The 94,847-nt window shown below is 72.9% G+C and carries 78 protein-coding genes; 48 read left to right on the forward strand and 30 right to left on the reverse strand.

Annotated elements, in window-relative coordinates:
* Positions 1-145: 145 nt before the first annotated feature.
* The 4 genes from rlmN to ACQKM2_RS25325 all read left to right on the forward strand — a co-directional run bounded on the left by rlmN (position 146) and on the right by ACQKM2_RS25325 (position 5,307).
* Complete coding sequence (gene rlmN, locus ACQKM2_RS25310) at positions 146-1,261, forward strand: 23S rRNA (adenine(2503)-C(2))-methyltransferase RlmN (protein WP_405978380.1); 1,116 nt, start codon at positions 146-148, stop codon at positions 1,259-1,261.
* Between the two features lie 253 nt (positions 1,262-1,514).
* Complete coding sequence (locus ACQKM2_RS25315; protein WP_427713561.1) at positions 1,515-2,615, forward strand: thiamine ABC transporter substrate-binding protein; 1,101 nt, start codon at positions 1,515-1,517, stop codon at positions 2,613-2,615.
* A 50-nt stretch (positions 2,616-2,665) separates the two neighbouring features.
* Positions 2,666-4,282, forward strand: a complete 1,617-nt coding sequence (locus ACQKM2_RS25320; RefSeq protein WP_427713564.1) for an ABC transporter permease — start codon at positions 2,666-2,668, stop codon at positions 4,280-4,282.
* On the forward strand, positions 4,282-5,307 hold the full coding sequence (locus ACQKM2_RS25325; protein WP_427713566.1) for an ABC transporter ATP-binding protein: 1,026 nt from the start codon (positions 4,282-4,284) through the stop codon (positions 5,305-5,307). Before ACQKM2_RS25320 ends, ACQKM2_RS25325 begins: the two co-directional genes overlap by 1 nt.
* Positions 5,308-5,317: 10 nt before the next feature.
* Here the strand turns inward: ACQKM2_RS25325 and ACQKM2_RS25330 are convergent, their stop codons facing one another.
* The 10 genes from ACQKM2_RS25330 to ACQKM2_RS25375 form a co-directional block, all read right to left on the reverse strand.
* Entirely contained in the window at positions 5,318-6,565 is a 1,248-nt protein-coding gene (locus ACQKM2_RS25330; protein WP_427713568.1) for a cytochrome P450, read from the reverse strand.
* Between the two features lie 15 nt (positions 6,566-6,580).
* The gene (locus tag ACQKM2_RS25335) at positions 6,581-7,975 is read right to left on the reverse strand and encodes an NAD(P)/FAD-dependent oxidoreductase (RefSeq protein ID WP_427713570.1); all 1,395 of its coding nucleotides are present in this window, start codon (positions 7,973-7,975) and stop codon (positions 6,581-6,583) included.
* Positions 7,965-8,195, reverse strand: a complete 231-nt coding sequence (locus ACQKM2_RS25340; RefSeq protein ID WP_042801903.1) for a ferredoxin — start codon at positions 8,193-8,195, stop codon at positions 7,965-7,967. The genes ACQKM2_RS25335 and ACQKM2_RS25340 overlap by 11 nt, the downstream gene beginning before the upstream one ends.
* A 116-nt stretch (positions 8,196-8,311) precedes the next feature.
* Positions 8,312-8,929: a hypothetical protein gene (locus tag ACQKM2_RS25345; RefSeq protein ID WP_427713573.1), complete on the reverse strand. Its 618-nt coding sequence runs from the start codon at positions 8,927-8,929 to the stop codon at positions 8,312-8,314.
* A 93-nt stretch (positions 8,930-9,022) separates the two neighbouring features.
* A complete protein-coding gene (locus ACQKM2_RS25350; RefSeq protein WP_427713575.1) occupies positions 9,023-9,928 on the reverse strand; it encodes a hypothetical protein in 906 nt (301 codons plus the stop codon).
* Positions 9,929-10,042: 114 nt separating this feature from the next.
* A complete protein-coding gene (locus ACQKM2_RS25355; protein ID WP_427713578.1) occupies positions 10,043-11,134 on the reverse strand; it encodes an LOG family protein in 1,092 nt (363 codons plus the stop codon).
* Between the two features lie 26 nt (positions 11,135-11,160).
* Positions 11,161-12,243 carry a hypothetical protein gene (locus tag ACQKM2_RS25360; RefSeq protein ID WP_427713579.1) on the reverse strand — a complete coding sequence of 361 codons (1,083 nt, stop codon included), beginning with the start codon at positions 12,241-12,243 and terminating at the stop codon, positions 11,161-11,163.
* Complete coding sequence (locus ACQKM2_RS25365) at positions 12,225-12,992, reverse strand: ABC transporter ATP-binding protein (RefSeq protein ID WP_427713581.1); 768 nt, start codon at positions 12,990-12,992, stop codon at positions 12,225-12,227. Before ACQKM2_RS25365 ends, ACQKM2_RS25360 begins: the two co-directional genes overlap by 19 nt.
* Before the next feature lie 181 nt (positions 12,993-13,173).
* On the reverse strand, positions 13,174-14,535 hold the full coding sequence (locus tag ACQKM2_RS25370; RefSeq protein WP_007266858.1) for an aspartate aminotransferase family protein: 1,362 nt from the start codon (positions 14,533-14,535) through the stop codon (positions 13,174-13,176).
* A gap of 3 nt (positions 14,536-14,538) precedes the next feature.
* On the reverse strand, positions 14,539-15,042 hold the full coding sequence (locus ACQKM2_RS25375) for an Lrp/AsnC family transcriptional regulator (RefSeq protein ID WP_037686641.1): 504 nt from the start codon (positions 15,040-15,042) through the stop codon (positions 14,539-14,541).
* A gap of 170 nt (positions 15,043-15,212) precedes the next feature.
* Here ACQKM2_RS25375 and ACQKM2_RS25380 point away from each other — a divergent pair, with 170 nt between their 5' ends.
* From ACQKM2_RS25380 to ACQKM2_RS25390, 3 genes are all read left to right on the forward strand, one after another.
* A complete protein-coding gene (locus ACQKM2_RS25380; RefSeq protein WP_385762598.1) occupies positions 15,213-16,652 on the forward strand; it encodes a gamma-aminobutyraldehyde dehydrogenase in 1,440 nt (479 codons plus the stop codon).
* A gap of 112 nt (positions 16,653-16,764) precedes the next feature.
* Positions 16,765-17,940, forward strand: coding sequence for an ABC transporter substrate-binding protein (locus ACQKM2_RS25385; RefSeq protein ID WP_427713583.1), 1,176 nt, complete (start codon positions 16,765-16,767; stop codon positions 17,938-17,940).
* A gap of 78 nt (positions 17,941-18,018) precedes the next feature.
* A complete protein-coding gene (locus tag ACQKM2_RS25390) occupies positions 18,019-18,528 on the forward strand; it encodes a hypothetical protein (protein ID WP_427713586.1) in 510 nt (169 codons plus the stop codon).
* On the opposite strand, the gene ACQKM2_RS25395 is transcribed toward ACQKM2_RS25390, so the two are convergent.
* The 5 genes from ACQKM2_RS25395 to ACQKM2_RS25415 form a co-directional block, all read right to left on the reverse strand.
* On the reverse strand, positions 18,495-19,694 hold the full coding sequence (locus ACQKM2_RS25395; RefSeq protein ID WP_427713588.1) for a serine hydrolase domain-containing protein: 1,200 nt from the start codon (positions 19,692-19,694) through the stop codon (positions 18,495-18,497). The two genes, ACQKM2_RS25390 and ACQKM2_RS25395, sit on opposite strands and share 34 nt — an antisense overlap.
* Positions 19,695-19,842: 148 nt before the next feature.
* The gene (locus ACQKM2_RS25400; protein ID WP_427713590.1) at positions 19,843-20,589 is read right to left on the reverse strand and encodes a response regulator; all 747 of its coding nucleotides are present in this window, start codon (positions 20,587-20,589) and stop codon (positions 19,843-19,845) included.
* Positions 20,586-21,770 (reverse strand): sensor histidine kinase, encoded by a 1,185-nt coding sequence (locus ACQKM2_RS25405; protein WP_427713591.1) that lies wholly within the window; start codon positions 21,768-21,770, stop codon positions 20,586-20,588. Before ACQKM2_RS25405 ends, ACQKM2_RS25400 begins: the two co-directional genes overlap by 4 nt.
* Positions 21,767-22,465 (reverse strand): glycerophosphodiester phosphodiesterase, encoded by a 699-nt coding sequence (locus ACQKM2_RS25410; protein WP_427713593.1) that lies wholly within the window; start codon positions 22,463-22,465, stop codon positions 21,767-21,769. The genes ACQKM2_RS25405 and ACQKM2_RS25410 overlap by 4 nt, the downstream gene beginning before the upstream one ends.
* Positions 22,466-22,493: 28 nt before the next feature.
* Entirely contained in the window at positions 22,494-23,519 is a 1,026-nt protein-coding gene (locus ACQKM2_RS25415) for an adenosine deaminase (RefSeq protein WP_427713594.1), read from the reverse strand.
* A 110-nt stretch (positions 23,520-23,629) separates the two neighbouring features.
* Here ACQKM2_RS25415 and ACQKM2_RS25420 point away from each other — a divergent pair, with 110 nt between their 5' ends.
* Positions 23,630-24,370 (forward strand): DUF4190 domain-containing protein, encoded by a 741-nt coding sequence (locus ACQKM2_RS25420; protein ID WP_427713596.1) that lies wholly within the window; start codon positions 23,630-23,632, stop codon positions 24,368-24,370.
* A 67-nt stretch (positions 24,371-24,437) separates the two neighbouring features.
* Here ACQKM2_RS25420 and ACQKM2_RS25425 read toward each other — a convergent pair whose 3' ends face one another.
* Complete coding sequence (locus ACQKM2_RS25425; protein ID WP_385762581.1) at positions 24,438-24,851, reverse strand: NUDIX domain-containing protein; 414 nt, start codon at positions 24,849-24,851, stop codon at positions 24,438-24,440.
* Positions 24,848-25,402 (reverse strand): NADAR family protein, encoded by a 555-nt coding sequence (locus ACQKM2_RS25430; protein WP_427713599.1) that lies wholly within the window; start codon positions 25,400-25,402, stop codon positions 24,848-24,850. Before ACQKM2_RS25430 ends, ACQKM2_RS25425 begins: the two co-directional genes overlap by 4 nt.
* A gap of 180 nt (positions 25,403-25,582) precedes the next feature.
* Here ACQKM2_RS25430 and ACQKM2_RS25435 point away from each other — a divergent pair, with 180 nt between their 5' ends.
* The 8 genes from ACQKM2_RS25435 (at position 25,583) to ACQKM2_RS25470 (ending at position 35,316) form a co-directional block, all read left to right on the forward strand.
* Entirely contained in the window at positions 25,583-27,112 is a 1,530-nt protein-coding gene (locus tag ACQKM2_RS25435; protein WP_427713601.1) for a gamma-aminobutyraldehyde dehydrogenase, read from the forward strand.
* A gap of 48 nt (positions 27,113-27,160) precedes the next feature.
* The gene (locus tag ACQKM2_RS25440) at positions 27,161-28,408 is read left to right on the forward strand and encodes a polyamine ABC transporter substrate-binding protein (protein ID WP_427713602.1); all 1,248 of its coding nucleotides are present in this window, start codon (positions 27,161-27,163) and stop codon (positions 28,406-28,408) included.
* 71 nt (positions 28,409-28,479) lie between these two features.
* Positions 28,480-29,628 carry an ABC transporter ATP-binding protein gene (locus ACQKM2_RS25445; RefSeq protein WP_427713604.1) on the forward strand — a complete coding sequence of 383 codons (1,149 nt, stop codon included), beginning with the start codon at positions 28,480-28,482 and terminating at the stop codon, positions 29,626-29,628.
* Positions 29,625-30,554 carry an ABC transporter permease gene (locus ACQKM2_RS25450; protein ID WP_362457740.1) on the forward strand — a complete coding sequence of 310 codons (930 nt, stop codon included), beginning with the start codon at positions 29,625-29,627 and terminating at the stop codon, positions 30,552-30,554. The genes ACQKM2_RS25445 and ACQKM2_RS25450 overlap by 4 nt, the downstream gene beginning before the upstream one ends.
* Positions 30,554-31,348 carry an ABC transporter permease gene (locus tag ACQKM2_RS25455; RefSeq protein ID WP_405978354.1) on the forward strand — a complete coding sequence of 265 codons (795 nt, stop codon included), beginning with the start codon at positions 30,554-30,556 and terminating at the stop codon, positions 31,346-31,348. Before ACQKM2_RS25450 ends, ACQKM2_RS25455 begins: the two co-directional genes overlap by 1 nt.
* Before the next feature lie 22 nt (positions 31,349-31,370).
* Positions 31,371-32,789 carry an NAD(P)/FAD-dependent oxidoreductase gene (locus ACQKM2_RS25460; protein ID WP_427713607.1) on the forward strand — a complete coding sequence of 473 codons (1,419 nt, stop codon included), beginning with the start codon at positions 31,371-31,373 and terminating at the stop codon, positions 32,787-32,789.
* A gap of 175 nt (positions 32,790-32,964) precedes the next feature.
* Positions 32,965-33,441 carry a hypothetical protein gene (locus ACQKM2_RS25465; protein ID WP_427713608.1) on the forward strand — a complete coding sequence of 159 codons (477 nt, stop codon included), beginning with the start codon at positions 32,965-32,967 and terminating at the stop codon, positions 33,439-33,441.
* Positions 33,442-33,528: 87 nt separating this feature from the next.
* Entirely contained in the window at positions 33,529-35,316 is a 1,788-nt protein-coding gene (locus ACQKM2_RS25470; RefSeq protein WP_427713700.1) for a chitinase, read from the forward strand.
* On the opposite strand, the gene ACQKM2_RS25475 is transcribed toward ACQKM2_RS25470, so the two are convergent.
* Both ACQKM2_RS25475 and gabT read right to left on the reverse strand, forming a co-directional pair.
* Positions 35,304-35,816 (reverse strand): phosphatase PAP2 family protein, encoded by a 513-nt coding sequence (locus ACQKM2_RS25475; protein ID WP_427713611.1) that lies wholly within the window; start codon positions 35,814-35,816, stop codon positions 35,304-35,306. The genes ACQKM2_RS25470 and ACQKM2_RS25475 overlap by 13 nt on opposite strands.
* A gap of 410 nt (positions 35,817-36,226) precedes the next feature.
* Positions 36,227-37,561 (reverse strand): 4-aminobutyrate--2-oxoglutarate transaminase, encoded by a 1,335-nt coding sequence (gene gabT, locus ACQKM2_RS25480; protein WP_427713613.1) that lies wholly within the window; start codon positions 37,559-37,561, stop codon positions 36,227-36,229.
* 217 nt (positions 37,562-37,778) lie between these two features.
* Here gabT and ACQKM2_RS25485 point away from each other — a divergent pair, with 217 nt between their 5' ends.
* The 11 genes from ACQKM2_RS25485 to ACQKM2_RS25535 all read left to right on the forward strand — a co-directional run bounded on the left by ACQKM2_RS25485 (position 37,779) and on the right by ACQKM2_RS25535 (position 54,493).
* On the forward strand, positions 37,779-40,157 hold the full coding sequence (locus ACQKM2_RS25485) for an ATP/GTP-binding protein (RefSeq protein ID WP_427713614.1): 2,379 nt from the start codon (positions 37,779-37,781) through the stop codon (positions 40,155-40,157).
* A gap of 145 nt (positions 40,158-40,302) precedes the next feature.
* Positions 40,303-41,883 (forward strand): PucR family transcriptional regulator, encoded by a 1,581-nt coding sequence (locus ACQKM2_RS25490; protein ID WP_427713617.1) that lies wholly within the window; start codon positions 40,303-40,305, stop codon positions 41,881-41,883.
* A gap of 267 nt (positions 41,884-42,150) precedes the next feature.
* Positions 42,151-43,596, forward strand: a complete 1,446-nt coding sequence (locus tag ACQKM2_RS25495) for an aldehyde dehydrogenase family protein (RefSeq protein ID WP_427713619.1) — start codon at positions 42,151-42,153, stop codon at positions 43,594-43,596.
* A gap of 191 nt (positions 43,597-43,787) precedes the next feature.
* Entirely contained in the window at positions 43,788-45,737 is a 1,950-nt protein-coding gene (locus ACQKM2_RS25500; protein ID WP_427713621.1) for an acyl-CoA dehydrogenase family protein, read from the forward strand.
* Positions 45,738-45,835: 98 nt separating this feature from the next.
* On the forward strand, positions 45,836-47,155 hold the full coding sequence (locus ACQKM2_RS25505; protein ID WP_427713624.1) for a hypothetical protein: 1,320 nt from the start codon (positions 45,836-45,838) through the stop codon (positions 47,153-47,155).
* Positions 47,156-47,167: 12 nt separating this feature from the next.
* Positions 47,168-48,430: a 1-deoxy-D-xylulose-5-phosphate reductoisomerase gene (gene dxr, locus ACQKM2_RS25510; RefSeq protein WP_427713626.1), complete on the forward strand. Its 1,263-nt coding sequence runs from the start codon at positions 47,168-47,170 to the stop codon at positions 48,428-48,430.
* Positions 48,427-49,728, forward strand: a complete 1,302-nt coding sequence (locus ACQKM2_RS25515) for a M50 family metallopeptidase (RefSeq protein WP_427713629.1) — start codon at positions 48,427-48,429, stop codon at positions 49,726-49,728. The genes dxr and ACQKM2_RS25515 overlap by 4 nt, the downstream gene beginning before the upstream one ends.
* A gap of 176 nt (positions 49,729-49,904) precedes the next feature.
* Positions 49,905-51,062: a flavodoxin-dependent (E)-4-hydroxy-3-methylbut-2-enyl-diphosphate synthase gene (gene ispG / locus ACQKM2_RS25520; RefSeq protein ID WP_362470209.1), complete on the forward strand. Its 1,158-nt coding sequence runs from the start codon at positions 49,905-49,907 to the stop codon at positions 51,060-51,062.
* A 174-nt stretch (positions 51,063-51,236) separates the two neighbouring features.
* Positions 51,237-52,082 (forward strand): GNAT family N-acetyltransferase, encoded by an 846-nt coding sequence (locus ACQKM2_RS25525; RefSeq protein WP_427713632.1) that lies wholly within the window; start codon positions 51,237-51,239, stop codon positions 52,080-52,082.
* 74 nt (positions 52,083-52,156) lie between these two features.
* A complete protein-coding gene (locus ACQKM2_RS25530) occupies positions 52,157-52,741 on the forward strand; it encodes a GNAT family N-acetyltransferase (RefSeq protein WP_427713635.1) in 585 nt (194 codons plus the stop codon).
* A 42-nt stretch (positions 52,742-52,783) separates the two neighbouring features.
* Complete coding sequence (locus ACQKM2_RS25535) at positions 52,784-54,493, forward strand: proline--tRNA ligase (RefSeq protein ID WP_427713637.1); 1,710 nt, start codon at positions 52,784-52,786, stop codon at positions 54,491-54,493.
* A gap of 14 nt (positions 54,494-54,507) precedes the next feature.
* Here ACQKM2_RS25535 and ACQKM2_RS25540 read toward each other — a convergent pair whose 3' ends face one another.
* From ACQKM2_RS25540 to ACQKM2_RS25555, 4 genes are read right to left on the reverse strand one after another with little or no spacing between them, the layout of a single operon-like run.
* Entirely contained in the window at positions 54,508-55,302 is a 795-nt protein-coding gene (locus tag ACQKM2_RS25540) for a slipin family protein (protein ID WP_427713640.1), read from the reverse strand.
* Between the two features lie 43 nt (positions 55,303-55,345).
* Complete coding sequence (locus tag ACQKM2_RS25545; protein WP_427713642.1) at positions 55,346-56,248, reverse strand: aminoglycoside phosphotransferase family protein; 903 nt, start codon at positions 56,246-56,248, stop codon at positions 55,346-55,348.
* Between the two features lie 16 nt (positions 56,249-56,264).
* Positions 56,265-56,723 carry a ferritin-like domain-containing protein gene (locus ACQKM2_RS25550; protein ID WP_427713644.1) on the reverse strand — a complete coding sequence of 153 codons (459 nt, stop codon included), beginning with the start codon at positions 56,721-56,723 and terminating at the stop codon, positions 56,265-56,267.
* The gene (locus tag ACQKM2_RS25555; protein WP_427713647.1) at positions 56,720-57,298 is read right to left on the reverse strand and encodes a hypothetical protein; all 579 of its coding nucleotides are present in this window, start codon (positions 57,296-57,298) and stop codon (positions 56,720-56,722) included. Before ACQKM2_RS25555 ends, ACQKM2_RS25550 begins: the two co-directional genes overlap by 4 nt.
* Before the next feature lie 156 nt (positions 57,299-57,454).
* Here ACQKM2_RS25555 and rimP point away from each other — a divergent pair, with 156 nt between their 5' ends.
* The 9 genes from rimP to ACQKM2_RS25600 all read left to right on the forward strand — a co-directional run bounded on the left by rimP (position 57,455) and on the right by ACQKM2_RS25600 (position 69,449).
* A complete protein-coding gene (gene rimP / locus ACQKM2_RS25560) occupies positions 57,455-57,967 on the forward strand; it encodes a ribosome maturation factor RimP (RefSeq protein WP_427713649.1) in 513 nt (170 codons plus the stop codon).
* Between the two features lie 2 nt (positions 57,968-57,969).
* Positions 57,970-58,971 carry a transcription termination factor NusA gene (gene nusA, locus ACQKM2_RS25565; RefSeq protein ID WP_007266897.1) on the forward strand — a complete coding sequence of 334 codons (1,002 nt, stop codon included), beginning with the start codon at positions 57,970-57,972 and terminating at the stop codon, positions 58,969-58,971.
* A gap of 144 nt (positions 58,972-59,115) precedes the next feature.
* Complete coding sequence (locus ACQKM2_RS25570) at positions 59,116-59,403, forward strand: YlxR family protein (RefSeq protein ID WP_427713652.1); 288 nt, start codon at positions 59,116-59,118, stop codon at positions 59,401-59,403.
* 148 nt (positions 59,404-59,551) lie between these two features.
* Positions 59,552-62,632: a translation initiation factor IF-2 gene (gene infB / locus ACQKM2_RS25575; RefSeq protein WP_427713654.1), complete on the forward strand. Its 3,081-nt coding sequence runs from the start codon at positions 59,552-59,554 to the stop codon at positions 62,630-62,632.
* 153 nt (positions 62,633-62,785) lie between these two features.
* Positions 62,786-63,079, forward strand: a complete 294-nt coding sequence (locus tag ACQKM2_RS25580) for a DUF503 domain-containing protein (RefSeq protein WP_007266901.1) — start codon at positions 62,786-62,788, stop codon at positions 63,077-63,079.
* Between the two features lie 33 nt (positions 63,080-63,112).
* Positions 63,113-63,565, forward strand: a complete 453-nt coding sequence (gene rbfA / locus ACQKM2_RS25585; RefSeq protein WP_362468381.1) for a 30S ribosome-binding factor RbfA — start codon at positions 63,113-63,115, stop codon at positions 63,563-63,565.
* A complete protein-coding gene (gene truB, locus ACQKM2_RS25590; RefSeq protein WP_427713658.1) occupies positions 63,562-64,470 on the forward strand; it encodes a tRNA pseudouridine(55) synthase TruB in 909 nt (302 codons plus the stop codon). Before rbfA ends, truB begins: the two co-directional genes overlap by 4 nt.
* A 278-nt stretch (positions 64,471-64,748) precedes the next feature.
* Complete coding sequence (locus ACQKM2_RS25595) at positions 64,749-68,369, forward strand: serine protease (RefSeq protein WP_427713660.1); 3,621 nt, start codon at positions 64,749-64,751, stop codon at positions 68,367-68,369.
* A gap of 120 nt (positions 68,370-68,489) precedes the next feature.
* Positions 68,490-69,449, forward strand: a complete 960-nt coding sequence (locus ACQKM2_RS25600) for a bifunctional riboflavin kinase/FAD synthetase (RefSeq protein WP_427713663.1) — start codon at positions 68,490-68,492, stop codon at positions 69,447-69,449.
* Positions 69,450-69,544: 95 nt separating this feature from the next.
* Here ACQKM2_RS25600 and ACQKM2_RS25605 read toward each other — a convergent pair whose 3' ends face one another.
* The 3 genes from ACQKM2_RS25605 to eccE all read right to left on the reverse strand — a co-directional run bounded on the left by ACQKM2_RS25605 (position 69,545) and on the right by eccE (position 74,717).
* On the reverse strand, positions 69,545-72,397 hold the full coding sequence (locus tag ACQKM2_RS25605; protein ID WP_427713665.1) for an SCO5717 family growth-regulating ATPase: 2,853 nt from the start codon (positions 72,395-72,397) through the stop codon (positions 69,545-69,547).
* A gap of 332 nt (positions 72,398-72,729) precedes the next feature.
* Positions 72,730-73,446 carry a hypothetical protein gene (locus ACQKM2_RS25610; protein WP_427713668.1) on the reverse strand — a complete coding sequence of 239 codons (717 nt, stop codon included), beginning with the start codon at positions 73,444-73,446 and terminating at the stop codon, positions 72,730-72,732.
* The gene (eccE, locus tag ACQKM2_RS25615) at positions 73,443-74,717 is read right to left on the reverse strand and encodes a type VII secretion protein EccE (RefSeq protein WP_427713671.1); all 1,275 of its coding nucleotides are present in this window, start codon (positions 74,715-74,717) and stop codon (positions 73,443-73,445) included. Before eccE ends, ACQKM2_RS25610 begins: the two co-directional genes overlap by 4 nt.
* Before the next feature lie 262 nt (positions 74,718-74,979).
* Here eccE and eccB point away from each other — a divergent pair, with 262 nt between their 5' ends.
* From eccB to ACQKM2_RS25635, 4 genes are all read left to right on the forward strand, one after another.
* The gene (gene eccB, locus ACQKM2_RS25620) at positions 74,980-76,557 is read left to right on the forward strand and encodes a type VII secretion protein EccB (protein WP_427713673.1); all 1,578 of its coding nucleotides are present in this window, start codon (positions 74,980-74,982) and stop codon (positions 76,555-76,557) included.
* A gap of 11 nt (positions 76,558-76,568) precedes the next feature.
* Complete coding sequence (mycP, locus tag ACQKM2_RS25625) at positions 76,569-77,786, forward strand: type VII secretion-associated serine protease mycosin (protein ID WP_427713674.1); 1,218 nt, start codon at positions 76,569-76,571, stop codon at positions 77,784-77,786.
* Between the two features lie 213 nt (positions 77,787-77,999).
* A complete protein-coding gene (locus tag ACQKM2_RS25630; RefSeq protein ID WP_427713677.1) occupies positions 78,000-78,353 on the forward strand; it encodes a WXG100 family type VII secretion target in 354 nt (117 codons plus the stop codon).
* A gap of 44 nt (positions 78,354-78,397) precedes the next feature.
* A complete protein-coding gene (locus tag ACQKM2_RS25635; RefSeq protein ID WP_427713680.1) occupies positions 78,398-78,709 on the forward strand; it encodes a WXG100 family type VII secretion target in 312 nt (103 codons plus the stop codon).
* 72 nt (positions 78,710-78,781) lie between these two features.
* Here the strand turns inward: ACQKM2_RS25635 and ACQKM2_RS25640 are convergent, their stop codons facing one another.
* Entirely contained in the window at positions 78,782-79,015 is a 234-nt protein-coding gene (locus tag ACQKM2_RS25640) for a DUF397 domain-containing protein (protein WP_007266914.1), read from the reverse strand.
* 120 nt (positions 79,016-79,135) lie between these two features.
* A complete protein-coding gene (gene eccCa, locus ACQKM2_RS25645) occupies positions 79,136-83,089 on the reverse strand; it encodes a type VII secretion protein EccCa (protein WP_427713683.1) in 3,954 nt (1,317 codons plus the stop codon).
* A gap of 215 nt (positions 83,090-83,304) precedes the next feature.
* Between eccCa and eccD the strand changes: the two genes are divergently transcribed.
* From eccD to ACQKM2_RS25675, 6 genes are all read left to right on the forward strand, one after another.
* Positions 83,305-84,768, forward strand: coding sequence for a type VII secretion integral membrane protein EccD (gene eccD, locus ACQKM2_RS25650; RefSeq protein WP_427713684.1), 1,464 nt, complete (start codon positions 83,305-83,307; stop codon positions 84,766-84,768).
* Positions 84,769-84,938: 170 nt separating this feature from the next.
* On the forward strand, positions 84,939-85,226 hold the full coding sequence (gene rpsO, locus ACQKM2_RS25655; protein ID WP_007266917.1) for a 30S ribosomal protein S15: 288 nt from the start codon (positions 84,939-84,941) through the stop codon (positions 85,224-85,226).
* 287 nt (positions 85,227-85,513) lie between these two features.
* Positions 85,514-87,733, forward strand: coding sequence for a polyribonucleotide nucleotidyltransferase (locus tag ACQKM2_RS25660; protein ID WP_427713702.1), 2,220 nt, complete (start codon positions 85,514-85,516; stop codon positions 87,731-87,733).
* Complete coding sequence (locus ACQKM2_RS25665; RefSeq protein ID WP_427713686.1) at positions 87,730-89,109, forward strand: M16 family metallopeptidase; 1,380 nt, start codon at positions 87,730-87,732, stop codon at positions 89,107-89,109. Before ACQKM2_RS25660 ends, ACQKM2_RS25665 begins: the two co-directional genes overlap by 4 nt.
* 32 nt (positions 89,110-89,141) lie before the next feature.
* On the forward strand, positions 89,142-89,894 hold the full coding sequence (gene dapB, locus ACQKM2_RS25670; protein ID WP_427713689.1) for a 4-hydroxy-tetrahydrodipicolinate reductase: 753 nt from the start codon (positions 89,142-89,144) through the stop codon (positions 89,892-89,894).
* Positions 89,895-89,910: 16 nt separating this feature from the next.
* Entirely contained in the window at positions 89,911-90,354 is a 444-nt protein-coding gene (locus ACQKM2_RS25675) for a hypothetical protein (protein ID WP_427713691.1), read from the forward strand.
* Between the two features lie 73 nt (positions 90,355-90,427).
* Here the strand turns inward: ACQKM2_RS25675 and ACQKM2_RS25680 are convergent, their stop codons facing one another.
* On the reverse strand, positions 90,428-90,979 hold the full coding sequence (locus ACQKM2_RS25680; protein ID WP_427713692.1) for a PH domain-containing protein: 552 nt from the start codon (positions 90,977-90,979) through the stop codon (positions 90,428-90,430).
* A 48-nt stretch (positions 90,980-91,027) separates the two neighbouring features.
* Positions 91,028-91,279, reverse strand: a complete 252-nt coding sequence (locus tag ACQKM2_RS25685) for a hypothetical protein (protein WP_427713694.1) — start codon at positions 91,277-91,279, stop codon at positions 91,028-91,030.
* A gap of 471 nt (positions 91,280-91,750) precedes the next feature.
* Between ACQKM2_RS25685 and dapA the strand changes: the two genes are divergently transcribed.
* Together dapA and ACQKM2_RS25695 are read left to right on the forward strand one after the other, a co-directional pair.
* On the forward strand, positions 91,751-92,650 hold the full coding sequence (gene dapA, locus ACQKM2_RS25690; protein ID WP_007266924.1) for a 4-hydroxy-tetrahydrodipicolinate synthase: 900 nt from the start codon (positions 91,751-91,753) through the stop codon (positions 92,648-92,650).
* 113 nt (positions 92,651-92,763) lie between these two features.
* Positions 92,764-94,449, forward strand: a complete 1,686-nt coding sequence (locus ACQKM2_RS25695) for a ribonuclease J (RefSeq protein ID WP_427713696.1) — start codon at positions 92,764-92,766, stop codon at positions 94,447-94,449.
* The last annotated feature ends 398 nt before the right edge of the window (positions 94,450-94,847 follow it).

A 94,847-nucleotide genomic window follows, 5' to 3' on the forward strand; every position in this document is an offset into this window, starting at 1 on the left:
CGGGGCCGCCCGGGGGGGGGGCGTTTCCCGCGGGCCGGCCCCCCCCCCCCCGCGCCCCCCCCTTTTCCGTCCGGCGGCCGAGTCGCCGCGGACCGGCCCTGCACGCGCGGGGTGACCCCCACCCCGTCGTACCGAGGAGTACAGCATGGCCCCCCGTCCCGTTCCGGGCGAGCTCACCTTCGTCGCGCCCCGCGGAGCGAAGAAGCCCCCGCGGCACCTCGCCGACCTCACGCCGGCCGAGCGCCGCGAGGCGGTGGCCGCGATCGGCGAGAAGCCCTTCCGGGCCAAGCAGCTCTCCCAGCACTACTTCGCCCGCTACGCGCACGACCCGGCCGAGTGGACGGACATCCCCGCGGCCTCGCGCGAGAAGCTCCAGCAGGAGCTGCTGCCGGAGCTCATGAACGTCGTGCGGCACATCAGCTGCGACGACGACACCACCCGCAAGACCCTGTGGAAGCTGCACGACGGCACGCTCGTCGAGTCCGTGCTGATGCGCTACCCCGACCGGGTCACGATGTGCATCTCCTCGCAGGCCGGCTGCGGCATGAACTGCCCGTTCTGCGCCACCGGCCAGGCGGGCCTGGACCGCAACCTCTCCACCGCCGAGATCGTGCACCAGATCGTCGACGGCATGCGCGCCCTGCGCGACGGCGAGGTCCCCGGGGGCCCGGCCCGGCTCTCCAACATCGTCTTCATGGGCATGGGCGAGCCGCTCGCCAACTACAAGCGCGTCGTGGGCGCCATCCGCCGCCTCACCGACCCGGAGCCCGACGGCCTGGGCCTGTCGCAGCGCGGCATCACCGTCTCCACCGTGGGCCTGGTCCCGGCGATGCTGAGGTTCGCCGACGAGGGCTTCAAGTGCCGCCTCGCGGTCTCCCTGCACGCCCCGGACGACGAGCTGCGCGACACCCTCGTCCCGGTGAACACCCGCTGGAAGGTGCGCGAGGTCCTCGACGCCGCCTGGGAGTACGCGGAGAAGTCCGGCCGCCGGATCTCCATCGAGTACGCCCTGATCCGTGACATCAACGACCAGGCCTGGCGCGGCGACCTGCTCGGCCGCCTGCTCAAGGGCAAGCGCGTGCACGTCAACCTGATCCCGCTGAACCCGACGCCGGGCTCGAAGTGGACCGCCTCGCGCCCCGAGGACGAGAAGGCCTTCGTCGAGGCGATCGCCCGCCACGGGGTGCCCGTGACCGTCCGCGACACCCGCGGTCAGGAGATCGACGGCGCGTGCGGCCAGCTCGCCGCCTCGGAACGCTAGATTCCGGTCACCGGCCTGCGGGAATCGGCCACGGGGTACCCTGTGGCCGAACCAATTGCATATTCCGACAGGGGAGCGCCACAGCGCTGAGAGTGCGGTATCCGTCATCCGCAGACCCTCTGAACCTCGCCCCGGTCATTCGGGGTAGGAAGTTCGGTCACCACTCAAGCTGTTGCGCCCTGCCCGGCGTCCGCTCCCACAGAGCGCCGGGCAGGGCCGCGTCTTCTCCTGGTCATCCCAGGAGGAATCACCAGTGAGCACCACCAAGAAGATCGCGGGCGCCGCGCTCGCGGCCGCGCTCGGCGTCACCACGCTCAGCGCCTGTGGCGGCGGCGACGCCAAGGACAAGTCCGCGGGCGCGACCGACGCCCCGAAGTCCAAGACGGTCACCCTCGTCTCCCACGACTCCTTCAACGTGACCGACACGGTCCTCAAGGAGTTCGAGCAGCAGAGCGGCTACACCGTCAAGGTGCTGAAGTCCGGCGACGCCGGCGCCGCCCTCAACCAGGAGATCCTCACCAAGGGCTCCCCGCGCGGCGACGTCTTCTTCGGCGTCGACAACACCCTGCTCTCGCGCGCCCTCGACAACGGTGTGTTCACCCCCTACCAGGCCAAGGGCCTGGACACGGTGAAGCCCGAGTTCGTGCTCGACAAGCAGCACCGCGTCACCCCGGTCGACTCCGGCGACATCTGCGTCAACTACGACAAGGCGTACTTCGCCGAGAAGAAGATCGCCCCGCCGCAGACGCTGGACGACCTGGTCAAGCCGGAGTACAAGAACCTGCTGGTCACCGAGAACGCCGCGACCTCCTCGCCCGGTCTCGGCTTCCTCCTCGCCTCCGTCGGCAAGTACGGCGAGGAGGGCTGGAAGGACTACTGGAGCAAGCTCAAGGCCAACGGCGTCGAGGTCGTCGACGGCTGGGAGCAGGCCTACAACGAGCGCTTCTCCGGCTCCGCCGGCGGCAAGAAGGCCAAGGGCGACCGCCCGCTGGTCGTCTCCTACGCCTCCAGCCCGCCGGTCGAGGTCCTCTACGGCGAGCCGCAGCCGGCCGAGGCGCCCACGGGCGTGGCCACCGGCACCTGCTTCCGCCAGGTCGAGTTCGCGGGCCTGCTCAAGGGCGCGAAGAACGAGGAGGGCGGCAAGGCCCTCATCGACTTCCTGGTCTCCAAGAAGTTCCAGGAGGACATGCCGCTCCAGATGTTCGTCAACCCGGTCGTCAAGGACGCGAAGCTGCCGGAGCTGTTCACGAAGCACGGCGTCGTGGTCGACAAGCCGGAGAACGTCGCTCCGGAGGCCATCGCCAAGAACCGTGAGCAGTGGGTCAAGACGTGGTCCTCGCTCGTCGTGAAGTAGAGCGCCTTCCCGCGGAGGGCGGGCGCGCCACGGCCGTCAGACTCGCTCTGATGGCCGTGCCGCTCGCCTTCTTCGGACTGTTCTTCGCCTACCCCGTCGCCGCGATCGTCGGCCGCGGGCTCAAGACGGACGAGGGCTGGCAGTTCGGCCGGATCGGCGAGGTCCTCGCCCGGCCCGACATCGGCGGCGTGCTGTGGTTCACCACCTGGCAGGCGCTCGCCTCGACCGCCCTCACCCTGCTCCTCGCGCTGCCCGGCGCCTATGTCTTCGCGCGCCTGGAGTTCCCCGGCAAGCAGCTGCTGCGCGCGCTGGTCACCGTGCCCTTCGTACTGCCGACCGTGGTCGTCGGCAGTGCCTTCCTGGCGCTGGTCGGGCGGGGCGGGCTGCTCGACGAGCTGTGGGGCGTCCGGCTGGACACCACCGTGTGGGCGATCCTGCTCGCCCACGTCTTCTTCAACTACGCCGTCGTGGTGCGGACCGTCGGCGGCCTCTGGGCGCAGCTGGACCCGCGCCAGGAGGAGGCCGCCCGGGTGCTGGGCGCCGGGCGGTTCGCGGCGTGGCGGCGGGTGGTGCTGCCCGCCCTCGGTCCGGCGGTGGCCGCGGCCTCCCTGATGGTGTTCCTGTTCACCTTCAGCTCCTTCGGCGTCGTGCAGATCCTGGGCGGGCCCGCGTACGCCACCCTGGAGGTGGAGGTCTACCGGCAGACGGCGCAGCTGCTGGACCTGCCGACCGCCGCCGTGCTGACGATGGTGCAGTTCGCGGCCATCGCCGGCGTGCTCGCCGTGCACGCGTGGACCGTGCGCCGGCGGGAGACCGCGCTGCGGCTCGTCGACCCCGCGCGCACCGCGCGTCCGCCGCGCGGCTGGGCGCAGCGGGGGCTGCTGGGCGGGGTGCTGCTCTCGGTGGCGCTGCTGGTGGTGGCGCCGCTGGCGGTGCTGGTGGAGCGGTCCTTCGACGCCCCGGGCGGGTACGGACTCGGCTTCTACCGGGCGCTGCAGGACGCGGGCTCGGGAGGCGGAACGTTTCTGGTGCCGCCGCTGGAGGCGATCTGGAACTCCCTCCAGTACGCGCTGGCCGCCACCGCCATCGCCTTGGCCGTCGGGGGGCTCGCCGCGGCGGCACTGACCCGGCGCGGCGGCCGCTTCGTCCGCGGTTTCGACGCGCTGCTGATGCTTCCGCTCGGGGTGTCCGCCGTGACGGTGGGCTTCGGGTTCCTGATCACCCTGGACGAGCCGCCGCTGGACCTGCGGACCTCGTGGATCCTGGTGCCGCTGGCGCAGGCGCTGGTCGGGGTGCCGTTCGTCGTACGGACCATGCTGCCGGTGCTGCGGGCCGTCGACGGCCGGCTGCGGGAGGCCGCCGCCGTGCTCGGCGCCTCGCCGCTGCGGGCCTGGCGGGAGGTGGACCTGCCGCTGGTGCGGCGGGCGCTGCTGATCGCGGCCGGCTTCGCCTTCGCGGTCTCGCTGGGCGAGTTCGGCGCGACCGTCTTCATCGCCCGGCCCGACCACCCGACGCTGCCGGTGGCCGTGGCGCGGCTGCTGGGGCGGGCCGGGGAGATGAACTACGGGCAGGCCATGGCCCTGAGCACGATTCTGATGCTGGTGTGCGCGGTGTCCCTGCTGGTGCTGGAGCGGCTGCGACCCGACAAGACCTCGGGAGAGTTCTGATGACCCTGCTCCGGCTCGAAGGGGTGACGGTCCGCTTCGGCGACCGGGCGGTCGTGGACGCGGTCGACCTGGAGGTCGCCGAGCACGAGACCGTGTGCGTGCTGGGCCCCAGCGGCAGCGGCAAGTCCACCCTGCTGCGGGTGGTGGCCGGCCTCCAGCAGGTGTCCGCGGGGCGGGTGCTGCTCGGCGGGGCCGACCAGGCCGGCGTGCCGGTGCACCGGCGCGGGGTGGGCCTGATGTTCCAGGACCACCAGCTGTTCCCGCACCGGGACGTCGGCGGGAACGTCTCCTTCGGCCTGCGCGCGCAGGGCACCCCGAAGGGCTCGTACGGGGCCCGGGTCGCGGAGCTGCTGGAGCTGGTCGGGCTCCCGGGGGCCCAGGGCCGGGCCGTCGCCTCGCTGTCCGGCGGGGAGCAGCAGCGGGTGGCGCTCGCCCGGGCACTGGCCCCCTCGCCCCGGCTGCTGATGCTGGACGAGCCGCTCGGCCAGCTGGACCGGGGGCTGCGCGAGCGTCTGGTGGTCGAGCTCCAGGGGCTGTTCTCCCGGCTGGGCACCACCGTCCTGGCCGTCACCCACGACCAGGGCGAGGCCTTCGCGCTGGCCGACCGGGTGGTGGTGATGCGGGACGGGCGGATCGCGCAGGCCGGGACCCCGCTGGAGGTGTGGCAGCGGCCCGCGTCGGAGTTCGTGGCCCGCTTCCTCGGCTTCGAGAACGTGGTCCCGGGCACGGTGGCCGGTGCCGCCGCCGCGACCGCCTGGGGCAGGGTGCCGGTCCCGGCCGGCACGCCCGAGGGCGAGCGGCGGCTGCTGGTCCGGCCCGCCGGGGTGGTGCTGTGCGAGGCCGGGCTGGGCTGCGTGGTGGAGTCCCGCACCTTCCGCGGCACGCACGTGGCCCTGCGGCTGAAGCCCGCGTCGGGGCCCGTGCTGGAGGCCGAGTGCGAGCTGGCCACCGCGCCGGCCGTGGGGGACCGGGTCGCGGTGGCGTTCAGCCCGTCGGAGGTCGTCGTCCTCCCGGAAGCCTCCTGACCCCGGCCCCTCAGTCCCGGATGCCGTCGACGGCGATCGGCAGGTGGCGGGGGCCGCGCAGGACCGCGTTCTGCCGGTAGGGCGGCGGGTCCTCCAGCAGCCGGGGGTTCTCCAGCCTGCGCGCCAGCTCGCTCAGGGCCAGCGCCCCTTCCAGCCGGGCCAGCGGCGCCCCGAAACAGCTGTGGATGCCGCTGCCGAGGCCCAGGTGCTGGACGTCCGCACGGTCGGGGTCGAAGCGGTCGGGGTCCTCGAACCGCTTCGGGTCGCGGTTCCCGGAGGCCAGGATCAGCCAGAGCGAGGAGCCCTTGGGGATGGTCACCCCCGCCACCTCGATGTCGGACAGGGTACTGCGCTGCGGCAGCAGCTGCACGGGCGGCTCGTAGCGCAGCAGCTCCTCCACGATCGGCACGCCCAGGTTCGGCTCGGCCCGCAGCCGGGCCAGGTGCTCCGGGTACCGCAGCAGGGTGAGCATGCCGTTCGTGATCAGGTTGACGGTGGTCTCGTGCCCCGCGATCAGCAGCAGGGCGGCCGTGCTGAGCACCTCCATGGTGGTCATGGCGCCGTCCGGCCCCTGCGCGGTCGCCAGCTCGGAGAGCATGTCCCCGGTGGGGTTCTTGCGCCGCTCCTCGATCAGCCCGGCCAGGTACATGCCGAGCTCCATCCGGGCGCCCTTGGTCTTCTCCGCGCGTACGGCCGGATCGGCGCCCGGATCGGGGTCCAGGCTCGCGGCGAGGGTGTCGGCCCACACGTGGAAGCGCGCCTCGTCCTCGGGCGGGACGCCCAGCAGCCGGCAGATCACCGTCACGGGGAACGGGTACGAGAACTCCTCGACCAGGTCGATCCGCGCGGGGTCGCCCTCCTTGGCGATCGCGTCGACCAGCCCCTTGACGATGCCGCCCAGCTCACCGCGCATCTGCTCGACGCGGCGCGGGGAGTGCGGAGGCCCGAACGGGCGGTTCGTCATCCGGCGCAGCCGGTCGTGGTCGGGCGGGTCCAGCTTCAGGAACGAGGGCGGCAGGACGCCCTCGCCCTCGTCCTCGGCCTCGCTCAGCGGGTCCCCGGCCACCGCCGTCAGGTTGCGGGAGTCGGAGCTGATCCGCGGATCGTGCAGCAGGCCCTTGATCTCGTGGTACGTGCTGAGGACGTACGGGCCGTCCCCGTCGTGGAACACCGGGGTCTTGCGGAGCTCCTCGTACAGGGGGTACGGATTGGCCCGGCTGGAGTAGTCGAGGATCTGCCGCAGGATGCCTTCAGTCATGAGAGGTCCTCGTGCTCAGTTGTGCGCCGGCGTGAACGTCATCCGCCGGTCGGCCGGTGAGTAGCCGCTCAGGGTGATCGTCGGGCCGTGCGTGGGCACCGACGGGTCGGGGAAGTCCGCGTCCAGCGGCCGGTTCCCCTCGGGCCTGCGGTCCACCGTGGAGTACGGCGGCGGGAACGGTGCGGTCTGCTCGATCTGCTGCTCGTAGAAGTCCAGCCAGCGGCACTGGTCGAAGGTGACGGCACCGATGACGCGGCCCTGGTAGCCGTAGACGCCGACGAAGCGGCGCTCGGCGCGCGAGCCCTGCGTGATGACGATCTCGGTCCCCATGGAGGGGACGCCGACCGACTTGATGTTCACGCCGAACTGGGACGACCAGAAGGCCGGGACCCAGACGTGCGGGCGGCGCTCCGCGCTCTCGCTGAGCATGTTGTGCGCGGCGGTCTCGGCCTGGGCGACGGCGTTGCCCCAGTGTTCCAGGGACAGGAACTGGTAGCCGAAGAGGGCGTGCGGGGAGCGGGCCACGTCGCCGGCCACGTAGATGTCGTCGGTGACGATGCCCCAGATGTCGAAGGCCCGGCAGCCCGCGTCGCAGGCGATGCCGCGCGGACCGGCGCCGAGTCCGGACCCGGCCAGCCATTCGGTGTTGCGCTGGGCGCCGAGCGAGACGACCACCACCTCCGCCTCCAGCGTGGTGCCGTCGGAGAGGAGCGCGGAGCGGACCCTGCCGGAGGAGTCGCCCTCCAGGGCCGTCACCATGATCCCGGTGCGCAGGTCCACGCCGTTCTCGCGGTGCATCTCGGCCGCGACCGCGCCCACCACCCCGCCGAGGGCCCCGACGAGGGGCGCGTCGCCGCGTTCCGCCACGGTGACGGCCAGCCCGCGTTCCCGGCAGGCGGAGGCGATCTCGGAGCCGGTGAAGCCGGCGCCGATGACGAGGACCCGGCCGGGTCCGGCCGCCAGCGCGCGTTCCAGGGCCGCGCCGTCGTCCCGGGTGCGCAGGACGAAGACCCCGTCGAGGGCGCCCTCCTCGGGCTTGGGCCACGGCCGGGCGCGGACGCCGGTGGCGATCAGCAGCCGGTCGTACTCCACCTCGTCGCCGTCGGCGAGGCGGACCCGGCGGGCCTTCATGTCCAGGCCGGCGGCCGGTACGCCGAGCCGCCACTTGGCGTCGATGTCCCGGCGCCGGGGCAGGGCCGTGCGGTCCGCGGTCGCCTTGCCGAGCAGGACCTGCTTGGACAGCGGGGGCCGGTCGTACGGCTCGTGGGGTTCGTCGCCGATCATCGTCAGGGATCCGGCGAACCCCTTCTCGCGCAGGGTCTCGGCGGCCCGCAGGCCGGCCAGGGAGGCTCCCACGACGACGATGCGGCCTTCGCGCTTGAGCCGCTCCAGGGCTGCGTCACCGCTCACCACGCGCCTCCGCGGTCGACAGGGACCCGTTCACCGCATCCAGCAGGATGGCCCGGACGGGGCAGGCGTGGACGGCGCGGACGACGTTCTCGCGGTGCTCCTCGTCGGGCTGCGGGTCGTAGAGCAGGGACTCGTCGCCGTGCATGGCGAAGACGTCCGGTGCGAGGAACGCGCACTGCGCGTACCCCTGGCACCGGTTGAGGTCCACGACAAGCCTCATGGGGCATCAGCCTTTCCGTGACCTGTTGACCCCCACGGACCCCCGAGCCCTCCCGGTCTCCAGCATGCGCGCGAGACCCGCGCGCCGCCTGCCGGGAGGAGGCGCGGGGCCGGTGCTCAGGCCTCTTGCCGCAGGTTGGTGCGCAGGACGTGCAGGCTGATGACGAGGACCCAGAACGGGAAGACCATCTCGGACCAGGGCACCCCGGAGCCGAGGAGGAGCAGCACCAGCCCGGTGGCGAAGCCCAGCAGGACCAGCGGGCGCGGGAAGAAGCCCAGGCGGCGCCCGATGGTGGAGGTCACGAAGACGAAGACGGCGGCCATGCGCATCGCGTACGTGGTGAGGACGGTGTACGCGAAGGGGCGGCCGAATCCGGACGGCGGCACGGTCTCCTGGAGCACGGTGCCGGCCGCGGCGGCGGCGACGAACAGGGTTCCGACGAAGATGTAGCCGCTGCCGAGGAACACCGCGGCGATGAACCGGTCCTCGCCGCCGCCGGAGTGCGCGCGCAGTGCTCCCATGAACCAGAGGAAGAAGATCCCGGCGAAGGGGACGATCTCCAGGGCCAGCCGGACGGCCCAGCGGTCGGCGTCGGCGACGGGGGCGTCGGAGGGGCTCCCGGAGGGGATGGCGAGCCTCATCAGCACGATCGCCACCGCGAGCAGCACGGCGAAGACGAGCCCGGCCGTCCCGGCGGCCCGTGGCGTGCGCATCCGCGTGGTGGTGGACTCCATGCCTTCAGCAGGCGGCAGCCGCGGGGCCCGCGCCACCGGAGGGGCCCCACGGGAGTGAATCCCGGCCCGGCCGCCGCGGCCGGGCCGGGAGGGTCAGGCCACCGGTGCCGGAACCGGCTCCTCGGCGGACTCCTCGGCCCCGTCGTGGTTGCCGTACCAGGCCACCGCGACGGCGCCGGCGACGGCCAGCACGAAGCCGGTCACCGCGAGCCAGGCCAGACCGGGACGGGAGGCGTCGCCGAGCCACAGGACGCCGATGGCGCCCGGGAGCACCGTCTCGCCGACGACGAGGGCGGCGGTGGCGCCGTTGACCGAGCCGATCTGGAGGGCCACCGTGTGCAGGTACATGCCGCCGAAGCCGGCGATGAGGATGGCGTAGAGCGCCGGGTCGGTGGCGAGGGTGACCGGGTCGAAGGGGTCCACGCCGTCGAGGATGCGCACGCCGACGCCCAGCGCGCCGAACGCCAGACCGGACAGCAGACCCGCCAGGATCGCGGCCCGGGCGCCGAGGAGCCGCACGGCCACCGTGCCGCCGATGATGATCACGAGGGTCACGGCCAGCAGCCACCAGTGCGTGGACATCGGGGCGTGGTGGTCGCCCTCGTGGCCGGCGGCGGTCGCCAGCAGCACCAGCGCCGCGCAGACGACGCCGATCGAGGTCCATTCCTTGCGGGTCAGCCGGATGCCCAGCATCTTCACGCTGAGGATGGCGGTGATCACCAGGTTGGCGCTGATGACGGTCTGGGAGAGGAACAGGGGCAGCATGCGGGCCGCCAGCGCGCCCAGTCCGAAGCCCACGAAGTCCAGGATGGTGCCGACGATGAACTCCCAGGTCATCGCGGCCTTGGCGGTGGAGGTCAGGTTCGGTCCGCCGTGGGCGGTCACACCGGCGGCGGCCGGTGACATCCGGGCGGCGCGGCGCGAGCCCACGGCTTGCAGGACAGAGCCCGTCCCGTAGCAGATGGACGCCGCGACAGCGGTCAGCAGGCCTATGAGCACAGAGGGCTCCGTTCAACGTCTGGCAGGTAAGGCGGTACCTCTGCCAGACGTCATAACGGGCCGGGAAGTTGCCTCCGCAAGGGAGTTCGTTGACCGGTTCTTTGCCCTCGGGGGTCAGGCCATGGCCGCGAGCGCGTCCGGGACCTCGTCCACCGAGTCCACCAGCGCGATCCGCGACTCCATCGCCCGGCCCGACGCCAGCGCCCGCAGCAGCGGCCACACCGGCAGCCGCTCCGTCCAGTGGGCGCGGCCGACCAGGACCATCGGGGTCGGCGCGGACCGCGACTCGTAGTAGTTCGGCGTGGCGTTGTCGAAGACCTCCTGCACGGTGCCCGCGGCGCCCGGCAGGAACACCACGCCCGCGTTGGACCGGGCGAGCAGCCCGTCCTCGCGGGTGGCGTTCGCGAAGTACTTGGCGATCTGCCCCGCGAAGGCGTTCGGCGGCTCGTGGCCGTAGAACCAGGTGGGGATCCCGACCGAGTCCCCGCCCCGGGGCCAGCGCTCCCGGACGGCGAAGGCGGCGCGCGCCCAGTCGGAGACGGAGGGGCTGAAGGAGGGCACCTTCGCCAGCAGCTCCAGCGCCTCGGGCAGGGCCTCGTCCGGCGCGGGGGCCAGGTAGGCGCCCAGGTTGGCGGCCTCCATCGCGCCGGGGCCGCCGCCGGTGGCGACCGTCAGCCCGGACCGGGCCAGCGTCCGGCCCAGTTCCGCCGCACCGCGGTAGTCGACGCCGCCGCGGGCCATGGCGTGGCCGCCCATCACGCCGATGACGCGGGCGCCCGCGAGGTCCTCGTCGAGGGCGTCGGAGATCGCGTCGTCGTGGATGGAGCGGAGCATCGAGGAGAAGACGTCGCCGTCGGACTTGGTCTCCTGGAACCAGGCGTACGCCTGGGCGTCCGGGGTGGCCTCGTAGCCTTCGGCCAGACCCGTGAACAGCTCCTCGGCCGTGTACAGCAGACCCCGGTACGGGTCGAACGGCAGGTCCGGTATCGGCGGGAAGACCAGCGCGCCGTCCGCGCGGACCTTCACCGAGGCGTCGGGTTCCATGGCGCAGCCCAGGAACACGGCCGCGGAGGTGTCGGCGGACAGCAGGGCGAAGGTCCGCTCCAGGAGGTTGACCGACTGGATCCGGTAGCCGCTCAGGGACCCCCGGGCGACGACCCGGTCGAACTCGGCGAGCGTCTCGATCTCGATGTCTGCGTTGACCATTCGGCCCACCCTAAGGGCTGGCCGGCTCAGCGGGTCAGAGCCAGCGACGTCAGCTGCGCCACACCCCAGCCGAGCCCCGCGGCGGCGGTGAGCAGCGCTGCGGCCCGCAGCACCACGGCCGTACGCAGCACCGTGCCCGGGGTGCCGAGTCCGGCCAGCGCCTCCCGGGAGGCGGAGCGGGCCTGCCGGGACTCGACGGCCGAGGTGAGCAGGGTCCCGGCCGCGCACAGGGCCACCAGGGCGGCGGCCGGGCCGGTCAGCGGCCCGAGCGGGGTGAGGGGGCCGCCCGGGGCGTGCGGGGAGAGGGCGGTGAGGGCGGCGGCGCCGACGGCGGTGAGCACCCCGAGGGGCCGTCCCAGCCGGGGCGCCTCCTCCTGGAGGCCGCGCCCGGCCAGCAGCCGCAGCAGCCCCGGCCGGACGGCCTGGACCAGGGTCCCGCAGGCGTAGGCCAGTCCCGGACCGGCGAGGGCCAGCCCGACCGCGATCAGCGCGGAGCCGGCCGGTACGCCGGCTCCGCCGGGCCGCGCGTACGCCAGCGCGGCGAGCCCGCAGGCGGCCAGCGCCACCCCCCAGGGCACTCCGGTCTGCGGGGCCATCGCGGCGTGCGGCGGGCGGGGGCGCAGGGCGAGGGCGGTGGCCGCGGCGGCGGTCAGCGGGACCAGGGCCAGCAGGGTGAGGGCGGCGGCCACCGGCAGGGGCCGGTCGGCGTGCAGCAGGCGGGCGCCGGCTCCGTCGAAGGGCAGTCCCGCGAGGTCGCCCCGCAGGTGGAGGAAGGCGGCCAGGGCGAGGGCGCTGCCGAGGGCGCACGCGACGGCCGTGGAGACGGCCGCGACCAGGGTGAGCCGTACGGGGCCCAGCCCGGCGGCGTCGAGCCCGTCGCGGGGGCGGGTCGCGGGGTCGGTGCGGGCGACGGCCACCGCGAACTGGGCGGTGGCGGCGAGCGGGACCAGCGCCCACAGCAGGCGAGGGAACGATCCGGCGGGCCGGGCGGTCGCGTCGGCGAGGACGTACAGCAGGAGGAAGGCGCTGCCGGCGGAGGCGGCCGCGACCAGCAGCCGGCGCAGCTGGACCAGGGGGCGGGAGCCGCGGACTAGGCGGAGAGCGAGCACGCGGCCTGGTCCTCCGTGGTGAGGGCGGAGGCGGCGGCCGCGGCGCCGGCCGGGCGGCCGTCGAGCAGGGCCAGCGCGCGGTCGGCGCCGGCCGCGGCCTCCTCGTCGTGGGTGGCCAGCAGGACCGTGATGCCGTGGGAGCGGGCGGCCGTGGTCAGGGTGCGCAGCAGCAGTGCGCGTTCGGCGCGGTGCAGCGGGGCGGTCGGCTCGTCGGCGAAGAGCACCGCGGGCTCCGCGACCAGCGCGCGGGCCAGGGCGACCCGCTGGGCCTCGGCGCGGTTGAGGGCGCTGGGGCGCTTGCCGGCGAAGCGGTCGAGGTCGAGGCGCTCCAGCCATTCGAGGGCGGCCCGGCGGGCGGCGCGGTGCGGGGCGCCGCCGATCAGCAGGGGCAGGGCGGCGTTCTCCCAGACCTTGAGCTCGGGCAGCAGCTGCGGTTCGGGTCCGATCCAGGCGAACCGGTCGCGGCGCAGGCGTTCGCGGGCCGCGGCGCCCAGGGTGTGGACGGGGACGCTGTTGAACCAGACCTCGCCCTGTTCGGGCAGCAGCTGCCCGGCCAGACAGCGCAGCAGGGTGCTCTTCCCGCAGCCGCGCGGGCCGGTCACGGCGAGGATCTCACCCTGGCGGACTCCGGCGGAGACCCCGATCAGGCCGGGGCTGCCGCTGTGGGAGTAGTGCAGGGACCGGGCCCAGAGCAGGTCTTCCTGCGGCGGGGCCTGGTCGGGCCGGGCCTTGTCCGGGGGAGCCACCATGGCGTACACCTCCGTCCGGGGGAACGAAGCGGAGCCCTTTCGGTCACTGGCACCGCAAGGAGATGTAAAGAGATGAACGTCGTGAAAGCTGACAGCACACGGCCCGGACCCCCGCGTTCTACTCGAACGGAGGATCCGGGCCGTGTGGTCGTGCCGGTGGGCTACCGCGTCCCGGGACCGGTTACAGCTTGGTCCAGGCCTCGGTGAGCACCGAGCGCAGGATGCCTTCGATCTCGTCGAAGGTGCCCTGGTCGGCGATCAGCGGCGGGGCCAGCTGGATGACCGGGTCCCCACGGTCGTCGGCGCGGCAGTACAGGCCGTTGTCGAAGAGCGCCTTGGAGAGGAAGCCGTAGAGCACGCGCTCGGTCTCCTCGTCCGTGAAGGACTCCTTGGTGACCTTGTCCTTGACGAGCTCGATGCCGTAGAAGAAGCCGTTGCCGCGGACGTCGCCGACGATCGGGAGGTCGTGCAGCTTCTTCAGGGTGTTGAAGAAGTTGCCCTCCTGGTCCAGCACGTGCTGGTTCAGGCCTTCCTTGTCGAAGATGTCGAGGTTGGCGATGGCCACCGCGGAGGACACCGGGTGTCCGCCGAAGGTGTAGCCGTGCAGGAAGGTGTTGTCGCCCTTGTAGAAGGGCTCCGCGATGCGGTCCGAGACGATGCAGGCACCGATCGGGGAGTAGCCCGAGGTCATGCCCTTGGCGCAGGTGATCATGTCCGGCACGTAGCCGAACTTGTCACAGGCGAACATCGTGCCGAGGCGGCCGAACGCGCAGATGGTCTCGTCGGAGACGAGCAGCACGTCGTACGTGTCGCAGATCTCGCGGACGCGCTGGAAGTACCCGGGCGGCGGCGGGAAGCAGCCGCCGGCGTTCTGCACGGGCTCCAGGAAGACGGCCGCGACGGTGTCGGGGCCCTCGAAGAGGATCTGCTGCTCGATCTGGTCGGCGGCCCAGCGGCCGAAGGCCTCGGGGTCGTCGCCGTGGATCGGGGCGCGGTAGATGTTGGTGTTGGGCACCTTGTGCGCGCCGGGTACCAGCGGCTCGAAGGGGGCCTTCAGGGCCGGCAGGCCGGTGATGGACAGGGCGCCCTGCGGGGTGCCGTGGTAGGCCACCGCACGCGAGATGACCTTGTACTTGGTGTGCTTGCCCTGCAGCTTGAAGTACTGCTTGGCGAGCTTCCAGGCGGTCTCGACGGCCTCGCCGCCACCGGTGGTGAAGAAGACCTTGTTCAGGTCGCCCGGGGCGTAGTCGGCGAGGCGCTCGGCGAGCTCGACGGCCTTGGGGTGCGCGTACGACCACACGGGGAAGAACGCGAGCTCCTGGGCCTGCTTGTACGCGACCTCGGCCAGTTCCTTGCGGCCGTGACCGGCGTTGACCACGAACAGTCCGGCGAGACCGTCCAGGTAGCGCTTGCCCTTGTCGTCGAAGATGTAGGTGCCCTCACCCCGCACGATGGTGGGGACGGGCGCGTTCTCGTACGACGACATGCGGGTGAAGTGCATCCACAGGTGGTCGTACGCGGTTTTGGAGAGGTCCTGGCTCACGGGCTATCGAGTTCCCCACATGTAGGTCTGCTTCTTCAGCTTCAGATAAACGAAGCTTTCGGTTGATCGCACGCCGGGGAGCGTGCGGATCTTCTTGTTGATCGTTTCGAGCAGGTGGTCGTCGTCCTCGCAGACGATCTCCACCATCAGGTCGAACGACCCCGCGGTCATCACGACGTATTCGCACTCGGCCATGGCGGTCAGTGCGTCGGCCACCGGGTCGAGGTCTCCCTCGACGTTGATGCCGACCATCGCCTGGCGCCGCAGGCCCACGGTGAGCGGGTCGGTGACGGCCACGATCTGCATGACGCCCTGGTCGAGCAGCTTCTGTACGCGCTGGCGCACCGCCGCTTCGGACAGGCCCACGGCCTTGCCGATCGATGCATACGGACGGCGACCGTCCTCTTGCAGTTGCTCGATGATCGCCAGGGACACAGCATCGACCGAAGGGGACGGTTGTCTGTTCCTGGAATCTGCGCTTCGACTGACCACGACCTCACTCTGCACGAGGAGTCGTCTGTTCCGCAACCCGTAATCGATGAAATCCGTTGCCGTGGGTCTCTGATTACACGGATTTCGTAGTTGGCCGGGTCTGGCTCTGTCGAAAGCGTCGGCGGAGGGGCTAGGCTTGTTACGTCGTCTCAATCATTGGACATGTGATCAGGAGAGTGGCTGTAGTGACCACCGAACTGCGTCGTCTGCGCAACTACATCGGCGGGGAGTTCAAGGACGCCGCCGACGGGCGGACCACCGACGTGGTCAACCCCGCGACCGGCGAGGTGTACGCCACCGCCCCGCTCTCGGGCCAGGCCGACGTCGACGCCGCCATGGCCGCCGCCGCGGCGGCCTTCCCGGGCTGGCGTGACACCACGCCCTCGGAGCGCCAGAAGGCCCTGCTGAAGATCGCGGACGCCTTCGAGGCGCGCGCCGACGAGCTCGTCGCCGCCGAGTCGGAGAACACCGGCAAGCCGCTGGGCCTCACGGCCAGCGAGGAGCTCCCGCCGATGGTGGACCAGATCCGCTTCTTCGCGGGCGCCGCGCGCCTGCTGGAGGGCCGCTCGGCCGGCGAGTACATGGACGGGATGACCTCGATCATCCGCCGTGAGCCGGTCGGCGTCTGCGCCCAGGTGGCGCCGTGGAACTACCCGATGATGATGGCCGTGTGGAAGTTCGCCCCGGCGATCGCCGCGGGCAACACCGTCGTCCTCAAGCCCTCGGACACCACCCCGGCCTCGACCGTCCTGATGGCCGAGATCATCGACTCGGTCCTGCCCAAGGGCGTCTTCAACGTCGTCTGCGGCGACCGCGAGACCGGCAAGGCCATGGTCGAGCACTCCACCCCGGCGATGGCCTCCATCACCGGCTCGGTGCGCGCCGGCATGCAGGTCGCCGAGAGCGCCTCCAAGGACGTCAAGCGCGTTCACCTGGAGCTCGGCGGCAAGGCCCCCGTCGTGGTCTTCGAGGACGCCGACCTGGCCAAGGCCGTCGAGGACATCGCGGTCGCCGGCTACTTCAACGCCGGCCAGGACTGTACGGCCGCCACCCGCGTGCTCGTGCACGAGTCGATCCACGACGAGTTCGTGGCCGCGCTGGCCAAGGCCGCCGCGGAGACCAAGACCGGCCAGCCGGACGACGAGGACGTGCTCTACGGCCCGCTGAACAACCCGAACCAGCTGGCGCAGGTCGCGGGCTTCGTCGACCGCCTCCCCGCCCACGCCAAGGTCGAGGCCGGTGGCCACCGGGTCGGCGAGAAGGGCTACTTCTACGCCCCGACCGTCGTCTCCGGCCTGAAGCAGGACGACGAGATCATCCAGAACGAGGTCTTCGGGCCCGTCATCACCGTCCAGTCCTTCACCGACGAGGCCCAGGCCCTGGAGTTCGCGAACGGCGTCGAGTTCGCCCTCGCGTCCTCCGTGTGGACCAAGGACCACGCCCGCGCGATGCGCATGTCCAAGAACCTCGACTTCGGCTGCGTGTGGATCAACACCCACATCCCGCTCGTCGCCGAGATGCCGCACGGCGGCTTCAAGAAGTCCGGCTACGGCAAGGACCTCTCCGCCTACGGCTTCGAGGACTACACCCGCATCAAGCACGTGATGACCTCGCTCGACGCCTGATCCGCGGCCGCCGCCCGGCCGGCGGCGCACTGATCACCCAAGGGCCCTGAAGGGGCGGGCAGTAGACATCTTGTCTATTGCCCGCCCCTTTGCGTTGCCCGAGGCTTTGGCCATGCCTGAACTCGTCTCCCGGCGCGCGGCGCTGCGCGGCCTCGGTGCCGCGGGCCTGCTCACCGCCCTCGCCGGCTGCGGCGTGCCCGCCGCGTACGTCCCGGAGGACCGGCGGCAGGCCCCGGACCTCTCGGACCGCGACCGCGCCCTCGCCTTCTCCAACTGGCCGCTCTACATCGACACCGACGACGAGGACGAGGAGAGCCGCCCGACCCTGGAGGCCTTCACCCGCAAGACCGGCGTCCAGGTCCGCTACACCGAGGAGATCAACGACAACGACGAGTTCTTCGGCAAGGTCAGCCCGGCCCTGATGAGCCACCAGGAGACCGGCCACGACCTGGTCGTGGTCAGCGACTGGATGGCCGCCCGCTTCGTCCACCTGGGCTGGGCCCAGAAGATGGACCGCTCGGCGCAGTCCAACGTCGCCGAGTACCTCGACCCGCAGCTGCGCTCGCCCGCCTTCGACGAGGGACGGCTGTACACCGTCCCCTGGCAGTCGGGGATTACCGGCATCGCCTACAACCGCAGGGCCCTGGGCCGGGAGATCAAGTCCGTCAAGGACCTCTGGCACCCGGACCTGGCGGGCAAGGTGACCCTCTTCTCGGGCCTGGACGAGTCCTTCGCCCTGCTGATGCAGGGCAACGGAACCGACGTCACCCGCTGGACCGAATCCGACTTCCACCGGATGTGCGACCAGGTCGAGAACATGGTCCGCAAGAAGCACATCCGCCGCTTCACCGGCAACGACTACACCTCCGACCTCGGCAAGGGCGACGTCCTCGCCTGCCAGGCCTACTCGGGCGACGCCATCCAGCTCCGGGCGGACAACCCCGACATCGAGTTCGTGGTTCCCGAGGAGGGCGGCGAGCTGTGGGCCGAGAGCCTGCTCGTCCCCAACCTCGCGCGGCACAAGGCCAATGCGGAGGCCCTCGTCGACCACTACTACGACCCGGCGGTGGCCGCGGAGCTCGCTGCCGCGGTCAACTACGTCTGCCCGGTGCCCGCCGCCCGCGAAGTGCTGGCCGCCTCGCCGGACAAGGAGACCGCCGGGCTGGCGGAGAACCCGCTGATCTTCCCCGACGACGCGATGCGCCGCCGCCTCGCGGTCGCCCGGGACATCTCCTCCGCCGAACGCCCCGCCCTCGCCAAGCGCTGGAACGCCATCGTCGGACTGTGATCACGATCTCCTCCACGGGACTGAACATGTTCAGGAAATCGACTGAACGTGTTCAGTTCTGTGTGTAGGCTCCCTTCCATGAGCGAGAGAAGCGCCCTCCAGCGGCGGATCCGTGCCTGGCTTGTGCTGTTCCTGGTCTGCCTCGTCCTCAGCGGGCTCACCGCCTTCCCCCTGGTCACCGAACTCCGCTGGGTCAACGGCCTGGTCTCCGACGACTGGCTGCGCCGGGTGGGCGACGGACTGGAACGGGCCGACTCCGAATACCCCTTCCTCCTCTACGGCACCGACTGGCTCGCCTTCGCCCACCTGGTGATCGCGGTCTTCTTCTACGGGGTCCACCGCGACCCGGTCCGCAACGTCTGGATCGTCGAGGCCGGCATGGTCGCCTGCGCCGGCGTCGTCCCCCTCGCCCTGTTCAGCGCGCCGGTCCGGGGCATCCCCGGCTGGTGGTCGGTCATCGACATGTCCTTCGGGGTGTTCGGCATCCTCCCCCTGATCGCGCTGCGCCGCCTGATCAAACGGCTGGAGGCGCTGGAAGGCGCGGAGCGCGCCGGCTACTTGGCGAAAGCCGCCCCGATGATGCCGTAGGCCACCGGGTTCATGTCCCGCCCCTTGGCGTCGGTGGAGTTCACCGAATAGACCAGGGTGCGGGACAGGTCGCGGGTACCGCCGATGACCGTGCTGTAGCCGTGCCGCGAGCCCGTCTTGCCGTACAGCTTCGTACCGTCCGGCAGCACGAACTCCTTCAGGCCGGCCGTCTGCACCGCATGCGCGCCGGTCTCGCTCGCGGCGTCCCGGACGTCGGGCACCGTGAACATCTCCTCCAGCTGCGCCCTCGGGACGACCTTGCCGGAGAACAGCGCCACCGTGAAGCGCTCCAGGTCCGCCGTGGTCGACATCAGGTCCCCCGCGGCCCAGTTGGACGAGGAGTTCCACTCCGACACGTCCACCAGCGAGCGGCTCCCGTCGGCCCCCGCCACCGCCTGGTAGCCGTGGTTGTACGGGCCCGGTATGCGGTTCTGGGTACGCGACGGGAACGAGGTGTGACGCAGGCCCAGCGGCCTGATGACCCGGTCGCCGACGGCCTTCTCGTACGACGTCCCCGTCACCTTCTCGATCAGCACGCCCAGCACGGTGTAGTGGATGTTGCTGTACCGCTGCTTCTCGCCCGGCCTGAACTCCGGCCCCTTCGCGACCGCGTTCGCGATCAGCGCGTGCGGATCGACCACGTCGAAGCGGTGGGCGTACTCGTCCGCGAACGTGTCCCCGGGGCCGTCGGCGGACTGCAGGCCGCTCGTGTAGTTCAGCAGCTGCCGCACCTTCACCGGCTCGAAGCCGGGCAGCAGCCCCGGCAGGTAGTCCTGCACCGGCCGGTCCAGGTCCACCTTCCCCTCCGCCGCCAGCTGGAGCACCACCGCCGCCGTGAAGGCCTTCGTCACCGAACCGGCCCGGAAGCGGGCCTCCTCCACCGCCGCACGCCCGCTGCGGACGTCCGCGACACCCGCGCTGCCGCGCCAGGCGCCGCTCGTACCGCCCACCCGGACCAGCGCGGCGGTCGCGTCCTTGTTCCCCGCGCCGACGCCCGCGATCGCCTTCGCCAGCGCCGCCGCGTTCGGCGGCGTGGTGAAGACGGGTGCGGGGACCGCCGCCGAGACGGGCGCCGGCGCCGGAGCGGCCTGGGCCGCCGCCACCGGACCGGCGGCCACCCCCAGGACCAGAGCGGCGGCGATGAGCGTGCGCGTACGTGCCTTCATGACGGTTCCCCCGTGTCCCACCCGGAGGGCCCGCTGCCCCCCGATGACCTCAATGCTCCAGGTCACAGGGGTGGTTGCGGATCACCAACAAGAGGGGTCTTCAGCGGTACGACAACTCACCGGCGCGGGGGAGGCGACACGCCGCCCCTCACCCTCCAGAGGGAGAAACCCCAGAGGGAGGAAACCCAGAGGGAGAGACCCCGGACGGACCCGCCGGGCCGACACCCGCCGACCCCGCCGCGATCAGGCCCGTCTCGTACGCGCAGATCACCGCCTGGATCCGGTCCCGCAGCCCCAGCTTCGACAGCACGTTCCCCACGTGCGACTTCACCGTGTGCTCGCTCACCACCAGCGCCGCCGCGATCTCCGCGTTCGACAGCCCCCGCCCCAGGTGCAGCAGCGTCTCCCGCTCCCGGGCCGTCAGCACCCCCAGCCGCTCCGAAGCCAGGGGATCCGGCGCGGAGGGCCGGGCCGTCGCCGCCGTGTACTCCTCGATCAGCCGCCGCGCCACCGAAGGCGCCAGCAGCGACTCGCCCGCCGCCACCACCCGCACCGCGTGCACCAGGTCGTCCCGCCGCACGTCCTTCAGCAGGAACCCGCTCGCCCCCGCGTGCAGCGCCTCGTAGACGTACTCGTCCGAGTCGAAGGTCGTCAGCATCACCGTCCGGCACGCGCTCCGCGCCGAGATCGCCCGGCACGCCTCGATCCCGTCCAGCACCGGCATCCGGATGTCCAGCAGCGCCACGTCCGGGGACAGCCGATCCACCGCCGACACGGCCGCCGCCCCGTCCCCGACCTCCGCCACGACCTCGATGTCCTCCTGCACGTCCAGGATCATCGCGAAGCCGCTGCGCACCAGCTCCTGGTCGTCGGCCACCACCACACGGATCGTCACTTCCCCACCTCCAGCGGCGAGGTTACAAGCACCGTGAACCCGCGCCCGTCCGCACCCGGCCCGGTCCACGCCGTCCCGCCGTGCGCCGCCGCCCGCTCCCGGATGCCGATCAGCCCGTGCCCGCCCGGAGCGCCGCCGGCCGGCCCCCGGCCGGGTCCGCGCCCGTCGTCCGTGACCCGCACCGCGAGCTCCCGGGGCCCGTACTCCAGGCGCACGTCCACCGCCGAGGCCCCCGCGTGCTTCACCACGTTGGTCAGCGCCTCCTGCACCACCCGGTGCACCGTCGCCTCCAGCGCCGCCGGCAGCTCGCGCACCTCGCCCGTCCGCTCGTACGACACCGCGAGCCCGCTCGCCCGCACCCGGTCCACCAGCGCCGGCAGCGCCCCGATCCCCGGCTGCGGGGCACGCGGCGCCGCCTCCTCCGCCCGCAGCACCCCCAGCATCGTCCGCAGCTGCGCCATCGCGTCCCGGCCCGTCTCGGCGATCGCCTCGAAGGCCGCCTCCGCACGTTCCGGCGCCCGGCGCACCGCCACCGGACCGGCCTCCGCCTGCACGATCATGATGCTGACGGCGTGCGAGAGGATGTCGTGCATCTCCCGCGCGATGCGCGCCCGTTCGCGCGCCGCCGCCTGCTCCGCCTCGATCCGGTTCGCCCGCTCCAGCTGCGCCGCCCGGTCCTCCACCGCCGCCGTGTACGCCTGTCGCGTGGCCTGCAGCCGGCCGAGGGCGAACGCCGCCCCGAAGACGAACAGCGCGAACAACAGCTCCCTGGCCGTACCGCTGTTGAGCAGCACGGACACGGGGATCACCGCGGCCAGGGCCGCCCCGACGGCCAGCCGCACCCGCGGCGCCCCCAGGAGCGCGATCGAGTAGACGCAGATCAGCGCGGCGTACGGCAGCGGCTGCCCGGGGCCGTCCAGGGCCAGCTGGTAGGCCGAACCGGCCGCGACCACTCCGGCAAGCGCCATCGCCGGCGCCCGGCGCCGCCACACCAGCGGTGCGTTGCCCAGGCTCGTCACCAGGTACGCCGTCCAGGTGGCCGGCGGGTACGCCGGGTCGCGGGGCACCACGAACGGGATGGTCGTCGCCACCTGCACCAGCAGCGTCAGCCCCACGTCCCGCCAGTGCGGGTCGGCCCGCAGGACCAGCGCGCGCAGGCGTTCGGCCGGTCCTCGCGTCACCGCCCCAGCCCGGCCCGCACGGCGGCCAGCGCGTCCAGCCTGTTGGTGGTGACGGAGTCCACCCCGGCCCGGACGACGGCGCGCATCGACCGCCTGGTGTCCGGCGTCCAGGCCGACACCAGCAGCCCGTCCCGGTGCAGGGCGTCCGTCAGCTCCCGGCTGACCAGTCCGAAGCGGTAGTTGAGCCAGCGGGGCTTCACCGCGTCGATCAGCACCCGGCGCGGCGGCGAGAGGGTGGTCCAGGTCAGCGCGATCTCCGCGCCCGGATCGGCGGCGCGGACCGCGAGCATGGTGTTCGGCCCGGCGCAGTAGTACGCGCGGTCGCGCGCGCCGCACTCGCGCACCAGGTCGACGACGGTCTTCACGGCCTCGTGGGAGGCGCCCGGCAGGTCGATCATCAGCCGGCCCGCCCCGGCCTCCATCAGCGCCTCGCGCAGGCTCGGGACCCGGCCCTCCGTCAGTTCCTTCAACTGCGGGGCCGTGACGGCGTCGAGCCGCACGTCGTGACCCCACAGCCGCTCCAGCGTCTCGTCGTGGAGCAGGACCGGCACCCCGTCCCGGGTCAGCCGTACGTCGATCTCCACCGCGTCCGCTCCGCGCGCGAAGGCGGAGCGGACGGAGGCGAGGGTGTTCTCACGGAAACGGTAGGGATCGCCGCGGTGGCCGACGGCAGTCAGATCGCTCATGCACCCCATTCTCGGGGGCGCCGGCGATCAAGGGGAGTCAGCGGGCGAGCCATTCGGCGGTGTACGCGTCGATCTCCGCCACGATCTCGGCCTTGCCGGCCTCGTCCAGGAAGGAGGCCTCGACGGCGTTCTTGGCGAGCTGCGCGAGGCCCCGCTCGTCGAGGTCGAGGAGCCGGGCGGCGACCGCGTACTCGTTGTTGAGGTCGGTGCCGAACATCGGCGGGTCGTCGCTGTTGATGGTGACGAGCACGCCCGCCGCCACCATCTCCTTTACGGGGTGCCGGTCCAGGTCGGTCACCACGCGGGTGGCGATGTTGGAGGTCGGGCAGACCTCCAGCGCGATCCGGTGCTCCGCGAGGTACTTCAGCAGCTCCGGGTCCTGGGTGGAGCTGGTGCCGTGGCCGATGCGCTCGGCGCCCAGCTCGCGGATGGCGTCCCAGATCGTCTCCGGGCCGGTGCTCTCGCCGGCGTGCGGGACGCTGTGCAGGCCGGCGGCGCGGGCCCGGTCGAAGTACTCCTTGAACTGCGGGCGCGGCACGCCGATCTCGGGGCCGCCCAGGCCGAAGGAGACCAGGCCCTCGGGGTGCAGGTCGACGGCGAGGCGGGCGGTCTCGGCGGCGGCTTCGGGGCCGGCCTCGCCGGGGATGTCGAAGCACCAGCGCAGGATGACGCCGAGCTCGGTCTCGGCGTCCTTGCGGGCGTCCTCGATGGCCTCCATGAAGGCGTTCTCGTCGATGCCGCGACGGGTGGAGGAGTAGGGGGTGATGGTCAGTTCGGCGTAGCGGATGTTCTGCCGGGCCATGTCGCGGGCGACTTCGAAGGTGAGGGTGCGGACGTCGTCCGGGGTGCGGACCAGGTCGACGACCGACAGGTAGACCTCGATGAAGTGGGCGAAGTCGGTGAAGGTGAAGTAGTCGGCCAGCGCGTCGGGGTCGGTGGGGACCTTCGAGTCGGGGTGGCGGGAGGCCAGTTCGGCCACGATGCGGGGGGACGCCGAGCCGACGTGGTGGACGTGCAGTTCGGCCTTGGGCAGCCCCGCGATGAAGGGGTGCAGGTCGGACATGGGGGCCTCCGGGAGGACACGGGTGCGGGCGGGTCGGCCTCATCGTAGGCAGGCCCCGGCCGTGTCGGTGGCAGCGCTTAGCATGGCCGTACGAGAGAGGGGGGCGCCGCATGACCGACCACAGCCCTGAACCGAGGGACCCGTGGGCGCCGCCCGAGCGGCCGGAGCCCGACCGGGCGAAGCCGCAGGGCGCGCAGCCGGGCCCGCCGGTTCCGCCGGTGCACGAGCAGCCGACGATGGCGGGCATGCCCGGCGTGCCCCCCGCGCCCGCGCAGCCCGGGTACCCGCCGCCGCAGCCGGTCCCGCCTACCGCCGCGCCGTACCCGCAGCCCCCGGCCCCCGGGTCCGCGTACGGGTACCCGGCGCAGCCGGCTCCCGGCGGGTACGCCTACCCCGGCCCGCCGGTGGCCCCGGGGCAGCCCGGGTATCCCGGCCAGGCCGGCTACCCCGGATACCCGGGCCAGCCCGGCTACCCGGGCTACCCCGGGTACCCCGGCCAGCCGGGGTACCCGTACCCGTACGCGACGCCGCCCGCGAGCAACGGCTTCGGGATCACCGCCCTCGTGCTCGGCCTCCTGTCGGTGTTCGCCTGCGCCACCCTGTTCGGGGCCATCGCCCTCGGCATCGCCGCGGTCGTCTTCGGGGTGCTGGGCAGGGGCAAGGCGGCCCGGGGCGAGGCCACCAACGGCGGTGTGGCCCTGTCCGGCATCATCCTCGGCGCGGTCGGCCTGGTGCTGGGCATAGGCATGACCCTGCTCATCTTCTTCGGCCCCGACTTCGACGACCCGGACGGCGGCTCGGACTTCCCGTCCTCCGTGTCCCAGGTGGACGGCCCGCGCGAACGGGCCTGAGCGACCGGCCGGCCCCCGCCCTCCCGGCCCCCGCCCTCCCCGCCCCCGCCCTCCCGGCCCTCCGGGCTCAGAGCGGGGCGGCCGACAGGAGGGTGGGGACCATCCAGGGCCCGTCCGGGTCGGCGCGGGGGACCGGGACCCAGGTCAGCCCCACCATCCGGGGGCACGCGCAGTCCAGGTCCCCGTCCACCCCCAGCACCGGCTCGCCGGGCGCGACCTCGACCCGGAAGCAGGTCGTCCACCCGGAGGGGTACGGCGCCTCGTAGGCGTACCGCACCTCCAGGGGGCGCAGCCCCGTCTCCTCGGCCACCTCCCGCCGGACCGCCGCCTCCAGGTCCTCCCCGGGCTCCACGCCGCCGCCCGGCAGCGTCCAGTACTCGGCCCCGTCGTGGCGCCCCGACGGCCCCCGGTGCCGCTCGCGCACCATCAGGACGCTGCCGTCGCGCACGATGACCGCAGCCACCCGGCGCCGCTCCGTCACCCGGCCTCCCCGCGCAGCCGCTCCCGGGCCTCCATCAGGGCGAAGCCCAGCAGGTTCAGGCCGCGCCACTGGTCCGGCCGCAGCGCCCGCTCGTCGTCGGCGGCCAGCCCGATGCCCCAGATCCGGTCCAGGGGGCTCGCCTCGACCAGCACCCGCGACCCCGTGTCCAGCAGGTAGGAGCGCAGCGCCGGGTCGGAGCCGAACTTGTGCACGCTGCCCTCGACGACCAGCGCGAACCGCTCCCGCCGCCAGACCTCCTCGTCGAACCGGCGCACCAGCCGGCCGGCCTTCTTGGCGGCCGCCGGACTCCCGGCGTCCAGGGCGGCGCGCTCGGCCTCGGCGTCCCCGAACAGGCGTGCCTTCCCGGCCATCATCCAGTGCTCGGCGGTGGCGTACCGGACGTCACCCACAGTGAAGGGGGAGGGCCACCACTGGCTGAGGCAGCTCGGTCCGAGCCTTCCGTCGGGCAGCGGCCGGTGTCCCCAGAAGGGCAGGTACTTCACCCGCTCACCACGGCTGACCTGCTCGATCAACTTGTCGATCATCTCCATGCACGCGAGTCTTGCAGTCACCACTGACACTTCGTACGGGATTTCGGGGATGCCTCGACATATGGTCGACCGATTCCGTCGCGTAATCAAAAGGCAACAACGGAATCCCTTGGCGGGGGAGAACGCCTCTGCCAGGATCGGCACTCAATTCGAGCTGTAGCTACGGAGAGCGTGAGAGCGATGGGTAACCGCTTCCAGGTCAAGGACCGCTTCGCAGACGGCGCGCAGTACATCGACGGCCGGCTCCGGTCCGGCACCTCGGGGCGTTCGCACACCGTCGTCGACCCCGCCACCGGTGAGGAGGTCCTCACCTACGAGCTGGCCGGGACGGCGGACGTGGACGAGGCCGTGGCCGCCGCCAAGCGGGCCTTCCCCGCGTGGTCGGCCGCCACCCCGGGCGAGCGCTCGGACGCCCTGCACCGGCTGGCCGCCGTACTGGCCGAGCAGGCCGCGGACTTCGCGTTCGCCGAGTCCCTCCAGTGCGGCAAGCCGCTCAAGCTGTCGACCGAGTTCGACGTCCCGGGGACCATCGACAACACGGCGTTCTTCGCCGGCGCGGCCCGCCACCTCCAGGGCCAGGCGGCCGGCGAGTACTCGGGGGACCACACCTCCTACGTACGCCGCGAGGCGATCGGCGTCGTCGGCTCCATCGCGCCCTGGAACTACCCCCTCCAGATGGCCGCCTGGAAGATCCTCCCGGCCATCGCCGCGGGCAACACGATCGTCCTCAAGCCCGCCGAGCTGACCCCGCTGACCTCCCTGATGTTCGCCCAGGCGGCCAAGGAGGCGGGCATCCCCGACGGCGTGGTCAACATCGTCACGGGCGCCGGGCGGGACGCCGGCGAGCACCTGGTCGGCCACCCCGACGTGGTCATGACCTCCTTCACCGGCTCCACCGCCGTCGGCAAGCGGGTCGCCGAGATCGCGACCGCCACCGTCAAGCGGCTCCACCTGGAACTCGGCGGCAAGGCGCCCTTCGTCGTCTTCGACGACGCCGACGTCGAGGCCGCCGCCCACGGCGCGGTCGCCGCCTCGCTCATCAACACCGGCCAGGACTGCACCGCCGCCACCCGCGCCTACGTGCAGCGCCCGCTGCACGACGCGTTCACCGCCCGGGTCGCGGAGCTGATGGAGACCGTCCGCCTGGGGGACCCCTTCGCGCCCACCACCGACCTCGGCCCGCTCGTCTCGCACGCCCAGCGCGACCGGGTCGCCGCGTTCGTCGAGCGCGCCCGCTCGTACGCCACCGTCGTCACCGGCGGCGAGATCCCCGGAGCCAGGGAGGAAGAACGCAGTCTCGCCGAGGGCGCCTACTACCGGCCCACCCTGATCTCCGGCGCCGCGCAGGACAGCGAGGTCGTCCAGTCCGAGATCTTCGGCCCGGTCCTGGTCGTGCTGCCCTTCGACACCGACGACGAGGGCCTGGCCCTGGCCAACGACACCCCGTACGGGCTCGCGGCCTCCGCCTGGACCCGCGACCTCTACCGGGCGAACCGCGCCACCCGCGAGCTCAAGGCGGGCTGCGTCTGGGTCAACGACCACATCCCGATCATCAGCGAGATGCCGCACGGCGGATACAAGGCGAGCGGCTTCGGGAAGGACATGAGCGCCTACTCGTTCGAGGAGTACACGCAGGTCAAGCATGTGATGTTCGACAATACTGCGGTGGCCGCGAAGGACTGGCACCGCACGATCTTCGGGGACCGATAAGAAGTGGGCCGCCTGACCAGCGGCCATCCTCCCGAAAGGGCAACGCGCATGGAGCAGTTCGAGCCCGACCGCCTCTCGGCGGCGCAGACCGCAGCGATGCGGCGCAGCCTCACCAGCGGGCGCGGCGCCCTCACCCGCCGTTCGCTGCTGCGCGCCTCCGGAGTCGGGGCGCTCACCCTGGGCGGCCTCTCCGCCCTCACGGCCTGCGGCATCCCGCCCGCCAAGCGTGATGCCGGGGCCGTGGCCTCGGACGACCACTCGGACCAGGAGAAGGAGATCAACTTCTCCAACTGGACCGAGTACATGGACACCAGCGACGACGAGAAGACCCGTCCCACGCTGGAGGAGTTCACCAAGCGGACCGGGATCCGGGTCAAGTACACCGAGGACATCAACGACAACGTCGAGTTCTTCGGCAAGATCCGCCCGCAGCTCGCCGCCGGCCAGGACACCGGCCGCGACCTGATCGTCGTCACCGACTGGCTCGCCGCCCGCATCATCCGCCTCGGGTGGGCGCAGAAGCTCGACCCCTCCCACCTCCCGCACGCCTACGCCAACCTGATCCCGCAGTTCCGCAATCCCGACTGGGACCCGGGCCGCGCCCACAGCTACCCGTGGACCGGCATCGACACCGTCATCGCCTACAACTCCAAGGCCACCGGCGGCAAGAAGGTCGACTCCGTCACGCAGCTCCTCGACGACCCCTCCCTCAAGGGCCGCGTCGGCTTCCTCACCGAGATGCGCGACAGCGTCGGCATGACCCTCCTCGACCAGGGCAAGAACCCGGCGAACTTCACCACCGCGGACTACGACGCGGCGATCGGCCGGCTCCAGAAGGGCGTGGACACCAAGCAGATCCGCCGCTTCACCGGCAACGACTACACCGCCGACCTCGACAAGGGCGACCTGGCGGCCTGTCTCGCCTGGGCGGGCGACGTCATCCAGCTCCAGGCCGGCAACCCGGACATCAAGTACGCGATCCCGGCCGCCGGATACATCACCTCCAGCGACAACCTGCTCGTCCCGGTCAAGGCCCGGCACAAGGCCAACGCCGAGAAGCTCATCGACTACTACTACGAGCCCGAGGTGGCGGCCCAGCTGGCCGCGTTCATCAGCTACGTCTGCCCCGTGGAAGGCGTCAAGGAAGAGCTCGCCAAGATCGACCCGGCCCTCGCGGACAACCCGCTGATCGTCCCGGACAAGGAGATGGCCGCCAAGGCCCACGCCTTCCGCTCCCTCACCAGCGAGGAAGAGACGGCGTACGAGGAGAAGTTCGCCAAGCTCATCGGCGCCTGACCGGACCCACGCACCGGCACCCCACCCGCGCCCCGTCCCCTTCCACGACACACCACCGAAGGCCCAGGCCCATGACCGACAAGACCGCGAGCGGCGACGTCCGCCTCGCCGGGATCAGCAAGCACTACGGCTCCTTCACCGCGGTGCACCCGCTGGACCTCACCATCCCCCAGGGCTCCTTCTTCGCCCTGCTCGGCGCCTCGGGCTGCGGGAAGACCACCACCCTGCGCATGATCGCCGGCCTGGAGGAGCCCTCCACCGGCACGGTCAGCCTCGGCGACCGCGAGGTCACCCACCTCCCGCCGTACAAGCGCCCGGTGAACACCGTCTTCCAGAGCTACGCGCTGTTCCCGCACATGGACATCTTCGAGAACATCGCCTTCGGCCTGCGCCGCCGCGGCATCAAGTCCGTCAAGAAGCAGGTCGACGAGATGATCGACCTGGTCCAGCTCGGCGAGCACGCCCGCAAGAAGCCCCACCAGCTCTCCGGCGGCCAGCAGCAGCGCGTGGCCGTCGCCCGCGCCCTCATCAACCACCCCCAGGTACTGCTGCTCGACGAGCCGCTCGGCGCCCTCGACCTCAAGCTGCGCCGCCAGATGCAGCTGGAGCTCAAGCGGATCCAGACCGAGGTCGGCATCACCTTCGTGCACGTCACCCACGACCAGGAGGAGGCCATGACCATGGCCGACACGGTCGCGGTGATGAACGGCGGCCGCGTCGAGCAGCTGGGCGCCCCCGCCGAGCTGTACGAGAACCCGAGCACCACCTTCGTCGCCAACTTCCTCGGCACCTCGAACCTCATCGAGGCCTCCGTCGAGTCCACCGGCTCCGACGTGATCGTCTCGGCCTCCGGCACCACCCTGCGGCTGCCCGCCGCACGATGTTCGACCACGCCCCGCGCGGGCGGAAAGCTCCTCGTCGGCGTGCGCCCGGAGAAGATCTCCCTGGTCCCGGCGGCCGACGAGGACACCATCGCGGCCGGCCGGAACAAGGTCGCGGGCAAGATCGCCGACTCCTCCTTCATCGGCGTCTCCACGCAGTTCGTCATCGACAGCCGGGTCTGCCCCGAGCTGGAGGTGTACGTCCAGAACATCGAGCGGGACGCCCGCCTCGTCCCCGGCGCCGACGTGGTCCTGCACTGGAACCCGGAGCACACCTTCGGCCTCGACGCCGACCAGGACATCGAGGCCGGCATCGAGACGGTCGAGGAGAGCGCGTGACCGCCACCGCCGCGCCTCCCGAGGCCCCCGCCCCCGCCGAGCCCCCGGTGCACAAGGCTTCCCTGAAGAAGCGCCTGGTCCCGTACTGGCTGCTGCTCCCCGGCATCGTCTGGCTGCTCGTCTTCTTCGTGCTGCCGATGATCTACCAGGCCTCCACCTCGGTGCAGACCGGATCGCTCGAAGAGGGCTTCGAGGTCACCTGGCACTTCCAGACCTACTGGGACGCCCTGACCGAGTACTTCCCGCAGTTCCTGCGCTCCCTGCTGTACGCGGGCACCGCGACCGCGCTGTGCCTGCTGCTCGGCTACCCGCTGGCCTACCTGATCGCCTTCAAGGCGGGACGCTGGCGCAACCTCCTGCTGGTCCTCGTCATCGCCCCCTTCTTCACCAGCTTCCTCATCCGCACGCTGGCCTGGAAGACGATCCTGGCCGACGGCGGCCCGGTGGTCGGCGCCCTCAACGCCGTCGGCTTCCTCGACGTCACCAGCTGGCTCGGCATGACCGAGGGGGACCGGGTCCTCGCCACACCGCTCGCGGTGGTCTGCGGCCTGACGTACAACTTCCTCCCCTTCATGATCCTGCCGCTCTACACCTCGCTGGAGCGCATCGACACCCGCCTCCACGAGGCCGCCGGCGACCTCTACGCCACCCCCGCCACCGTGTTCCGCAAGGTGACCTTCCCGCTCTCGATGCCGGGCGTGGTCTCCGGGACCCTGCTCACCTTCATCCCCGCGAGCGGCGACTACGTCAACGCCGAACTCCTCGGCTCCACGGACACCCGGATGATCGGCAACGTCATCCAGTCGCAGTACCTGCGGATCCTCGACTACCCGACGGCGGCCGCGCTGTCCTTCATCCTCATGGCCATCGTGCTGATCATGGTCACCATCTACATCCGCCGAGCGGGGACGGAGGACCTGGTCTGATGCGTTGGCTCCGCCGCAATCTCGTGGTCATCGCGGGCCTCGCCACGCTCGCGTACATGATCCTGCCGAACGTCGTCGTGACGGTGTTCTCCTTCAACAACCCCACCGGGCGGTTCAACTACGCCTGGCAGGAGTTCTCCCTCGACGCCTGGAAGGACCCCTGCGGGGTCGCCGACATGTGCGGCTCCCTCGCCCTGTCCCTCCAGATCGCCCTGTGGGCCACCATCGGCGCCACGGTCCTCGGCACCGCCATAGCCTTCGCGCTGGTCCGGTACCGGTTCCGGGCGCGCGGCGCGGTGAACTCGCTGATCTTCCTGCCGATGGCCATGCCCGAGATCGTGATGGCGGCCTCGCTGCTCGCCCTCTTCCTCAACATGGGCATCCAGCTGGGCTTCTGGACGATCCTCATCGCCCACGTGATGTTCTGCCTCAGCTTCGTCGTCGCCGCCGTCAAGGCGCGCGTCCTGTCCATGGACCCGCGCCTGGAGGAGGCCGCCCGCGACCTCTACGCCGGACCGGTGCAGACCTTCCTCAGGGTCACCCTGCCGATCGCGGCCCCCGGTATCGCGGCGGGCGCGCTGCTGTCCTTCGCGCTCTCCTTCGACGACTTCATCATCACCAACTTCAACTCGGGCAACACCGTCACCTTCCCCATGTTCGTGTGGGGATCGGCCCAGCGCGGTACGCCCGTCCAGATCAACGTCATCGGCACGGCGATGTTCGTCATCGCGGTGCTGGTGGTCCTCGCCGGCCAGTGGGCCGGCAACCGCCGCAAGAAGGCACAACCGAAGTAGACCCCGTAGGGAGTTGGAAGCCATGGCCCCAGTCGCCATGCGTAGTGTCGCGAAATCCCTTTCCGAGGCCAAGCCGGTCTCGTACTGGCTGGACGACCCCGGCCGCCCGGTGCCACAGCCGGCCCTCACCTCCGACGAGCGCTGCGACCTGCTCGTCGTCGGCGGCGGCTACAGCGGCCTGTGGACCGCGCTGATCGCCAAGGAGCGCGACCCCGGCCGGGACGTCGTACTGATCGAGAGCAAGGAGGCGGGCTGGGCCGCCTCCGGCCGCAACGGCGGATTCTGCGCCGCCTCCCTCACCCACGGCCTGGCCAACGGCATCGCCCGCTGGCCGGGCGAGCTGGCCAAGCTGGAGGAGCTGGGCGCCCGCAACCTCGACGCCATCGAGGAGGCCGTCGCCCGCTACGGCATCGACTGCGACTTCGAGCGCACCGGCGAGATCGACGTGGCCACCGAGCCGCACCAGGTCGAGGAGCTGCGCGAACTGCACGAGGAGGCCGTCAAGCTCGGCCTCGGCGACGGCTCCGAGTGGCTGGAGGGCGAGGCCCTGCGCGCGGAGGTCGACTCGCCGACCTTCCTCGCGGGCCTGTGGGACCGCGAAGGCGTCGCCATGCTCAACCCCGCCAAGCTGGCCTGGGGCCTCAAGCGGGCCTGCCTGGAGCAGGGCGTGCGGATCTACGAGAACACCCGCGGCCTGAAGATGGCCCAGGCCGGCGCCGGGATGACCGTGGAGACCCCCTACGGGACGATCCTCGCCCGCCGGGTCGCCCTGGGCACCAACATCTTCCCCTCGCTGGTCCGCCGGATCCGCCCCTTCACCGTCCCCGTCTACGACTACGCCCTGATGACGGAGCCGCTGGACGAGGAGCAGCTCGCCTCGATCGGCTGGAAGAACCGCCAGGGGCTCGGCGACAGCGCCAACCAGTTCCACTACTTCCGGATCACCAAGGACAACCGGATTCTGTGGGGCGGCTACGACGCGATCTACCCCTACCGGGGGAAGCTCGACTCGGAGTACGACCACCGCCCCGAGACCTACCTCAAGCTGGCCGAGCACTTCTTCACCGCCTTCCCGCAGCTGGAGGGGGTGCGCTTCAGCCACGCCTGGGGCGGCGCCATCGACACCTGCTCCCGCTTCTCCGCCTTCTTCGGCACCGCGCACCGGGGCCGGGTCGCCTACGCCTCCGGGTACACCGGGCTCGGCGTGGGCGCCACCCGCTTCGGCGCCGAGGTGATGCTGGACCTGCTCGACGGCCTGTCCACCGAGCGCACCCGGCTGGAGATGGTGAAGTCCAAGCCCATGCCGTTCCCGCCCGAGCCGTTCGCCTGGACCGGGATCGCCCTCACCAAGTGGTCCCTGGCCCGCGCCGACGCCCGCGGCGGCCACCGCAACCTGTGGCTCAAGACGCTGGACCGCCTCGGGCTCGGCTTCGACAGCTGACGCCCGCAGGCCCGTAGGCGGCCCGCAGGCCGGTGCGCCCCGGCGCACGCCCGCGGTTCGCCCCGCGAGCCGCTTCACCCCCATGGAGCAGCGCAACCCGCGTCATAGCCCCGCCCGGCCCCGCTCTCTCCCGGTGAGGAACCCTCACCGCGACGAGACGAACGGAGGCCGGGCGATGACGCTCCCGGGAGCGAGGACCGCAGTGGAATGGCTGGTCGCGGCGGCGCCGGATCCGGACGCCTGCCGGTGGGAGTGGGAGCGCAGCCCCCTCGGGGTCGCCCTGCTGCCCGCCGGCCGGCACTGGGACGTGCTCGTCGTGCCCGGGGAGCTGGGACGGGCCGCCCACGGCGTGCTGCGGCTGCTGCCCGCCCCGCCCGGTCCGGTGCTGGCGGACCCCGACGGTGCCCGGGTGGGGTTCTTCGTGCCCCCGGGCACGGCCTCCCGCTGGATCGGCACGGGCGTACGGGGAGCAGGGCGCGGGAGCTGGATCGCGGTCCCGTACCCCGGCCGGTCCGCGGCCGGCCCGCACTGGCTCGAACTCCCGGACGGCCGGGGCACCCTCACCGACCCGGCGCTGCTGGAGCTCGCGCTGCACGAGGCTGCGGCGAGGGCCCTGACGGGGGAGGGGCGGGGGGCCCGCGCGAAACCTTGACAAGGGGATTGGTCTGGACCATGTTGGTCGCCGTCGTGCCCGGATCCTCCATCCCCCCATGTTCCGGAGGCAGTCGTGCGCAGAGCCATGTCCCTCCTCGCGGCCGCCGCCCTCGCGGCGGCCGCCCTCCTCACCGCCGGCCCGCCCGCCACGGCCGCGGACGCCGACCTCGTCCGCAACGGCGGCTTCGAATCCGGCCTCGACGGCTGGAGCTGCACCGGCGGCAGCGGAACCACCGTCAGCACCCCCGTCCACAGCGGCACATCAGCCCTCAAGGCCGCCCCCGCCGGCCAGGACAACGCCCGCTGCTCCCAGACCGTCACCGTCAAGCCCGACTCGGCGTACACCCTCACCGCCTGGGTGCAGGGCGCGTACGTCTACCTCGGCGCGACCGGCACCGGCACCACCGACGTCTCCACCTGGACCCAGACCCCGGGCGCCTGGAAGCAGCTCACCACCGCCTTCCGCACCGGCCCCGCCACCACCACCGTCACCGTCTGGACCCACGGCTGGTACGGCCAGCCCGCCCACCTCACCGACGACCTCACCCTCGTCGGCCCCGACCCCGGCGGGCAGACCCGGCCGCCCGCCACCCCCACCGGCCTGAGTGCCGGCCAGGCCACCGCGAACAGCGTCACGCTCAACTGGACCGCCTCGGCCGGCGCCACCGGCTACCGCGTCCACCGCGAAGGCGCCCCCGCCCTCGCGGTCACCGGCACCTCGGCCACCGTGACCGGCCTCGCGCCCTCGACCGCGTACGCCTTCCAGGTGAGCGCCACCAACGCCGCGGGCGAGTCGGCCAAGAGCGCCGCCGTCACGGCCACCACCACCCCGGGCGGAGGGAACCCCGGCGGCGGGCTCCCCGCCCACGCCCTCGTCGGCTACCTCCACGCGAGCTTCGCCAACGGCTCCGGCCACCTCCGGATGGCCGACGTCCCCGCCTCCTGGGACGTCGTCAACCTCGCCTTCGGCGAACCGACCTCGGTGACCTCCGGCGACATCCGCTTCCGGCTCTGCCCGGCGAGCGAGTGCCCGGGCGCCGAGACCCCCGCCGAGTTCAAGGCCGCCATCAAGGCCCGGCAGGCGGCCGGCAAGAAGGTGCTGATCTCCATCGGCGGCCAGAACGGCCAGGTCCAGCTCGCCACCACCGCGGCCCGCGACGCCTTCGTCAGCTCCGTCGGAGGGATCATCGACGAGTACGGCCTCGACGGCCTCGACATCGACTTCGAGGGCCACTCCCTCTCCCTCGCCGCGGGCGACACCGACTTCCGCGCCCCCACCACACCCGTGATCACCAACCTGATCTCCGCGATCAGGACCCTCAAGGCCAGGTACGGCCCCCGATTCGTGCTGACCATGGCCCCCGAGACCTTCTTCGTCCAGCTCGGCCACCAGTTCTACGGACCGGGCCCCTGGGGCGGCCAGGACCCGCGCGCGGGCGCCTACCTCCCCGTCATCCACGCCCTGCGCGACGACCTGACCCTGCTCCACGTCCAGGACTACAACTCCGGACCCGTCATGGGACTCGACGGCCAGTACCACTCCATGGGCGGCGCCGACTTCCACATCGCCATGACCGACATGCTGCTCACCGGCTTCCCCGTCGCCGGCGACGCCACCCGCGTCTTCCCGGCGCTGCGCCCCGACCAGGTGGCCATCGGCCTGCCGGCCACCACCAACGCGGGCAACGGGCACACCCCGCCGGCCGAGGTGCACAAGGCCCTGGACTGCCTGACGAAGAAGCAGAACTGCGGCACCTACCAGACCCACGGCAGCTGGCCCGCGCTGCGCGGACTGATGACCTGGTCGGTGAACTGGGACCGCTTCGGAGGCTGGGAGTTCAGCCGGAACTTCGACTCCTACTACGGCCGCTGACGGCCGCCGGCCACCCGGCGCACCCCCAGCAGCAGGGGTACGCACAGCAGGACGCTGGCCAGCACGTCGAGCGGCCAGTGGAAGCCGCGCAGCACCAGGCCCGTGGCCGTCGCCGCCGACAGCACCAGGGCGGCGGCCATCGGCCAGCGGCGGCGGGTGTGCGGGCCGAGCAGCAGGGCCGCGCCCACGTACGCGGTCAGGGCCGTCGCCGTGTGGCCCGAGGGGAAGTAGCCCGCCGCCCAGGGCTCCAGCGGGCCGGGGCGGGCGGTCCACGCCTTGAGGGGCACGATCAGCGCCGGCACCAGGGCCATCGCCAGGCCGGCCGCGAGCGCCGCGAGGCGCCGCCCGCGCCAGGCGGCGTACGCCATGGCCAGCGCGAGGACGGGCACGGCGACCGGGACGTTGCCCAGGTCCGCGAGACGCTCGGTGACGGCGTCGGGCACGGAGCGCACCAGGGCGCGGCTGAGGGCGTGGTCCGGGACCAGGAGCGGCCCCGACACCAGGACCTGCCAGGTGACCAGGGCGAAGAGGACGAGGCACAGGGCCGTCGGGAGGAGGATGGCCGGCCGTCCCGGAACAGGGGGGGTGGTTCCGGGGCGGCCGCCCGGATCGGGTTGCCGTGCGCCCCGGGGGGTTTGGGGCGGACGGCCGTCCGATCTGAGAGGAGTGTGCGCGAACGCATGACCAGTACGGCGCTGGGGAAGCCCGGTACCGGTGTCGCCCCCGGTGGCCCGGGAACGGTCTGTCTCACTCATCTGCAGAAACCGTACGCCAGCGAAAGGGGGACCGACAGCGGGAACGCGCTCCCGCCATCGGCCCCCCACACCTTCTTCACAGCGCCCGACCGTTACCGGTGGTAGTGGGCGGGCGCTGCGTTCAAGCGTTCCAGTCCTTCGAACTGGACGTTCGGTCAGATGCCCGCGAACGCGGCCTCGATGACGTCCAGGCCCTCGTTCAGGAGGTCCTCGCCGATGACGATCGGCGGGAGGAAGCGGAGCACGTTGCCGTAGGTGCCGCAGGTGAGGACGATGACGCCCTCGGCGTGGCAGGCCTTGGCCAGGGCGCCGGCCGCCTCCGGGTTCGGGGTCTTGGACTCCGGGTCCTTGACCAGCTCGATGGCGATCATGGCGCCGCGGCCGCGGATGTCGCCGATGATCTCGTACTTCTCCTGCATCGCGGACAGGCGCGACTTCATGATGGACTCGATCTTCTTCGCCTTGGCGTTGAGGTCGAGCTCCTTCATCGTCTCGATGGAGCCCAGCGCACCGGCGCAGGCCACCGGGTTGCCGCCGTAGGTGCCGCCCAGGCCGCCCGCGTGCGGGGCGTCCATGATCTCGGCGCGGCCGGTCACCGCGGCCAGCGGCAGACCGCCGGCGATGCCCTTGGCGGTGGTGATCAGGTCCGGGACGATGCCCTCGTCCTCACACGCGAACCACTGGCCGGTGCGGCAGAAGCCGGACTGGATCTCGTCCGCGACGAAGACGATGCCGTTGTCGTTGGCGAACTTCACGATCGCCGGCAGGAAGCCCTTGGCCGGCTCGATGAAGCCGCCCTCGCCGAGGACCGGCTCGATGATGATCGCGGCGACGTTCTCGGCGCCGATCTGCTTGGTGATCTGGTCGATCGCCTGGGCGGCGGCCTCGGGGCCGCAGTTCTCGGCGCCCGTGGGCCAGCGGTAGCCGTAGGCGACCGGGACGCGGTAGACCTCGGGGGCGAACGGGCCGAAGCCCTGCTTGTACGGCATGTTCTTCGCCGTCAGCGCCATCGTGAGGTTGGTGCGGCCGTGGTAGCCGTGGTCGAAGACCACGACGGCCTGGCGCTTGGTGTACGCACGGGCGATCTTGACGGCGTTCTCGACGGCCTCGGCGCCCGAGTTGAACAGGGCCGACTTCTTGGCGTGGTCACCCGGGGTCAGCTCGGCCAGCGCCTCGCAGACCTCGACGTAGCCCTCGTACGGCGTGACCATGAAGCAGGTGTGGGTGAAGTCGGCGAGCTGCGCGGTGGCGCGGCGCACGACGGCCTCGGCGGAACCGCCGACCGAGGTCACGGCGATGCCGGAACCGAAGTCGATCATGCGGTTGCCGTCGACGTCCTCCAGGATGCCGCCGTCCAGGCGCTTCGTGAAGACGGGGAGCACCGAGCCCACGCCGCCGGCCACCGTGCCGAGACGGCGGGCCTGCAGCTCCTGCGACTTGGGGCCGGGGATCGCGGTGACGAGCTTGCGCTCCTGCGGGACAGCGGTCATGGAGGGCTCCTGGGGGGTGTTTTCGGACGCACTTGTGTCTTTGTCCGCAGGCTAGGCCCGGGGGAGGGGGTAAGGCATGCTCCGTTCGGGAGTGGTGCCCGCGTGTCCTTGTCCGTGACGGCCATAGGAAGGAACCGGCGCGTGTCCCGCGGATCGCCTGACCGGGCACTAGATTGAGCGCCGCGGCGCGTTGGAACGGGCAGGGGGCAGGGGTTTCATGAACACCGAGGGCACGCACGACGGACAGTCGACCCGCGAGGGCCACGTCCCCCGGCCGGCGGGCCCGCCGCCACCCCTCGGCACCCCGTCGAAGCCGCAGCACGCACCGGCGGTCGGCACACCCTTCACGGACTGGCTCCGCACCCCGCGGCCGCCGGCCGATCCGGGCACCTGGCGGTTCGGGCACGTGCCGCGCGCCGAGAAGGAGCCCGAGCAGGCATCCGACCGGTCCCTGCTCCGCGGCGCCGCCCTCTCGGCCTTCGCATGTGTGCTCATCTGGACGGTGATGCGCAACGGCTACCTCCCGTACTGGAGCGCGCCGCTGAAGCTCACCCCGCGCGATTGGTGGGACCCGTTCACCGGCGACCCCGTAAAGGGGACCGGCGGTGACGTGGCCCAGCCGCTCTACGAGCTCCTTTTCGACGCCGCCCTCCTCTACGGATTCGGGCGCCTGGGTGCCTGGAGGACGGCGTGGCGGCGTGTGGTCGTCGCGCGCGGCCGGATGGTCCAGGCAGGGGTGGCAGCCGCCGTCTGCCTGATCACGCTCTGGCTGGTGGCAGAGCTGTCAGTGCCGCTCAGACTTGTCGTGTACCCGTTCCTGCCCCTCGTCCCCGGCGACCAGAACGGCAACCAGCCCATCATGGCCCGGGCGGACACGGTCATCTCCATACTGATCGTGCTCGCCTTCCTGTGGCCCGCGCTGCACCGTCCCGCCGCCTCCGCCGCACCGGCGTCCCGGCGCTCCCGGTCCGCCGGACCGAGCCCGGTCGAGCCAGGCTCGTCCGCCGAACCCGCCGACTGGCCCGAGGTGCGCGCGGCGGGACTGGTCGGGGCGGCCGAGCGGCTCGGGGCCGAGGTCGGGGGCGGGCGGATGAATGATGTCGACTTCGCGCGGATCCGGCGGGCCTGGGAGTCCGTGCGGGCCGACCCGACCCGGCTGAGGGCCTTCGACGACGCCGTGAGGGACAAGGGCGCCGGCGCCTGCGTGCACCCCTCCGGCGACCGAGACCTGCCGGTCCGCGCCGCCCGGCACGACCTGCTCACCCGCCAGGTGCTCCTCGGCACCGTCGAGGACGGCGAGCGCAACCCCTACGCCCGCCGCGGCACCGGCCTCGCCCTCGACCCCGGCGTGCTCGGGACCTCCCTGCTGGCCGTCGGCCCCTCCGGCACCGGCAAGACCGCCCGCCTCGTGCGGCCCGTCGTCGAGTCGCTCGCCCTCCAGGCACTGGCCGGGCAGGCCGCCGTCGTCGCCGTCGGCGCGGCCGGCTCCCGGCTCGGCCCCGACGACGCCTACGACATCGTCGTCCGCGTCGGCGACCCCGCCTCCGTCCACGACCTCGACCTCTACGGCGGCACCGCCGACCCCGACGAGGCCGCCGGCCTCCTCGCCGAGGCCTTCGTCGGAGACGTCCCCGGCATCGACGTACGCCGGGCCGCGACCACCCTCGCCCAGCTGATCGGCCCCTTCCGCGAGGCCTACGGCCGCTTCCCCGCCGTACCCGAACTGCGCGAGCTCCTCGACGGCGTGCCCTCCGCCCTCACCTCGCTCCGCCAGGCCCTGGAGGGCACCGGCCGGCAGGCCATGCTCCGCGAGCTCGACGCGCGCCTGCGCCAGCAGGGGGCCCCCGGCGACCCCGGCCCGGCCCTCGCCGACCGCGCCGCCCTGCTCGACCGGCCGGCGTTCAGCGGCTTCTTCGACGTCGGGGCCGTCGTCGGCGGCTCCGAGCGGCGCGGGCGCCCCTTCTCGCTGCGCGCCCTCGAACACCCCGTCCGGGTCCGCGTCGACCTCCCCGAGCGCGCGCACGCCGACGCCTCCCGGATGCTGGCCCGGCTGCTCCTCGCCCAGTTCAACGCCGCCGCCGCGGCCCGCGCCGACCGCTCGCTGTTCGCCTTCCTCGCCCTCGACGACGCCTCGCACACCCTGACCCCGGAGACCGTCCGCGGCGTGCAGCGGCTGCGGTCGGCCAACGCCGGCGTCCTGCTGACCCTGCGCACCCTGGACGACGTACCGGAAGCCCTGCGCACGCCGCTGCTGGGCGCGGTCGGCTGCCGGATGGCCTTCTCCGGGGTCACCACCTGGGACGGGCAGCGCTTCGCCGAGGCCTGGGGCACCGAGTGGGTCGAGACCCGGGACGTCACCCACCGGACGGTCTTCGCCGACCAGCCGCTCACCCGGGCCATCCACGCCTTCCGCAAGCTGGTCACCGGCAAGGCCGTGACCACCGACGCCGTCACCGTGCGCCAGGTCGAGCGCGAGCGCTGGTCCGCCTCCGAGCTGGCCCACGCCGTTCCCCCCGGCTGCGCGGTGCTGTCGCTGACCTCCGTCCGGGGAGAACGGGCCGCTCCGCTGCTGCTGAGGCTGTCGGGAACCGGCTGAGGACCGGCCGCGGACCGTTCGCGAACCGTCCACGGACCGGCTGAGAGGACCCGTACGGGGTGGCAGAATCGAAAGGGGCCGTTCATACGGCATGGCGAAAACCCGTGCCGGTCCCCCCTCTCCCGCCCTCCCCGTCTGGAAACCGATGCCGCTCACCCTCGCCTCGCTCGTCCAGCACTCGGCGCTGAAGCTCACCGTCCGGGCCGGGGAGGACCGCCTCGACACCCCCGTGCGGTGGGCGCACGTCAGCGAGCTCGCCGACCCCGTCCCGTACATGGAGGGCGGCGAGCTGCTGCTCGTCACCGCGATGAAGCTGGACGCCGACGACCGCGAGGAGATGCGCCGCTACGTGCGCCGGCTGGCCGCCGCCGGGGTCGTCGGCATCGGCTTCGCCGTCGGGGTCAACTACGAGGCCATCCCCGAAGCGCTGCTCCAGGCCGCCCGCGAGGAGGACCTGCCGCTGCTGGAGGTGCCCCGGCGGACCCCGTTCCTCGCCATCAGCAAGGCCGTCTCCGCCGCCCTGGCCGCCGACCAGTACCGGGCCGTCACCGCCGGCTTCGAGGCGCAGCGGGAGCTGACCCGGGCCGCGCTCTCCGCCGACGGTCCCGCCGACCTGCTGGCGAAGCTGGCGGCCCACGTGCACGGCTGGGCCGCGCTGTACGACACCTCCGGCGCCGTGGTCGCCGCCGCCCCCGACTGGGCGGCGCGCCGGGCCGCCCGGCTCACCCCCGACGTGGAGCGGCTGCGGGAGCGGCCCGCGCCGGCCAGCGCGGTGGTGGGCGGCGCGGAGGACCGGGTCGAGCTCCAGTCCCTCGGCACCGGGCGGCGCGCCCGGGGCGCCCTCGCCGTGGGGACGGCGGCCCCGCTGGGCACCGCCGAGCGGTACGCGGTGCACTCCGCCGTCGCGCTGCTGACCCTGACCACCGAGCGCTCCCGGTCGCTGCACGACGCGGAGTCCCGGCTGGGCGCGGCCGTGCTGCGGATGCTGCTGGAGGGGGAGCCCGAGCACGCCCGGGCCGTGGCCGGGGACCTGTACGGGGCACTGCTGGAGTCGCCGTTCCGGATCGTCGTCGCCGAGCCGGCGCTGTCGGGGACGGCCCAGCCGGAGGGGCTGGCGCTGCTGGCCGACGCGGTCGAGTCGGCGGCGGCGCGGACCGGGGAGGCGCTGCTGGTGGTCCCCGAGCCGGGCCGGCTGGTGGTGCTGGCCGCCGACGGGGGCTCGGCGGTGCAGGCGTGCGCGGACCACGCGGAGGCCCTGGAGTCCCGGCGCGGCCGGGAGGCGGCCGGGCCGGAGCCCGACGAACTGGTGGTCGGCCTGTCGGCGGCGGCCGGCCCGACCGGGGTGGCGGCCGCCTTCAAGCAGGCCGACCAGGCCCTCGCCGTGGCCCGGCGGCGGGGGCGGGCGCTGGTCGAGCACGAGGACCTCGCGGCGGGGTCGGTCCTGCCGCTGCTCGCCGACGACGCGGTGCGCGCCTTCGCGGACGGCACCCTGCGGGCCCTGCGGGAGCACGACGCGACCGGCCGGGGCGACCTGGTGGCCTCCCTCCAGGCGTGGCTCTCCCGCCACGGGCAGTGGGACGCCGCCGCCGCCGACCTCGGCGTGCACCGGCACACCCTGCGCTACCGGATGAAGCGCGTCGAGGAGATCCTCGGCCGCTCCCTGGACGACCCGGACGTCCGCATGGAGCTGTGGCTCGCGCTGAAGGCCAGCCCGGCATCTTCTTGACGCACCCCTCGCACCCCTCGGTGCCGGGGCGCTTCCCGGGCTCAAGCGCCGGCCGAGGCCCGCTGCACGGCGCCACGAGGCCCGCACCCCAGAGTGCTGCACGGCCGGAAAACGTCGGGGGCGCACCTGCACGCGGCGGCCGCGACAGTGACAAAGCGGCGCAGGTCTGCGGGGAGGTTCTCCAACGCGGCTAAACACCGAAAGCTCGGCGGCGTCCTACCTTGGTGGAGACAAGACCACCGCACAAACCGAAGGGCCGGGATTCGCATGACTTCCACCCACGCCTTCTGGCTCGCCGGCCGCCAGGCCACCGGCGAGGACAGCTTCGACGTCCACAACCCGTGGGACGGCCGGCTGGTCGGCACTGTGAGCGTGCCCACCGACGCCCAGGTCGAAGAGGCCGTGGCCGCGGCGTACGCCGTGACGGCGGAGTTCTCCGCGACCCCCGCCCACGTACGTGCCGCTGCCCTGGACCACGTGTCCAAGCGGCTCGCCGAGCGCACCGAGGAGATCGCCCAGCTGATCTCCGCCGAGAACGGCAAGCCCGTCAAGTGGGCGCGCGGTGAGGTCGGCCGTGCGGTGTCCGTGTTCCGCTTCGCCGCCGAAGAGGCCCGCCGCTTCAACGGCGGAGAGGCCCAGCGCCTGGACACCGACGCCGGTGGCGTCGGCCGCCTGGCCCTGACCCGCCGCTTCGTCAAGGGCCCGGTCCTCGGCATCGCGCCGTTCAACTTCCCGCTGAACCTGTGCGCCCACAAGGTGGCCCCGGCCATCGCCGTCGGCGCGCCGATCATCCTGAAGCCGGCCCCGGCCACCCCGCTCTCCGGCCTGATCCTCGGCGAGCTGCTCGCCGAGACCGACCTGCCGGCCGGCTCCTGGTCCGTGCTGCCCGTCGCCAACGACAAGATGCCGGCCCTGGTCAAGGACGACCGCCTCCCGGTCATCTCCTTCACCGGCTCCGACACCGTCGGCTACGCCATCCAGCAGTCGGTGCCCCACAAGCACTGCACCCTGGAGCTCGGCGGCAACGCCGCGGCCGTGGTCCTCGCCGACTGGTCCTCCGAGGCCGACCTCGACTGGGCCGCGACCCGTATCGCGACCTTCTCGAACTACCAGGCCGGCCAGTCCTGCATCTCCGTGCAGCGCGTGATCGCCGACGCCTCCGTCTACGACCGCCTCGTCGAGAAGGTCGTCGCGAAGGTCCAGGCCCAGGTCACCGGCGACCCCGGCGACGACGCCACCGACGTCGGCCCGCTGGTCTCCGAGGACGCCGCCAAGCGCGTCGAGTCCTGGGTGGACGAGGCCGTCTCCGCCGGCGCCAAGCTGCTCACGGGCGGCAAGCGCGACGGCGCCACGGTCGAGCCGACCGTCCTCGCCGAGGTCCCGGCCGGCGTGAAGCTCGCCACCGAGGAGGTCTTCGGCCCGGTCCTGACGATCACCAAGGTCGAGAACACCGACGAGGCCTTCGCCGCCGTCAACGAGTCGAAGTTCGGCCTGCAGACCGGCGTCTTCACCCGCGACGTCCAGGTCGCCTTCCGCGCCCACCGCGAGCTCGAGGTCGGCGGTGTGATCATCGGCGACGCGCCGTCCTACCGCGCCGACCAGATGCCGTACGGCGGCGTCAAGCAGTCCGGCGTGGGCCGCGAGGGCGTCCGCTACGCGATGGACGACTACACGTACGAGCGCGTCCTGGTCCTCACGGGCCTCGACATCTGACCGACTCGTACGGTCACAGACCGACGGCCGGAGCCTACTGTGCGGGGGCTCCGGCCGTCCCCCTTTTCCGGACGCGTTCGCGGGCGTCCCCCTTTTGCAGGCGCCCGTATTTTCCCGGGCGCCCGCAGCGGGTACGACTGACAGGTAGCACCGATCGGTAGGTCCCCCGATGCGGCGAGGTGAGTACCCGGATGTCGGCAACACGGCCCGTACAGCCCAAGGTGACCGAGCGCGAGGCGCGGCAGGTCGCGGAAGCGGCCCGCGAGCAGGACTGGCGCAAACCCAGCTTCGCCAAGGAGCTCTTCCTCGGCCGCTTCAGGCTCGACCTGATCCACCCCCACCCGACCCCCGCCGACGAGGACGTCCGGCGCGGCGAGGCCTTCCTGGCCCGGCTGCGGGACTTCTGCGAGCGCGAGATCGACGGGCAGCGCATCGAGCGCGAGGCCCGGATCCCCGATGAGACCGTACGCGGGCTCAAGGAACTCGGCGCCCTCGGCATGAAGATCGGCACCGAGTACGGGGGCCTCGGCCTCACCCAGGTCTACTACAACAAGGCGCTCGCCCTCGTCGGCTCCGTCAGCCCCGCCATCGGCGCCCTGCTCTCCGCCCACCAGTCGATCGGCGTGCCGCAGCCGCTGAAGATGTTCGGCACCAAGGAGCAGAAGGACGCCTACCTGCCGCGCTGCGCCACCACCGCGATCAGCGCCTTCCTGCTCACCGAACCGGACGTGGGCTCCGACCCGGCGCGGCTGGCCACCACCGCCGTGCCCGACCCGGAGGACGACGGCACGTACGTCCTCGACGGGGTCAAGCTGTGGACCACCAACGGGGTGGTCGCCGACCTGCTCGTGGTCATGGCCCGGGTCCCGAAGTCCGAGGGGCACCGCGGCGGGATCACCGCCTTCGTCGTCGAGGCGGACTCGCCCGGCATCACCGTCGAGCACCGCAACGCCTTCATGGGCCTGCGCGGCCTGGAGAACGGCGTCACCCGCTTCCACCGGGTCCGGGTGCCCGCCGCCCAGCGCATCGGCGCGGAGGGAGCCGGGCTCAAGATCGCGCTGACCACCCTGAACACCGGCCGGCTGTCCCTGCCCGCCATGTGCGTCGGCGCCGGCAAGTGGTGCCTGAAGATCGCCCGCGAATGGTCCGGGGTACGTGAGCAGTGGGGCCGCCCCGTCGCCCGGCACGAGGCCGTCGGCGCCAAGATCTCCTTCATCGCCGCCACCACCTTCGCCCTGGAGGCCGTGGTCGACCTCGCCTCCCAGATGGCCGACGAGGACCGCAACGACATCCGCATCGAAGCCGCTCTCGCCAAGCTCTACGGCTCCGAGATGGCCTGCCTGATGGCCGACGAGCTGGTCCAGATCCGCGGCGGACGCGGCTTCGAGACCGCCGAATCGCTGGCCGCCCGCGGCGAGCGGGCCGTGCCCGCCGAGCAGCTCCTGCGCGACCTGCGCATCAACCGGATCTTCGAGGGCTCCACCGAGATCATGCACCTGCTGATCGCCCGCGAGGCCGTCGACGCCCACCTCTCCGTCGCCGGCGACCTCATCGACCCCGAGAAGGCCCTCGGCGACAAGGCGAAGGCCGGAGCCCGCGCGGCCGGCTTCTACGCCCGCTGGCTGCCCAGGCTCGCCACCGGCCCCGGCCAGGTCCCCGGCACCTACCGAGAGTTCCACCCGGCCGGCCACCCCGACCTCGCCACCCACCTGCGCTACGTCGAGCGGGGCGCCCGCAAACTCGCCCGCTCGACCTTCTACGCCATGTCCCGCTGGCAGGGCCGCATGGAGACCAAGCAGGGCTTCCTCGGCCGGATCGTCGACATCGGCGCCGAACTCTTCGCGATGAGCGCGGCCTGCGTGCGCGCCGAGCACCTGCGCGAGAGCGGCGACCACGGCCGTGAGGCCTACCAGCTCGCCGACGCCTTCTGCCGGCAGTCCCGGCTGCGCGTCGAGGAGCTCTTCGGCCGCCTCTGGGCCAACACCGACGACCTCGACCGCAAGGTCGTCCAGGGGGTCCTCGGCGGCACCTACACCTGGCTGGAGGAAGGCGTCATCGACCCCTCCGGGGACGGCCCCTGGATCGCGGACGCCGCCCCCGGCCCGTCCACCCGCAAAAACGTTCACCGTCCCCTGCGCTGACCTGCCATCATCGGCAGCAGATCGGACGGATGTACGAGTACGGGCGCACGGGCACCAGCACCGGCGGTTCCGGCACGAGCGCGAGGCGGGCGAGGACGATGGCGACGGCCGAGGAGGACCGGGCCTGCCGGCGGCTGGCCTGGTGCGTGGCGCACCTGCTGCGCCACGCACCGCACCACGTGGTGGCCGACCTGATCGACCGCCTCGACGGGCCCACCCGCAAGTACCTGTGCCGCGACCAGTGGCTGCCCGCCGCCGCCGTCACCCTCCTGCTGCGCCACGGCACCGACGCCGACCGGCACTACATCGCCCGCAACCCGCACGTCGTCGGCCGCCCGCTGCCCGGCCTGCCCGGCCCCGCGCGGTACGCCGCCCGGCCGGGGCCCTCGCCCGAACTGCTCGCCGAGACCGGCCCCGGCCCCCTCACCCCCGACGAGCTGATCCGCCTGCTGCGCCGGCACGGCCGCCGCCCCCGGATCCCGCTCACCCTGCTCCGCATGCCGCACCTCCTCGACCTCCACGACCCCGAACCGCTGCTGCGCGCCCACGCCCGCGCCCCGCTCCCGGCCGGCGCCGTCGAGGCGCTGCTGCTCGCGGGCGGACTGCCCCGGCAGGCGTGCCGCGCACTGCTCGACGCGCGCACGGGGGACACGTACGGCCGCCACTGGTACCGGCCCGCCGTCCGAGCCGTCCGGATGGGCCTGCTGACCTGCGACGAGCTCGTCGCGTACGCCGCCCCCGCGGCCCGCACCCTGCTCCTGGGCCACCTCCCCGCCACCCGCGGGCTGCGCTGGACCCTGCCCGAACAGGCCGAGATGCAGTCGGCCGTGCACCGCGCCCTGCGCCCCGCACTCGGTGACGACCCCCGGCTGTGGGCCGAACTGGGCCGCCGGGCCCCCGCCTTCCGCGGCACCCTGCCCGAACTGGCGGCCGCGCTGGCCGCGGGCACCCCGGCCGCGCCCGGCGACGTGCGCCACGACCCGGCGCTCGCCCGCGCCGTCCGCCACCTCGCCCCGGACCCGGCCCCCGCCGATCCGGCCGGCGCGTGGGAGCGCGAGCTGGCCCTGGTGAGCCTGGCCGTGCCGATGGACACGGCGGCCGAGGACGTCCGCTGGGTCCGCGACTGCCTGGACCGGGGCCTGCTCACCGGCGCCGACGTCGTCCGGCACAAGGTCCCCGCCTGCTGGGCGCTCGACGAGGACCAGTGGCTCGGCGACACCGGCCACCCCGACCGCCACGACCGCCCCGCCGCCGTGCTCGCCGCCCGCGCCGAGGCCGACCGGCTCTTCGACGCGGCCCTCGGCGACGACCCCCGGGCCTGGTGGCGCGCCGCCCGGGCGCTCCCCGACTTCGCCGGAACCCTGCCCGAACTCCTGGCCCGGGTCACGGACGGGGACTCCGTGTCCAAGCGCCCCTGAGTTGCGGCAACAATGGGGGGCATGAGCGACAGTCCAGCCCCCCTCGCCGACCCGCACCTCCTCTTCGACGCCGCGGCCGGCCGCCGGGACATCGTCATCCTCGGGTCGACCGGGTCCATCGGCACCCAGGCCATCGACCTCGCCCTGCGCAACCCGGACCGGTTCCGGGTCACCGCGCTGTCCGCCGCCGGCGGGCGCGTCGACCTGCTGGCCGAGCAGGCCCGCACGCTCCGGGTCCGGACCGTGGCCGTCGCCCGCGAGGACGCCGTACCGGCCCTGAAGGAGGCGCTGGGCGAGCAGTACGGCGCCGGCGAGCCGCTGCCCGAGATCCTGGCCGGGCCCGACGCGGCGGCCGAACTCGCCGCGTCCGACTGCCACACCGTCCTGAACGGCATCACCGGCTCCATCGGCCTCGCCCCCACCCTCGCGGCACTGCGGGCGGGCCGCACCCTCGCCCTGGCCAACAAGGAGTCGCTGATCGTCGGCGGCCCGCTGGTCAAGGCCCTCGCGCAGCCCGGCCAGATCATCCCCGTGGACTCCGAGCACGCGGCCCTGTTCCAGGCCCTCGCCGCCGGCACCCGCGCCGACGTCCGCAGGCTCGTGGTGACCGCCTCCGGCGGCCCCTTCCGCGGCCGCACCCGCGCCGAGCTGGCCTCCGTCACCGTCGAGGACGCCCTCGCGCACCCCACCTGGGCCATGGGCCCGGTCATCACCGTCAACTCGGCGACCCTGGTCAACAAGGGGCTGGAGGTCATCGAGGCGCACCTGCTCTACGACATCCCCTTCGACCGCATCGAGGTCGTGGTCCACCCGCAGTCCTACGTGCACTCCATGGTCGAGTTCACGGACGGCTCCACCCTCGCCCAGGCCACCCCGCCGGACATGCGCGGCCCCATCGCGATCGGCCTCGGCTGGCCCCAGCGGGTCCCGGACGCCTCCCGCTCCTTCGACTGGACCAAGGCCTCCACCTGGGAGTTCTTCCCGCTCGACACCGAGGCCTTCCCCTCCGTCGGCCTCGCCCGGCACGTCGGCACCCTGGGCGGCACCGCCCCCGCCGTCTTCAACGCGGCGAACGAGGAGTGCGTGGACGCCTTCCTGGCCGGCCGGATGCCGTTCACAGGAATCATGGATACGGTCTCGGCAGTGGTCGACGAGCACGGAACGCCCGCGTCGGGAACTTCCCTGACGGTGGCGGACGTCCTCGAAGCGGAGACCTGGGCCAGGGCCCGGGCACGGGAGATGGCGGCGCGGGCCGCCGTGGAGGCGGGCGCATGACCTTGCTGCTGACCCTGATCGGCGTACTCGTCTTCGTCGTCGGGCTGCTCTTCTCGATCGCCTGGCACGAGCTCGGCCACCTTTCCACGGCCAAGCTCTTCGGCATCCGCGTGCCCCAGTACATGGTCGGCTTCGGCAAGACCATCTGGTCGCGCAAGAAGGGCGAGACCGAGTACGGGATCAAGGCCATCCCGATGGGCGGCTACATCCGCATGATCGGGATGTTCCCGCCCGGCGAGGACGGCAAGGTCACCGCCCGCTCCACCTCGCCCTTCCGGTCGATGATCGAGGACGCCCGCTCGGCGGCCTACGAGGAGCTCCAGCCCGGCGACGAGACGCGGCTCTTCTACACGCGCAAGCCCTGGAAGCGCGTGATCGTGATGTTTGCGGGCCCCTTCATGAACCTGGTGCTCGCCCTCGCGCTGTTCTTCGGCGTCTGGATGACCTTCGGCATCAACCGGACCACCACCCAGATCGCCGGCGTCTCGCCCTGCGTCATCCAGCAGAGCGAGAAGCGCGAGGTCTGCAAGGACGGCGACCCGGTGGCCCCCGCCAAGAAGGCGGGCCTGCGGGCCGACGACCGGATCGTCGCCTTCAACGGCAAGAAGGTGGCCGACTGGTCCGCCCTCCAGAAGCGGATCCGCGACACCGTCGGCCCCGCCACCGTCACCGTCGTGCGCGACGGGCAGCAGCTCACCATCCCCGTCGACCTGATCGCCAACCAGGTCGCCAAGACCGACGGCCACGGCGGCTACGTCAAGGGCGAGTACGTCACCGCCGGCTGGCTCGGCTTCAGCCCCAAGAGCGAGATCGCCGCCCTGTCCTTCGGCGAGTCCGTCGACCACATGGCCGAGATCGTCGACAGCAGCGTGCAGGGCCTCGTCAAGCTGCCCGCCAAGATCCCCGCCCTCTGGAACGCGGCCTTCGGCGGCGCCGAGCGCGAGGCCGACTCCCCGATGGGCATCGTCGGAGCGGCCCGGATGAGCGGCGACATCGCCGCCCTGGACCTGCCCAGCGAGCAGAAGATGTCGATCCTGCTCAACGTGCTCGGCATGTTCAACCTGTCGCTGTTCCTGTTCAACATGCTGCCCCTGCTGCCCCTGGACGGCGGGCACATCGCCGGCGCCCTGTGGGAGTCCCTGCGCCGCACCGTGGCCAAGGTCTTCCGGCGCGCCGACCCCGGCCCCTTCGACGTGGCGAAGCTGATGCCCGCCGCGTACGTGGTCGCCGGCGTCTTCGTCTGCTTCACCCTGCTGGTGCTCGTCGCGGACGTGGTCAACCCGATCAAGATCACCTAGTCGTACGGGCGCCACCCCCACGGCGACCGGAGCCGGGCACGCATCGTGCCCGGCTCCCTACGTTCGGGTGGCGCGACCCCCTCGGATGCAAGGGGTGCGCGCTGCTTGGCGTAACCTCGAAGGCTGGAGCCCGCCGATCTCGGGACCTCGATCCACACCTTGGGGTTGCACAGCAGATGACTGCCATCTCTCTCGGAATGCCGTCCGTGCCGACGAAGCTTGCCGACCGCCGGGTCAGCCGCAAGATCCAGGTCGGTTCCGTGGCCGTCGGCGGTGACGCGCCCATCTCGGTGCAGTCGATGACCACGACCCGCACCTCCGACATCGGCGCCACCCTCCAGCAGATCGCCGAGCTGACCGCCTCCGGCTGCCAGATCGTCCGCGTCGCCTGCCCGACGCAGGACGACGCCGACGCGCTGGCCGTCATCGCGAAGAAGTCGCAGATCCCGGTCATCGCCGACATCCACTTCCAGCCCAAGTACGTCTTCGCCGCGATCGACGCCGGCTGCGCCGCCGTCCGCGTCAACCCGGGCAACATCAAGCAGTTCGACGACAAGGTCAAGGAGATCGCGTACGCCGCCAGGGAGACGGGCACGCCGATCCGCATCGGCGTCAACGCCGGCTCCCTCGACGCGCGCCTGCTGAAGAAGTACGGCAAGGCCACCCCCGAGGCGCTCGTCGAGTCCGCGCTGTGGGAGGCCTCCCTCTTCGAGGAGCACGGCTTCGGCGACATCAAGATCTCGGTCAAGCACAACGACCCGGTCGTCATGGTCAACGCCTACCGCCAGCTCGCCGCCCAGTGCGACTACCCGCTGCACCTCGGCGTCACCGAGGCGGGCCCCGCCTTCCAGGGCACCATCAAGTCCGCCGTCGCCTTCGGCGCCCTGCTCTCCGAGGGCATCGGCGACACCATCCGCGTCTCCCTCTCCGCGCCGCCGGTCGAGGAGGTCAAGGTCGGCAACCAGATCCTGGAGTCGCTGAACCTCAAGCCGCGCCGCCTGGAGATCGTCTCCTGCCCCTCCTGCGGCCGCGCCCAGGTCGACGTCTACAAGCTGGCCGAGGAGGTCACCGCCGGCCTGGACGGCATGACCGTCCCGCTGCGCGTCGCCGTCATGGGCTGCGTCGTCAACGGCCCCGGCGAGGCCCGTGAGGCCGACCTCGGCGTCGCCTCCGGCAACGGCAAGGGCCAGATCTTCGTCAAGGGCGAGGTCATCAAGACCGTCCCCGAGTCCAAGATCGTGGAGACCCTCATCGAAGAGGCCCTGAAGATCGCCGAGCAGATGGAGAAGGACGGCGTCGCCTCCGGCGAGCCCAGCGTCGCCATCGGCGTCTGATTCCCCGGCCGTCCTGCCGGGAGCCCTGCCAGGTCTCCCGCCGGCCGCCTTCCCGGCCCCGTCCGCGCAGCTCGCGGCCGGGGCCGGGCCCTTTTCGTGACCTGTGGGACCAGGCGTGCGCAGGTTGCGCCGGGTACAGTGCGGAGATCAGCAGACTTGCACGGTGAGGCCCCAGTGTTGACGCAGACCACGACCAGGGTCCTTGAACCCGGTGATCTCGACGCCGCGCTCGCCATCCTCGGACGCGAGCCGGTCGAGAACGCCTTCGTCACCTCCCGGGTCCAGGTCGCCGGACTCGATCCGTGGCGCCTGGGCGGAGAGATGTGGGGCTGGTACGCCGACGGCGAGCTCCGGGCCCTGTGCTACGCCGGCGCCAACCTGGTCCCCGTCTGCGCCGGCCCCGACGCCGTACGCGCCTTCGCCGACCGCGCCCGCCGCACCGGCCGCCGCTGCTCCTCCATCGTCGGCCCCGCCGAGCCCACCCGGCTGCTGTGGCAGCTCCTGGAGCCCAGCTGGGGCCCCGCCCGGGACGTCCGCGCCCACCAGCCGCTCATGGTCACCGAGCAGCGGTCCGCCGAGATCGCCGCCGACCCCCTGGTCCGCCGGATCCGCAAGGACGAGATGGAGCTGATCATGCCCGCCTGCGTGGCCATGTTCACCGAGGAGGTCGGCATCTCGCCGCTCGCCGGGGACGGCGGACTGCTCTACCAGGCCCGCGTCGCCGAGCTCGTCGGCAGCGGCCGCTCCTTCGCCCGCATCGAGAACGGCAAGGTCGTCTTCAAGGCCGAGATCGGCGCCGCCACCGCGGCCGCCTGCCAGATCCAGGGCGTGTGGGTGGCCCCCGAGTTCCGCGGCCGCGGGCACTCGGAGACCGGCATGGCCGCCGTGGTCGAGTACGCGCTGCGCGACGTGGCCCCCGTGGTCAGCCTCTACGTCAACGACTTCAACACCGCCGCCCGCGCCGCCTACACCAGGGTGGGCTTCCGCGAGGTCGGCGCGTTCATGAGCGTCCTGTTCTGACCTACCGAGGGGAGCGGCCGGTTTCGTCGGGGAAGCCGTACCGGAGCGGCCCTACCCCGAAGTATGGTCGCCGCATGCTGCCTACTTCCCCGGGCGACGACGCCGAACGGCCCGCCGGACTCCGCATCGGGCACCTCGACCTGGCCGGCCGGGTGGACGAAGCCCTGCGCGTCCAGGCCGTCGCCTTCGGGCTCAGCGAGGAGGAGGTCGGCATCCGGCGCTACATCGTCCAGCGCCACATGACCTGCCCGGGCGCCCGCGCGCTCGGCGCCTTCACCGACGACGGGGCACTGGCGGGCTTCGTCTACGGCATGCCCAACGACCGCGGCCACTGGTGGTCCACCATCGTCGAGCCCTACCTGCGGGCCGGCGGCACCGAGCACTGGCTCGACCACTCCTTCGTCATCACCGAGCTGCACGTCCACCCCGGCTTCCAGGGCCGCGGCGTCGGCCGCGCCCTCATCACCCGGATCACCGACGGCGCTGCCGAGCCCCGTTCGATCCTCTCCGCCATCGACACCGACAGCCCGGCCCGCGGGCTCTACGCCGCCCTCGGCTACCGGGACCTGGCCCGGAAGGTCCACTTCCCGAGCGCGAGCCTGCCGTACGCGGTCATGGGCGCCCCGCTTCCGCTGCTCAGGCCCCCGCACGCGGACTGAAACGGTTTCCGGGGGCGGCGGGGTTGTCGGTAGCCTCCCGGCATGTCCACTCACCACGTGTCCACTCACCACGTACAGCGCATGTCCCGCCTGATGGCCAAGACCCTCCGCGAGGACCCGGCCGACGCCGAGACCCTCAGCCACCGCCTTCTGGTCCGGGCCGGCTACGTCCGGCGCAGCTCCGCCGGGGTGTGGACCTGGCTGCCGCTCGGCAAGAAGGTCCTGGACAACGTCTCGCGCATCGTCCGCGAGGAGATGGACGCCATCGGCGCGCAGGAGGTGCTGCTGCCGGCCCTGCTGCCGAAGGAGCCGTACGAGGTCAGCGGCCGCTGGTCGGAGTACGGGGACCTGCTGTTCCGGCTGAAGGACCGCAAGGGCGCCGACTACCTCCTCGGCCCCACCCACGAGGAGATCTTCACCCTCGTGGTGAAGGACCAGTGCACGTCCTACAAGGACCTGCCGGTCATGCTGTACCAGATCCAGACCAAGTACCGGGACGAGGCCCGGCCCCGGTCCGGCGTGCTGCGCGGCCGCGAGTTCCAGATGAAGGACTCGTACTCCTTCGACGTGTCGGACGAGGGGCTCGCCGAGTCCTACCGGCTGCACCGCGAGGCGTACGTGCGCATCTTCGAGCGCCTCGGCCTGGACCACCGCATCGTGTCGGCCGTGTCGGGCGCGATGGGCGGCTCGGCGTCGGAGGAGTTCCTCGCGCCGGCCGGCGCGGGCGAGGACACCTTCGTGGACTGCCCCGGCTGCGACTACGCGGCGAACACGGAGGCGGTCACCTTCGCGCTGGAGGCGGTGACCGGCGAGCACGGCCCGCTGGAGGAGGTCCCCACCCCCGACACCCCCACCATCGAGACCCTGGCCGCGCACCTCGGCGTGCCGGCCTCCGCGACGCTGAAGAACCTGCTGGTCAAGGTGGACGGCGAGATCACCGCCGTCGGCGTGCCCGGAGACCGCGAGGTGGACCTCGGCAAGCTCGGGGAGCACCTGGCCCCCGCGGTGGTCGAGCTGGTGACGGCCGAGGACTTCGCGGACCGGCCCGACCTGGTACGCGGCTACGTGGGCCCGCAGGGCCTGGAGAAGGTCCGCTACCTCGCCGACCCGCGCGTCGCTCCGGGGACGGCGTGGGTGACCGGCGCCAACAAGGCCGACACGCACGCCCGCAACGTGGTCTGCGGCCGGGACTTCGAGGTGGACCGGTACCTCGACGTGGTCGTCGTGGAGCCGGGCGACCCCTGCCCGTCCTGCGGGACGGGGCTGAAGCTGGACCGTGCCATCGAGATCGGGCACATCTTCCAGCTGGGCCGCAAGTACGCCAACGCCTTCGGGCTGGACGTCCTCGGCAAGGAGGGCAAGCCGGTCCGCGTCACCATGGGCTCCTACGGCATCGGCGTCTCCCGCGCGGTGGCCGCGCTGGCCGAGCAGACCGCCGACGAGCGGGGCCTGCGCTGGCCCGCCTCGGTGGCACCGGCCGACGTCCACGTGGTGGCGGCGGGCAAGGCGGTACCGCTCGCGCTGGCGGAGGAAGCGGCGGCCGCCCTGGCCGCGGCGGGCCGGCGGGTCCTGCTGGACGACCGCCCGGGGCTGTCCCCGGGCGTCAAGCTGACGGACGCGGAGCTGATCGGCGTGCCGTGGATCCTGGTGGCGGGCCGCCGCTCCGCCGAGGGCGTCGTCGAACTCCAGGACCGCACCGCCGGCACCCGCGAGGAACTCCCCCTGACGGAGGCCCTCGCCCGGCTGTCGTAGGGGGCCCGGCCCTGCTACGCCGGCGGGGGCGGCTCGGTCGCGGGAGCACCGGGGGTCGCGCGTTCCAGGAAGCGGAGGAGTTCCACCGGGAACGGGAGGACCAGGGTGGAGTTCTTCTCCGCCGCCACCGCGATCACCGTCTGGAGGAGGCGGAGCTGGAGCGCCGCCGGCTGGTCCGACATGACGGCGGCGGCTTCGGCCAGTTTGTGCGAGGCCTGGAGCTCCGCGTCCGCGTTGATGACGCGGGCGCGGCGCTCGCGGTCGGCCTCCGCCTGGCGGGCCATCGAGCGCTTCATCGTCTCCGGGAGGGAGACGTCCTTGATCTCCACGCGGTCGATCTGGACGCCCCAGCCCATCGCCGGACTGTCGATCATGAGTTCCAGGCCCTGGTTGAGCTTCTCGCGGTTCGAGAGGAGGTCGTCCAGGTCGCTCTTGCCGATGATCGAGCGCAGCGAGGTCTGCGCCATCTGGGAGACCGCGAAGCGGTAGTCCTCCACCGCGATGATCGCGCTCGCCGGGTCGACCACCTTGAAGTAGACGACCGCGTCCACGCGGACCGTGACGTTGTCCCGGGTGATGCCCTCCTGCGCCGGGACGGGCAGGGTGACGATCTGGAGGTTGACCTTGTGCAGGCGGTCGGCCACCGGGAGGATCATCGTGAAGCCGGGCGGGCGGACGCCCTCACGGAGGCGGCCGAAGCGGAAGACGATGCCGCGCTCGTACTGCTTCACCACCCGGGCGGCCGCACCCAGGTAGACCGCGACGCCCGCGGCGGCGGCGATTCCCGCTGTCAGCAGTTCCTCGACCATGACGGCCCCCTGCCGGACATGTGCCCTTTGTAGGGTTATGCCCTCACAGCCAGGCCGCGAACTCCAGCAGGAGTTCCGCGTCGCGCCGGCGGCCGGCGGCCAGCGCGCGGACGCCGGACTCCACCGCCCGGAACACCGTCCAGGCCCGCAGCCGCTCCCGGTCCACCTCCAGCGAGTCGGCGAGCTTGTTCACCCGCCGCCGGGCCCCGGCCGCCCCCGTCGAGGCGGCCATCTGGTCCTCCAGCCGGTCCCGGACCAGTCGGGCCAGGTCGTAGGCCCGCTCGCCGACCAGCGGGTCCGGGCCCACCGTCAGCCACGGGGCCCGTTCGGCCGCCAGCACCTTGCCCTGGCGGAAGTTCCCGTGCAGGAGCAGGGCTTCGGGGGGTGCGGCCGTCAGCTCGGCCCGGAGGGCGAGGGCCGTCTCCGCGAGGGGCCGCGCTTCCGGCGGGGCCGCGCGCAGCAGCCCGCACTGGGCGGCCGTGCGCTCGGCCACCGTCTCGAAGGAGTGGTCCTGCGGCGGGCCCACCCACAGCCGGCGCAGCGTGCCGCAGGCCTCCAGCAGGGCCTTGGCGTCCGGCAGCGACCGCAGCGACACGTCGGGGTGCAGCCGCTCCAGCAGCAGTGCCCCGTCCTCCTCGTGGTGGCGCGAGTCGAGGACCCGTACGGCTCCGAAGCCGCCCCAGTGGGCGAGCGCGGCCAGCTCCCGGCCGGGATCGGCCCCCGGCGGCGCCAGCTTCAGGGCGGCCGGGGTGCCGTCGGGGTAGCGGACGAGCAGCACCACGCTGCTGCGCCCGCCGGGGGCCTGCATCCGCTGGGCCGTGACGTCCCGCCGCTTCAGCGCCTCCTCGGCGAGCTCGGGCAGACGCCCCAGCCACTCCGTGTCCCGCTCGGTCGGCGGCAGCTCGCCGAGCGCCCGTACGAGCCGCTGCGGCGGTTCGAAAGCCATGCGTGCCTGGTCCCTTTCAGCTGGTACGGGCCGCCTGTGCGCGTTCCGTGAGCCCAGGGAAGGCTACGCCGACACCGCGCCAGCGCGCCGCCCGCACGGCCGCCGCGCTCAGCGCGTCAGCCGCCTCGCGGCGCAACTGGCCGTCCGCCGACCGCACCAGGTCGGAGTACGCGCCCGCCACCCGGTCCTCGACCACGGCGGCCAGCCGCTCGGAGTCGGCCGGGGTGCGCACCTCGAAGGGCAGGGCGTACGCGGCCTCGGCGGGCTGCGGCGCGCCGCCCAGCTCCCGCACGGTCCGGGTCAGCCGGTCGCGGCGTGCCACGTGGGCGCCGTACGCCTCCCGGGCCTCGTTCGCACGGGCCTGCGCGATGCGCGCACCGATCACCCCGTACGCGTACGTGGCGGCGTGCTCGGCGGCCAGCGCGGCCTGGGCGGCCGGGAGCGGACCGCGGGCGGGGGAGGGCGAGGGCTTCACGAGGCGGCTCCCGGGGTCGAGGTGAGGAGGTAGGAGTGGACGGCCCCGCAGGCCGCCACCGAGGCGAGCATCCGGGCCAGCTCCCCGGGAGCGCCGGCCAGGGTGATGGTCCGGGCCTCCGACAGGTCGCGCTCCGCGTCCGCGAGCGCGCTCAGGGCCTCGGCGGGCTGCGCCGGGACCGGCTCCTTGCGCGCCGCCGGGGCGCCGGCGGCGGGCGCCGCGGCACCGGACGCGGACGGGGAGGGCGGCCCCGGGCGGGGCGACGGCTTCCCGTCCGCGGGGGCGGCGGGGGCCAGGGCCGTCGCGTGCGCGGCGACGGCGGCGCGCAGCGGTCCGAGGCGCTCGGCGAGCCCGGGATGGGCCGCCAGGGTGGCGTCGTAACGTTCCAGCAGCCGCCGGCTGTCACGGACGGCGCTCTCCCGCATCCGCCGATCGAGTGCGATCCCGCTGTCGGCGCCCGGCGCGCCGCCACTGCCGGAGCAGCCGGTCAGCAGCACGGCCCCGGTCACGCCGGCGGCGCCGGCGAGCAGGCTCCTTCGGGAGGGCGAGCGCCTCGAAGGCGTGGTCAAGGGCACGGCGGCCTCCTCGGGGGGTGTTGCGGGGCAGGGTGTGATCACGGTACCCGGGGGTCCCGTCCACAGCGCGGACGGCAACACCCTCCGCGACCGGATACCCTTTGACCTGACACGACGGAAAACCACAACAGCACACGCGGCCGAGGAGTCACCCGGATGAGCACCACCCAGAGCGACAGGCTGCGCGGACTGCTGGAGCCCCTCGTCGCCGCCAAGGGCCTGGACCTCGAGGACATCGAGCTTTCCAAGGCGGGCAAGCGCCGGATGCTGCGCATCATCGTGGATTCCGATGAGGGTGTCGACCTGGACGAATGCGCCGAGCTGAGCCGTGAGATCTCCGACCGGCTCGACGAGTCCGACGTGATGGGCGAGGACGAGTACAACCTCGAAGTCAGCTCCCCGGGCGCGGACCGCCCGCTCAGCGAGCACCGTCACTACGTTCGGGCGACCGGCCGCCTCGTCAAGTTTCAGCTCTCCGCCGAAGGTGAAAAGGGTGCCGGGGAACTGATCGCCCGCATCCTCGGTGTCGACGACGAGGGCATGGACCTCGAGGTGCCGGGTGTGAAGGGCCGCAAGGCGACCGCCCGTCGTATCGCATTCACCGACGTCGCCAAGGCGCGCGTCGAGATCGAGTTCAGCCGCAAGGACAAGAAGGAAGAGGAGGCGTAGCCGTGGACATCGACATGAGTGCCCTGCGGGGTCTGGTCCGGGAGAAGGAGATCTCCTTCGACCTGCTCGTCGAGGCGATCGAGTCGGCCCTCCTCATCGCGTACCACCGCACCGAGGGCAGCTTCCGGCGCGCCCGTGTCGTGCTCGACCGCACCAACGGTCACGTGGTCGTGTGGGCGACCGAGGACCCGAGGGACCTCGAAGAGGGACAGGAGCCCAAGGAGTTCGACGACACGCCGTCGGACTTCGGGCGCATCGCCGCGACGACCGCCAAGCAGGTGATCCTCCAGCGTCTGCGCGACGCCGAGGACGACCTGACCTTCGGCGAGTTCGCCGGCCGCGAGGGCGACGTCATCACCGGCGTCGTCCAGCAGGGCAAGGACCCCAAGAACGTCCTCGTGGACATCGGCAAGCTGGAGGCCATCCTGCCGGTGCAGGAGCAGGTCCCCGGCGAGGAGTACACGCACGGCCTCCGTCTGAAGACGTACGTCGTACGGGTGGCGAAGGGTGTCCGCGGTCCGTCCGTGACCCTGTCGCGCACCCACCCCAACCTGGTGAAGAAGCTCTTCGCGCTGGAGGTCCCGGAGATCGCCGACGGCAGCGTCGAGATCTCCGCGATCGCCCGCGAGGCCGGTCACCGCACCAAGATCGCCGTTCGGTCCACCCGCTCGGGCCTCAACCCGAAGGGCGCCTGCATCGGCCCGATGGGCGCCCGCGTGCGCAACGTGATGGCCGAGCTGCACGGCGAGAAGATCGACATCGTCGACTGGTCGGACGACCCGGCGGAGATGGTGGCGAACGCGCTGTCACCCGCCCGGGTGAGCAAGGTCGAGGTCGTGGACTGGGACACCCGCTCCGCGCGGGTGACCGTGCCCGACTACCAGCTGTCGCTGGCGATCGGCAAGGAGGGGCAGAACGCCCGCCTGGCCGCGCGCCTCACCGGCTGGCGCATCGACATCCGGCCCGACACCGAGGTGCCCGCCGACGCGGACGCCGGTGCCTGACCGGGAATAAACCGCTACCGGCCGGGGGTTCCCGGCCGGTAGACAGGTGCTCCGGCACTGCCGGAACACCTCGGAAACCATGACGACAACCGTTCGATTTTTCACCTGAAGGGGTGAGGTCGGTACGGGGAGGTAGACTTAGGCGTGTCTGGCCGGACGCAAGCCCGCGCATGCCCCGAACGCACCTGTGTGGGGTGCCGGGAGCGAGCGGCCAAGAGCGATCTGCTGCGGATCGTGGCGATCGAGGACGAATGCGTCCCCGATCCTCGCGGTACGCTGCCCGGCCGGGGTGCCTACGTGCACCCCGCCGTGGTCTGCCTCGACCAGGCGGTCCGCCGCCGGGCGTTCCCCCGGGCCCTCAGGTCCGCCGGAGCGCTCGACACGGAGGGACTGCGCAAGGCCCTGGCCGTACCGGCCGAGGCGACACCGTAAGAAGAAGTACGGCACGGACACCCCGTGCGGTCAGGTACCTCGCGAGTTGGAAGTAGGTCGAGATTGCGATGAGCACTCGATGAGTACGCGATGAGTACGCCCATGAAGTAGCGACGGTCCGGCGTAACCCGGACCTAAAAGGAGCGAAGTGGCTAAGGTCCGGGTATACGAACTCGCCAAGGAGTTCGGGGTTGAGAGCAAGGTCGTCATGGCCAAGCTCCAAGAACTCGGTGAATTCGTCCGTTCGGCGTCCTCGACGATCGAGGCGCCGGTTGTACGCAAGTTGACTGACGCACTGCAGGGGCCCGGCGGCAACGCCGGCAAGTCCGCTGCAAAGCCCGGCGCGCCCCGCAAGGCCGCGCCCGCCAAGCCCGCGGCGCCCTCCCCGGCGACCGCGGCACGTCCTGCTGCCCCCAAGCCCGGTGCGCCGGCGGCCCCCAAGCCCGCCGCTGCCGAGGCCCCGGCGGTCAGCGCCCCGGTGACTCCGGCCGCTCCCGGCCCGCGTCCCGGTCCCAAGGCTCCCGCCCCGAAGCCCGCTCCGGCGGCTCCCGTGGCGACCGAGTTCTCCGCGCCTCCGGCGGCCCCGGCCGCTCCGGCGCGTCCCGCCGCGTCCCCCGGCCCGCGTCCGGCGCAGCAGCGCCCGGCCGGTCCCGGTCAGGGTGCCCGTCCCGGCGCCCCGCGCCCGGCCGGCGCCACCCCCGGCGCCCAGGCCCCGCGGCCCGGTGGCTCCCAGGCCCCGCGCCCCGGCGGCGCCCGTCCGGCCGGTCCCCGTCCGGGCAACAACCCCTTCACCTCCGGCGGCTCGACCGGCATGGCGCGCCCGCAGGCGCCCCGTCCGGCCGGCGCTCCCCGTCCCGGTGCCCCCGGCGCCGGCGGCCAGGGTGCCCCGCGTCCGCAGGCCGGCCCCGGCGGCGCCCCGCGTCCGCAGGGTCCCGGCGGCGCCCGTCCGACCCCGGGCGGCATGCCCCGTCCGCAGGGCGGCGCTCCGCGTCCGGCCCCGGGCGGCAACCGTCCGAACCCGGGCATGATGCCGCAGCGTCCCGCTGCCGGCGGTCCCGGCCCGCGTCCCGGCGGCGGCCCCGGCCGTCCCGGTGCCGGCGGTCCCCGTCCCGGTGGCGGCGCGGGTCGTCCCGGCGGCGGCTTCGCCGGCCGTCCGGCCGGTCCGGGCTCGCGCCCGGCAGGCGGCGGCTTCGGCGGCCCGCGTCCGGGTGGCGGCGGCTTCGGCGGCGGCCCGGCCGGTGCCGGTGGCGGCGGTCGTCCCGGCTTCGGTGGCCGTCCCGGCGGTCCCGGTGCCCGTGGCGGCACGCAGGGTGCCTTCGGCCGTCCCGGCGGGCCCGCCCGTCGCGGCCGCAAGTCCAAGCGCCAGCGTCGCCAGGAGTACGAGGCCATGCAGGCCCCGTCCGTGGGCGGCGTGATGCTGCCCCGCGGCAACGGCGAGACCGTTCGCCTGTCGCGCGGTGCCTCCCTCACCGACTTCGCGGAGAAGATCAACGCCAACCCGGCGTCGCTCGTCGCCGTGATGATGAACCTCGGCGAGATGGTCACCGCCACGCAGTCCGTCTCCGACGAGACCCTGCAGCTCCTCGCCGGCGAGATGAACTACACCGTTCAGATCGTCAGCCCGGAGGAAGAGGACCGCGAGCTCCTCGAGGGCTTCGACATCGAGTTCGGCGAGGACGAGGGCGGCGAGGAGTTCCTGCTCCCGCGTCCGCCGGTCGTCACCGTCATGGGTCACGTCGACCACGGTAAGACCCGACTGCTCGACGCCATCCGCAAGACGAACGTCGTCGCGGGCGAGGCCGGCGGCATCACCCAGGGCATCGGTGCCTACCAGGTCTCGACCGAGGTCAACGACGAGCAGCGTCGCATCACCTTCATCGACACCCCGGGTCACGAGGCGTTCACCGCCATGCGTGCCCGTGGTGCGAAGTCGACCGACATCGCGATCCTCGTGGTCGCGGCCAACGACGGCGTCATGCCGCAGACGATCGAGGCGCTCAACCACGCCAAGGCCGCCGGCGTCCCGATCGTCGTCGCGGTCAACAAGATCGATGTCGAGGGTGCCGACCCGGTCAAGGTCCGCGGCCAGCTGACCGAGTTCGGTCTGGTGGCCGAGGAGTACGGCGGCGACACGATGTTCGTCGACATCTCCGCCAAGCAGGGTCTGCACATCGACTCCCTGCTGGAGGCCGTCGTCCTCACCGCCGACGCCTCGCTCGACCTGCGCGCCAACCCCGAGCAGGACGCTCAGGGTATTGCGATCGAGTCCCACCTCGACCGCGGCCGCGGTGCCGTCGCCACCGTCCTCGTCCAGCGCGGTACCCTCCGCGTCGGCGACACGATGGTCGTGGGCGACGCCTACGGCCGCGTGCGCGCCATGCTCGACGACAAGGGCAACAACATCGAGGAAGCGGGTCCGTCGACCCCCGTCCTGGTCCTGGGTCTCACCAACGTCCCCGGCGCCGGCGACAACTTCCTCGTCGTCGACGAGGACCGCACCGCCCGTCAGATCGCCGAGAAGCGTGCTGCGCGCGAGCGCAACGCCAACTTCGCCAAGCGCGTCCGTCGCGTGTCCCTCGAGGACCTCGACTCCGTGCTCAAGGCCGGTCTGGTCCAGGAACTCAACCTCATCATCAAGGGCGACTCGTCCGGTGCGGTCGAGGCCCTGGAGTCCTCGCTGCTCCAGCTCGACGTCGGCGAAGAGGTCGACATCCGCGTCCTGCACCGCGGTGTGGGTGCGGTCACCGAGTCCGACATCTCGCTCGCGATGGGCTCCGACGCCATCGTCATCGGCTACAACGTCCGCGCTGTCGGCCGTGCCGCGCAGATGGCGGACCGCGAGGGCGTCGACGTCCGGTACTACTCGGTGATCTACCAGGCCATCGAGGAGATCGAGGCGGCCCTCAAGGGTCTGCTCAAGCCGGAGTACGAAGAGGTCGAGCTCGGTACGGCGGAGATCCGCGAGATCTTCCGCTCGTCCAAGCTGGGCAACATCGCCGGTGTCCTGGTCCGCTCGGGCGAGGTCAAGCGCAACACCAAGGCGCGGCTCCTGCGCGATGGCAAGGTCATCGCCGAGAACCTCACCATCTCCGGTCTGCGCCGCTTCAAGGACGACGTCACCGAGATCCGCGAAGGCTTCGAGGGCGGTATCAACCTCGGCTCCTTCAACGACATCAAGATCGACGACGTCATCGCGACGTACGAGATGCGCGAGAAGCCCCGCGCGTAAGCGCGAGGCGGTTCGTACCGTGTCGTAACCCCGGGGCCGGTCGGCGGAATATCCGTCGATCGGCCCCGGCCGTTGCGTGTACGGTTCTGGTGACCCTGCCGAGCGTCGGCCGGCAGGCCACCGAACCCGCACCGGCGGGATATCCGGAACTGCATGTACGTGGGGACTCTGTCCTTCGATCTGCTCCTCGGCGACGTCCACTCGCTGAAGGAGAAACGCTCCGTCGTCCGGCCCATCGTCGCCGAGCTCCAACGCAAGTTCTCCGTGAGCGCGGCCGAGGTGGGAGACCAGGACCTGCACCGCAGGGCCCGCATAGGGGTCGCCCTGGTGAGCGGGGACGCGGGGTTCGTGTCGGACGTGCTCGACCGCTGTGAGCGGCTGGTCGCGGCGCGTCCGGAAGTGGAACTGCTGTCCGTGAGGCGGCGGTACCACGGTGATGAAGACTGATTGCTTGTCTGCAACAAAGAAGGAGACGGACCAGTGGCCGACAATGCGCGGGCGAAGAAGCTGGCGGACCTCATCCGGGAGGTGGTGGCCGAGAAGCTGCAGCGCGGAGTCAAGGACCCCCGCCTCGGTACGCACGTGACCATCACGGACACCCGGGTCACCGGCGACCTGCGGGAGGCCACGGTCTTCTACACGGTCTACGGAGACGACGAGGACCGGGCCAGCGCGGCAGCGGGCCTGGAGAGCGCCAAGGGCGTACTGCGCTCCGCGGTCGGCCGGGCGGCGGGAACCAAGTTCACGCCCACCCTGACCTTCGTCGCGGACGCCCTCCCGGAGAACGCCCGGACCATCGAGGACCTCCTCGACAAGGCGCGGGCCTCCGACGCCCAGGTGCGCGAGGTGTCCTCCGGCGCGAAGTACGCCGGCGACGCCGACCCGTACAAGAAGCCGGGCGACGAGGACGACGAGGACGCAGCCGCGGAATGAGCACCAACGCAGGGAAGACTCCGGACGGCCTGGTCATCGTCGACAAGCCGTCCGGCTTCACTTCGCACGACGTGGTCGCCAAGATGCGCGGGATCGCCAAGACCCGCCGCGTCGGCCACGCCGGCACCCTCGACCCGATGGCGACGGGCGTCCTCGTCCTCGGCGTGGAGAAGGCCACCAAGCTCCTCGGCCACCTCGCGCTGACCGAGAAGGAGTACCTCGGCACCATCCGGCTCGGGCAGAACACCCTCACGGACGACGCCGAGGGCGAGATCACCTCGTCCGCCGACGCCTCCGCGGTGACCCGCGAGGGCGTGGACGCGGGCATCGCCAAGCTGACCGGCGACATCATGCAGGTCCCGTCCAAGGTCAGCGCCATCAAGATCAAGGGCGTGCGCTCCTACAAGCGCGCCCGCGACGGCGAGGACTTCGAGATCCCGGCCCGCCCGGTCACGATCTCCTCGTTCCAGGTGTACGACATGCGCGAGGCCGAGGCCGAGGACGGCACCAAGGTCGTCGACCTCGTCGTCTCCGTCGTCTGCTCCAGCGGTACGTACATCCGCGCCCTCGCCCGCGACCTGGGCGCCGACCTGGGCGTCGGCGGCCACCTCACCGCGCTGCGGCGCACCCGGGTGGGGCCGTACAAGCTCGACAAGGCGCGCACGCTCGACCAGCTCCAGGAGGAGCTGACCGTCATGCCGATCGGCGAGGCGGCCGCCGCCGCGTTCGCGCGCTGGGACCTGGACGCCCGCCGGGCCTCGCTGCTCGCCAACGGCGTGCGGATCGAGATGCCGGACGAGTACCAGGACGGCCGGACCGTCGCCGTCTACGGGCCCGAGGGCAAGCTGCTCGGCCTCGTGGAGAGCAAGGGCGGCAAGGCGAAGGCCCTCGCGGTCTTCGCCTGAGGGGCGCTGCCCGAAGGGCTCCGCCCGAGAGGGGCGTCGGCCCGCTCCGCCCGGTTGACGTGGAGCGGTGAGCGCACACGGACTGCTGCTCACCGCTCCACAACCCCCCTCGGGTAGGTCTCTATCCATCCGGAGCACCGTATTCACCCTTCCGAGCAGGCGCTCGGAGTGAATGCGGGGAGCGTTAGGGGGCGCTTTCGGGCCGCGTGCTTTTCCCGCTGATCTTCACTTGCCTACCGTCGTGAACACGGGTCCCGCGGCGGGGGAGTGGTGCGGCGATGACGGACGAGGTCACGGACGGTACGAGGGGCGCGGGCCGCGGCGCCCACGCGGCTGCCGCGGGGCCGGCCGGGCCGCCGGCCGCGGCACTTGTGACGATCCGGGACCGGGACGGGCTCCCGCGCGGGAGCGGCTTCGTCGCCGACGACCGCGGCACGGTGATCACCAGCCAGGACGCCGTCGAGGGGCTGGCCGGAATGGTCCTGCACGCGTCCGGCGACGAGGGGCCCGGCCGGCCGGTGTCGGCCGATGACGTGACCGTCCTGCCGGAGCTCGGGCTGGCCCTCGTGCGAGGCGACGGACTGGACGTGCCGCCGCTGCCCGTGGCGATGTGCGAGGTGATCCCTCCTGGGACGTACGTACGCCTGCCCGCGCGGGGCTGGCGCCAGGCGCGGGTCCTCGGGGCGGGCGCGGAGGTCACCCACACCGAGGCCGGCCGCCGCCGCGTACTCCCCGCCGCCGTCGAGCTGGCCATCGGCACGGCCGGCCGGGACGCCCTGCGGCTCGGCGGCGAGGTCCGCGGGGGGCCGGTCCTGGACGCGGCGACCGGAGCGGTGCTCGCGGTACTCGGCACCGCTCTCGAAGCGGAGCACCGCTCCGGGAGCTTCGCCGTACCCCTGCGCGCGGCCGCCGCGGCCGCACCGGGAGGCCCCCTCGACGCGCTGCTGGAGCGGAACTCCGCCACCGTGCCGGGCTACGGCGCGGACCTCAACCTGGCCGGCGCCCTGGAGCTGACCGCCACCACCCTCGGCGCGGCCTTCCCCCCGGCCTGCGCCGCCGAGCCCGCCCCCGATCCCGTGCCGCGCCCCGGGATCACCGCCGGGCTGGCCGCCTTCACCGCCGGGACGGACCTCGTGCTCGGCCTGGTCGGGGCCCCCGGCACCGGCCGCACCACCGCCCTCGCCGCCCTGGCCGCCGACCGGGCCCGCGGACCCCGCCCCGCGCCGACGCTCTGGCTCCGCGGAGCCGACCTGCACGGCGGGGACGCCTCGCTGGCCGACGCCGTCACCCGCGCCCTGACGGCGGCGGGCCGCATCCTCACCGCCGCCCCGGCCGCGCCGGCCCCCGGCGGAGCGGAGGGAGCCACGGTGGGGGCCGCCGCCCCGGGGACGCCCGGGCCCACCCCGCCCGGGGGAGGCGCGCCCGGTGCCGCCGTCGCGGGTCCCGGGTGGGCCGACTCCGCTGCCGCCCCCGGCCCGTCCGGTACCGGTCCGGAGGGGGCCGTCGGCGCCGGGGAGGGGATCGGGGAGCGGGTGGCTCGGATCGCGGGGGCGGCCGGGCGGGGGCTGCTCGTGGTGCTGGACGCGCCCGAGGAGATGCCGCCCCGGCTCGCGCACCGCCTGGAGCCGTGGACCGCGGCCACCGCCGAGTGGCTGCGCGGCACCGGGGCCCGGCTCCTGGTCGCGGCCCGGCCCGAGTACTGGGAGCGGGCCGGGGACCTCTACCCGCCGGAGCTGCTGCACACCCCGGCCCGTGCCGCCCGGCGGCTGCCGCCCGCGCTGCCCGTCGGCGACCTGACCCCGCAGGAGGCGCGCGAGGCCCGGGCCCGGCTGGGGATCCCGGACGACGCGGTGCGGGAGGCCGACGCCCGGCACCCGCTGACCCTGCGCCTGCTCGCCGGGATCCGCGCCGCCGAGGTCACCGCGGGCCGCCCGGGCCGTGACGAGGTCTTCGCCGCGCACCTGGACCTGCTGGCCCTGCGCGTCGCCGTCCGGATCGCCGCGTCGGCCGGCGCGGGGGCGGGGCAGGGGGCCGGGGTGCACGGCCCCGGGGTGCGGCGGCTGGCGGCCCGGGTGGCCGGGCGGGTGCACGAGGCCGCCCGGCGGTGCCTCGGTCCCGGGCAGGGCGAGCTGGACCGGGCCGCCTTCGAGGAGCTGTTCCCCTGGCGCACCGGCTGGGCCTCCGCCGTCCTCGCCGAAGGCCTGCTGGTCCCCGCCGGCCCCGGCTACCGCTTCGCCCACGAGGAACTGTCCGACTGGCTCCAGGCCGGGCACCTCGACGTCCCGGGCGCCCTGGACGGCCTCGTGCACCACGGCCCCGCCGCCACCGGCCCGCCCGTACCCCGGCACCGCATCGGGCCCGTGCTGGAGGCCCTGCGCAGGCTCCCGCCGGCCGAGGCGCGCGTCCGGCTCGACGCCCTGGTCGCCGCCCTGAACACCTTCGCCGAGCAGGCGGCCGCCGCCGGATCCCCGGAGCCGGTCCACCCCGACCGCGTCTGGTGGGCCTCCCGCCTGCTGCGCGCCACCCTGCTCGGCGCCGCCGACGCGACCGGGCACCTGCCCGTCCTGCACGCCCTCGCCGAGCACGTGGCGCGCTCCGGCACCGCCGAGTTCGGCGGCTGGTTCTGGAACCGGCTCCGGCTGCCCGAGTGCGACCGGCTCGACCTGCTGCGGCGGCTGCTGCCCTGCGACCACCGCTACCTGGAGGCCGCCGCCCGCCGCCTGGCCCGCGCCCCGCAGCTCGTCCTGCCCCTGGTCTGCGCCTGGTTCACCGACGAGCGGCGGCTGCGCGGCCGCCCCGGGGCCACCGTCGCCACCGCGGCGCAGGCCCTGCTGCACACGCACCGCGGCCTCGCGGTGGACGACCTCACCGAAGTCCTGGTGGGCGCCGCGCACCCGCGCGCCGACGAACTCCTCGCCGTCCTCGCGGAGGACGAGCCGTCCGCCCTGTGCCGGGCCGTCGACCGTTGGGCGCACGACGAGCGGCCCGAACGCCGCGTGGCCGCCGCCGCGTACGGCCTCGCCACCGCCCCGCACGTCCGCACCCCCGCCGACCGGGAGCTGCTGCGCCACGCCGCCCTGGCGCTCCTGGACCGCCCCGGCGACACCGGCCTGCACGGCCCCGCCCTCGGCATCCTGCTCCGCGACCCGCAGGCGCGGGCCCGCTACCTGCCCGACGCCCTCGACTGCTTCCGCGACCCCGCGGGCGGCTCCCGGCTGCCGGCCTCCGCGCTGGTCGCGGCGCTGCCCGTACTGCCCGACCCGGACGCGGTGTTCGCCGCCCTGCGGGCCCGGGCCGACGGGGAGGTGATCCGCGCCCTGGCCGCGCTCACCACCCCCGGCCTGGCCCGCCGCGCGGGCGACCTCGTACGCGACCACCTCGCCCGCCGGCCCGAGGACGCCCGGCACGCCGCCGCCTTCGTGGACCGGCGCCTCGACCAGGGCCCGGCGGCCGGACCCGTACTGCGCCCCCTGGTCCTGGGCCTGCTGAGGGGCGCCCCGCAGCCGGTCCGGGCCGAGCTGGCCGGCGTACTGGCCGCGCCCGGGGCGGAGGCCTCGTACCCGCTGCGGGCCGAGCTGGCGGACGTACTGCTGCGCGAGGAGTCGGATCCGGCGGTGCTCGGCGCCTTCCTGGCGGGGCTCGCCGCCGGGAGCTGCCGGCGCCCTGAGGTCCGTACCCGCGAGCTGCTGCGGCGCACCGGGCGGCAGCTGCTGCGGGCGCCCGGCGGGCCGGCGGTCTTCGAGCACCGCACGGTGGAGCTGGCCCGGGCCGATCCCGTGTTCGGGGCGCTGGTCTCCCGCTGGCTCACGGACGCCGCGACGGAGGCCGCGGCCCTGCTGGGGCCGGGCGCCCGACGTACCGTGGAGACTCTTCGTAGGGCGGCGCCGGACATTACCTGAGGCGGGGAACGATTCCGGCCAGAGCCGATGCGGGACCCCGGCCGAGGGCATGGCAGTCTTAGACCTGCAATCGGCAATTCAGTACAGGGACTACACGGGTTCGGGCGAGGAGCGGTCACAGTGCAGCGCTGGCGTGGCTTGGAGGACATCCCCCAGGACTGGGGACGCAGCGTCGTCACCATCGGCTCCTACGACGGTGTGCACCGGGGACACCAGCTGATCATCGGACGGGCCGTGGCGAAGGCCCGCGAGCTGGGCGTCCCGGCGGTCGTCGTCACCTTCAGCCCGCACCCGAGCGAGGTCGTGCGGCCGGGCAGCCACCCGCCGATCCTGGCCCCGTACGACCGCCGTGCCGAGCTGATGGCCGGCCTCGGGGTCGACGCGCTGCTGATCCTGCCGTTCACGGCGGAGTTCTCGCAGCTGTCCCCGGCCGACTTCATCGTGAAGGTGCTGGTCGACAAGCTGCACGCGCGTGCCGTCATCGAGGGCCCGAACTTCCGTTTCGGCCACCGGGCCGCCGGGAACGTCGAGTTCCTGCGCGAGCTGGGCTCCACCTACGACTACGAGGTCGACGTCGTGGACCTCGTCGAGCGCGGCGAGGCGGGCGGCGGCGTGCCGTTCTCCTCCACGCTGGCGCGCAGGCTGGTCGCGGAGGGGGACATGGACGGCGCCGCCGAGATCCTGGGCCGCCCGCACCGGGTCGAGGGCATCGTGGTGCGCGGCGCGCAGCGCGGGCGCGAGCTCGGCTACCCGACGGCCAACGTCGAGACGCAGCCGCACACCGCGATCCCGGCCGACGGGGTGTACGCGGGCTGGCTGACGGCCGACGGCGAGCGGATGCCGGCGGCCATCTCGGTGGGTACGAACGTGCAGTTCGACGCCACCGAGCGGACCGTGGAGGCGTACGCGATCGACCGCGTCGGGCTGGACCTGTACGGCAAGCAGGTGTGCGTCGACTTCCTCGCGTACGTGCGGGGGATGGCGAAGTTCGAGTCGCTCGACGGGCTGCTGGAGGCCATCGCGGACGACGTGAAGAGGGCGCGGGTCCTGACGGACGCCTTCGACGCCGCGCGGCGCTGACCTGCGCTGACCTGCGCTGACCTGCGCGAAAGGGCCCGTACCGTCCCCGGGGGGACGGTACGGGCCCTTTCGCGTTCCCGCGGCCGGCCGGCCGGTCAGCCGAGGCGCGGGTCGCGCGGCGGGGCCTGGTACGGGCCGGGCTGCTGCGGCGGCTGGGGGGCGGCCGGGGGCTGCCACGGCTGTCCGGGCTGCGGGTAGGGCTGCTGCCCGTACGGCGACGGCCCCTGCGGGGGCTGCGCGTGCGGCTGCTGGTACGGGCCCGGCTGCTGCGGCGGCTGGTGGCCCTGGGGGGCGCCCCAGTGGGCCTGCGCGGCCTGCTGCTGGGCGCGCGTGAAGTCCTCGGCGACCAGGGCGGACAGGTTGAAGTACGCCTCCCGGGTCTTGGGCCGCATCAGGTCGAGGTCGACCTCGGCGCCGGCCGCGAGGTGCTCGTCGAACGGCACGACGACGACCCCGCGGCAGCGGGTCTCGAAGTGCTGCACGATGTCCTCGACCTTGATCATCTTGGCGGTCTCGCGGACCCCGGAGATGACGGTGATCGAGCGGGAGACGAGGTCGGCGTACCCGTGGGCGGAGAGCCAGTCGAGCGTGGTGCTCGCGCTGCTCGCGCCGTCCACGGACGGGGTGGAGATGATGATCAGCTGATCGGCCAGGTCCAGGACGCCGCGCATGGCGGAGTAGAGCAGTCCGGTGCCGGAGTCGGTCAGGATGATCGGGTACTGGCGGCCGAGCGTGTCTATGACGCGCCGGTAGTCCTCGTCGTTGAAGGTCGTCGAGACCGCCGGGTCCACGTCGTTGGCGATGATCTCCAGGCCGGAGGGGGCCTGCGAGGTGAACCGCCGGATGTCCATGTACGAGTTCAGGTACGGGATCGCCTGCACCAGGTCGCGGATGGTCGCACCGGTCTCGCGGCGGACGCGGCGGCCGAGGGTGCCGGCGTCGGGGTTCGCGTCGATGGCCAGGATCTTGTCCTGGCGCTCGGTGGCGAGGGTGGCGCCGAGGGCGGTGGTCGTCGTGGTCTTGCCGACGCCGCCCTTGAGGCTGATGACGGCGATGCGGTAGCAGGACATCACCGGGGTGCGGATGAGCTCCAGCTTGCGCTGGCGGTCGGCCTCGGCGGCCTTGCCGCCGAAGCGGAAGCCGGAACGGGTGGGCTTGGGCTTCTGCTTGGCGCGGATCAGGCGGTCGGAGGACAGCTCCACGGCGGCGGTGTAACCGAGCGGAGCGCCGGGGCCCTGGCCGGGCCCCTGCCAGTGCGCCTGCGCCTGCGGCGGCTGCGGGGCGGGGTACCCCTGCTGTGCGTGCTGCTGCGCCGGCTGGGGCGGGAACCCGTAGCCCTGCGGGGGCTGCGGCTGTGCTTCGGGGGTGCCGAACGGGCCCTGCGGAGCCTGTGCGTCGGGGCCCGGCGGCGGGAAGCCGTAGCCCTGCGGCGGTTGCGGCTGTGCTTCGGGGGTGCCGGGCGGGAACCCGTAGCCCTGCGGGGGCTGCGGCTGTGCTTCGGGGGTGCCGGCCGGGCCCTGCGGTGCCGGTGCGGGAGCCGGGGCCTCCGGGGTGCCGGGCGGGAACCCGTGTCCCTGCTGGGGCGGGACGGGCGGGAAGCCGTAGCCCTGCGGGGGCTGCGGTGCCGGTGCGGAGGCCTGCGCCTCGGGGCCCGGGGGCGGGAAGCCGTAGCCCTGGGGCGCCCCCGTCGAGGGGAACGCGGGCGGCAGCGGCGGCAGTCCGGAGCCGGATCCCCCGAACGGAGTATCCGCGGGCCCGGCGACCGGAGTTCCCCCGGCCGGGGTGGGCGTACGGCCGGGTGCGGCAGCCGCCTCCTCCTCGGCGGCCGGTGCGAACCCCGGGGGTACGGCGTCGGCGAAGGAGGGCACGGCGAGGGGCGCCACGGTGGGCACCGCGAACGGGGCCGCGGGCTCCGGCTGCACGGACGCGGCGGCGAACCCCGCCGGGGTCCCGCCGGGCAGGGCCGGCAACGCCTCGGCCTCCCGGCCCGGTACGTCACCCCCCGCTGCGGAGCCCTCGGTCCCGGAGACCGCCGAGCCCTGGCCCGGGCCCTCGGCCCCCGGCTTGGCGGCCTCGTCCCGGGCCGGGGCGCCGTCCGGCGCGGGCGCCGCTTCACCCTGAGCGGCGTGACCGGTCGGGCCCTCGCCCCCCGGGGCGGGGAATCCGGCGGCGGCCGGGGCTTCACCCTGGGCGGGGAACGCGGGGCCCTGGCCCGCGGCTTCGCTCTGGGAGGCGTGACCGTTCGGGGTCTCGGCCCCCGGTGCGGGGAACCCGGCGGCGGCCTGGCCGCCCTGGGGACCGGGGTGGGCGGGCCCCTGCGCGGGGAACGCGGGCGCCTGGCCCGGGGCTTCGCCCTGGGCGGCGTGACCGTTCGGGGTCTCGGCCCCTGCCGCGTGGAACCCGGGGGCGGCCGGGGGCTCGGCCTGCGCCGGGAAGGCCGGACCGCCCGGGAACCCGGGAGCCTGGCCCGCGGCTTCGGCCTGGGCCGGGAATCCGGGAGCCTGGCCCGCGGCTGCGCCCTGCGCGGGGAACCCGGGAGCCTGGCCCGGCGTTGCGGCCGGAGCCGGAGCCGGAGCCGGAGCCGGAGCCGGAGCCGGAGCCGGAGCCGGAGCCGGAGCCGGAGCCGGAGCCGGAGCCGGGGGAGGGGGCACGACCGGCGCGGCCTGCGCAGCGGCAGCGGCAGCGGTCGGCCCGGCCTGCGCCGGGGCGATCCGCATCGTCGGCGGCGAGACCACGTCCGCCGGGCGGTGGGGTTCGAAGCCGCTGCCCTCGGGCAGCCCGGGCAGCCCCGGTACCGGCGCGGCCTGCGCGGGCGCGCCCTGCGTGTACCAGGCCGGCGGGGTGTAGTCGATGGTGAACTCGCCCGTCACATCGGGCTCCGCGTCGGACTGATCGTCCGTCGGGACGTCCCACGTCCCGCCGCGCCTCTCGTTCCGATCGCCGCTCACTGGTCCTCCTGGTCTGTCGAACACCGGTCGGCGCCCACCTCGACGCCGCGCCCGCGCTCAGCCTAATCGCGCCCCGCGCCCGAAAGCCCCTGAGGCCGTGTCTTTTGGATCAGGCCGGGCCCGCGGTGTCTGGTGCCGCGCCTCGCCGCGTTCTCGTCGGTCGCCAACGCTCCGCGTTGTCTCCCTCCTCGGCCTTGCGATGCACGGCACCAGACACCGCGGGCTGATCCGGCCTGATCCAAAAGACACGGCCGGTCGCGCCCCCGTACTCCTGCCTACAGGCCGCCCCGGCCCTGAGCAACCGTCATCCCGCACGTCCCGCGGACCGGCCGTCAGTCGATGCGCCGCGCAGCTCCCAGCAGCCCCGTCTCCGCTTCCGTCCCCTGCGTCATCACGAACCTCCGGTCCCGCGGCGTGCACCACAGCGTCACCCCGTCCCCCAGGGTCGGCAGCGACTCGACCGCCGCCCGCGGCAGCCGCATCAGCGCGCCCACCTGCTCCGCCTCGTCCGGCGACACCCGCTGCACCCCGACCAGCGCCGAGTTCCGCAGCAGCCGGGGCGCGGACGGGCTCAGGTACGGCAGCAGGGTCAGCACCGACTGCCACGGCCCCGCCACCACCCGCCCGCGCGGCGGCCGCATCCCGCAGTCCCGGACCACCAGCACCGGGCTGCCCGCCGAGGCGCCCTGCGGCGGGACCCGGCCCACGTCGTGCAGGGTCACGCACTGCTGCCCGCCGCCGGCCGCCTGGGCCAGCCCGGACCACACGGGCGCGCGCCCGGTCTCCACCGCGACCCGGGCCCCGGTCGCGGCCGTGCGCAGGGCCAGCACCTGGGCCGTCCACAGGCCGCCGATCAGCGTGACCTCGTACGGAGTGGGCCGGTTCACGCCGAGCACCGCCGGCCGCCCCTCGGCGTCCACACCGATGACGACCCCGTCGTCCCCGACGGGCAGCGCCAGCGCGTCCAGGTCCGCCGCCTGCACCACGTGCCGCTCCCGGCGCGGTCCGATCAGCCCGAAACCGCCCCGGAGCGCAGCCGTACCCCTCATCGCGCCCCTCCCAGCGGCAGCGAGGCCAGCAGCCCCGGCACCTGTTCCCGGTCGAGGCGTACCAGCCCGGCCCGTACGCCCCGCGCGGTCCGCTCCAGCTCCCGCCGGGCCGCCACGAGTTCCTCGTCGCTGCGCCCGGTGACCCGCACGTACCCGGTCAGGGTCACGCCCTGCCGCTCCGCCGGGGCCATCGTCAGGCTGAAGTTGGTCGCCAGCGCCGGCAGCGACGTCAGCAGTGCCACGAACTGCGGCAGCCCGGCCCCCGCCCCGCCCAGCCGGGGCCAGCGGCCAATCCAGTAGGTGGTGTGGCGCCGGTCGTCGCAGCGCCAGGTCCGGGCGGTCTCCTCCGTGCGCCGGCCGGTGCTCGCCGACCGCCCCGCCTGGGTGATCGCCATCGGGTTGGCGCACGAGGAGGTGGCCAGCGCGCCCGTCAGCTCCTGCTCGGTGAGCACGGTGGCCCGGAACCCGGCCCCGGCCAGCCGGCCGGCCAGCTGGTCCGCCACCCGCACCACGCAGCGCTGCGCCCCCGCGAGGCCGCCGCCGCGCGCGGCGACCGCCTCCGGGCACAGCTCCGGGTCGAGCTTGAGCGCGATCCACGTCAGCCGCACCGCCGGGGTGCCCGTACGGGCCTGCAGCGGCGCGTAGTTGAGCGCGGCCGTCGACCGGGCCGGCAGGTGCGGGGCCGGCGCGGGCTGGGTGTGCTGCACCAGCTGCGCCGACTCCAGCCGGATGCCGTCCACTTCGAGGACGTCCCGGATGAGGGACAGCGGCAGCGGCCGCTCCGCGCGGTCGGGCCGCAGCGCGGTGGCGTCCGCGTCGACCTGGACCACCGCCGTCAGGAACGTCCCGTCGCCGACCAGCCCGACGGGCCGCCGGTCGCGGCCGCCGAAGGCCGTGGTGCGCAGCGCCGGATCGGCCTCGACCAGCGGCGCGAGCCCCGGCTCGGTGCCCGCCGGCACGGTGGAGGCGGCGGCCCTGCGCCGCCTGGCGCGCAGGGCGAGCGCGCCGCCGATCCACTCGGGCAGGGAGCGCTGGTGGCGGCGGACGAGGGCCAGCAGGGCCAGCACCACCGCCAGGGCGCCCGCGGGCACCAGCAGCAGCGGCTCCACGACCCAGGCCACGAGCAGCGCGGCGGCCGCGAGCTGGAGGAGCACGAGCTGTTGCAGTCGGAACGGGCCGAAGCGGCCCGGGCCCGACCTCGGATGCGGCGTGACCCCGCCGCGTGCGGGTGCGGCCGCGGCAGCCCGCGGCGCCGTAGCGCTGGCGCTCACTCGCGCACCTCCCCAACTCGCCTGCGGGGCGGGGGAGTCCCGCTGCGGCGCGGCCACGGCCGCACCACCCCGGAATCTCCCCATCCACCCCAACAGCCCTGAATACCCCGGTCCGGAGGGATCCGGCGGGCGCCGGGCCGCCGCCCCGGGCACCCGGCACCTGCCGACCCTCCGTCAAGAGGCATAGTAGGTCCCCGGTCCGACAACCAAGGCCCGGGGAGCGGCCCCACCGGCCGGGCCGTGCGGGAAGAAGCAGGCGGTCATGGCATCACGACGCGACGAGCTCAACGCGTACACCTTCGCGAAGCGGCGCACCGTGGCCGCGTTCCTCCAGCCCTCCGCCACCGGGACCGAGGAGGGCGCACCCCGCCCGCTGCGCGCGGTCCTGCCCACGGTGGTGACCGGCGCGCTGATCGTCGCGGGCTTCGGCGCCTGGGGGATGTTCCGGCCGCAGGCCCCCAAGGGGTGGGACGAACCGGGGGCCATGGTCGTCGTCGGCAAGCAGTCGACGACCCGGTACGTGGTGCTGACCACGAAGGTGAACGGCAAGGACCAGACCCGGCTGCACCCCGTGCTGAACCTGGCCTCGGCGCGGCTGCTGCTCGACCCGCGCAAGTCGAAGGTGGTCCAGGTCGAGGACAAGGTGCTGGACGCGGGCAAGCCCCCGCGCGGCCCCATCATCGGGATCCCCTACGCCCCCGACCGGCTCCCCGCCAAGGCCGACGCCGCCAAGGCCAAGCGCTGGGCCGTCTGCCAGCAGCCCGGCGGCAACAACCGGGGCGTGCAGACCGCGGCCTTCGTCCTCGCCGACCGGGAGGCGGGCCTGCTGGACGACGGGAACCGCACCACCGACACCCAGGTGCTGTACGTCCAGAGCACCGGCGGCGCCAAGGAGCGCTTCCTCGTCGACTCGGCCGGCACGAAGTACCGCTTCCCCGAGGGGCGCCCGGACTCCGGGACGCTGACGACGGCCCTGGTCGGCACCGGCGCCACCCCGCAGCCGGTGACCGAGGAGTGGCTGGCCACCCTCAACGCCGGTGACGACCTGGCCTTCCCGCAGCTGCCCGGCACCCCCGGGGCGAGCACCGCCGTCCCGGGCGGCGCCGACGGCAGGGTGGGCATGGTGCTGACCGCGCAGACCGGCTCCGGCACGCAGTACTACGTCGTGCTGCCCGACCGGATCGCCCCCGTCTCGGAGTTCACGGCCTGGCTGCTGATCCACTCGCCCGCCAGCGAGGGACTCGGCATGCACGGCAAGGCCCGCGAGACCGCCCTGAAGTCCCTGGACCCGAACGCCCCTCCCTTCAGGGAGGACGCCAAGTGGCCCCGCCGGCGCGGCTCGCAGGTCAACCGGGTCGCGGACACCCCGGGCGCCGCGAACGGCGGCGAACGCCGCGACACCGTGTGCAGCGTCCTGCGCTCCGTCGACGGCCAGGGCGGGCAGACGCTGAGCACCTGGGCCGGCACCGGCTTCCCCGTCGACATCACCGCCAGCGGCACCAGCTCCTACGTCACCCCCGGCACGGGCCTGCTCTACACCCAGGTCCAGGGCCGCCAGACCGGCGGGGCCGGCGCCCTGTTCCTGGTGACCGACACCGGCCTGCGGTACGCCGTCCAGGCCAATGGCGACAGCGACGCCGAGCAGTCGGGGATCGGCGCCGCGGGGAAGCAGGCGCAGGACGCCGCCGCCGGTGACGGCCGGCCCGAGCCCAGCCAGGCGCAGGTGCGGCTCGGCTACGGCGGGATCGCCCCCGCCCTGGTGCCGATCGCCTGGTCGGAGTTCCTCTCCAAGGGACCCCGTCTGGACACCAACTCGGCCCGTCAGCCGCAGGGCTCGTGAGGACGCCGGCCGTGTTCCAGTCCTCCCGCGCGGCCCTGGCGGCCGCCGCCCTCGCTCTGGCCGCCGCCGGCGGCGCGGTGCCCGCGCCGCAGTCCCCGTACGCCTTCGCCCTGGACGGGGCGGGCGAGTGCACCTTCCCGATGAAGAAGCAGATCGCCGACCGGCCCTGGGCCCTCCAGCGGGTCATGCTGGACGCGCTCTGGGCCCGCACGAAGGGCAAGGGGGTGCGGGTCGCCGTCATCGACACCGGTGTGGACCGCGCCAACCCGCAGCTCGCGGGAGCCCTCGACACCGGCGCCGGACGCGACTTCATCGACCCCAAGGGCGGCGACGGCACCAACGACACCGTCGGGCACGGCACCAAGGTCGCCGGGCTGATCGCGGCCCGCCCCCAGCAGGGCACCGGCTTCGTCGGCCTCGCCCCCGAGGCCACGGTCATCCCCATCCGGCAGAACGACGGACAGGCCACCGGCAACGCGGTCGCCACCCTCGCCCAGGCCGTCGACCACGCCGTCGCCAAGGGCGCCCGCGTCATCAACATCTCCCAGGACACCGACGCCCCGCTGACCCCGGACTCCGAACTGGGCAAGGCCGTCCAGCGGGCCCTCGCCGCCAAGGCCGTCGTCGTCGCCTCGGCGGGCAACGACGGGCTGAGCGGCCAGAAGCACCGGACCTACCCGGCGGCCTTCCCCGGGGTCCTCGCCGTGGCCTCCTCCGACCGCAACAACGAACGCGCCGCCTTCTCCCAGCCCGGGGACTTCATCGGGGTCGCCGCCCCCGGCGTCGACATGGTCTCCACCGTCCCCGGCTTCGGCCAGTGCATCGACAACGGCACCAGCTTCTCCGCGCCCTACGTCGCCGGGGTCGCGGCCCTGCTGGTCGCCGAGCACCCCGAGTGGACCCCGCAGGAGGTGGTCTGGCAGATCCAGAACACCGCCGAACGCTCCGTCAAGGGCCGCGACGACTACGTCGGATGGGGCGTCGTGGACCCGGTGCGGGCGGTCACCCAGGACGAGGGGCCGCCCAAGCCTCCCGTCCCGGACCCGGGTCCGCCCCCGGCGGCCGCACCGCAGGCGGCGGCCGTCCCGGTGTCGGAGACCGCGCAGGAGCGCGACCAGCGGATCGGCACGTACGCGCTCGGGATCGCGGGCGTGCTCATCGCCGTCGTCGCCGGGACCGCGACCGTCGTCCGCGACGCGCGCCGCGGCCGCCGGGCCCGTTCGCAGTGAACGGCCGCGGTCCGTCCACAGGACCGGGCGGCCGGTGTTGGGCGGGTCGACCGAACTGACTAGAGTGGCGCCAGGCTTCACGACTGTGATCGCGGATCCGTGTGAAGCGGAGGGGGAAGTCCGGTACGGGTGGCTCGAATTGCCGCCGCCGGAAGCCGCTCCGCCCTGCAATCCACCGGTTCTGCCGGGGAATTGAGAAGTGAGGAGCTTCGGATGACGAACAATTTCGGACTCGCGGACGATCCGGTCGTCAAGGCGGCCAACAAGATCTCCGAGACGGCCGGCGCCGTCAGCACCCAGGCCCGTGAGCTGGCCGACATCCTCGAAACCGTGCACGCGGGCTGGACCGGCGTCGGCGCCGACGGCTTCAAGAAGGCCCAGTCGGACCTCAACATCGACCACGACGAGATCCGCCGCCTGCTCAAGGTCCTGCACAACGCCGTCTCGCAGACGAAGAACCTCACCAACGCGCAGGACGCGGACGTGCACTCGGCGTTCGGCGTCATCAACCGGGGCTCCGGCGCGGCCGCCGGCGGCGGCGCCCGCTCGGGCCTCGAATACCTCTGACGTCCGCGTCGCACCGGCATACCCCAGCCCCGAAGGAGAAGGACATGGCAGGCAACCAGGACGGCCACACCCGGGTACGGTACGAGAGCGTCCAGCAGATGGCGGACCGCATCCGCGTCGTCTCCCGGAACATCCTCAAGGACCTGGAGGAGATGGAGGCGGCCGTGAAGGTCGTCACCGACACCTGGGACGGCGAGGCGCACCTCGCGTACGTCGACCTCCAGAAGAAGTACCACGGCCGCGCCGACAACATGCAGAAGCAGCTGGAGGGCGTCGCCCGGCTCATCGAGCGAGGCAAGGGCGACTACCGCGCCACCGACGTGAAGGCCTCGCGCCTGTTCACCGAGGCCTTCTGAGCCCGGCATGCCGAAGGGGGCGCGCCCGCACGGGGCGCGCCCCCTTCGCCGTACCCGGGCCCGCGGGCAGCCTCAGGTGAGGTCGAACTCCCCGTCCCGGGCCCCGAGCACGAACGCCTCCCACTCGGCCGCCGTGTAGCGCAGCACCGTGTCGCGGTCCAGGGAGGACCGCATCGCCACCGCGCCCTCGGGCAGCTTGGCGATCTCCACCCGCTCCTCGTCCGGGCTGGTCCCGGGCGGCCCCTGCCACTCGACGTCGCTGATGTCGAGCGCGTACAGCTCGTCCTTCTCCTGCTGGGTGCCCATGCGCGGCCCTTCCCGTCGGTCGTGCGGTCCTGCTCGGTCTTCGCTGCCGATTATCGGCGGAACGCGGCCGCCGGGGGACCCGTTTCCCCCGATGGCCGCCGGACCCCGCCCGCCGGCCCCCTACAGGCCCGGCATCCGCCCCAGCTGGACCAGCGAGGTACCGCGCCGGCGCGACACGTAGTGGCCGCGGCCCGGGGGCATCGGCCGGGAGCGGACGGTGCCGAGCAGATCTCCCTCGGAGGGGTCGCCCGACAGCACGACGCCCTGCGCGCCCAGCTCCTTGATCCGCTGCATGAACGGCTCGTACATCGCCCGCGAGGCACCCGCCGAGCTCCGCGCGATGACGAAGCGGACGCCAGTGTCCCGGGCGAACGGCAGGAACTCCACCAGCTGCGTCAGCGGGTTGCCCTGGCTCGTGGCGACCAGGTCGTAGTCGTCGATCACGATGAACACGTCCGGACCCGTCCACCAACTGCGGTCCCGCAGCTGCTGCGGGGTCACGTCCGCCGGCGGCTGCCTGCGCGAGAACACCCCCACCAGCGCCTCCATGTGCATCTGCAGGGAACTCGCCATCGGCGCGTACTCCAGCAGGTGCTCCTCCGGCAGCGCCCCCAGCAGCCCGCGCCGGTAGTCGCCGACGACCAGCTTGGCCTGGTCCGGGCGGTAGCGCTGGGCGATCTGCTGCGTGATCAGCCGCAGCAGGTTCGTCTTGCCCGACTCGCTCTCGCCGAACACCAGGAAGAAGGGGTCGCTCTCGAAGTCCACGAACACCGGCTCCAGGGCCGTCTCGTCGATGCCGATCGCGATCCCGCGCTCCGGGAACTCCCCGCCCTTGGGCAGCCGGTCCGCGTGCAGCAGCCGCGGCAGCAGCCGCACCCCCGGTGCGGACGGGCCGGACCAGCCCGAGCGCACCGCCGCGACGAACTCCCGCGTCCCCTCCGAGAGGCTCTCCGCGTCGTGCGACCCGTCGATCCGCGGCAGCGCCCCCAGGAAGTGCAGCTTCTCCGGCACCTGGCCGCGCCCCGGCATCCCCGTCGGCACGTTCGCCGCCACCCGCCGGTCGAACTCGGAGTCCATCACGTCGCCGAGCCGCAGCTCCAGCCGGCCCAGCAGCTGGTCCTTCAGCGCCGACCGCACCTCCATGTAGCGGGCCGCCGTGACCACCACGTGGATGCCGTAGCCGAGCCCGCGGGCCGCGATGTCCGTGACCACCGGCTCCAGGCCCTCGTACTCGCCGCGGAACCCGCCCCAGCCGTCGACGACCAGGAACACGTCACCCCACGCCTCGCCCGGCAGCTCCCCCGCCGCCCGCCGGCGCCGGTACGTGCCGATGGAGTCGATGCCGTTCGCCCGGAAGAACTCCTCGCGGCGGGCCAGGATCCCCGCCACCTCCGCGACCGTGCGCCGCACCCGCTCCGGATCCAGCCGGGAGGCGATCCCGCCCACGTGCGGCAGCTCCGCCACCGAGGACAGCGCGCCGCCGCCGAAGTCCAGCCCGTAGAACTGCACCTCGCGCGGGGTGTGCGTCAACGCGAACGCGCAGATCAGCGTACGCATCAGCGTCGACTTGCCCGACTGCGGACCGCCCACCACCATCATGTGGCCCGCCGCACCCGAGAAGTCCCGGTAGAGCACCTCGCGCCGCTGCTCGAAGGGCTTGTCGATCAGCCCGAGCGGCACCACCAGCCCGCCCGGCCGGGTGTACCCCTCCGCGTGCAGCCCGCGCTCCGCCGACGGCGCCAGGGCCGGCAGCAGCTGGTCCAGGGACGGCGCCCGGTCCAGCGGCGGCAGCCACACCTGGTGCGCCGGAACGCCCTGACCCTCCAGCCGCCCCACGATCACGTCGAGCACCGTGTCCGCGAGCGCGTCGTCCTCCCGCGCCGGCCGCTCCGCCGCGAGCGCCGGGTCCGGCGCCGCGTACACCACCGGCACCGGGGCCGCCGTGAACAGCGCCGGACGGCGCTCCAGCGGGAACGGCCCCGCCGACAGGTCCGGCCCGCCCGAGCGGTAGACGCCCGAGACGTACGCCGCCTTGAAGCGGACCATCTCGTCCGTGCCGAACTTCAGGTAGCCCGAACCGGGCACCGACGGCAGGTGGTACGCGTCCGGCACGCCGAGCGCCGTCCGCGACTCGGACGCCGAGAAGGTGCGCAGACCGATCCGGTACGACAGGTACGTGTCCAGGCCGCGCAGCTTGCCCTCCTCCAGCCGCTGCGAGGCCAGCAGCAGGTGCACGCCCAGCGAGCGGCCGATCCGGCCGATCTGGATGAACATGTCGATGAAGTCGGGCTTCGCGGTCAGCAGCTCCGAGAACTCGTCGATGACCAGCACCAGCGAGGCCAGCGGCTCCAGCGGGGCGCCCGCCGCGCGCGCCTTCTCGTAGTCGTGGATGTTCGCGTAGTTGCCCGCCGACCGCAGCAGCTCCTGCCGGCGCTGGAGCTCGCCGCGGATCGAGTCGCCCATCCGGTCCACCAGCGTCAGGTCGTCCGCCAGGTTGGTGATCACCGCCGCGACGTGCGGCATCTGACCCATGCCGGTGAAGGTGGCACCGCCCTTGAAGTCGGCGAGGACGAAGTTCAGCGTCTCCGAGGTGTGCGTCACCGCCAGCCCCAGCACCAGCGTGCGCAGCAGCTCCGACTTGCCCGAACCCGTCGCGCCCACGCACAGCCCGTGCGGACCCATGCCCTCCTGCGCGGCCTCCTTCAGGTCCAGCATCACCGGCGCGCCGTCCTCGCCCACCCCGATCGGCACCCGCAGCCGCTCGCCGGCCGACCGCGGCCGCCAGGTGCGGGACACGTCGACCGAGGCCGCGTCGCCCAGGTTCAGCAGGTCGGTGAAGTCCAGGTTCGCCAGCAGCGGCTCGTCGTCGTCCCCGCCGCCCGTGCGCAGCGGCGCCAGCTGCCGGGCCAGCGCCTCGGCCGCCGGCAGCGACAGGCCGTCCGGGACGCCCTCGTACGCGACCCCCGCGCCCGACTCCAGCCGCAGCCGGCCCGGCTCGACCACCACCGACAGCCCGCCGCGGGGCTCGTCCAGCTCGCCCGCGACCACCTCGACGATGGTGACGCCCTGCAGCCCCTCGGCAGCCGCGAACACCGAGTCCGGCGGCACCAGCCCGCCGTCCAGCACCACCACCAGGTGCGGCTGGTCCAGCACCGGCGACACCTCCCGGCTGAACCGCGGCCGGCCCTCCAGCCGCGACCCCAGCAGCCCCTCCAGATCACCCAGGTCGTCGCCGAACAGCCGCTTCGTACCGGCACCGTCGACCTGCCCCGGCACCTGCGTGTGCGGCAGCCACTTCACCCAGTCCCACGAAGGCACCGCCCCCGGCGCGGCCACCACCGCGACCACCAGGTCCTCGGGGGAGTGCAGCGTCGCCAGCTGCGCCACCATCGCCCGCGCCGCACCCCGCGCCGACTCCGCCTCCCCGGACACCGTCACGTGGTAGAACGCCCGGATCGACACCGCCACCGGCAGCCCGTCCAGCGAGGAGTGCACCTTCAGGAACCGCTGCATCGCCCCCGCCGCCAGCGGCTCCAGCTCGTCCACCGGGGCCGTGTCCGGAGCCACCAGCGCGGTCGCGAGGCGCTGCGCGCCCAGCCCCAGCCGGGCCTGCCCGAAGTCCGCGTCGCCGACCCGCCGCTCCCACAGCCGCGAGCCCTCCGCCACCACCGACCACAGCTGGTCGGGTGCCGGGTGCAGGTACAACTGCGCGTCGCGCTGCGCCCGCGCGGTGCGCCGCACCTGGCGGCGCGTCTGCGCGAGGTACTTGAGGTAGTCCCGCCGCACGTCGGCCATCTGGCCCTGCGTACCGCGCCGGTGGCGCACCAGCTGGGCGATGACCATGCCCACCGTCGACGCCAGCATCAGCACGCCCATGATCCGCATGAACGGTGCCGAGCCCGGCATGAAGAAGAACACCACCGAGGAGCCCATGCCGAGCATCGGCAGGAGCTGCATCAGCATGCCCTCCTGCTGCCCCCGCGGGAGTTCCGGCGGAGCCTCCAGCCTCAGCTCGTCCGAAGGGACCTCGGGCGGCAGGGACCGCGGCGGGCGTTTGACGACGATCTGGCTCACCGGAGCATCAATCCCTCGAAAACTGGCGGGACGTCGCGGCCGGCGCCCCCAAGTCCCGGGCACCGGGGGGCACTCCCGCACCCCGCGCCCGACGCGAACGGTGATCCTACTTGCCGACCGCCGGACGCCCTCCGGGTAGGGTGACGCCCGCGCCATGCGCATCCGCGAACCGACCGCCGCCACGGCGGAGCGGCGCCAACCAGGGGGTCACACAGGTGAGTACGGCCGAGGCGACCGGTTTCTGCAGGGTCACCGTCGTGGCACCGGACAGCCGCATCGACGTCGCCCTCCCCGAGGACATCGCCGTCGCCGACGTCTACCCCGAACTGCTGCGCCTCACCGGCCAGACCCAGCCCGTCGGCGCGCCCACCGGCTTCCACCTGGTCCGCCGCTCCGGCGCCGTCCTCGACGGAGCCCGCACCCTCGCCGCCCAGCAGGTCCTGGACGGCGAGGTGCTGAGCCTGCGGCCCTTCGCCGAGTCCCTGCCGCCGGCCGTCTTCGACGACGTCTCCGACGCCGTCGCCTCCGCCGTCGTCCGCGACCGGCACCGCTGGAGCGACGACATGCTGCGCGGGGCGGGCCTGTCCGGCGCGGCGGTGCTGCTGGTCCTGCTCGGCTTCGTCCTCTGGTACGCCGACCCCGTCCGGCACGACATGCACGGCCTCCCCGGGATCATCGCCGGGGCCGTCGGCCTGCTCCTCACCGCCGCCGCCGGGGTGCGCGCCCGCGTCTACCGCGACCGCGGCTCCGCCGTCGCCCTCGGCCTCGGCGCCCTGCCGCACCTGCTGATCGCCGGCTCCGGGACCGTCGCCGCCGGCGCCGGCCAGGGACCCGGGCGGCTGCAGTTCCTGCTCGGCTGCGCCTGCGTCCTGGTCGCCTCCGTCGCCCTGGTCGCGCTCACCCCGGACGGGGACGCCCCCTTCGTCGCCGTCACCTTCCTGGCGGCCACCGGGACCCTGGCCGCCTTCGGCGCCATCGCCGCCGACGCCTCCGCCACGGCCACCGCCGCCGTGTGCGCGCCCGTCGCCATCGGGCTCGTCGCCTTCCTCCCCGCCCTGTCCGCCCGCTTCGCCCGGCTGCCCATCGGGTACGCCGCCCCGCAGAGCGCGGCCCCCGGGTACGAGGCCCCGGACCGCTACGACGCCGACCCGTACGCCGACCAGGGCGGCGCCGACCAGCAGGCCGCCCCGCTCGACGCCGAGGCCATCGCCGCCCAGGCCCGGCGGGGGCACGAGATGCTGCTCGGCCTCGTCGGGGGGTGCGCCGCCGTCGCCGTCGGGGCCGCCGCCGTCCTCGGCTTCTCCGACAGCACCTGGGGCCGCCTGCTGGCCCTGGCCACCGGCCTGGCGATGCTGCTGCGCGCCCGCCTCTTCCGCTACACCTCCCAGGTGGTCTGCGCCCTGGCCGCCGGGCTGGCCGCGGTCGGCCTGCTGGTCCTGGGGCTGGCCCTGCGCACGCCGGTCGAGCTGGTGTTCGAACGTACGGTCTGGCTCTCGGCCGCCGTCGCCGCCGGAGCCGCCCTCCTCGCGGGAATCTCGCTTGTCATCCCCCGCAAGGGCCTGTCACCCTTCTGGGGAAGGCTGCTCGACCTCACCGAGGCCGCGGTCCTGCTCAGCCTGGTCCCGCTGGCCCTGGCAGTGCTCGACGTGTACGGCCGCGCCCGCTCTCTCACCAGCTGAGACGCCGCGACCCGGCAGCCTGGTACGCTGTGTGACGGCCGTTTGTGTACGCGTCCCCGGAAACCTCTGGAGACAGCGCCCAGCGGACCTCGCCTCCCGAGTTACGGAAGCTCCCCAGAGAATTCGACCTGGGGCACTCGGTGGCCACGAAGACCAAACGAGGAGTAAGCGTGCCGCTCGACGCCGCTACGAAGAAGCAGATCATCGCCGAATTCGGTGCCAAGGAGGGCGACACCGGCTCTCCCGAGGTCCAGGTCGCGATGCTGTCCCGCCGCATCTCGGACCTGACCGAGCACCTCAAGACCCACAAGCACGACCACCACTCCCGTCGTGGTCTGCTGATCCTGGTCGGCCAGCGCCGCCGCCTGCTGCAGTACCTGGCCAAGAAGGACATCCAGCGCTTCCGTACGCTGGTCGAGCGCCTCGGCATCCGCCGTGGTGCGGCCGGCGCCAAGTAAGCACACTGTGAAGGGAGCGGTTCCCACACCGATGGGGCCGCTCCCTTTGCTGTACGTGCGCGACGTACCGGACGCTTTGTAGTCTGGGACACAGCGCACAACAGAAGAGGAGGAGCGCCCTCCCTACGCCGCCGGTCCTCGGTAGTGGCATCCGGAAAGCCCCGTCGGAGGGGCCTGGAACCGGGTGCTTCGATCGAAGACCGGCCCGCACGCCAGGAGCGCTTCTCCGCAACCGTCCACCACCACACGGGTGGCGGACGGAGACGACGAAAATGGAGAAAACGCTAGTGGAGAACGAGACCCACTACGCCGAGGCCGTCATCGACAACGGCTCCTTCGGCACCCGCACCATCCGCTTCGAGACGGGCCGCCTCGCCCGCCAGGCCGCCGGCTCCGCCGTTGCCTACCTGGACGACGACACGATGGTCCTCTCCGCGACCACCGCGTCGAAGAAGCCCAAGGACCAGCTCGACTTCTTCCCCCTCACGGTGGACGTCGAGGAGCGCCAGTACGCGGCCGGCAAGATCCCCGGCTCCTTCTTCCGCCGCGAGGGCCGCCCCTCCGAGGACGCGATCCTCACCTGCCGCCTGATCGACCGCCCGCTGCGCCCCTCCTTCAAGAAGGGCCTGCGCAACGAGATCCAGGTCGTCGCCACCGTCATGGCGCTCAACCCGGACCACCTGTACGACGTCATCGCGATCAACGCCGCGTCCGCGTCCACCCAGCTGGCCGGCCTGCCCTTCTCCGGCCCGATCGGCGGCGTCCGCGTCGCGCTGATCCGCGGCCAGTGGGTCGCGTTCCCGACGCACACCGAGCTCGAGGACGCCGTCTTCGACATGGTCGTCGCGGGCCGCGCCCTGGAGGACGGCGACGTCGCGATCATGATGGTCGAGGCCGAGGCCACCGAGCAGACCATCGCCCTGGTCAAGGGCGGCGCCGAGGCGCCGACCGAGGAGATCGTGGCCGCCGGCCTCGAGGCCGCGAAGCCGTTCATCAAGGTCCTGTGCAAGGCCCAGGCCGACCTGGCCGCCAAGGCCGCCAAGCCCGAGGGCGAGTTCCCGGTCTTCCTGGACTACCAGGACGACGTGTACGAGGCCCTCGCGGCCGCCGTCAAGGGCGAGCTCTCCCAGGCGCTGACCATCGCGGGCAAGCAGGACCGCGAGGCCGAGCTGGACCGCGTCAAGGAGATCGCCGCCGAGAAGCTCCTCCCGGCCTTCGAGGGCCGCGAGAAGGAGATCTCCGCCGCCTACCGCAGCCTGACCAAGGCCCTGGTGCGCGAGCGCGTCATCAAGGACAAGGTCCGCATCGACGGCCGTGGCCTGACCGACATCCGCACCCTGGCCGCCGAGGTCGAGGCCATCCCGCGCGTGCACGGCTCGGCGCTGTTCGAGCGTGGCGAGACCCAGATCCTGGGCGTCACCACCCTCAACATGCTCCGCATGGAGCAGCAGCTGGACACCCTCTCCCCGGTGACCCGCAAGCGCTACATGCACAACTACAACTTCCCGCCGTACTCCGTCGGCGAGACCGGCCGCGTCGGCTCCCCGAAGCGCCGCGAGATCGGCCACGGCGCGCTCGCCGAGCGCGCGATCGTGCCGGTCCTGCCGACCCGCGAGGAGTTCCCCTACGCGATCCGCCAGGTGTCCGAGGCCCTCGGCTCCAACGGTTCGACGTCCATGGGCTCGGTCTGCGCCTCCACCATGTCGCTGCTGAACGCCGGTGTGCCGCTCAAGGCCCCCGTCGCCGGCATCGCCATGGGCCTGATCTCCCAGGAGATCGACGGCAAGACGCACTACGTCGCCCTCACCGACATCCTCGGTGCGGAGGACGCCTTCGGCGACATGGACTTCAAGGTCGCCGGCACCAAGGAGTTCGTCACCGCGCTCCAGCTCGACACCAAGCTCGACGGCATCCCGGCCTCCGTCCTGGCCGCGGCCCTGACCCAGGCCCGCGACGCCCGCCTCCACATCCTCGACGTGATGATGGAAGCGATCGACACGCCGGACGAGATGTCCCCCAACGCCCCGCGGATCATCACCGTCAAGATCCCCGTGGACAAGATCGGCGAGGTCATCGGCCCCAAGGGCAAGATGATCAACCAGATCCAGGAGGACACCGGCGCCGAGATCACGATCGAGGACGACGGCACCATCTACATCGGTGCCGCCGACGGCCCGGCCGCCGAGGCCGCCCGCTCCACGATCAACGCGATCGCCAACCCGACCATGCCGGAGGTCGGCGAGCGCTACCTGGGTACGGTCGTCAAGACCACCACCTTCGGTGCCTTCGTCTCCCTCATGCCCGGCAAGGACGGCCTGCTGCACATCTCGCAGATCCGCAAGCTCGCCGGTGGCAAGCGCGTGGAGAACGTCGAGGACGTGCTCGCGGTCGGCACCAAGGTCCAGGTCGAGATCGCCGAGATCGACCAGCGCGGCAAGCTCTCCCTCGTCCCCGTGATCGAGGGCGAGGACGCCGCCGAGGCTGACAAGGACGACTCCGACAAGTGACGTCGCGTAGTTCCCGTGTGACGGCCCGCCCCTCTTCGGAGGGGCGGGCCGTCGCCCGTACCCAAACCCTCCTCAAGGGCGAGAACGGCATCGGCACCGTCCGGCGCACCGTCCTCCCCGGCGGACTGCGCGTCGTCACCGAGACGCTGCCGTCCGTGCGCTCCGCCACCTTCGGCATCTGGGCCAACGTGGGCTCCCGCGACGAGACGCCCGCGCTCAACGGCGCCACCCACTACCTGGAGCACCTCCTCTTCAAGGGCACCGCCAAGCGCACCGCCCTCGACATCTCCTCCGCGATCGACGCGGTCGGCGGCGAGATGAACGCCTTCACGGCGAAGGAGTACACCTGCTACTACGCCCGGGTGCTCGACACGGACCTGCCGCTGGCCATCGACGTGGTCTGCGACATGCTCACCGGCTCGCTGATCCGCGAGGAGGACGTCGACGCCGAGCGCGGTGTCATCCTCGAAGAGATCGCGATGACCGAGGACGACCCGGGCGACATGGTCCACGACCTGTTCGCCCAGACCATGTACGGGGACTCGCCGCTCGGCCGCCCCGTCCTCGGCACCGTCGACACCATCAACGCCCTCGGCGCCGACCGGATCCGCCGCTTCTGGAAGAAGCACTACGACCCGACCCGCCTGGTCGTCGCCGCCGCCGGCAACGTCGACCACAACAAGGTCGTACGCCAGGTCCGCGCGGCCTTCGAGAAGGCCGGCGCCCTGAAGCACACCGACGCCGTGCCGCTCGGCCCGCGCACCGGCACCAAGCGGATCCGCACCGCCGGCCGCGTCGACCTGGTCAACCGCAAGACCGAGCAGGCCCACGTGGTCCTCGGCATGCCGGGCCTGGCCCGCACCGACGAGCGCCGCTGGGCCCTCGGCGTGCTGAACACCGCCCTCGGCGGCGGCATGTCCTCCCGGCTCTTCCAGGAGGTCCGCGAGAAGCGCGGTCTGGCCTACAGCGTGTACTCGTACACCTCCGGCTTCGCCGACACCGGCCTCTTCGGCGTCTACGCCGGCTGCCGGCCCAGCCAGGTCCACGACGTCCTGCGGATCTGCCGCCAGGAGCTCGACACCGTCGCCTCCGAAGGCCTCACCGACGAGGAGATCAGGCGCGCCATCGGCCAGCTCTCCGGCTCCACCGTCCTCGGCCTGGAGGACACCGGCGCGATCATGAACCGCATCGGCAAGAGCGAGCTGTGCTGGGGCGACCAGATGTCCGTCGACGACATGCTGGCCCGCATCGCCTCGGTGACCCCGGACGACGTCCGCGCGGTCGCCCGCGATGTACTGGCACAGCGGCCCTCGCTGGCGGTGATCGGCCCGCTCAAGGAGAAGCAGGCCGCCCGGCTCGACGAAGCGGTCGCCTAGACCCGTACGCACGCACCCTTAAGGAAGCAACAATGAGCAAGCTGCGCGTGGCAGTCCTCGGCGCCCGGGGCCGCATCGGCTCCGAGGCGGTCAAGGCGGTCGAGGCCGCCGAGGACATGGAGCTGGTGGCGGCCCTCGGACGGGGCGACAAGCTGGAGCAGGTGGCCGAGGCGGGAGCCCAGGTCGCCGTCGAGCTGACCACCCCCGACTCGGTCATGGGGAACCTGGACTTCCTCGTGGGCCACGGCATCCACGCCGTGGTCGGCACCACCGGCTGGAACGAGGACCGCCTCGCCCAGCTCGACACCTGGCTCGCCGCCTCCCCGGAGACCGGCGTGCTCATCGCCCCGAACTTCTCCATCGGCGCCGTCCTCACCATGAAGTTCGCCGTCCAGGCCGCGCGCTACTTCGAGTCCGTCGAGGTCGTCGAGCTGCACCACCCGAAGAAGGTCGACGCCCCCTCCGGCACCGCGACCCGCACGGCCCAGCTCATCGCGGCCGCCCGCGCCGAGGCCGGCCTCGGCGCCCAGCCCGACGCCACCGCCACGGCCCTCGACGGTGCCCGCGGCGCCGACGTCGACGGCGTCCCCGTGCACGCCATCCGCCTGCGCGGCCTGCTGGCCCACCAGGAGGTACTGCTCGGCGGCGAGGGCGAGACCCTGACCATCCGTCACGACTCCCTGCACCACAGCAGCTTCATGCCGGGCATCCTGCTCGGCGCCCGCCGCGTGACGCAGACCCCGGGCCTCACCTTCGGCCTGGAAAACTTCCTCGACCTCGGCTGATGAGGCAGTAACACCCATGCGCGCGAAGATCACCTATCTCGTCACGGCCGCCGTCCTGGTCGTCTACTTCGTCCTGGTCGGCAGCCGGGGCCTGCTGCTGATCCAGCAGGGCACCTGGCTCACCGTCACCTTCGGTGCGGCGGTGCTCATCCTGCCGGTCATCGGCATCTGGTTCCTCTGGATGAACACCCGCTTCGTCACCCGGGCCAACCAGCTCGCGTCGGAGCTGGAGGCCGAGGACGGCCTGCCCGTCGACGAGCTGGAACGGGACCAGTACGGCCGGATCCTGCGGGACTCCGCCGACGAGGTCTTCGCACGCCGCAAGGCGGAGACCGAGGACGCGCCGGGGGACTGGCGCACCTGGTTCCGCCTCGCCGTCGCCTACCACGACGCCCGCGACACCCCGCGGGCCCGCAAGGCCATGCAGCGGGCCATCGCCCTGCACCAGGCGCGCGCGTAGCCGCGCGGACAGGCACACGGAAGGGCCCGTACAGGACGATCCCCGTACGGGCCCTCGTGCCGTCGCGCCGCCGTCAGGCGGGCACGCCCCGGTACTCCTCGGCCCACGCCTCCACCTGGCCGGCGGCCCGGTCGAAGGCCTCGCCGCGGGCCAGGAAGTCGGCGCTGTGGTCGGTCAGCAGCACCGGCAGCTCCTTGCCGCGCGCGGAGACCGTCAGCGCCTGGCCCTGGACGGTCCGCGGCAGTCCCAGCCAGCGGACGGGCTGCTGGACCGTGCGGACCTTCTCGACCTGGCTCCAGGAGACCGAGCGGGTCCCGAAGAAGCCGACCCGGCGCAGCCCGGAGGGGCTCACCCACACGCCCGAGCGCAGGATCCGCAGTGCGGAGCCGACCACGGCGAGCGAGGCGGCCAGCGCGATGCCCGCGCCGGTCCAGGTGCCCGCGAAGGCGATGATCACCGTGGCCAGCAGCATGAAGGCGGCGAGCAGCAGCAGCACCGACGCACCGGCGACCCGCCAGGGGCCGGGCCGGTAGGGGCGCCGCCAGCGCTCGGGGTCCACATGGGGGAGGGCTTCGTCCTCGTGTGCGTCGAAGACGCCGTCGGCCGTCAGGAAGGGCAGGGGCACGGCAGGACCTCACTCATGTGCATGTTCGGTTGGGCTGTGCCCGAGAGGCTACCGCCCCCCGGACTCCCCCGATTGCTGCGCCGTCCCCGCGGGCCGGTCGGACGCCTGGTACGGCTGCAGTGCGGGCATGCCGAAGAGCAGCGAGCCCACGAGCCCCGCCACCACGGTCAGTCCGACCAGACTACGGGCGGTGATCTGGGCGACGCTCAGACTCTCGCGCGGCGGCGGAGTGACGTTGCTTCGGAAACGGTCGGCCTCGGCGACGAAGGCGAAGGGGACGGGTTCGCGCCGGCGAAACACAGTGGCGGCTCTCCTCACGGATCGGGGCCCTGGGCCCGGGTTCTGACGGATGGTGTGCTCTCTCCTGGAGAGACGAACGAACGGCCCAATCGGTGCCGGAATTCGGGACATTAAGCAAAATTCGTGGTGCCCCGTCCGCGCCGTGGCCGTCGGCGCCCCGGTGGGGGACCGGGACGGCGGAGGATGGAGCAGCGGCGGGCGGCCGGCCGGGCGGTCCGCGGCGGCTACGGTCGCGTTGCCCCGTAAGGGCTGATGCACGTGTGGCGTACGCATGTACGGAGGTAAGTCCCAAGTGTCCGTATTGCGACGTTTCGTAAAGTTCATCTAGGCTGATCAAACGGACCCGGCACTGCTTGAACCCCCGAGCAGGCAGTGCCGGGATCCAACACCTCCGGCTCCGGCCGGGCGGCACCGCCTGTTGACGTCCCCCGAGGGGACACCGCGAGCATGGCAGCGAGTAGCGTGTTACCCATGGCTCCGATCTCGACTCCGCAGACCCCCTTCGGGCGGGTCCTCACCGCCATGATCACGCCGTTCACGGCTGATGGCGCACTTGACCTCGACGGCGCGCAGCGTCTCGCCGTCCACCTGGTGGACGCAGGCAACGACGGCCTGATCATCAACGGCACCACCGGTGAGTCGCCCACCACCACCGACGCGGAGAAAAACGACCTCGTACGAGCCGTACTCGAAGCGGTCGGCGACCGCGCCCACGTCGTCGCCGGCATCGGCACCAACGACACCCGCCACACCCTGGAGCTCGCCCGCCAGGCCGAGCGCACCGGGGCCCACGGCCTCCTCGCCGTGACGCCCTACTACAGCAAGCCGCCGCAGGAAGGCCTCTTCCAGCACTTCACGGCCATCGCCGACGCCACCGAGCTGCCGGTCATGCTCTACGACATCCCCGGCCGCAGCGGTGTCCCGATCAACACGGAGACCCTGGTCAGGCTCGCCGAGCACCCCCGCATCGTGGCCAACAAGGACGCCAAGGGCGACCTCGGCCGCGCCAGCTGGGCCATCGCCCAGAGCGGCCTGGCCTGGTACTCCGGTGATGACATGCTGAACCTGCCGCTCCTGTCGGTCGGCGCCGTCGGCTTCGTCTCCGTCGTCAGCCACGTGGTCACCCCCGAGCTGCGCGCGATGCTGGAGGCCCACGTCGGCGGCGACGTCCAGAAGGCCACCGAGATCCACCAGAAGCTGCTCCCGGTCTTCACGGGCATGTTCCGTACCCAGGGCGTGATGACCACCAAGAAGGCCCTGTCCCTCCAGGGCCTGCCCGCCGGCCCGCTGCGCCTCCCCCTCATCGGCCTGACCGACGAGGAGACGGCACAGCTCAAGATCGATCTTGCCGCGGGCGGGGTACAGCTCTGACAACAGACTTCACAACTGAATAAGCAAGAACGAAACAGACGAAAGCAAGTGCACGAATGACACGCGCGCCACGTGCCTCAGGGGCACGTGGCGCGCGTGGTGAAGGAGAACCTTTGAGCCATCCGCACCCTGAACTCGGCCCGCCGCCGAAGCTCCCCAAGGGCGGCCTCCGGGTCACCCCGCTGGGCGGTCTCGGCGAGATCGGCCGCAACATGACCGTCTTCGAGTTCGACGGTCGTCTGCTGATCGTCGACTGCGGCGTGCTCTTCCCCGAGGAGGAGCAGCCGGGCATCGACCTGATCCTGCCGGACTTCACGTCCATCCGGGACCGCCTCGACGACATCGAGGGCATCGTCCTCACCCACGGCCACGAGGACCACATCGGCGCCGTCCCGTACCTCCTCCGGGAGAAGCCGGACATCCCGCTGATCGGCTCCAAGCTGACCCTCGCCCTCATCGAGGCCAAGCTCCAGGAGCACCGCATCCGCCCCTACACCCTCGAGGTGAAGGAGGGCGAGCGCGAGAACCTCGGGCCCTTCGACTGCGAGTTCATCGCGGTCAACCACTCCATCCCGGACGCCCTCGCGGTCGCCATCCGCACGGACGCGGGTCTCGTCGTCGCCACCGGCGACTTCAAGATGGACCAGCTGCCGCTGGACAACCGCCTCACGGACCTGCACGCCTTCGCGCGCCTGAGCGAGGAGGGCATCGACCTCCTCCTCTCGGACTCGACGAACGCCGAGGTCCCGGGCTTCGTCCCGCCGGAGCGCGACATCTCCAACGCCATCCGCGGCGTCTTCGCGGGTGCCCAGAAGCGGATCATCGTGGCCTCCTTCGCGAGCCACGTGCACCGCATCCAGCAGATCCTGGACGCCGCCCACGAGTACGGCCGCCGGGTCGCCTTCGTCGGCCGCTCCATGGTCCGCAACATGGGCATCGCCCGTGACCTGGGCTACCTGCGCGTCCCGGCCGGCCTGATCGTCGACGTCAAGACCCTCGACGACCTGCCGGACGACGAGGTCGTGCTCGTCTGCACGGGCTCCCAGGGCGAGCCGATGGCGGCGCTGTCCCGCATGGCGAACCGCGACCACCAGATCCGGATCGTCCCCGGCGACACCGTGATCCTGGCGTCGTCCCTGATCCCGGGCAACGAGAACGCGGTCTACCGCGTGATCAACGGCCTCACCCGCTGGGGCGCCAACGTCGTGCACAAGGGCAACGCCAAGGTGCACGTCTCCGGCCACGCCTCCGCCGGCGAGCTGCTGTACTTCTACAACATCTGCAAGCCGAAGAACCTGATGCCGGTCCACGGCGAATGGCGCCACCTGCGCGCCAACGCCGAGCTCGGCGCCATGACGGGCGTTCCGAAGGACCGCATCGTCATCGCCGAGGACGGCGTGGTCGTCGACCTGATCGACGGCAAGGCCCGCATCTCCGGCAAGGTCCAGGCCGGCTACGTGTACGTGGACGGCCTCTCGGTCGGCGACGTCACCGAGGCCTCCCTCAAGGACCGCCGCATCCTCGGCGACGAAGGCATCATCTCGGTCTACGTCGTGGTCGACAGCACCACGGGCAAGGTCGTCACCGGGCCGAACATCCAGGCCCGCGGCTCCGGCATCGAGGACTCGGCCTTCGGCCCGGTCAGCGCGAAGATCGAGGAAGCCATCGCCCGCGCCGCGGCCGACGGCATCGCGGAACCGCACCAGATCCAGCAGCTCATCCGCCGGACCATGGGCAAGTGGGTGTCGGACAGCTACCGCCGCCGCCCGATGATCCTCCCGGTCGTGGTCGAGGTCTGACCTCGGCGTACGCCCCGGCGTACGTAGCGACCTCACTGGAGCGGGGCAACCGGATTTGCGTCCGGGGGCCCCGCTCCAGTACGTTTGCGTCTCCACCTCGCAAGGACCCGGGCACACACGTGTGCCCGTTGCCGTGTGCGAGCGGGTGGCGATCAGCACTCAGGGAAACCTGATAAAGTCTGATCCACCCGAAAGGGAAAGGCCCCCCGAAGGCCATCGGAATTCGAAACCGAGTCGGAAACGACAAGGAAAAGAATCTGATAGAGTCGGAACCGCCGGAAAGGGAAAACGCGAAAGTGAAGAACCTGGAAAGCAAGCGAGAAAGACTCTGATAGAGTCTGAATCGCAAGAACGAAAGCCCGGAGGAAAGCCCGAGAGGGTGAGTACAAAGGAAGCGT

The organism is Streptomyces sp. NPDC004126, from assembly GCF_050275515.1.
In the GTDB taxonomy this organism is placed as follows: Bacteria; Actinomycetota; Actinomycetes; order Streptomycetales; family Streptomycetaceae; genus Streptomyces.

Bases quoted from the DNA above. Each gene is read 5' to 3' on its own strand.
- rimP (WP_427713649.1), top strand. From the start codon at position 57,455: ATGAGCACCACCCAGAGCGACAGGCTGCGCGGACTGCTGGAGCCCCTC.
- ACQKM2_RS25330 (WP_427713568.1), bottom strand. From the start codon at position 6,565: ATGACTGAAGGCATCCTGCGGCAGATCCTCGACTACTCCAGCCGGGCC.
- ACQKM2_RS25540 (WP_427713640.1), bottom strand. From the start codon at position 55,302: ATGGTCGAGGAACTGCTGACAGCGGGAATCGCCGCCGCCGCGGGCGTC.
- truB (WP_427713658.1), top strand. From the start codon at position 63,562: ATGAGCACCAACGCAGGGAAGACTCCGGACGGCCTGGTCATCGTCGAC.
- ACQKM2_RS25485 (WP_427713614.1), top strand. From the start codon at position 37,779: ATGAACACCGAGGGCACGCACGACGGACAGTCGACCCGCGAGGGCCAC.
- ACQKM2_RS25580 (WP_007266901.1), top strand. From the start codon at position 62,786: ATGTACGTGGGGACTCTGTCCTTCGATCTGCTCCTCGGCGACGTCCAC.
- ACQKM2_RS25320 (WP_427713564.1), top strand. From the start codon at position 2,666: ATGGCCGTGCCGCTCGCCTTCTTCGGACTGTTCTTCGCCTACCCCGTC.
- dxr (WP_427713626.1), top strand. From the start codon at position 47,168: ATGGGGGGCATGAGCGACAGTCCAGCCCCCCTCGCCGACCCGCACCTC.
- ACQKM2_RS25535 (WP_427713637.1), top strand. From the start codon at position 52,784: ATGTCCACTCACCACGTGTCCACTCACCACGTACAGCGCATGTCCCGC.
- ACQKM2_RS25390 (WP_427713586.1), top strand. From the start codon at position 18,019: ATGAGCGAGAGAAGCGCCCTCCAGCGGCGGATCCGTGCCTGGCTTGTG.
- ACQKM2_RS25440 (WP_427713602.1), top strand. From the start codon at position 27,161: ATGGAGCAGTTCGAGCCCGACCGCCTCTCGGCGGCGCAGACCGCAGCG.
- ACQKM2_RS25530 (WP_427713635.1), top strand. From the start codon at position 52,157: ATGCTGCCTACTTCCCCGGGCGACGACGCCGAACGGCCCGCCGGACTC.
- eccB (WP_427713673.1), top strand. From the start codon at position 74,980: ATGGCATCACGACGCGACGAGCTCAACGCGTACACCTTCGCGAAGCGG.
- ACQKM2_RS25635 (WP_427713680.1), top strand. From the start codon at position 78,398: ATGGCAGGCAACCAGGACGGCCACACCCGGGTACGGTACGAGAGCGTC.
- dapA (WP_007266924.1), top strand. From the start codon at position 91,751: ATGGCTCCGATCTCGACTCCGCAGACCCCCTTCGGGCGGGTCCTCACC.
- ACQKM2_RS25420 (WP_427713596.1), top strand. From the start codon at position 23,630: ATGACCGACCACAGCCCTGAACCGAGGGACCCGTGGGCGCCGCCCGAG.
- ACQKM2_RS25445 (WP_427713604.1), top strand. From the start codon at position 28,480: ATGACCGACAAGACCGCGAGCGGCGACGTCCGCCTCGCCGGGATCAGC.
- ACQKM2_RS25430 (WP_427713599.1), bottom strand. From the start codon at position 25,402: ATGGAGATGATCGACAAGTTGATCGAGCAGGTCAGCCGTGGTGAGCGG.
- ACQKM2_RS25545 (WP_427713642.1), bottom strand. From the start codon at position 56,248: ATGGCTTTCGAACCGCCGCAGCGGCTCGTACGGGCGCTCGGCGAGCTG.
- rlmN (WP_405978380.1), top strand. From the start codon at position 146: ATGGCCCCCCGTCCCGTTCCGGGCGAGCTCACCTTCGTCGCGCCCCGC.
- ACQKM2_RS25385 (WP_427713583.1), top strand. From the start codon at position 16,765: ATGCCTGAACTCGTCTCCCGGCGCGCGGCGCTGCGCGGCCTCGGTGCC.
- ACQKM2_RS25355 (WP_427713578.1), bottom strand. From the start codon at position 11,134: ATGGTCAACGCAGACATCGAGATCGAGACGCTCGCCGAGTTCGACCGG.
- ACQKM2_RS25345 (WP_427713573.1), bottom strand. From the start codon at position 8,929: ATGGAGTCCACCACCACGCGGATGCGCACGCCACGGGCCGCCGGGACG.
- ACQKM2_RS25500 (WP_427713621.1), top strand. From the start codon at position 43,788: ATGTCGGCAACACGGCCCGTACAGCCCAAGGTGACCGAGCGCGAGGCG.
- ACQKM2_RS25325 (WP_427713566.1), top strand. From the start codon at position 4,282: ATGACCCTGCTCCGGCTCGAAGGGGTGACGGTCCGCTTCGGCGACCGG.
- ACQKM2_RS25505 (WP_427713624.1), top strand. From the start codon at position 45,836: ATGGCGACGGCCGAGGAGGACCGGGCCTGCCGGCGGCTGGCCTGGTGC.
- ACQKM2_RS25465 (WP_427713608.1), top strand. From the start codon at position 32,965: ATGACGCTCCCGGGAGCGAGGACCGCAGTGGAATGGCTGGTCGCGGCG.
- gabT (WP_427713613.1), bottom strand. From the start codon at position 37,561: ATGACCGCTGTCCCGCAGGAGCGCAAGCTCGTCACCGCGATCCCCGGC.
- ACQKM2_RS25515 (WP_427713629.1), top strand. From the start codon at position 48,427: ATGACCTTGCTGCTGACCCTGATCGGCGTACTCGTCTTCGTCGTCGGG.
- ispG (WP_362470209.1), top strand. From the start codon at position 49,905: ATGACTGCCATCTCTCTCGGAATGCCGTCCGTGCCGACGAAGCTTGCC.
- ACQKM2_RS25415 (WP_427713594.1), bottom strand. From the start codon at position 23,519: ATGTCCGACCTGCACCCCTTCATCGCGGGGCTGCCCAAGGCCGAACTG.
- ACQKM2_RS25640 (WP_007266914.1), bottom strand. From the start codon at position 79,015: ATGGGCACCCAGCAGGAGAAGGACGAGCTGTACGCGCTCGACATCAGC.
- ACQKM2_RS25410 (WP_427713593.1), bottom strand. From the start codon at position 22,465: ATGGGGTGCATGAGCGATCTGACTGCCGTCGGCCACCGCGGCGATCCC.
- ACQKM2_RS25365 (WP_427713581.1), bottom strand. From the start codon at position 12,992: ATGGTGGCTCCCCCGGACAAGGCCCGGCCCGACCAGGCCCCGCCGCAG.
- ACQKM2_RS25490 (WP_427713617.1), top strand. From the start codon at position 40,303: ATGCCGCTCACCCTCGCCTCGCTCGTCCAGCACTCGGCGCTGAAGCTC.
- ACQKM2_RS25435 (WP_427713601.1), top strand. From the start codon at position 25,583: ATGGGTAACCGCTTCCAGGTCAAGGACCGCTTCGCAGACGGCGCGCAG.
- ACQKM2_RS25395 (WP_427713588.1), bottom strand. From the start codon at position 19,694: ATGAAGGCACGTACGCGCACGCTCATCGCCGCCGCTCTGGTCCTGGGG.
- ACQKM2_RS25455 (WP_405978354.1), top strand. From the start codon at position 30,554: ATGCGTTGGCTCCGCCGCAATCTCGTGGTCATCGCGGGCCTCGCCACG.
- ACQKM2_RS25470 (WP_427713700.1), top strand. From the start codon at position 33,529: ATGTCCCTCCTCGCGGCCGCCGCCCTCGCGGCGGCCGCCCTCCTCACC.
- ACQKM2_RS25595 (WP_427713660.1), top strand. From the start codon at position 64,749: ATGACGGACGAGGTCACGGACGGTACGAGGGGCGCGGGCCGCGGCGCC.
- ACQKM2_RS25610 (WP_427713668.1), bottom strand. From the start codon at position 73,446: ATGAGGGGTACGGCTGCGCTCCGGGGCGGTTTCGGGCTGATCGGACCG.
- ACQKM2_RS25630 (WP_427713677.1), top strand. From the start codon at position 78,000: ATGACGAACAATTTCGGACTCGCGGACGATCCGGTCGTCAAGGCGGCC.
- dapB (WP_427713689.1), top strand. From the start codon at position 89,142: ATGAGCAAGCTGCGCGTGGCAGTCCTCGGCGCCCGGGGCCGCATCGGC.
- ACQKM2_RS25495 (WP_427713619.1), top strand. From the start codon at position 42,151: ATGACTTCCACCCACGCCTTCTGGCTCGCCGGCCGCCAGGCCACCGGC.
- ACQKM2_RS25340 (WP_042801903.1), bottom strand. From the start codon at position 8,195: ATGAGGCTTGTCGTGGACCTCAACCGGTGCCAGGGGTACGCGCAGTGC.
- ACQKM2_RS25460 (WP_427713607.1), top strand. From the start codon at position 31,371: ATGGCCCCAGTCGCCATGCGTAGTGTCGCGAAATCCCTTTCCGAGGCC.
- ACQKM2_RS25675 (WP_427713691.1), top strand. From the start codon at position 89,911: ATGCGCGCGAAGATCACCTATCTCGTCACGGCCGCCGTCCTGGTCGTC.